The sequence below is a fragment of the Curtobacterium sp. AG1037 genome, assembly GCF_003349855.1.
Lineage (GTDB): Bacteria > Actinomycetota > Actinomycetes > Actinomycetales > Microbacteriaceae > Curtobacterium > Curtobacterium citreum.
Genome location: NZ_QQAO01000013.1, coordinates 1 through 109,820, shown reverse-complemented (window position 1 = coordinate 109,820; position 109,820 = coordinate 1). Strand labels below are relative to the sequence as shown.

117 protein-coding genes and 3 pseudogenes (1 of these 120 running past the window's edge) are annotated in these 109,820 nt (G+C 72.4%); 59 read left to right on the top strand and 61 right to left on the bottom strand.

Annotation, left to right across the window (positions count from 1 at the left end):
* On the top strand, positions 1-593 hold the 3' portion of the coding sequence (locus DEU32_RS16060) for a glycoside hydrolase family 3 protein (protein WP_114851418.1). Its footprint begins 1,885 nt before the window's first position; the window shows 593 of its 2,478 coding nt (coding positions 1,886-2,478); its start codon lies off the left edge, out of view; its stop codon occupies positions 591-593.
* A 427-nt stretch (positions 594-1,020) separates the two neighbouring features.
* On the opposite strand, the gene DEU32_RS16055 is transcribed toward DEU32_RS16060, so the two are convergent.
* Positions 1,021-2,028, bottom strand: a complete 1,008-nt coding sequence (locus DEU32_RS16055) for an LLM class flavin-dependent oxidoreductase (RefSeq protein WP_181819321.1) — start codon at positions 2,026-2,028, stop codon at positions 1,021-1,023.
* Between the two features lie 110 nt (positions 2,029-2,138).
* On the opposite strand from DEU32_RS16055, the gene DEU32_RS16050 reads away from it, so the two are divergent.
* Genes DEU32_RS16050 through DEU32_RS16040 form a run of 3 tightly spaced genes read left to right on the top strand, consistent with a single transcriptional unit; the run spans position 2,139 to position 5,532 of the window.
* Positions 2,139-4,709, top strand: coding sequence for an RNA helicase (locus DEU32_RS16050; RefSeq protein WP_114851416.1), 2,571 nt, complete (start codon positions 2,139-2,141; stop codon positions 4,707-4,709).
* Complete coding sequence (locus DEU32_RS16045; RefSeq protein WP_114851415.1) at positions 4,709-5,224, top strand: GNAT family N-acetyltransferase; 516 nt, start codon at positions 4,709-4,711, stop codon at positions 5,222-5,224. Before DEU32_RS16050 ends, DEU32_RS16045 begins: the two co-directional genes overlap by 1 nt.
* A gap of 56 nt (positions 5,225-5,280) precedes the next feature.
* Positions 5,281-5,532 (top strand): DUF6458 family protein, encoded by a 252-nt coding sequence (locus tag DEU32_RS16040; protein ID WP_058741116.1) that lies wholly within the window; start codon positions 5,281-5,283, stop codon positions 5,530-5,532.
* A 56-nt stretch (positions 5,533-5,588) separates the two neighbouring features.
* Here DEU32_RS16040 and DEU32_RS16035 read toward each other — a convergent pair whose 3' ends face one another.
* Both DEU32_RS16035 and DEU32_RS16030 read right to left on the bottom strand, forming a co-directional pair.
* A complete protein-coding gene (locus DEU32_RS16035; RefSeq protein ID WP_114851414.1) occupies positions 5,589-6,110 on the bottom strand; it encodes a ribonuclease H in 522 nt (173 codons plus the stop codon).
* Positions 6,111-6,175: 65 nt separating this feature from the next.
* A complete protein-coding gene (locus DEU32_RS16030; protein ID WP_114851413.1) occupies positions 6,176-7,075 on the bottom strand; it encodes a hypothetical protein in 900 nt (299 codons plus the stop codon).
* Between the two features lie 97 nt (positions 7,076-7,172).
* Here DEU32_RS16030 and DEU32_RS16025 point away from each other — a divergent pair, with 97 nt between their 5' ends.
* Positions 7,173-7,511, top strand: coding sequence for a hypothetical protein (locus tag DEU32_RS16025; RefSeq protein ID WP_114851412.1), 339 nt, complete (start codon positions 7,173-7,175; stop codon positions 7,509-7,511).
* 25 nt (positions 7,512-7,536) lie between these two features.
* On the opposite strand, the gene DEU32_RS16020 is transcribed toward DEU32_RS16025, so the two are convergent.
* Positions 7,537-8,355 (bottom strand): aldo/keto reductase, encoded by an 819-nt coding sequence (locus tag DEU32_RS16020; RefSeq protein WP_114851411.1) that lies wholly within the window; start codon positions 8,353-8,355, stop codon positions 7,537-7,539.
* 47 nt (positions 8,356-8,402) lie between these two features.
* Positions 8,403-9,608 carry an MFS transporter gene (locus DEU32_RS16015; RefSeq protein WP_058741110.1) on the bottom strand — a complete coding sequence of 402 codons (1,206 nt, stop codon included), beginning with the start codon at positions 9,606-9,608 and terminating at the stop codon, positions 8,403-8,405.
* A 415-nt stretch (positions 9,609-10,023) separates the two neighbouring features.
* Between DEU32_RS16015 and nrdH the strand changes: the two genes are divergently transcribed.
* The 4 genes from nrdH to nrdF all read left to right on the top strand — a co-directional run bounded on the left by nrdH (position 10,024) and on the right by nrdF (position 14,018).
* Complete coding sequence (gene nrdH, locus DEU32_RS16010) at positions 10,024-10,257, top strand: glutaredoxin-like protein NrdH (protein WP_058727719.1); 234 nt, start codon at positions 10,024-10,026, stop codon at positions 10,255-10,257.
* 111 nt (positions 10,258-10,368) lie between these two features.
* Positions 10,369-10,785, top strand: a complete 417-nt coding sequence (nrdI, locus tag DEU32_RS16005; protein WP_058741109.1) for a class Ib ribonucleoside-diphosphate reductase assembly flavoprotein NrdI — start codon at positions 10,369-10,371, stop codon at positions 10,783-10,785.
* Between the two features lie 17 nt (positions 10,786-10,802).
* A complete protein-coding gene (gene nrdE / locus DEU32_RS16000) occupies positions 10,803-12,908 on the top strand; it encodes a class 1b ribonucleoside-diphosphate reductase subunit alpha (protein ID WP_114851410.1) in 2,106 nt (701 codons plus the stop codon).
* 108 nt (positions 12,909-13,016) lie between these two features.
* Positions 13,017-14,018, top strand: a complete 1,002-nt coding sequence (gene nrdF, locus DEU32_RS15995) for a class 1b ribonucleoside-diphosphate reductase subunit beta (protein ID WP_058725585.1) — start codon at positions 13,017-13,019, stop codon at positions 14,016-14,018.
* Positions 14,019-15,363: 1,345 nt separating this feature from the next.
* Here nrdF and DEU32_RS17430 read toward each other — a convergent pair.
* From DEU32_RS17430 to DEU32_RS15980, 5 genes and pseudogenes are all read right to left on the bottom strand, one after another.
* Complete coding sequence (locus tag DEU32_RS17430) at positions 15,364-15,963, bottom strand: hypothetical protein (protein ID WP_258554905.1); 600 nt, start codon at positions 15,961-15,963, stop codon at positions 15,364-15,366.
* Positions 15,964-16,028: 65 nt separating this feature from the next.
* A pseudogene (locus tag DEU32_RS17690) lies at positions 16,029-16,172 on the bottom strand (FAD-binding domain-containing protein); the annotation flags it as partial.
* Positions 16,153-16,545, bottom strand: a complete 393-nt coding sequence (locus DEU32_RS17425) for a hypothetical protein (protein ID WP_220152796.1) — start codon at positions 16,543-16,545, stop codon at positions 16,153-16,155. The gene DEU32_RS17425 and the pseudogene DEU32_RS17690, both read right to left, overlap by 20 nt.
* 159 nt (positions 16,546-16,704) lie before the next feature.
* On the bottom strand, positions 16,705-17,100 hold the full coding sequence (locus tag DEU32_RS15985) for a hypothetical protein (RefSeq protein WP_114851409.1): 396 nt from the start codon (positions 17,098-17,100) through the stop codon (positions 16,705-16,707).
* A gap of 22 nt (positions 17,101-17,122) precedes the next feature.
* A complete protein-coding gene (locus tag DEU32_RS15980) occupies positions 17,123-17,548 on the bottom strand; it encodes a PRC-barrel domain-containing protein (RefSeq protein WP_181819320.1) in 426 nt (141 codons plus the stop codon).
* Positions 17,549-17,616: 68 nt separating this feature from the next.
* Between DEU32_RS15980 and DEU32_RS17615 the strand changes: the two are divergent.
* The 5 genes and pseudogenes from DEU32_RS17615 to DEU32_RS15960 all read left to right on the top strand — a co-directional run.
* Positions 17,617-17,895 (top strand): annotated as a pseudogene (locus tag DEU32_RS17615) (MFS transporter); the annotation flags it as partial.
* 62 nt (positions 17,896-17,957) lie between these two features.
* A complete protein-coding gene (locus DEU32_RS15975) occupies positions 17,958-18,875 on the top strand; it encodes an MFS transporter (RefSeq protein WP_258554904.1) in 918 nt (305 codons plus the stop codon).
* A gap of 207 nt (positions 18,876-19,082) precedes the next feature.
* Positions 19,083-20,072 (top strand): hypothetical protein, encoded by a 990-nt coding sequence (locus DEU32_RS15970; protein WP_114851408.1) that lies wholly within the window; start codon positions 19,083-19,085, stop codon positions 20,070-20,072.
* Positions 20,073-20,086: 14 nt separating this feature from the next.
* Positions 20,087-20,581, top strand: a complete 495-nt coding sequence (locus DEU32_RS15965) for a hypothetical protein (protein ID WP_114851407.1) — start codon at positions 20,087-20,089, stop codon at positions 20,579-20,581.
* Positions 20,582-20,770: 189 nt separating this feature from the next.
* Positions 20,771-21,220, top strand: coding sequence for a hypothetical protein (locus DEU32_RS15960; RefSeq protein ID WP_114851406.1), 450 nt, complete (start codon positions 20,771-20,773; stop codon positions 21,218-21,220).
* Positions 21,221-21,280: 60 nt separating this feature from the next.
* On the opposite strand, the gene DEU32_RS15955 is transcribed toward DEU32_RS15960, so the two are convergent.
* Both DEU32_RS15955 and DEU32_RS15950 read right to left on the bottom strand, forming a co-directional pair.
* Positions 21,281-22,330, bottom strand: coding sequence for a methionine synthase (locus tag DEU32_RS15955; protein WP_114851405.1), 1,050 nt, complete (start codon positions 22,328-22,330; stop codon positions 21,281-21,283).
* Between the two features lie 20 nt (positions 22,331-22,350).
* A complete protein-coding gene (locus tag DEU32_RS15950; protein ID WP_114851404.1) occupies positions 22,351-23,355 on the bottom strand; it encodes a putative oxygenase MesX in 1,005 nt (334 codons plus the stop codon).
* A gap of 72 nt (positions 23,356-23,427) precedes the next feature.
* Between DEU32_RS15950 and DEU32_RS15945 the strand changes: the two genes are divergently transcribed.
* Positions 23,428-24,369 carry a LysR family transcriptional regulator gene (locus DEU32_RS15945; RefSeq protein WP_058741093.1) on the top strand — a complete coding sequence of 314 codons (942 nt, stop codon included), beginning with the start codon at positions 23,428-23,430 and terminating at the stop codon, positions 24,367-24,369.
* 81 nt (positions 24,370-24,450) lie between these two features.
* Here DEU32_RS15945 and DEU32_RS15940 read toward each other — a convergent pair whose 3' ends face one another.
* Both DEU32_RS15940 and DEU32_RS15935 read right to left on the bottom strand, forming a co-directional pair.
* Complete coding sequence (locus DEU32_RS15940; RefSeq protein WP_258554903.1) at positions 24,451-25,221, bottom strand: SGNH/GDSL hydrolase family protein; 771 nt, start codon at positions 25,219-25,221, stop codon at positions 24,451-24,453.
* A 94-nt stretch (positions 25,222-25,315) separates the two neighbouring features.
* Entirely contained in the window at positions 25,316-26,305 is a 990-nt protein-coding gene (locus DEU32_RS15935) for a nuclear transport factor 2 family protein (protein WP_058741091.1), read from the bottom strand.
* A gap of 63 nt (positions 26,306-26,368) precedes the next feature.
* Between DEU32_RS15935 and DEU32_RS15930 the strand changes: the two genes are divergently transcribed.
* Positions 26,369-26,752, top strand: a complete 384-nt coding sequence (locus DEU32_RS15930; RefSeq protein WP_114851402.1) for a helix-turn-helix domain-containing protein — start codon at positions 26,369-26,371, stop codon at positions 26,750-26,752.
* A gap of 31 nt (positions 26,753-26,783) precedes the next feature.
* Here DEU32_RS15930 and DEU32_RS15925 read toward each other — a convergent pair whose 3' ends face one another.
* The 3 genes and pseudogenes from DEU32_RS15925 to DEU32_RS17685 form a co-directional block, all read right to left on the bottom strand.
* Positions 26,784-27,182: a hypothetical protein gene (locus DEU32_RS15925; protein ID WP_058741089.1), complete on the bottom strand. Its 399-nt coding sequence runs from the start codon at positions 27,180-27,182 to the stop codon at positions 26,784-26,786.
* 95 nt (positions 27,183-27,277) lie between these two features.
* The gene (locus DEU32_RS17610) at positions 27,278-27,628 is read right to left on the bottom strand and encodes a hypothetical protein (RefSeq protein ID WP_114851401.1); all 351 of its coding nucleotides are present in this window, start codon (positions 27,626-27,628) and stop codon (positions 27,278-27,280) included.
* Between the two features lie 27 nt (positions 27,629-27,655).
* A pseudogene (locus tag DEU32_RS17685) lies at positions 27,656-27,931 on the bottom strand (alpha/beta hydrolase); the annotation flags it as partial.
* A 33-nt stretch (positions 27,932-27,964) separates the two neighbouring features.
* Between DEU32_RS17685 and DEU32_RS17600 the strand changes: the two are divergent.
* Positions 27,965-28,087, top strand: a complete 123-nt coding sequence (locus DEU32_RS17600; protein ID WP_257222048.1) for a hypothetical protein — start codon at positions 27,965-27,967, stop codon at positions 28,085-28,087.
* 78 nt (positions 28,088-28,165) lie between these two features.
* Here the strand turns inward: DEU32_RS17600 and DEU32_RS15910 are convergent, their stop codons facing one another.
* From DEU32_RS15910 to DEU32_RS15865, 10 genes are all read right to left on the bottom strand, one after another.
* A complete protein-coding gene (locus tag DEU32_RS15910; protein ID WP_114851399.1) occupies positions 28,166-28,813 on the bottom strand; it encodes a class F sortase in 648 nt (215 codons plus the stop codon).
* Positions 28,814-30,349, bottom strand: a complete 1,536-nt coding sequence (locus DEU32_RS15905; protein ID WP_114851398.1) for a tyrosine-protein phosphatase — start codon at positions 30,347-30,349, stop codon at positions 28,814-28,816. It lies immediately after the preceding gene.
* A gap of 131 nt (positions 30,350-30,480) precedes the next feature.
* Complete coding sequence (locus tag DEU32_RS15900) at positions 30,481-30,909, bottom strand: hypothetical protein (RefSeq protein WP_147281496.1); 429 nt, start codon at positions 30,907-30,909, stop codon at positions 30,481-30,483.
* A gap of 103 nt (positions 30,910-31,012) precedes the next feature.
* Positions 31,013-31,480, bottom strand: coding sequence for a hypothetical protein (locus tag DEU32_RS15895; RefSeq protein WP_114851396.1), 468 nt, complete (start codon positions 31,478-31,480; stop codon positions 31,013-31,015).
* Between the two features lie 170 nt (positions 31,481-31,650).
* The gene (locus DEU32_RS15890; RefSeq protein ID WP_058743091.1) at positions 31,651-32,706 is read right to left on the bottom strand and encodes a BLUF domain-containing protein; all 1,056 of its coding nucleotides are present in this window, start codon (positions 32,704-32,706) and stop codon (positions 31,651-31,653) included.
* A gap of 118 nt (positions 32,707-32,824) precedes the next feature.
* Positions 32,825-33,571 carry an ABC transporter permease gene (locus DEU32_RS15885; protein WP_114851395.1) on the bottom strand — a complete coding sequence of 249 codons (747 nt, stop codon included), beginning with the start codon at positions 33,569-33,571 and terminating at the stop codon, positions 32,825-32,827.
* Positions 33,568-34,275: an HAD family hydrolase gene (locus DEU32_RS15880; protein ID WP_181819319.1), complete on the bottom strand. Its 708-nt coding sequence runs from the start codon at positions 34,273-34,275 to the stop codon at positions 33,568-33,570. Before DEU32_RS15880 ends, DEU32_RS15885 begins: the two co-directional genes overlap by 4 nt.
* Positions 34,276-34,415: 140 nt before the next feature.
* Positions 34,416-36,023, bottom strand: a complete 1,608-nt coding sequence (locus tag DEU32_RS15875; protein ID WP_114851393.1) for a glyceraldehyde-3-phosphate dehydrogenase — start codon at positions 36,021-36,023, stop codon at positions 34,416-34,418.
* Complete coding sequence (locus DEU32_RS15870; RefSeq protein ID WP_114851392.1) at positions 36,023-37,894, bottom strand: phosphoenolpyruvate carboxykinase (GTP); 1,872 nt, start codon at positions 37,892-37,894, stop codon at positions 36,023-36,025. The genes DEU32_RS15875 and DEU32_RS15870 overlap by 1 nt, the downstream gene beginning before the upstream one ends.
* 25 nt (positions 37,895-37,919) lie before the next feature.
* Complete coding sequence (locus DEU32_RS15865; RefSeq protein ID WP_114851391.1) at positions 37,920-39,344, bottom strand: cation:dicarboxylate symporter family transporter; 1,425 nt, start codon at positions 39,342-39,344, stop codon at positions 37,920-37,922.
* Positions 39,345-39,532: 188 nt separating this feature from the next.
* On the opposite strand from DEU32_RS15865, the gene DEU32_RS15860 reads away from it, so the two are divergent.
* Both DEU32_RS15860 and DEU32_RS15855 read left to right on the top strand, forming a co-directional pair.
* A complete protein-coding gene (locus DEU32_RS15860; RefSeq protein WP_258554901.1) occupies positions 39,533-41,176 on the top strand; it encodes an ATP-binding protein in 1,644 nt (547 codons plus the stop codon).
* The gene (locus DEU32_RS15855) at positions 41,173-41,853 is read left to right on the top strand and encodes a response regulator (protein WP_258554900.1); all 681 of its coding nucleotides are present in this window, start codon (positions 41,173-41,175) and stop codon (positions 41,851-41,853) included. Before DEU32_RS15860 ends, DEU32_RS15855 begins: the two co-directional genes overlap by 4 nt.
* A gap of 87 nt (positions 41,854-41,940) precedes the next feature.
* On the opposite strand, the gene DEU32_RS15850 is transcribed toward DEU32_RS15855, so the two are convergent.
* The 3 genes from DEU32_RS15850 to lepB all read right to left on the bottom strand — a co-directional run bounded on the left by DEU32_RS15850 (position 41,941) and on the right by lepB (position 44,617).
* Positions 41,941-42,708: an SDR family NAD(P)-dependent oxidoreductase gene (locus DEU32_RS15850; protein ID WP_114851389.1), complete on the bottom strand. Its 768-nt coding sequence runs from the start codon at positions 42,706-42,708 to the stop codon at positions 41,941-41,943.
* Positions 42,709-43,440: 732 nt separating this feature from the next.
* Complete coding sequence (locus DEU32_RS15845) at positions 43,441-43,857, bottom strand: HIT family protein (protein WP_114851388.1); 417 nt, start codon at positions 43,855-43,857, stop codon at positions 43,441-43,443.
* A 46-nt stretch (positions 43,858-43,903) separates the two neighbouring features.
* Positions 43,904-44,617 (bottom strand): signal peptidase I, encoded by a 714-nt coding sequence (lepB, locus tag DEU32_RS15840; RefSeq protein WP_258554899.1) that lies wholly within the window; start codon positions 44,615-44,617, stop codon positions 43,904-43,906.
* Between the two features lie 71 nt (positions 44,618-44,688).
* Here lepB and DEU32_RS15835 point away from each other — a divergent pair, with 71 nt between their 5' ends.
* From DEU32_RS15835 to DEU32_RS15820, 5 genes are all read left to right on the top strand, one after another.
* On the top strand, positions 44,689-45,258 hold the full coding sequence (locus tag DEU32_RS15835) for a uridine kinase (protein WP_258554898.1): 570 nt from the start codon (positions 44,689-44,691) through the stop codon (positions 45,256-45,258).
* A 136-nt stretch (positions 45,259-45,394) separates the two neighbouring features.
* Complete coding sequence (locus tag DEU32_RS17310; protein ID WP_181819318.1) at positions 45,395-45,547, top strand: hypothetical protein; 153 nt, start codon at positions 45,395-45,397, stop codon at positions 45,545-45,547.
* Positions 45,548-45,830: 283 nt separating this feature from the next.
* Positions 45,831-46,592: a phosphatase PAP2 family protein gene (locus DEU32_RS15830; protein ID WP_181819317.1), complete on the top strand. Its 762-nt coding sequence runs from the start codon at positions 45,831-45,833 to the stop codon at positions 46,590-46,592.
* Entirely contained in the window at positions 46,589-47,629 is a 1,041-nt protein-coding gene (locus DEU32_RS15825; RefSeq protein WP_141862789.1) for a sensor histidine kinase KdpD, read from the top strand. Before DEU32_RS15830 ends, DEU32_RS15825 begins: the two co-directional genes overlap by 4 nt.
* Positions 47,626-48,291 (top strand): response regulator transcription factor, encoded by a 666-nt coding sequence (locus DEU32_RS15820; RefSeq protein ID WP_114851384.1) that lies wholly within the window; start codon positions 47,626-47,628, stop codon positions 48,289-48,291. Before DEU32_RS15825 ends, DEU32_RS15820 begins: the two co-directional genes overlap by 4 nt.
* A 60-nt stretch (positions 48,292-48,351) precedes the next feature.
* On the opposite strand, the gene DEU32_RS17595 is transcribed toward DEU32_RS15820, so the two are convergent.
* Positions 48,352-48,474: a hypothetical protein gene (locus tag DEU32_RS17595; protein WP_257222049.1), complete on the bottom strand. Its 123-nt coding sequence runs from the start codon at positions 48,472-48,474 to the stop codon at positions 48,352-48,354.
* A gap of 108 nt (positions 48,475-48,582) precedes the next feature.
* Between DEU32_RS17595 and DEU32_RS15815 the strand changes: the two genes are divergently transcribed.
* From DEU32_RS15815 to DEU32_RS15800, 4 genes are all read left to right on the top strand, one after another.
* Positions 48,583-49,152, top strand: coding sequence for a DUF2127 domain-containing protein (locus DEU32_RS15815; RefSeq protein ID WP_114851383.1), 570 nt, complete (start codon positions 48,583-48,585; stop codon positions 49,150-49,152).
* A complete protein-coding gene (locus DEU32_RS15810; RefSeq protein WP_114851382.1) occupies positions 49,149-49,775 on the top strand; it encodes a DedA family protein in 627 nt (208 codons plus the stop codon). Before DEU32_RS15815 ends, DEU32_RS15810 begins: the two co-directional genes overlap by 4 nt.
* A complete protein-coding gene (locus DEU32_RS15805; RefSeq protein ID WP_114851381.1) occupies positions 49,772-50,512 on the top strand; it encodes a phosphatase PAP2 family protein in 741 nt (246 codons plus the stop codon). The genes DEU32_RS15810 and DEU32_RS15805 overlap by 4 nt, the downstream gene beginning before the upstream one ends.
* A gap of 127 nt (positions 50,513-50,639) precedes the next feature.
* Positions 50,640-52,235 (top strand): MFS transporter, encoded by a 1,596-nt coding sequence (locus DEU32_RS15800; RefSeq protein ID WP_114851380.1) that lies wholly within the window; start codon positions 50,640-50,642, stop codon positions 52,233-52,235.
* A 166-nt stretch (positions 52,236-52,401) separates the two neighbouring features.
* On the opposite strand, the gene DEU32_RS15795 is transcribed toward DEU32_RS15800, so the two are convergent.
* Positions 52,402-52,623 carry a PLDc N-terminal domain-containing protein gene (locus DEU32_RS15795; protein WP_114851379.1) on the bottom strand — a complete coding sequence of 74 codons (222 nt, stop codon included), beginning with the start codon at positions 52,621-52,623 and terminating at the stop codon, positions 52,402-52,404.
* 123 nt (positions 52,624-52,746) lie between these two features.
* Between DEU32_RS15795 and DEU32_RS15790 the strand changes: the two genes are divergently transcribed.
* Positions 52,747-53,208, top strand: coding sequence for a GNAT family N-acetyltransferase (locus tag DEU32_RS15790; RefSeq protein WP_058740535.1), 462 nt, complete (start codon positions 52,747-52,749; stop codon positions 53,206-53,208).
* Positions 53,209-53,219: 11 nt separating this feature from the next.
* Here the strand turns inward: DEU32_RS15790 and DEU32_RS15785 are convergent, their stop codons facing one another.
* Positions 53,220-53,876, bottom strand: coding sequence for an NAD(P)-dependent oxidoreductase (locus tag DEU32_RS15785; RefSeq protein ID WP_114851378.1), 657 nt, complete (start codon positions 53,874-53,876; stop codon positions 53,220-53,222).
* Between the two features lie 60 nt (positions 53,877-53,936).
* On the opposite strand from DEU32_RS15785, the gene DEU32_RS15780 reads away from it, so the two are divergent.
* Both DEU32_RS15780 and DEU32_RS15775 read left to right on the top strand, forming a co-directional pair.
* Positions 53,937-54,536: a TetR/AcrR family transcriptional regulator gene (locus DEU32_RS15780; RefSeq protein WP_114851377.1), complete on the top strand. Its 600-nt coding sequence runs from the start codon at positions 53,937-53,939 to the stop codon at positions 54,534-54,536.
* A 25-nt stretch (positions 54,537-54,561) separates the two neighbouring features.
* On the top strand, positions 54,562-55,179 hold the full coding sequence (locus DEU32_RS15775) for a DUF1349 domain-containing protein (protein WP_114851376.1): 618 nt from the start codon (positions 54,562-54,564) through the stop codon (positions 55,177-55,179).
* A 107-nt stretch (positions 55,180-55,286) separates the two neighbouring features.
* On the opposite strand, the gene DEU32_RS15770 is transcribed toward DEU32_RS15775, so the two are convergent.
* The 5 genes from DEU32_RS15770 to DEU32_RS15750 form a co-directional block, all read right to left on the bottom strand.
* Positions 55,287-57,551: an FdhF/YdeP family oxidoreductase gene (locus DEU32_RS15770; protein ID WP_114851435.1), complete on the bottom strand. Its 2,265-nt coding sequence runs from the start codon at positions 57,549-57,551 to the stop codon at positions 55,287-55,289.
* 38 nt (positions 57,552-57,589) lie between these two features.
* Positions 57,590-58,531 carry a formate dehydrogenase accessory sulfurtransferase FdhD gene (gene fdhD, locus DEU32_RS15765; RefSeq protein WP_114851375.1) on the bottom strand — a complete coding sequence of 314 codons (942 nt, stop codon included), beginning with the start codon at positions 58,529-58,531 and terminating at the stop codon, positions 57,590-57,592.
* Between the two features lie 107 nt (positions 58,532-58,638).
* A complete protein-coding gene (locus DEU32_RS15760; protein ID WP_114851374.1) occupies positions 58,639-59,847 on the bottom strand; it encodes a molybdopterin molybdotransferase MoeA in 1,209 nt (402 codons plus the stop codon).
* A complete protein-coding gene (locus DEU32_RS15755) occupies positions 59,844-60,182 on the bottom strand; it encodes a DUF6457 domain-containing protein (RefSeq protein WP_114851373.1) in 339 nt (112 codons plus the stop codon). The genes DEU32_RS15760 and DEU32_RS15755 overlap by 4 nt, the downstream gene beginning before the upstream one ends.
* Before the next feature lie 4 nt (positions 60,183-60,186).
* Positions 60,187-60,789, bottom strand: a complete 603-nt coding sequence (locus DEU32_RS15750) for a molybdenum cofactor guanylyltransferase (protein WP_114851372.1) — start codon at positions 60,787-60,789, stop codon at positions 60,187-60,189.
* A gap of 58 nt (positions 60,790-60,847) precedes the next feature.
* On the opposite strand from DEU32_RS15750, the gene DEU32_RS15745 reads away from it, so the two are divergent.
* From DEU32_RS15745 to DEU32_RS15730, 4 genes are all read left to right on the top strand, one after another.
* A complete protein-coding gene (locus tag DEU32_RS15745) occupies positions 60,848-61,405 on the top strand; it encodes a hypothetical protein (RefSeq protein ID WP_114851371.1) in 558 nt (185 codons plus the stop codon).
* Between the two features lie 93 nt (positions 61,406-61,498).
* Positions 61,499-62,518, top strand: coding sequence for a LacI family DNA-binding transcriptional regulator (locus DEU32_RS15740; RefSeq protein ID WP_114851370.1), 1,020 nt, complete (start codon positions 61,499-61,501; stop codon positions 62,516-62,518).
* Positions 62,519-62,640: 122 nt separating this feature from the next.
* Positions 62,641-63,333 carry a heme utilization protein gene (locus DEU32_RS15735; RefSeq protein WP_114851369.1) on the top strand — a complete coding sequence of 231 codons (693 nt, stop codon included), beginning with the start codon at positions 62,641-62,643 and terminating at the stop codon, positions 63,331-63,333.
* Complete coding sequence (locus tag DEU32_RS15730) at positions 63,330-64,346, top strand: LacI family DNA-binding transcriptional regulator (RefSeq protein WP_114851368.1); 1,017 nt, start codon at positions 63,330-63,332, stop codon at positions 64,344-64,346. The genes DEU32_RS15735 and DEU32_RS15730 overlap by 4 nt, the downstream gene beginning before the upstream one ends.
* On the opposite strand, the gene DEU32_RS15725 is transcribed toward DEU32_RS15730, so the two are convergent.
* Positions 64,330-65,229 carry an inositol monophosphatase gene (locus DEU32_RS15725; RefSeq protein WP_114851367.1) on the bottom strand — a complete coding sequence of 300 codons (900 nt, stop codon included), beginning with the start codon at positions 65,227-65,229 and terminating at the stop codon, positions 64,330-64,332. The two genes, DEU32_RS15730 and DEU32_RS15725, sit on opposite strands and share 17 nt — an antisense overlap.
* A gap of 239 nt (positions 65,230-65,468) precedes the next feature.
* On the opposite strand from DEU32_RS15725, the gene DEU32_RS15720 reads away from it, so the two are divergent.
* From DEU32_RS15720 to DEU32_RS15705, 4 genes are all read left to right on the top strand, one after another.
* A complete protein-coding gene (locus DEU32_RS15720) occupies positions 65,469-66,410 on the top strand; it encodes a carbohydrate ABC transporter permease (protein WP_114851366.1) in 942 nt (313 codons plus the stop codon).
* Positions 66,410-67,240, top strand: coding sequence for a carbohydrate ABC transporter permease (locus DEU32_RS15715; RefSeq protein WP_058740823.1), 831 nt, complete (start codon positions 66,410-66,412; stop codon positions 67,238-67,240). Before DEU32_RS15720 ends, DEU32_RS15715 begins: the two co-directional genes overlap by 1 nt.
* A gap of 98 nt (positions 67,241-67,338) precedes the next feature.
* Positions 67,339-68,682: an extracellular solute-binding protein gene (locus DEU32_RS15710; RefSeq protein WP_114851365.1), complete on the top strand. Its 1,344-nt coding sequence runs from the start codon at positions 67,339-67,341 to the stop codon at positions 68,680-68,682.
* Positions 68,683-68,766: 84 nt separating this feature from the next.
* Positions 68,767-69,312, top strand: coding sequence for a cysteine hydrolase family protein (locus DEU32_RS15705; protein WP_058740825.1), 546 nt, complete (start codon positions 68,767-68,769; stop codon positions 69,310-69,312).
* Here DEU32_RS15705 and DEU32_RS15700 read toward each other — a convergent pair.
* Positions 69,296-69,781: a GNAT family N-acetyltransferase gene (locus DEU32_RS15700; protein ID WP_114851364.1), complete on the bottom strand. Its 486-nt coding sequence runs from the start codon at positions 69,779-69,781 to the stop codon at positions 69,296-69,298. The genes DEU32_RS15705 and DEU32_RS15700 overlap by 17 nt on opposite strands.
* A gap of 29 nt (positions 69,782-69,810) precedes the next feature.
* Positions 69,811-71,898, bottom strand: a complete 2,088-nt coding sequence (locus DEU32_RS15695; protein WP_114851363.1) for a glycosyltransferase family 39 protein — start codon at positions 71,896-71,898, stop codon at positions 69,811-69,813.
* A gap of 107 nt (positions 71,899-72,005) precedes the next feature.
* Here DEU32_RS15695 and DEU32_RS15690 point away from each other — a divergent pair, with 107 nt between their 5' ends.
* The 3 genes from DEU32_RS15690 (at position 72,006) to DEU32_RS15680 (ending at position 74,833) form a co-directional block, all read left to right on the top strand.
* The gene (locus DEU32_RS15690; RefSeq protein ID WP_147281495.1) at positions 72,006-72,305 is read left to right on the top strand and encodes a hypothetical protein; all 300 of its coding nucleotides are present in this window, start codon (positions 72,006-72,008) and stop codon (positions 72,303-72,305) included.
* 84 nt (positions 72,306-72,389) lie between these two features.
* Positions 72,390-73,667, top strand: a complete 1,278-nt coding sequence (locus tag DEU32_RS15685; protein ID WP_114851434.1) for an endo-1,4-beta-xylanase — start codon at positions 72,390-72,392, stop codon at positions 73,665-73,667.
* Positions 73,668-73,858: 191 nt separating this feature from the next.
* A complete protein-coding gene (locus tag DEU32_RS15680) occupies positions 73,859-74,833 on the top strand; it encodes an amidohydrolase family protein (RefSeq protein ID WP_114851433.1) in 975 nt (324 codons plus the stop codon).
* Here DEU32_RS15680 and DEU32_RS15675 read toward each other — a convergent pair.
* From DEU32_RS15675 to DEU32_RS15665, 3 genes are all read right to left on the bottom strand, one after another.
* Complete coding sequence (locus tag DEU32_RS15675) at positions 74,826-75,131, bottom strand: putative quinol monooxygenase (RefSeq protein WP_114851432.1); 306 nt, start codon at positions 75,129-75,131, stop codon at positions 74,826-74,828. The two genes, DEU32_RS15680 and DEU32_RS15675, sit on opposite strands and share 8 nt — an antisense overlap.
* A gap of 85 nt (positions 75,132-75,216) precedes the next feature.
* The gene (locus DEU32_RS15670; RefSeq protein ID WP_114851361.1) at positions 75,217-75,621 is read right to left on the bottom strand and encodes a hypothetical protein; all 405 of its coding nucleotides are present in this window, start codon (positions 75,619-75,621) and stop codon (positions 75,217-75,219) included.
* 2 nt (positions 75,622-75,623) lie between these two features.
* Entirely contained in the window at positions 75,624-76,298 is a 675-nt protein-coding gene (locus DEU32_RS15665; RefSeq protein ID WP_114851360.1) for a DUF433 domain-containing protein, read from the bottom strand.
* Between the two features lie 35 nt (positions 76,299-76,333).
* On the opposite strand from DEU32_RS15665, the gene DEU32_RS15660 reads away from it, so the two are divergent.
* The 4 genes from DEU32_RS15660 to DEU32_RS15645 all read left to right on the top strand — a co-directional run bounded on the left by DEU32_RS15660 (position 76,334) and on the right by DEU32_RS15645 (position 80,354).
* Positions 76,334-76,774 carry an NAD(+)--rifampin ADP-ribosyltransferase gene (locus tag DEU32_RS15660; RefSeq protein WP_114851359.1) on the top strand — a complete coding sequence of 147 codons (441 nt, stop codon included), beginning with the start codon at positions 76,334-76,336 and terminating at the stop codon, positions 76,772-76,774.
* Positions 76,775-76,990: 216 nt separating this feature from the next.
* Positions 76,991-78,361 carry an MFS transporter gene (locus tag DEU32_RS15655; protein ID WP_114851358.1) on the top strand — a complete coding sequence of 457 codons (1,371 nt, stop codon included), beginning with the start codon at positions 76,991-76,993 and terminating at the stop codon, positions 78,359-78,361.
* 5 nt (positions 78,362-78,366) lie between these two features.
* The gene (locus tag DEU32_RS15650; RefSeq protein WP_114851357.1) at positions 78,367-79,200 is read left to right on the top strand and encodes a sugar phosphate isomerase/epimerase; all 834 of its coding nucleotides are present in this window, start codon (positions 78,367-78,369) and stop codon (positions 79,198-79,200) included.
* A complete protein-coding gene (locus DEU32_RS15645) occupies positions 79,197-80,354 on the top strand; it encodes a Gfo/Idh/MocA family protein (RefSeq protein WP_114851356.1) in 1,158 nt (385 codons plus the stop codon). The genes DEU32_RS15650 and DEU32_RS15645 overlap by 4 nt, the downstream gene beginning before the upstream one ends.
* Positions 80,355-80,409: 55 nt before the next feature.
* On the opposite strand, the gene DEU32_RS15640 is transcribed toward DEU32_RS15645, so the two are convergent.
* A complete protein-coding gene (locus DEU32_RS15640) occupies positions 80,410-81,633 on the bottom strand; it encodes a glycosyltransferase (protein ID WP_114851355.1) in 1,224 nt (407 codons plus the stop codon).
* Positions 81,634-81,690: 57 nt separating this feature from the next.
* Between DEU32_RS15640 and DEU32_RS15635 the strand changes: the two genes are divergently transcribed.
* Genes DEU32_RS15635 through DEU32_RS15625 form a run of 3 tightly spaced genes read left to right on the top strand, consistent with a single transcriptional unit; the run spans position 81,691 to position 84,402 of the window.
* A complete protein-coding gene (locus DEU32_RS15635) occupies positions 81,691-82,668 on the top strand; it encodes an NAD(P)-dependent oxidoreductase (protein ID WP_114851354.1) in 978 nt (325 codons plus the stop codon).
* Positions 82,661-83,464 carry an MBL fold metallo-hydrolase gene (locus DEU32_RS15630; protein WP_167510136.1) on the top strand — a complete coding sequence of 268 codons (804 nt, stop codon included), beginning with the start codon at positions 82,661-82,663 and terminating at the stop codon, positions 83,462-83,464. The genes DEU32_RS15635 and DEU32_RS15630 overlap by 8 nt, the downstream gene beginning before the upstream one ends.
* Entirely contained in the window at positions 83,461-84,402 is a 942-nt protein-coding gene (locus DEU32_RS15625; protein WP_114851352.1) for a 3-oxoacyl-[acyl-carrier-protein] synthase III C-terminal domain-containing protein, read from the top strand. The genes DEU32_RS15630 and DEU32_RS15625 overlap by 4 nt, the downstream gene beginning before the upstream one ends.
* 182 nt (positions 84,403-84,584) lie before the next feature.
* On the opposite strand, the gene DEU32_RS15620 is transcribed toward DEU32_RS15625, so the two are convergent.
* A complete protein-coding gene (locus DEU32_RS15620; protein WP_058740836.1) occupies positions 84,585-85,043 on the bottom strand; it encodes a DUF4383 domain-containing protein in 459 nt (152 codons plus the stop codon).
* A gap of 254 nt (positions 85,044-85,297) precedes the next feature.
* Here DEU32_RS15620 and DEU32_RS15615 point away from each other — a divergent pair, with 254 nt between their 5' ends.
* Positions 85,298-86,218 (top strand): ABC transporter ATP-binding protein, encoded by a 921-nt coding sequence (locus DEU32_RS15615; RefSeq protein ID WP_114851351.1) that lies wholly within the window; start codon positions 85,298-85,300, stop codon positions 86,216-86,218.
* On the top strand, positions 86,215-87,078 hold the full coding sequence (locus DEU32_RS15610) for an ABC transporter permease (protein ID WP_114851350.1): 864 nt from the start codon (positions 86,215-86,217) through the stop codon (positions 87,076-87,078). The genes DEU32_RS15615 and DEU32_RS15610 overlap by 4 nt, the downstream gene beginning before the upstream one ends.
* 154 nt (positions 87,079-87,232) lie before the next feature.
* Here DEU32_RS15610 and DEU32_RS15605 read toward each other — a convergent pair whose 3' ends face one another.
* Positions 87,233-87,574 carry a hypothetical protein gene (locus DEU32_RS15605; protein ID WP_058740839.1) on the bottom strand — a complete coding sequence of 114 codons (342 nt, stop codon included), beginning with the start codon at positions 87,572-87,574 and terminating at the stop codon, positions 87,233-87,235.
* A 205-nt stretch (positions 87,575-87,779) separates the two neighbouring features.
* On the opposite strand from DEU32_RS15605, the gene DEU32_RS15600 reads away from it, so the two are divergent.
* The gene (locus DEU32_RS15600) at positions 87,780-88,385 is read left to right on the top strand and encodes an LppP/LprE family lipoprotein (protein WP_114851349.1); all 606 of its coding nucleotides are present in this window, start codon (positions 87,780-87,782) and stop codon (positions 88,383-88,385) included.
* Between the two features lie 164 nt (positions 88,386-88,549).
* On the top strand, positions 88,550-89,599 hold the full coding sequence (locus DEU32_RS15595; RefSeq protein WP_114851431.1) for a YeiH family protein: 1,050 nt from the start codon (positions 88,550-88,552) through the stop codon (positions 89,597-89,599).
* A gap of 167 nt (positions 89,600-89,766) precedes the next feature.
* Here the strand turns inward: DEU32_RS15595 and DEU32_RS15590 are convergent, their stop codons facing one another.
* From DEU32_RS15590 to DEU32_RS15570, 5 genes are all read right to left on the bottom strand, one after another.
* On the bottom strand, positions 89,767-90,843 hold the full coding sequence (locus DEU32_RS15590) for an ABC transporter permease (protein ID WP_114851348.1): 1,077 nt from the start codon (positions 90,841-90,843) through the stop codon (positions 89,767-89,769).
* Complete coding sequence (locus tag DEU32_RS15585) at positions 90,840-91,721, bottom strand: ABC transporter ATP-binding protein (RefSeq protein WP_114851347.1); 882 nt, start codon at positions 91,719-91,721, stop codon at positions 90,840-90,842. The genes DEU32_RS15590 and DEU32_RS15585 overlap by 4 nt, the downstream gene beginning before the upstream one ends.
* A gap of 131 nt (positions 91,722-91,852) precedes the next feature.
* On the bottom strand, positions 91,853-92,584 hold the full coding sequence (locus DEU32_RS15580) for a response regulator transcription factor (protein ID WP_114851346.1): 732 nt from the start codon (positions 92,582-92,584) through the stop codon (positions 91,853-91,855).
* A complete protein-coding gene (locus DEU32_RS15575; RefSeq protein ID WP_114851345.1) occupies positions 92,566-93,840 on the bottom strand; it encodes a sensor histidine kinase in 1,275 nt (424 codons plus the stop codon). Before DEU32_RS15575 ends, DEU32_RS15580 begins: the two co-directional genes overlap by 19 nt.
* 31 nt (positions 93,841-93,871) lie before the next feature.
* Positions 93,872-94,531, bottom strand: a complete 660-nt coding sequence (locus DEU32_RS15570) for a hypothetical protein (RefSeq protein ID WP_114851344.1) — start codon at positions 94,529-94,531, stop codon at positions 93,872-93,874.
* A 126-nt stretch (positions 94,532-94,657) separates the two neighbouring features.
* Between DEU32_RS15570 and DEU32_RS15565 the strand changes: the two genes are divergently transcribed.
* Positions 94,658-94,996 carry a YciI family protein gene (locus DEU32_RS15565; protein WP_114851343.1) on the top strand — a complete coding sequence of 113 codons (339 nt, stop codon included), beginning with the start codon at positions 94,658-94,660 and terminating at the stop codon, positions 94,994-94,996.
* Positions 94,997-95,003: 7 nt separating this feature from the next.
* Here DEU32_RS15565 and DEU32_RS15560 read toward each other — a convergent pair whose 3' ends face one another.
* Positions 95,004-96,185: an MFS transporter gene (locus DEU32_RS15560; RefSeq protein WP_181819315.1), complete on the bottom strand. Its 1,182-nt coding sequence runs from the start codon at positions 96,183-96,185 to the stop codon at positions 95,004-95,006.
* A 29-nt stretch (positions 96,186-96,214) separates the two neighbouring features.
* On the opposite strand from DEU32_RS15560, the gene DEU32_RS15555 reads away from it, so the two are divergent.
* Positions 96,215-96,763, top strand: coding sequence for a TetR/AcrR family transcriptional regulator (locus DEU32_RS15555; protein ID WP_229666961.1), 549 nt, complete (start codon positions 96,215-96,217; stop codon positions 96,761-96,763).
* Between the two features lie 148 nt (positions 96,764-96,911).
* On the opposite strand, the gene DEU32_RS15550 is transcribed toward DEU32_RS15555, so the two are convergent.
* The 5 genes from DEU32_RS15550 to DEU32_RS15535 form a co-directional block, all read right to left on the bottom strand.
* Positions 96,912-97,583 carry a peroxiredoxin-like family protein gene (locus DEU32_RS15550; protein WP_114851340.1) on the bottom strand — a complete coding sequence of 224 codons (672 nt, stop codon included), beginning with the start codon at positions 97,581-97,583 and terminating at the stop codon, positions 96,912-96,914.
* 121 nt (positions 97,584-97,704) lie between these two features.
* A complete protein-coding gene (locus DEU32_RS17305; RefSeq protein ID WP_181819314.1) occupies positions 97,705-97,860 on the bottom strand; it encodes a hypothetical protein in 156 nt (51 codons plus the stop codon).
* A 517-nt stretch (positions 97,861-98,377) separates the two neighbouring features.
* On the bottom strand, positions 98,378-98,965 hold the full coding sequence (locus DEU32_RS15545; RefSeq protein WP_114851339.1) for a hypothetical protein: 588 nt from the start codon (positions 98,963-98,965) through the stop codon (positions 98,378-98,380).
* 83 nt (positions 98,966-99,048) lie between these two features.
* Positions 99,049-100,872: an alpha/beta hydrolase gene (locus DEU32_RS15540; RefSeq protein WP_114851338.1), complete on the bottom strand. Its 1,824-nt coding sequence runs from the start codon at positions 100,870-100,872 to the stop codon at positions 99,049-99,051.
* Positions 100,873-101,140: 268 nt separating this feature from the next.
* Positions 101,141-101,602, bottom strand: coding sequence for a RimK/LysX family protein (locus tag DEU32_RS15535; protein WP_114851337.1), 462 nt, complete (start codon positions 101,600-101,602; stop codon positions 101,141-101,143).
* A 70-nt stretch (positions 101,603-101,672) separates the two neighbouring features.
* Here DEU32_RS15535 and rimK point away from each other — a divergent pair, with 70 nt between their 5' ends.
* Genes rimK through DEU32_RS15515 form a run of 4 tightly spaced genes read left to right on the top strand, consistent with a single transcriptional unit; the run spans position 101,673 to position 107,703 of the window.
* Positions 101,673-102,851 (top strand): 30S ribosomal protein S6--L-glutamate ligase, encoded by a 1,179-nt coding sequence (gene rimK, locus DEU32_RS15530; RefSeq protein ID WP_058740865.1) that lies wholly within the window; start codon positions 101,673-101,675, stop codon positions 102,849-102,851.
* A 57-nt stretch (positions 102,852-102,908) separates the two neighbouring features.
* Entirely contained in the window at positions 102,909-103,991 is a 1,083-nt protein-coding gene (locus tag DEU32_RS15525) for a 3-oxoacyl-ACP synthase III (RefSeq protein WP_376983783.1), read from the top strand.
* Positions 103,988-106,741: an alpha/beta fold hydrolase gene (locus tag DEU32_RS15520; RefSeq protein WP_114851336.1), complete on the top strand. Its 2,754-nt coding sequence runs from the start codon at positions 103,988-103,990 to the stop codon at positions 106,739-106,741. Before DEU32_RS15525 ends, DEU32_RS15520 begins: the two co-directional genes overlap by 4 nt.
* Positions 106,738-107,703: an NAD(P)-dependent oxidoreductase gene (locus tag DEU32_RS15515; protein WP_114851335.1), complete on the top strand. Its 966-nt coding sequence runs from the start codon at positions 106,738-106,740 to the stop codon at positions 107,701-107,703. Before DEU32_RS15520 ends, DEU32_RS15515 begins: the two co-directional genes overlap by 4 nt.
* Before the next feature lie 160 nt (positions 107,704-107,863).
* Here DEU32_RS15515 and DEU32_RS15510 read toward each other — a convergent pair whose 3' ends face one another.
* The 3 genes from DEU32_RS15510 to DEU32_RS15500 all read right to left on the bottom strand — a co-directional run bounded on the left by DEU32_RS15510 (position 107,864) and on the right by DEU32_RS15500 (position 109,654).
* Positions 107,864-108,286 carry an MFS transporter permease gene (locus tag DEU32_RS15510; protein WP_114851334.1) on the bottom strand — a complete coding sequence of 141 codons (423 nt, stop codon included), beginning with the start codon at positions 108,284-108,286 and terminating at the stop codon, positions 107,864-107,866.
* Positions 108,283-109,419, bottom strand: a complete 1,137-nt coding sequence (locus DEU32_RS15505) for an Asp23/Gls24 family envelope stress response protein (protein ID WP_114851333.1) — start codon at positions 109,417-109,419, stop codon at positions 108,283-108,285. Before DEU32_RS15505 ends, DEU32_RS15510 begins: the two co-directional genes overlap by 4 nt.
* Positions 109,420-109,480: 61 nt before the next feature.
* A complete protein-coding gene (locus tag DEU32_RS15500; RefSeq protein ID WP_114851332.1) occupies positions 109,481-109,654 on the bottom strand; it encodes a CsbD family protein in 174 nt (57 codons plus the stop codon).
* Between the last annotated feature and the right edge of the window lie 166 nt (positions 109,655-109,820).

Below are 109,820 nucleotides of genomic sequence, written 5' to 3'. Positions count from 1 at the left end.
TGCTCCTGACCTGGTTCGGCGGCCAGGAGTACGGCAACGCCCTGGCCGACGTCCTCACCGGCGCGGCCGAGCCCGGTGGACGCCTGCCCACCACCTGGCCGACGACGCTCGAGGACGTCCCGGTCGCGAACGTCACGCCCATCGACGGCAAGGTCGTGTACGACGAGGGGGTGCACGTCGGCTACCGTGCCTGGCTCCGCGCCGGCACCGAGCCCGCGTACCCGTTCGGCCACGGCCTCGGGTACACGACGTGGTCGATCGACGGCATCAGCGCGACGCCGACGGTGTCCGAGGGGGACGCGGTCATCGTCACTGCGACCGTCGCGAACACCGGCGACCGTGCGGGCAAGCACGTCGTGCAGGTCTACGCCTCGCGCGCGGAGTCGGCCGTCGACCGTCCGGTGCGGTGGCTCGTCGGCTTCGCACCCGTACGGCTCGCTGCGGGCGAGTCGACCGAGGTCTCGATCGAGGTCCCGGCCCGGGCGTTCGCGCACTGGGACGGCGCCTGGCGCTACGAACCCGGCACCTTCACGCTGCACGTCGCGGAGTCCGTGGCCGCCGAGGTCGGGACGACGACCCTCGAACTGGAGTGATCCGGTTTGCGTGCGTTGGGTTGTTGCATTGAGTAGCATCGATGCGCGCCTGTCGGCTGGTTACCGTCGGCGCGCGTACCGATACGGGGTCGCTGTGTGAGCGACGCGGTCTCCTGATCCGGCCGTCGGAGCCCCTGCGATCCCGGTGCGTCAGAATGCGCCTCCGCGTCCGCGCGGGGGCGCATTCGTCGTCCGGGGTCAATGGTCCCGAGGGGGATCATTGACCATTTCACGCATCGGATGACGAACTGTCATTTTCCCCCCGGAGCGATGATGACAAATTCTTCGAGAAGTGAAAGACTCGGCGCACCATCCCCTCCGGATCAGGGATGAGATGGTCATCCGGCCAGGGCTCCGGGGCTTCACCAACCCCGTCGAAGCCCGGCCGGGTGCACCTCTCCCAGCCCGATCCGCTGCTGCGCAGGGATCACCGCAGGTGCGGCAGGACCTCCTCGGCGACGACGCGCAGGATCCGCTCGTGTGCGACCGAGTCGCCGTTCGCCGGCAGGGTGACGACGAGCTCGTCCGTCGCGGTCACGGCGGGATCCGCGGCGAGGGCGTCGACGATCTCCGCGACCCCGCCCGCGACCACCTTGCTGAAGCGGAACGGCGGCCCGGAGCGCGGTCGGCCCTCGTCGTCCATGCCGCTCGCGTACCCGGTCAGGAACTCCTCGTGCACCGCGCGGTCGTGGTCGTCGAGGAGCGGGACCACGATGCGGCCGACGGCGACCTTCGCGGTCCGGTCCGGGTGCTGCGCCGCGAAGCGCTCCCGGTACGCCGCGATCTGCGCCGCCTGGGCGACGGCGAACGGCTCGCCCGTGTCCTCGGTGTTCAGGGTCGAGCAGTGCAGCAGCAGGCCCTTGTCCGCCGTGCGCTCGGCCGTCCCCAGGCTGCCCCCGCCCCACCAGACGCGGTCGAGCAGGCCGTGGCTCTGCGGCTGCAGCGTCAGCTCGGTGTCGGCAGGGATGCTCTCGTAGCCCTTGCCCGAGGTCCCGAGCGGCTCGCCACGCAACACCTCGAGCAGCCGAGCGGCCCGGGCCTCGGCCTCGTCGCGGAAGCTCCGTTCGGTACTGCCGAACACCGGGTCCAGGATCGGCCCGTACCCGGCGATGCCCGTGCTGATGCCGAGCTGCACGCGGCCGCCGCTCAGCAGGTCGACCGTGCTGGCGTCCTCGGCCAGGCGCACCGGGTCCTCGTAGCGCATGCCGAGCACGGCCGTGCCGAAGCCGATCGTGCTCGTCCGCTGGGCCGCGGCGGCGAAGAACGTCATGGGGCTGGTGAGGAACGGCTCGAAGTGTCGGCCGCGCACCCAGCCGGTGCCGTAGCCGAGGGACTCCGCGGTCTCGAAGAGCCGCAGGCCGTCCTCGAGGGCGCCGGCAGCGCCGGCCGGTCCGCCGTGATTCGGGACGAAGGAGAGGAATCCGAGTTCGCGCACGTCTCGAGTGTATGCATGCGCATCCACACGCCGGCCGGGAGGATCGTGGCGGGCCCGCCCCGATCCTCCCGGCCGCCTCTGGGTCACCACCCACCTGGGAGGATGGACGCATGACCGACGTCACCACCGTCCCGCCGCTCGTCGCCGCCCTGCCGGCGGCGGTCGACGGCGCCGTCGACCCGGACGCGGTCTACGAGGCCTTCGTCGACTGGGCCGCCTCGGGCGGCCGGCCGCTCTACCCGGCGCAGGACGAGGCGGTCATCGAGCTCGTCTCCGGCGCGAACGTGGTGCTCAGCACGCCGACCGGCACCGGGAAGTCGCTCGTCGCGGCCGGCGCGCACTTCGCGGCGCTCGCCGAGGGGAAGCGGAGCTACTACACCGCCCCGATCAAGGCGCTCGTGTCCGAGAAGTTCTTCCAGCTCGTCGACCTGTTCGGCGCGCAGAACGTCGGGATGGTCACCGGCGACTCGAGCGTGAACGCCGACGCCCCGATCGTGTGCTGCACGGCCGAGATCCTCGCGAACCTCGCTCTGCGACAGGGGCCGGACGCCGAGGTCGACGTCGTCGTGATGGACGAGTTCCACTTCTACGGCGACCCCGACCGCGGGTGGGCGTGGCAGGTGCCGCTGCTCGTGCTCGAGCGGGCGCAGTTCCTGCTCATGTCGGCGACCCTCGGCGACGTGACGACCATCGCCGACGACCTGTCCCGGCGGACCGGACGCCCGACCGCCCGGGTGACCGGTGTCTCGCGGCCGGTGCCGCTGTCCTACGAGTACGTCATGACTCCCGTGCAGGAGACCGTCGAACGGCTGCTCGAGGAGGGCAAGGCGCCGGTCTACATCGTGCACTTCTCGCAGGCGGCGGCGCTCGAGCGGGCGCAGGCGCTGATGTCCGTGCGCGTCGCCGATCGTGCTCGTCGGGACGAGATCGCCGACGCGATCGCGCAGTTCCGGTTCAGTGCCGGGTTCGGGCAGACGCTGTCCCGCCTGATCCGGGCCGGCATCGGTGTGCACCACGCGGGCATGCTGCCGAAGTACCGGCGGCTCGTCGAGCAGCTTGCCCAGCGCGGCCTGCTGCCGGTGATCTGCGGCACCGACACCCTGGGGGTCGGGATCAACGTGCCGATCCGGTCGGTGCTGCTGACCGGGCTGACCAAGTTCGACGGCACCAAGATGCGCCAGCTGTCCGCGCGCGAGTTCCACCAGGTCGCCGGACGTGCCGGTCGCGCGGGCTACGACACCGAGGGCGACGTCGTCGCCGAGGCCCCCGAGCACGAGATCGAGAACGCCCGCGCCGTGGCCAAGGCCGGGGACGACCCGAAGAAGAAGAACAAGGTCAAGAAGAAGAAGGCGCCGGAGGGGTTCGTCTCCTGGGGGCAGGCGTCCTTCGAGCGACTCATCGCGGCGGAGCCCGAACCGATGGTGTCACGGATGCGGATCACGCACGCGATGGTGCTCGCCGTCGTCGCGCGCGGCGGCTCGCCGTTCGACGAGATCCGCGCGCTGGTGTTCGAGAACCACGAGCCGCGGGCACGCCAGTACGCGATGGCCCGGCGCGCGCTCACCATCGCGCGGACCCTGGTCAACGCGCGGGTCATCGAGCGGGTGGACGGCGTGTACCGGCTGGCGGTCGACCTGCAGCAGAACTTCGCGCTCAACCAGCCGCTGTCGCCGTTCGCGCTGGCCGCGTTCGAGTTGCTCGACCCCGAGTCGCCGACGTACGCGCTGGACATGGTCTCCGTCGTCGAGGCGACCCTCGATGATCCACGGGCGATCCTGTCGCAGCAGCAGTTCAAGGAGCGCGGCGAGGCCGTCGCCCGGATGAAGCAGGAGGGGATCGAGTACGAGGAGCGGATGGAGCTGCTCGAGGAGGTCACCTGGCCGCGCCCGCTGGCCGAACTGCTGGAGGCCGCGTACGAGGCCTACGCCGCGGAGCAGCCGTGGGTGCTCGACTTCGCGCTGTCGCCGAAGGCCGTCGTCCGTGACCTGTACGAGCGGGCGATGACGTTCGGGGACTTCGTGCGGTTCTACGACCTCACCCGCTCCGAGGGACTCGTGCTCCGGTACCTGTCCGACGCGTACCGGACCATGCGGCAGACCATCGCCGAGGAGCAGCGGACACCCGAGCTCGAGGCCCTGATCGAGTGGCTCGGCGAGGTCGTCCGGCAGACGGACTCCTCGCTCGTCGACGAGTGGGAGGCGCTCGTCAACGGCGACGTCGCTCGTGCCGAGGCGGAAGCCGGCTCGTCCTCCACGGGCGAGATCGCCCCTCCGCAGCCCGCGCGCCTGACCGGGAACCCGCGGGCGTTCCGGGTGCTCGTGCGGAACGCGCTGTTCCAGCGGGTGCTGCTCGCGGCGGCGGACGACCCGGCGGGACTCGGGGCGCTCGACGCTTCCTCTGGCTTCGACCGCTCGGCCTGGGACGACGTGCTCGAGGAGTACTACGACGCGCACGACACGATCGGCACGGACGCGGACGCGCGGTCGATGCAGTACCTGGTGCTGTCCGAGGAGGGACGGACGTGGCGCGCGCGGCAGATCTTCGCCGACCCGGCGGGTGACAAGGACTTCGGGTTCTCGGCGACGATCGACCTCGACGCGTCGGACGCCGCGGGCGAGGCCGTCGTCCGGGTCACCGAGATCGGCCGGTTCGACGGCTGGACGGACGTGGACGTCGACTGATGGGCGCGGTCACCGATCCGGTCTTCCGGTCGCTCGACGGCGACGCTGACGTCGCCGCGCTGCAGGACCTGCTCGAGTCCGCTCCGGACTACGCCGAGCGGATCACCGGGTACCCGCCCGGGCCGGCGGACGCCCTGAGCGCGCTGATGAGCGTGCCCGAGGGCTTCCACCCGGTGGGCAAGCACGGTTGGGGGCTGTTCGACGGGGACCGGCTCGTGGCGTTCGCGGACGTGCTGTTCGGCTACCCGGACCCGGGCGCGGCCTTCGTCGGACTGCTGCTCGTCCGCGGGGACCGGCAGGGACAGGGGCTCGGCCGCGCGCTGCACGAGGCCGTCGTCGACCGGGTGCGCTCGGTGCCGGGGGTCGGTCGGCTGCGCCTCGGGATCGTCGCGACGAACGCCGCCGTCGCGGAGCCGTTCTGGCGGGCGCTCAGCTACACGCCCACCGGGGAGACGAAGCCGTACCGGTACGACCACCTGGAGAGCACCGTCGCCCTGTGGGAACGTCCACTCTGACGGACGGGTACGTTCGACGGCAGCCCGGACAGCCGGATCCGTCGAGAGGAACTCCCATGCGCATCGGATCGAGCATCGCCCTGATCGTCATCGGCGCCATCGTGGCGTTCGCCCTGGACATCCAGCTCGCCGGGGTCGACCTGCGTCTGATCGGGTACATCCTGATGGCCGCGGGCGTCGTGCTCCTCATCATCAGCCTGGCGGTCGGGTTCGGCGGTCGCCGGACGACCACCACGACGCGGTCGGGGATCGACCCGGCGTCGGGGGAGCAGATCACCCGCCAGGACCGGCGCGACGGGACGTACTGACCGCGCTGCGACCGGTTCGCCGGTCGCGTCGGTCCGGTGGTCGCCTCGGTCCGGTTCTAGAACAGGGTCGCGGGCGGTTCGACCTGTACCGGCTCGGGTGCCGGGTCGACTTGCTTGCCCGGCCATCCCGGGCCCGTCGGGACCTCGGTGTGGTTCTGGTACGCGGTCGCGGCACCGCGGGCACGGACGTCCGCGGCCTCGTTCATCTCGTGGCCGACGTGCCCGCGGACCCACTCGAACGTGACCTTGCGGCCCTGCAGTTCGGCGTCGAGCTCCTTGATGATCTCGACGTTCAGCACGGGCTTGCCGTCGGCCTTCCGCCAGCCCTTCCGCTTCCACCCGGCGAGCCACTCGGTGCACGCCTTGATCGCGTACTGGCTGTCGCACAGGATGTGGAGCGGTTCGCCGGTGTCCTTCGTCGCGCGGAGCAGCTGCAGGACGGCGGTGAGCTCGCCGATGTTGTTCGTGGCGCGCGGCCAGCCGCCGGCGGCCCAGCGGTCGTCGTCGACGTACCAGGCCCAGCCGGCCGGGCCGGGGTTGCCGAGGGCGGATCCGTCTGCGGCGGCGACGATCGTCACGGGGTGACCTCCAGGGTGGTGCGGGTGCGGGGTCGAGCGTAACGGACCGGGCGGTGCCGCCGTGGTCAGCGTCCGGCGGGGTCGAGGTTCAGGTCGGTGTCCTCGTACAACCAGCCGTTGCCGTGCACCCGCATCGTGGGGTTCAACCACCGGAGCTGCGCCAGGGTCAGGCCGAAGCGCTTCGCGACCGTGGTCTGGTCGTCGCCGTGGGACACCCGGTACGACGTCGGCACACCGCTGCCGGGCGCGGTGAGCTTGTCGCCCGCCGCGTCGAAGACCCACCCGTAGGCGCCGGCACGGGCGGCGCCGACCTGGACGTGCAGGTCCGGGTACGGACTCGGGATGTGCCACTGCAGGGTCGCCGCCGCCAGGACGCTCCCGACCCACGGTCGGTCTGCGTCGATCGGAGTGTCCGAGTCGTCGGTGTCGGCTGCCTGCGTGGTCGCCGCGGGCACGAGGACGACGCTGTGCAGCCAGTCGGGGAAGGACCCCGCGTCGGAGAGGCTGATCGACGTGGGCGCCGGGGCGTCCGCCTGCCAGGTCGTCGAGGCGACCGACTCCCAGTCGAACCCGTCGCCGGGCGAGGCAGCCGACCGGCGGAACTCGACCGTCATCGGCTGGGGGTTCGTCGTGCGGTAGCCGGAGAGCTGCGCGTCGAAGGTGCCGGCGTCGTCCGCCACGACGCGCACGTGCACGGCGGTGTCGCCGGACTTCGAGACGAGGTCCGTCTCGGCGACGACGGTGCCCGCGGGGACCGCCTGCTTCGTCACGACCTGCTGAGCGGTGCCGTCAGTTCCGGTGCCGCTGCCGTCCGTGCCGCTGTCCGGGTGCGCCGATGCGCTCGGTGCCGCGTGCCCGGTGGGCTTCGGCAGCGGGTCGTCCCCGCCGAACACCGAGCAACCGGTGAGCACCAGCGCCGTCACCCCCGCGATCGCGATCGATGCCGTGACCGTCCTGCGTCCCATGTCGGACCCCCTCGCGACGACCGTAGTGGAGCGGGAAGCGGATCACGAGCGCCGTGACCGAACCGGTACCGGAGGTCACCGGCCTACTGTGCAGCCCATGAGCGACAGCATCCCGGACGCACCCGGCCCCGAAGCCTCCGACGACCGTGCACGGAGCGACGCGCTCCGCGACGCCGCGCACCACGAGGGCGCCGACGGCGTGAGCGCGTCCGAGCAGGAGGCCGCGGACACGTCCTACAGCCCGTCGAGCGAGCGGGAGACCGTGGCGGCGCAGACGGACCAGCGCAGCCGCGAGGACCTGGAGGCGGACGGCATCGATCCGTCCCGTGTCGTGGCCGCGCCCGGCACCGGTGGGGCCGACGACGCCGGCGACGTCGAGCCCGAGCCGGGCGACCTGCACCTGCCCTGGCAGTCCGAGGAGGACCGCGAGGGCTGAGCGAGGCCGGGCCCGGCCGGTCGCGCTAGGAGACGGTGTCCGGGTGGGAGCCGGTGCGCTGCCCGGACTCGAGCGTGGCGATCGCCGCGAGGTCGTCCTCGGTCAGCACGAACCCGTCGACGTCGAGGTTCGACCGGATCCGCGCGGGCGTGACCGACTTCGGCAGCACCACCACGCCCTGCTGCACGTTCCACCGGACGAGCACCTGCGCGACGCTGACCCCGTGCGCGTCCGCGATGCCCGTGAGCACCGGTTCGTCGACGAGCCGACCGCGGCCGAGCGGTGACCACGCCCCCGTGGCGATGCTGTGCTGCTCGTGGAACGCGATGAGCTCGCGCTGGGGCAGCCACGGGTGCCGTTCGACCTGGTTGAGCGCGGGGACCTCGCCGGTCTCGTCGATCAGCCGCTGCAGGTGCGGCACCTGGAAGTTCGAGACGCCGACGCTCCGCGCACGGCCCTGCTCGCGCAGTTCGACCAGCGTCCGCCAGGTCTCGACGTAGCGGTCGTTCGCAGCGGCCGGCCAGTGGATGAGGTACAGGTCGACCGTGTCGGTCCCCAGCCGCTCGAGACTCGCGTCGAACGCCCGCAGCGTCGCGTCGCGCCCCTGGTGGTCGTTCCACACCTTGGTGGTCACGAAGACGTCGTCACGGTCGAGCCCGGAGGCACGGATCGCCTTGCCGACACCGGCTTCGTTGCCGTACATCTCGGCGGTGTCGACGTGCCGGTAGCCGGCGTCGAGCGCGAGGCCGACCGCCGTCTCGGCCTGGGCGTCGTCGACCTTGTAGACGCCGAAGCCGATCGCGGGGATGCTGCCGCCGTCGCGGAGGGGGATCGAGGTGACCATGCACCCATCCTGCCGATCGTGGTGGGGGCATGCCCTGCCCCGCGGCGTCAGCTCGGCAGCGTCACCGGCTCGGTGTCGGGGATGGGACTCGCGTCACGGCCGCGCAGGTCGGGCAGCCACCGCTTCGCGACGAGCGGCAGCACCACGCCGGCCGCCGCCATCACCGCGCCGACGGTCATGCCGCCCGAGGGCCCGTTCGCGTCGATGAGGAACCCGGCCACCGCCGAGCCACCCGCGGCGCCGATGAGCTGCCCGGTGCCCATCCAGCCGTAGGCCTCTGCCGTGTCGGAGAACTTCACGGTCGCGGACACCGAGCCGAACATCACCGCGAGGGCCGGGGCGATGCCGGCGCCGGCGATCACGAGCGCCAGGCAGAGCCACCAGAAGTCCGTGCCGCCCACGGCCAGCGCGAGTCCGACGAACACGATGCACATGCGCGCCCACAGGGTGTTCGGGGAGATCGGACGGTGCCCGAGCGCGAGCCCGCCGGCGAGCGACCCGACGGCGAACACCGCGAGGACGATGCCGGCGTTCGGGCTGCCCTCGCCGAAGACGCTCGTGACACTGGCCTCGACCGCGGCGCACGCCCCGATGAGCAGCAGGCCGGTCAGGGTCGCCACGACGACCGAGGGGCGGCGCAGCACGACGCCGAACGCACGCTTCGAGCGGGGGATGCGGACGCGGCCGAGCTCGGGGGAGGCGATGAACCACACGCCGCCGACGACCAGGAACACCATCGCCACGACGATCGCCTGCACGGTGCCGACCTGCGTCGCGACGAACGTCGTGATGACCGGGCCGGCGACCCAGATGAGTTCCTGCGCGCTGGCGTCCAGGGAGAACAGGGGCGTGAGCTGCGACGAGGTCACCATCTTGGGGTAGATGGTGCGCACCGCGGGCTGCACGGGCGGGACCGCCAGGCCGCCGAGGAACCCGACGACCACGTACGCCCAGAGCGGCATGGTGGCGAACGCGACGACGCCCATGCTGAGCAGCGCGACGATGCTCGTCAGCACCAGGACCGGACGCATGCCCCAGCTGCCCATCCACCGACTGGTGAGCGGACCGGCGATGGCCTGGCCGATGCTCGTCGTCGCGAGCACGAGCCCGGCGGCGCCGTACGAGTGGAAGACGTGCTCGACGTGCAGCAGGTACGCGAGCGAGAGCATGCCGAACGGGAACCGCGCGGTGAGCTGCGCTGCGATGACGCGACCGACTCCGGGGGTCTTCAGCAGGGGTCCGTAGGCGCTCACGAGACGAGTGTACGGACCGGACGGACGGGGCCGTCACCCGTCCGGGGGTGCTGTGGACGAGCGGCCTCCGGAGGCCCGTGTGGAGGACCGTCCGCGACACGCCGACGCGCTGATTCCACACTTGTGGATCGAGGCTGTCCACCGGTGTGGGGAAGTGTCGGTGGTGGGCCGCAGACTGGCGTGATTCCGGGCCTCCCGGGAATCCACAGACTGTGGAGGGCGTTGTGGAGAACTACACGGCTGTAACACTTCCTCTTGTGGTCGGTGCCTCGGCCAGCCACTAGATGTAGTGTGGAGCCACCGCAGCGGCCCCTTCCCGGACACGTCTGCGCAGGTGCCAGCGGGCAGGTGCAAGCGGCACCCGACACCAGCACCACTCCACAGCACGAACAACCAGCAAGAACCAGGGGAGATCATGGCCGTCACCGTCTACACCAAGCCGTCCTGCGTCCAGTGCACCGCGACGTACCGCGCGCTCGACAACAAGGGCATCCAGTACGAGGTGCTCGACGTCTCCGCCGACGAAGCCGCGCTCGAGCACGTCAAGAGCCTCGGCTACATGCAGGCCCCCGTCGTCGTCACCGACGACGACCACTGGTCGGGCTTCCGTCCCGACAAGATCGCGACGCTCAGCGCCGAACTCGCGTGAGCCGTGCGGGTCCCGACCCGGGACCCGCACCTCCGCCGGCCTGGAGGCACACAGCGCCTCCGACAGGCCACTCCTGATCTGCTGTCCGCACCTCTCACAAGGAGCGCGCACATGAGTCGCCTCGTCTACTTCTCGAGCGTGTCCGGGTACACCGCACGCTTCGTCGAGAAGCTCGGCCGTGACGCAGACCGCATCCCGCTCTACCCGAACGAACCGTTCCTGCGCGTGGACGAGCCGTACGTGCTCGTCCTGCCGACGTACGGCGGCGGCAACGGGCAGGGCGCTGTGCCCAAGCAGGTCATCAAGTTCCTCAACGACGAACAGAACCGCTCGCTCATCCGCGGAGTGGTCGTCGGGGGCAACACGAACTTCGGCGAGGCCTACGGCCTGGCCGGGGACGTCATCGCACAGAAGTGCGGCGTCCCTCTCCTCTACAGGTTCGAACTCTTCGGAACGCCGGACGACGTCCGCGCGGTCAACTCAGGATTGGATGCATTTTGGACGCAGCAGTTGCAGACGTCGATCTGACGTCGCCGCAGACGGGGATGGACTACCACTCCCTCAACGCGATGCTCAACCTCTACGACGCGGACGGGAACATCCAGTTCGACAAGGACCGTGAGGCCGCGAAGCAGTTCTTCCTGCAGCACGTCAACCAGAACACCGTCTTCTTCCACAACCTGAAGGAGCGGCTGGACTACCTGGTCGAGAACGAGTACTACGAAGCGGCGACGATCGAGCAGTACTCGCTCGAGTTCATCCAGAAGCTCAACGACCTGGCGTACTCCAAGAAGTTCCGGTTCCAGACGTTCCTCGGTGCGTTCAAGTACTACACGAGCTACACGCTCAAGACGTTCGACGGCAAGCGCTACCTCGAGCGCTTCGAGGACCGCGTCGTGATGACCGCCCTCGGCCTGGCGCAGGGCAACGAGCAGCTCGCGATCGACCTCGTCGAGGAGATCATCGCCGGCCGCTTCCAGCCCGCGACCCCGACGTTCCTCAACACCGCGAAGGCGCAGCGCGGCGAGCTCGTCTCCTGCTTCCTCCTCCGCATCGAGGACAACATGGAGTCGATCTCGCGCGGCATCAACTCCTCGCTGCAGCTCTCGAAGCGCGGCGGCGGCGTGGCCCTGCTGCTCTCCAACATCCGCGAAGCCGGCGCCCCGATCAAGCAGATCGAGAACCAGTCCTCGGGCATCATCCCCGTGATGAAGCTGCTGGAAGACTCCTTCTCGTACGCGAACCAGCTCGGTGCACGTCAGGGTGCCGGTGCTGTCTACCTGTCGGCCCACCACCCCGACATCATGAAGTTCCTCGACACCAAGCGCGAGAACGCCGACGAGAAGATCCGCATCAAGACGCTGTCGCTCGGCGTCGTCGTGCCGGACATCACGTTCGAGCTCGCGAAGAACAACGAGGACATGTACCTGTTCTCGCCGTACGACGTCGAGAAGGTCTACGGGATGCCCTTCGGCGACGTCCCGATCTCCGAGAACTACCGCGCGATGGTCGACGACTCGCGCATCAAGAAGACGAAGATCAAGGCGCGTGACTTCTTCACGACCATCGCCGAGATCCAGTTCGAGTCGGGCTACCCGTACATCGTGTTCGAGGACACGGTGAACAAGGCCAACCCGATCAAGGGTCGGATCAACATGTCCAACCTGTGCTCGGAGATCCTGCAGGTCAACACGCCGACCACCTTCAACGAGGACCTGTCCTACAAGGAGATCGGCAAGGACATCTCCTGCAACCTCGGCTCGCTGAACATCGCGCTGACGATGGACTCGCCGGACTTCGGCAAGACCATCGAGACCGCGATCCGCGGCCTGACCTCGGTCTCGCAGATGTCGCACATCTCGTCGGTCCGCTCGGTCGAGGACGGCAACGACAAGTCGCACGCCATCGGCCTCGGCCAGATGAACCTGCACGGCTACCTGGCTCGTGAGCGCGTCTTCTACGGCTCCGAAGAGGGCATCGACTTCACGAACATCTACTTCTACACGGTGCTGTTCCACGCCCTGCGCGCCTCGAACAACATCGCGATCGAGACGGGGGAGACCTTCGACGGCTTCCGTGACTCGAAGTACGCGTCGGGCGAGTTCTTCGACAAGTACACCGACCAGGAGTGGACGCCGGCGACCGAGCGTGTCCGCGAGCTCTTCGCGAACGCGAACGTGACGATCCCGACGCAGGACGACTGGAAGGCGCTGAAGGCGTCCGTCCAGGAGAACGGCATCTACAACCAGAACCTGCAGGCCGTCCCGCCGACCGGTTCGATCTCGTACATCAACCACTCGACGTCGTCGATCCACCCGATCGCGTCGAAGATCGAGATCCGCAAGGAAGGCAAGCTCGGCCGCGTCTACTACCCGGCGCCGTTCATGACGAACGACAACCTGGACTACTACCAGGACGCGTACGAGATCGGTGCCGAGAAGATCATCGACACGTACGCCGCGGCGACGCAGCACGTCGACCAGGGTCTGTCGCTGACGCTGTTCTTCAAGGACACCGCCACCACCCGCGACATCAACAAGGCCCAGATCTACGCATGGCGCAAGGGCATCAAGACGATCTACTACATCCGTCTGCGCCAGCTCGCCCTCGAGGGCACCGAGGTCGAAGGCTGCGTCAGCTGCATGCTGTAGCGGTCGGTCGCTGACGCGACTGTCCACATCCTGGAGGCACGGGGCGGGCCCCGCCCCGTGCCTCCAGTCCGACACCAGATCACCATCTCGAATCCGGAAGACGATCCCATGACCCTCACCGACCCGGTCCACGCAACGGGCAAGTCCATCCCGCTGATCAGCGCGGTCAGTGCCATCAACTGGAACCGCATCCAGGACGACAAGGACGTCGAGGTCTGGAACCGGCTGGTCAACAACTTCTGGCTGCCCGAGAAGGTGCCGCTGTCGAACGACGTGCAGTCGTGGAACACGCTCACGCCCGAGGAGCAGCAGCTGACCATGCGGGTGTTCACCGGCCTGACGCTGCTCGACACCATCCAGGGCACCGTCGGCGCGATCAGCCTGATCCCCGACGCGATCACCCCGCACGAAGAAGCCGTCTACACGAACATCGCGTTCATGGAGTCGGTGCACGCGAAGAGCTACTCGTCGATCTTCTCGACGCTCGCCTCGACGCCCGAGATCGACGACGCTTTCCGCTGGTCCACGGAGAACCCGAACCTGCAGAAGAAGGCGCAGATCGTCCTCGACTACTACACCGGTGACGACCCCCTGAAGCGCAAGGTCGCGTCGACGCTGCTCGAGTCGTTCCTGTTCTACTCCGGCTTCTACCTGCCGATGTACTGGTCCTCGCGGGCGAAGCTGACGAACACCGCCGACCTGATCCGCCTGATCATCCGCGATGAAGCCGTCCACGGGTACTACATCGGCTACAAGTTCCAGAAGGGCCTGGAAGGCGCTTCCGAGGAGCGCAAGCAGGAGATCAAGGACTACACGTTCAACCTGCTGTTCGAGCTCTACGAGAACGAGGTGCAGTACACGCAGGACCTGTACGACGGTGTCGGGTTGACCGAGGACGTCAAGAAGTTCCTGCACTACAACGCCAACAAGGCGCTGATGAACCTGGGCTACGAGCCGATGTTCCCGAAGGAGACGACGGACGTGAATCCGGCGATCCTGTCGGCCCTGTCGCCGAACGCGGACGAGAACCACGACTTCTTCTCGGGGTCCGGCTCGTCGTACGTCATCGGCAAGGCGGTCGTGACGGAGGACGAGGACTGGGACTTCTGATCCTGGAGAAGCTAAGAGCCCGGCCGACACATACGTTGGCCGGGCTCTGATTATTCGGAGCCTTCGGCGACCCCTCGGGACGCAAGACTGAAGAGGCCATCCCGATCCCGCTTCACAACCCCTCGCTCCTCCAGGCGACCTAGAGCTGTTCGCACCGTATTCGCTGGCAATTTGGATTCTGTGACCCAACCCTGGTCAAGCATCTTCTGAGTGAGATCACGGTAGGTGATCGGTCCGGAGGTGCGGAGGACCCGGCGCAGCATCGGGATGGTGCTCGCTGGGCGACCGGGGCCTCCTGCTGCGCGCTTGACGGGGTCTCCGATCGGCGAATCATCTGGACGAGTGACTGCTTTACCAAGCAGGACTGCTGCTGCGGATCGCAGCCTCTGGGCCTCAGCCTCCATGGATTCAGCGCGCTTTAGAAGTTGGGTTGCCAGTGTGGAGTCGTCCATGCCCTCAACGGTAGCTCTGGATTCCCTCAAGCTCAACCCAAATCCGCGCCAACCGTTGCGGCTGCATTCACCCAGAGGTGCGATCTGAACACAACCTCATCGAACCGGGCGAACCCGCCCGAAGCTGGGGGAAGAAAAACGGCCTTGCTCCCGCAGATCGTCTGCGGTTACAAGGCCCCATCCGAAGATGATGTTCAGGCACGAACTTCATGAGCATACGAGCGGAGCTTGCGGTCGTCAACTGGCTGCCTTCGGATGAGGCCGCGGGGTCGGGAGAGGGGAACCATGCCTAAGCGCATCGTCCGTGTGACCATCCGTCGCACGATCCGCATCCGTCCGCAGAAGGGCTGAGCCTGACGGTGGACCGGTGGCGCAAGAGCTCGCTTGCGTCACCGGTCCACTACAAGCGCGGAGGGTGTGGTTCCGTTCGGCGCGTCGGATGCGGGTTTCAGATCGAAACGAGTTCGTGGGCAGTGGAATGACACCTGTTGCGCGTAGCCCACTCTGCGTGCAGCCTCGCCGTGGCAATCTGTCTTGCAAGATGGACGGGTTGGAGCAGCTGCGTCATCGCGTTGCGCACTGGTCGCGGCCCTGTGAACCGGTGTTGCGTACGTCCTGCAACGCCCCGCGCGACGCGACCCTTTGGTGGTTGTAGTTTTGAGTTCCGTGAGGGCGTCACGGGTTCGAATGTTTGCCGAAGCTCCTCAGCAGCCTCGCCAGTGGGTCGTTTTCGAGGTCGACCGCACTGGACTTGCCCTCGCCGCGGGGAAAAAGTTCATGTGCTTTGTCGTCCCCGGATATGTCTTCTCTCGGGTCTGCGTCGAGGGCCGGAGTCGCCCCGCGCCTCCAGGACGTAACACAGCCGGCCACAGGGCTTGCCGTATCGGCGTCGTTTACCGCCCGCGCACGAGTCCCGGGATCCGCTCCCGGAACGGGAAGAACCCCCGCGAGGCGTACGGCCACGCCCGCCCGTCCCACCGCCGGCGGACGGTCACGAGCGCGACGCCCTCCGCACCGAGCCGTGTGCGCAACAGGTCCAGGCGCTCCCGGACGGGGCCGACGGGCGCGTACGGGACGATCACCGTGTCCAGGTCCGCAGCGCTTGCCCAGCCGAGGACGGCGGAGGGCTCGACCGAGTTGAGCACGGTCGCACCGGAGCTCCGCGACGCAGCGTCCGCGACCGCACCGGCGGTGAAGGCCTCGACCGCGGGCGACACCTCGGCGGGGGAGCGCTGGCCGGGGTCCGCGGCCACGGCGACTGCGCGGATCGACGCCGCGAGGGACGGGTGCTCCGCGAGCAGGCTCTCGGGCTCCAGGTCCTCCTCGTGCAACAGCAGCCCGACGCGCTCGCCGATGCGGCCGTCGACGTCGTCGGACGGCACCGGGACCGCGGCCGGGAAGGGCTCCTCGTCGAGCGCTCGGGCCTCGGTCGCGAGGCCGGTCGGCGCGAAACGGCCGTCCGTGTAGCGCGCGATGTTCTCCGTCGTCGCCAAGTACGTCTTCCCCGGGTCTGCAGTCCGGCGACCCAGCGCCACGACAGGGTGTTGGAGGCGGCGTCACCGTCGAGCAGGTGTCGGGAGAAGAAGTCGGCACCGAGCTGCCAGGGCAGCTCGAGGGTGAAGACCCAGATGCTCGCGAACCACATCCGCGTGTGGTTGTGCAGGTAGCCGGTCTCGACGAGCTCACGCACCCACGCGTCCATCGCCTCGATCCCGGACCGCCCCGGCGACCACGTCCTCGTAGTGCGCGGGCAGGTCGCCGGCGAGCAGGTCACCGACCTCTTCGCGGTAGCGGCGCCAGACCTCGGGACGCTGCTCGAGCCACCCCTTCCAGTAGGTGCGCCAGAAGACCTCCTGCACGAACTTCTCCGCGGTGTGCAGGCTGTGTCGCTCAAGCACGGCGTCGACGACCTCCTGCTCGGTGACGAGCCGGTGCCGGATGTACGGCGACAGACCGGAGGCGTTCGTCCGCGCCGGACCGGTGTCGTGGTTGCGGTCGCGCCGGTAGTCGGCCCCGGCGTGCGGGACGAACGCGCGCAGGGCGTCGAGGCCGGCGGCGCGGGTGGGTGTGGTCACCTCGCCATCCTGCGCCTGTCGGCGCCGGGGGAGCCGTGTGCCGGGGTGACACGGCTGGGACGCGGGCGGCGGGGCGGACGGTTGCCGCGCCTCCAGTCCGGCCTGGAGGCACGGATCCCGCGGGCGCGCGACGGCTCACGTCCGTCGTGTGGGCGCCTCCTACGACGCTCCGACGAGCAAACCGTACGCCACGAGTGCGGTCATGGCGCCGGGGATCATCGCGATGATCGCGGCGGGGACCGCCCAGATCTGGTGCACCCACGGGTGGCCGCCTGGCTTCGTGCCCGCCATCACCGCGAACGAGGTCGCGGACACCAGCACCGCCCACGCCGCGGTCATGGTGACGATCGCGCCGGGGTGGTCGTCGCCGCCGAGCACCGGGAGGGCGAGCGGGAGGAAGAACATCGCCGGCGCGAGGAGGAATCCGGTCGTGGCCACGACGCGGAAGGCCTTCCGGCGGCTATTGAGCTCGGCGATGGTGCGCTGCTCGTGCGCCTGCGGGGCGGCGTCTGCCCCACGCGGGCGACCTGCCTGGAGGTCCTGCTCGTCCACCATGCCGTCCTCGTGACGGTGCGCTTCAGGCCGGCGGCGTCGTGCCCGCGCCCTCGGTGTCGTCTGCGCCGGCCGGGCCGGTGCCCGCCTGGTCGAGGTTCTCATGCGGGTCGCCCATGTCGCCGGTGGCCTTGCCGGCGGGGGACAGCCCGAAGTGCTTGCGTGCGGCGTTCTCGTCGGCGAGGGACAGGGTGTTCCCGGCGCCGACGGACGGTGCGTCCTTGATCGCGCGCTTCGTGTACCCGACGTGCAGGTCCGAGCCGTCGAACGTGGCGTCCTCGACCGGGACGAGCACGGCGTGGCTGCCGAGGAGGCCGGTCGCGACGCTGATGAACGCGGCGCTGCCGTCCTCGTCGGAGGGGAACACCTGCGCGACCTTGCCGACCGATGCGCCGTCGCGGTCTCGGACGGTCGCGTTCTCCACCTCGTGGATCTGGGCCTTGGTGATCATGTCTGCATTCAACGCCCTCGGCCTGACGCACCCTGTACGGCGAGACCTCGATCTGCCAACGTTGGCCCATGGGTGAGGACGCGACGACGCTGCGTCGTGTCGCCGGCTTCCGGTCGTACTGGTCGGCGGCGACCGTTTCATCGTTCGGCTCCGCCGTGAGTGCCGTGGCAGTGCCGGTCCTCGTGGTGACCGTGCTGCACGCGACGCCCTTCGAGGTCGGGCTGGTCAACGCTGCCCAGTTCCTGCCGTACGCGATCTTCGGGCTGGCCGTCGGGGCGTACGTCGACCGCTTCCGTCGGAAGCCTCTCCTGATCTGGTCCAGCGTGGGGCGTGGCCTGAGCCTGGCCGTGATCCCGGTCTGCTGGGTGTTCGGAGTGCTCGATCTCTGGGTCACGGCCGGCGTCTGTTCGTGTTCGGCGTCCTGTCCGTCGTCGGCTTCGCCGCGACCCAGTCGCTCCTGCCGCGGATCGTGCCCCGACCGCTGCTCCTGGCGGCGAATGCCCGGATCGACCAGAGCGACGCCGCCGCGCAGACCGTGGGGCCGGCGCTCGGCGGCGCGCTCGTGAGCCTCGTGACGGCGCCGTTCGCGATCGCGCTCGACGTCGCGAGCTACTTCGTCGACGCTGTCCTCGTCGCCCGCGTCCGGGTCGAGGAGCGCGTGCCGATGCGACGCGCCCGTCCGCGGTTGCGTCGCGACATCGCCGACGGCCTGCGGTGGACCTACGGGCACGCGATGCTCGCCCCGCTGGCGTTCTCCACGCACCTCTGGTTCCTCGCCAACGCCGCCGGGTTGACGGTGTTCGCGACCCTCGCACTGCGGACGCTCGCGTTGCCGGCAGTCGTCTACGGGGCCGTCCTCGCGGTCAGCGGTGTCGCGATGCTCCTCGGCGCCACCGCGGCACCACGACTCGGCCGCCGCTTCGGGGCTGGGCGCACGATCATCGCTGCTCGTGGCGCCTACCCGGTCGCCTGGGCCGCCATCGCGGTCGCCACCACCGTGCTCGGGCAGTCGATGCCCACGGCGAGCACCATCGTCCTCTTCGCTGCGTTCGCGGTGCAGGGTGTCGCTGCCGGGTGCGAGAACGCGAACGAGATGAGCCTGCGCCAGACAGCGACGCCGGACGAGCTCCTCGGACGCACGAACAGCACGATGCGCAGCGCGAACCGGACGCTCGCGGCGGTCGGAGCGATCGGTGGCGGAGCCCTCATGACCGTCGCGGGCGGAGGGGTGGCGCTCCTCGTCGTGACGGTCGTCTTCGTGGCCGCTGTGGTCGTCGCGGTTCGTTCTCCGTTGCGGACCGCGCAGCTCCGACAGCACGGCGAGTGATGGAGGTCTGTCAGGAAGTCAGTGTTGCCCGTGCGTGTGCTCGGTGAGCGCTGGTCCGGAGGTCGACTTGCGGCGACGGAATGGCGCAGGAGGAGCGCGACCGCTAACTACGCCGAGCCAATTGGTGACGATTCGTCGTGTCGCTTCGGAGGTCGTACGCGGCTCCCTGTAGGTTCGGCGTCACTACCTACCCATGGAGGGGTTTGAATGGCGCGGAAGAACGAAGTCGAGCGGACGGTCCAGTACTGGCGACTGGTTGACGCGCGGGATCACTCGCTGGTTGATGAAGCGCCGTGGGACGAGGTTTTGCGCGAGCTGCACGGCTCGCGGCACACCTTCGAGATTGAGGGTCGCGAGCACGCCGGTACCGTCATGCCGTTGCAAGTTCTTCAGGAGTGGAAGGACTCGCTCAGTCTCAGCGATGTACCCGCTGCGCGAAGTCGGCAAAACGACGACGTTACCCACGGAGTCGTCCTCGCTGCGGGCAAGGATTACGTCCCGAACCAGGAAGACATCAGCTCCGGTTCGCAGAAGCCAATGGGCCTCGATGGTGCGAACTGGTCGCCGGTCGACAACCTCTTCGTGTGGCACCTCCCGTTCGGAAACATCATCGGCGTTCTCGCGGAATCCACGTCGTCCTCGCGGGCGGTGAAGTACGCGGATTGGCTGACCAGAGCAACGCATCATCGCTACTCGGACCCGGAGTTCGCGTGGACCGCGCAGCCGGTCATCGACAAGGCTCGCGCCAACTTGATCCAGTCCGCGGACAGGCTGAAGTCGTTCGTGTACGCAGGTGAAATCGGTGACGGCGTCCAGGAAGCCCGCGGTGCGAAGGCGATCTTCCTCGGCCCGGGACGCAAGCAGCCCACGGCGTTGCGTATCGAGGTAAAAGCAAGCCTGGTTCAGGGCAAGAGCGACACAGTTGAGGACCAGGAAGTGCTGCTCGACTGGTTCAACGACACGTTCGGGTCGCTGGATGGAACGGTGACGAGGGCGCAGGTCTCGCTCCCGCCGCGAGCGGACCAGCCCGCGTCGGAAGTTGACCTGCTGCATCACCGGCTGACGCGCAAGACTCGTGTTCCACTCGCCCTCGGGACCACCCGAGCGTTCGGAGTTTCGTCGGCGGTGAGCGCTATCGTCGACGCGTTCGGATACGACCGGGCCGATCTGCTCAAGCTCCGACGCAACACCGACTAGAGGGAACGAAACGGATGGTCGACCGCCAGGCGAAGCGTCAGGTCGTCATCGTGCTCGTTGTGGGCTTGATTCTCGCGCTCGGGTTGGGCGCACTCCTCACTTGGGCACTGCACGACGTCAAGGTTTCGCGCCTCGAGACCGGGCTCACCAATGTGGCGACGATCGGCGGCATCGTGAGTGGGCTGTCGCTCAGCGGCACAGCGGTGCTGGCGCTGAGCGGTCGCTACACGTCTCGGGTCCTTGGAAAGTACGGCTCGTTCATCCGCTTTGTTCTCTTCGGCGGGTTCACCCTCCTCGTCGTGGCATCGCTGCTGTGTGCCGTTTCGGTGCTCTGGGTCGACCAGTTCTGGACTCGCATCGTCCTCGGATGCACCGTCCCGCTGATGCTGCTGACACTCATCTCCACCGCCCTGCTCATCAACAGTGCCTTTGCCTGGAACGAACCGCGGGGCACAGCGCGAACACCCGACCCGTTTGCCCCACAACCCGTGGAGCGAGACGGCGAATAAGGGAGGTTAGAGCGGAAGGCTCAACGGCGTACGTACGAACGTACTGTTCGGCGAGGACGGCAGCGATGTTCACGTGTCAGACAGCGATCCACGCGGGGGTGCGTGATGGAAGTATTCGACGGCGGAGCACGGAGCATCCCGGTCGAGCCCGCTCGACGGCGATCGGCAACCGGTCGCCGAGCCACCGCAGTGGCTCTGCTCGCCGCGGTCGTGCTCACCGGCTGCAGCGCCGGCATCGGGAAGACCCCCGAGCAGGCGAAGCAGTCCGTCGTCACGTTCGTCGAGGAGTCCACCGACGTCGTCGGCGACGGCTGGGAACCGAGCGAGGGTCCGGGACTCGGGAAGTGCGGCCTCGCACCCGGGGTCGGTGGCGTCCGGTACGTCTACGCCGTGGTCCGGTCCGCGAGCGCCGACCCGAAGGCCGACGTCGAGGCGGTGGAGCAGCACTGGAAGGACCTCGGGGTCACCACCGAGCGCTACCAGACGGGTGGCGAGGACCCGATCCTGGGCGTCCGGGGCCGGGGTGGCCCGGTGAGCTCGTCGGACTTCCGCGCCGACCCCCGCGGCTACACGATCGACGCCAGCTCGCAGTGCTTCGTGGGCGACTTCGACCGGATGAGCCTGGACGGTCAGGACTGACGGACGTGAGCCGCCCGTCGGGGCCGAGCCGAGCCTCCAGGCCGGTCTGGAGCCGCGCCGCTACCGCCCAGCCGACACCGCGACGTTCGCCAGTTCCGCGCGCAGGATGTCCGCACCAGCGGACAGCGCACTGAGCTTGCCGAGTGCCGCACCCCGCGCCAGCGGCGCCATCCCGCAGTTCGAGCTCGGGATGAGCTTGTCCGCGTCGACGAACTCGAGCGCCCGGCGGAGCACCTCGGCGACCTCGTCCGGGGTCTCGACGGTCTCGGTGGCGACGTCGACCGCGCCGAGCATGACCTTCTTGCCGCGGATCAGCTCGACGAGTTCGAGGGGGACGTGGGAGTGGATGCACTCGAGCGAGACGATGTCGATCGAGGACTGCTGCAGGAGCGGGAAGGACTGCTCGTACTGCCGCCACTCGGCGCCGAGGGTCTCCTTCCACCGGTTGTTCGCCTCGATGCCGTAGCCGTAGCAGATGTGCACGGCGGTCTCGGCGTGCAGCCCCTCGGCAGCGCGTTCGAGTGCGGCGACGCCCCAGTCCTGCACCTCGTCGTGGAAGACGGTGAAGGCGGGCTCGTCGAACTGGATGACGTCGACGCCGGCGTCCTGGAGCTCGCGGGCCTCCTGGTTGAGGATCGTGGCGAACTCCCACGCGAGCTTCTCGCGGCTCTTGTAGTGCTGGTCCGACAGGGTGTCGATCATCGTCATCGGGCCGGGGAGCGCCCACTTGATCGGCCGGTCGGTCTGCGCGCGGAGGAACTTCGCGTCCTCGACGAAGACCGACTCCGGACGGCTGACCGCGCCGACGACGGTCGGCACGGCGGCGTCGTACCGGTCGCGGATACGGACGGTCTCCTTGCGCTCCTGGTCGATGCCGTCCAGGTGCTCGATGAACGTGGTGACGAAGTGCTGGCGGGTCTGCTCACCGTCGCTGACGATGTCGATGCCTCGGCGCTCCTGCTCGTGGACGGCGGAGCGGAGGGCGTCCTGCTTGCCCTCGGTCAGCGCGTCGCCCTCGAGCTGCCAGGGGGACCAGAGTCGCTCGGGCTCGGCGAGCCAGGACGGCTTCGGCAGGCTGCCGACGATGGCGGTGGGGAGGAGGGTGCTCATGCGGGCGGGGTTCCAGTCGTTCAACGGGTCGGGACGGCAGTGTCGGCGGCGAGACGTGCCAGGAGTGCTCGGTGCGGCTTGACCAGGTGCTCCTCGGTCCAGCGGCCCTGCGTGACGCCGAGGCGGCTCCGTTCCTCGCGGTCGTAGGTGACGGGCGGCACGGCGAAGTCGGTGTGCTCCAGGGTCGGGCGGTAGGTGGCGAGGGCGACGACGTCCGCGTTGTAGATCTCCGGGCGGTAGATCTTCTGGAACGTCTCCATCGTCGCGATCGTGCCGACGAGCTGCAGGTCCGAGTAGTCGTGCAGCAGGTCGCCGCGCGTGTAGAACGCGAGCGGGGCCTTGCCACCCGGGGGCATGAAGTAGCGGACCTGCATGCCCATCCGGCCGAAGTAGTCGTCGGTCAGCGAGGAGTGCTCGTGCGCGTACTCGGCACCGAGCACCGGGTGAACCGTCGACGTCTGGCGGTAGGTCTGGCTCGTGGAGACGCTGATGCAGACGACGGGCTCCTGGTCGAACTCGGACCGGAAGGCGTCGGACTCCAGGAAGCGCTGGAACAGCCGGCCGTGCAGCTGCCCGAAGTCGGCGGGGATCCCGGCGGACTTGTCGAGCGTCGGCAGCAGCACGGAGAAGTCGTAGTCGCGCAGGTACGACGAGAAGTTGTTGCCGAGGATGCCGTGGTGGCGCTCGCCGGTGTGCTGGTCGACGATCGTGACGTCGAGCATCTCGAGCAGCGGGAACGCCACGTCCGTCGCTCCGTCGTCGAACTCGGCGGTGACCGAGACGATGTCGAGCTCGACCGCGTAGCGGCGCGAGTCGCCAGCAGACGCAGCAGCAGCAGCCGCCGACGGCGCGGCCAGGTCGTTCGCCCGCTCGTCGATCATGCCGAGCGCGTTCCGGAGGTTCTGCTGGCGGTGCTCACCGCGCGCCAGGTTGGCGAAGTTCGTGGTCAGCCGGGAGCTGTCGGCGGGGGAGTAGTCCTCGTCGAAGCGGGTCCGGGTGATCCGGAAGGTCAGGTCGTTCGCCATCCCCCGATCATGACCGCGGGCGCGGGTCATCAGGTAATCCGTAGTTGCTATGCGGCGGTATAGCCTCTGCCTATGGCCCGCGTGTCGAACGACATCACCCTGCAGCAGCTCCGGTACTTCATCGAGGTCGCGACGGAGGGGTCGATCACCGCCGCGGCCGACCTGCTCTACGTCTCGCAGCCGACGATGTCCGCGGCGATGAAGGACCTGGAGACCCGGATCGGCCGCCCGCTCTTCACCCGGTCGGCCCGAGGGGTCGTGCTCACCGTCGACGGGGTCGAGTTCCTCGGGTACGCCCGGCAGGTCGTCGAGCAGGTCTCCCTGCTCGAGCAGCGCTACGTCGGGCGGCAGGCCTCGCGGCGGCTGCTCGGCGTCTCCGCGCAGCACTACTCCTTCGCCGTGGAGGCCTTCGTCCGCATGGTCGAGGCGGCAGCCGCGGACGAGTACGAGTTCTCGCTCCGGGAGACCCGCACGTGGGACATCATCGAGGACGTCCGTACCCTGCGCAGCGAGGTCGGCATCCTGTACCGCAACGACTTCAACCGGCAGGTGCTCGGGAAGCTCATGCGCGACGCCGGGGTGGTCTTCACGCCGCTGTTCGTGGCGCAGCCGCACATCTTCGTGGCCAGACGGAACCCGCTGGCGTCGCGGGAGCGGGCGACGCTCGAGGACCTGGCCGACCTGCCCCGACTGACGTTCGACCAGGGCGCGAACAACTCCTTCTACCTGGCCGAGGAGATCCTGTCGACGATGTCGAGCAAGCGGGAGATCCGGGTGTCGGACCGGGCGACGATCTTCAACCTGATGATCGGTCTCGGCGGGTACACGATCTCGACGGGGCTGATCAGCGACGACCTGGACCCGGAGATCGTCGCCATCCCGCTCGACGTCGACGAGCGCATCGAGATCGGGTGGATCGCGCACGCGTCGGTGCCGCTCACGGTGCAGGCGCAGGCGTACCTGGACGAGCTGCGTGCGGTGGTCGTCAGCTACGGGGTCGAGCCGCTGGGCTGAGCCCGGCGGGCGGCGGCCCGGCAGGCGGGCTTGCGTCGTCCGTGTGGGTGGTGGCCGGCCTGGAGGCGCGACCTGCGTCCGTCACCTGGGTCGCGCCTCCAGGCCGGTTCCCTCCTCGCGGACCGGACCCAGCGTCGCGCTCTTGGGGGTCCGCCCGTCCCCGGACGACCGTCCGGTGAGGCGTCTGCCAACCCACGGCAGGACGTGGACGCGGAGGTGCTCGATCGTGGACGTGCGCTCCGCGAGCCGGACGGCCCCGTCCCAGGTCGGCAGGGGGACGCCGAGGGCGGTCAGGACGTTCGCCGCGACCCGCCGGTGGCCGAGGGTGTTGAGGTGGAGCCGGTCCGGCGCCCAGAGTGCGAGGTCGTGGAACCCCGCGTCCGTCCAGTTGTCGACCACGGTGACGTTCGGCCGGTCCGCCCATGACCGGATGTGGTCCGCGTACTCGTCCCCGCGTCGGCGGATGAGCCGGCCGAGCGGCAGGTGCCGGGTCATGTCCGCGACGGTGACGAAGAGCACGTCGGCACCGGTGCGCACGGCGGCGTCGAGTCCGGCCGTGATGCGTCGGGCGTTGGCGGCGATCGACACCCGCGGGCGCAGGATGTCGTTGTTGCCGCCGCTGATGCTCAGCAGGTCCGGCCCGAGGCGCAGGGCGGCGGGAAGCTGGTCGTCGAGGATCGGCGCGAGCAGCTTGCCGCGGATCGCGAGGTTGGCGTAGGTGCACGTGCGGTCGGAGGCAGCGGCGAGGCCACCGGCCACGAGGTCGGCCCACCCCCGGGGCGAGCCGTCGGGCCACTCGTCGCCGACCCCCTCGGCGAAGCTGTCGCCGATCACCGCGAACTTGGTGTGCATCGTCGCCATCCTCCCACCGTCACCCGAGCGCGGTCCCGGGCACGGTGCGCGCACCCGGGACCACGCTCGGCGCGCCTGCGCCAGCTCCCGGCGCTCAACTCGTCGGCACGACGTCCCAGTGCTCGCGGATCAGCCCGCCGTCGACGCGGAACAGGTCGGCCGCGAGCAGCGGCGCGTCCGGTGCCGCCCCGACCGGCTGCGAGAACGTCCACACCAGGTCGCCGTCCGCGAGCGAGATGACCGACTGCTGGGCGGGGAACTGCGCGCCGCTGCCGAACAGCTGCTTGAGGGCGGCCGTCCCGTTCGGCGCGACGGGGTTGTGCTGCAGGTACGCGGGGTCGAAGTCGCGGTCGAGGACGGACACGTCGTGGTCCCGGAACAGGGTGTCGTAGGCGGACACCGCGAAGGTCCGGTTGCGCTCCTCCTGGCGTTCGCTCGGGGGCGGCGTCGGTCGCGCCGGGCGGTACAGGTCGCTGAACATCGTGTTCGTGTTGCCGCTGGCGGGCTTCCCCGTCGCGATGGCCTGGTCGAGGGACCAGTGCTCCACGACCCGGCCGTCCCGCAGCCGGAACAGGTCCACTGCCGCGTCCCCACGGCGCTCGTCGTGGATGTCGGGTGCGACCTGCCAGTGCACGGCCACCAGGTCACCGTCCGCCGCGACGTGCTTCACGACCGCGTGGGCGCCGGGGACGCGGGCGCGGTCGGCGGCGAACTCGGCCAGGACCCCGGCGGGGCCGGCGCTCGCCCCGTTCGTGTGCGTCACGGCCTCCGGGGCGACGAGCGTCTGCGCCAGGCGGCGGGCCGCCGGGCTGGTCGGGTCCACGAACGTCCGGGTCAGGAGCGTGACGACCGCGCAGCGGTTCCGGCGTTCGGTCGCGGTGTCGAGACGGGAGGCGGTGGTCCCACCGTCGGCGATCGTGGCCGACCGGGAGGCGCGGGTCACGTCCGGTGCGGCGCTGGCGGTCGCGGGGACGCCGAGTCCGGCGAGCAGGGCGGCGCCGGTGACCAGGGCGGCGCCGCCCACGAGGGCGGCGCGGTGGCGGGTGCGGTGCTTCGTCAGCGGGTGCTTCGTCGTGGGCTGCATGGCGACGACGGTAGGTCGGGCGTGCACTGGCCGGAAGGAGGCACTTCTCCGTACGGTACTGACATGGACGTCGGAATCGCGGTCCCGGACGGAATTCACGACACCCCTGCGGACGGACCGGTCCGGTTCCCCACGGCGTGTCCGACGCGAGTGGTGCTCAGCCACGTCACGAGCCGGTGGGGTGTCCTCGTCCTGCTCGCGCTGCGGGACGGGCCGGTGCGGTGGGGTGAGCTGCGCCGGACGATCGAGGGCGTGAGCGAGAAGATGCTCGCCTCGACGCTCCGGACGTTGGAGCACGACGGCATCGTGCACCGGGACGTGCAGCCGACGGTGCCGCCGCGGGTCGACTACTCGCTGACGGGTGCCGGGCAGGAGCTGGCCGAGCGGCTCGTGCCCCTGATGGACTGGATCGTCGAGCACGCGGACGCGATCGTGGACGGTCGGTGACCGCTTCTGCCCCGCACCGCGGCGGCCGCTGTCAGTTCTCGAGTCGCTGCTGGTCGGGCATCCCGTCGGAGCACTTCGACGTCGCCGACATCTGGTAGTTCCCCGGGTAGGCGTCGAAGCTCGCCGACACGACCGGCCCACCGCGCCCGCGGACTCCCGGTACCGGGTCAGGGCCACCGCTCTGGTACTCGTCGACGTCGACTCCGGCGTCCCGCCAGTGCTTGCTCACCGCTTGCACGTCGACTCGGGCATCAGCGCCAGAGGTGTCAGCCCGCTTCATGACGTAGACGAACATCGTGCCGGGTGCACCGGAGTCCTGCTCGCACTCTCGGACGCCGGGACCGCTGAGGTGCTCCCAGGTGCCGCCGGCGGCGGTCGTCGACTGCTCGACGAATTCGATCACGGACTGCTTCGCTTCCGAAGGCTTCATGGTGGGTTCTCCAGGGTCGTGGGCGCAGGCCGCCAGGATGAGTGCGGACCCGACCAACAGCGCCGTCACCGACGCCGGTTGCGATCGTCGCGCCGTCACGGGACCTGTTGCATCTGTTCGAGCACGGTCTTCTCGTACCACGTCATCCCCTTGGGTTCGTGCTTGGTCATCGCCTCAGGGTGGCCCGTCGTGGCCTGCCCGATGTTGTAGAGCGACTCCGTGTCGGGGTCCAGGTACCCCCGCATCTCCTTGGTGTGGACGTTGTGGTCGTCCACGGAGAGCTTCTCGTCGTCGCCGGGGACGCCGTCCGTTCCGAACGCGGTGGCGTCGAAGTCGGGGTCGGTGGGATCTTGACCGTGTGACCAGCTCAGCCTGCCGGTCTGTGCCCATCGGTCGCCTCGTCCTGGCTCGAAGACCCAGATGTTCTGGGCCTGTCCGGCGTGCACGTGGTCCGCGTGCAGGTCCGATGCGTTGTCGACGGAGTCGGGGAGGCCTGCCGAGCCGATCGTCGTGAAGGTGTCGACGTGGATGTCCGGCTTCGTCAGCGTGTACGCAGCGGTGGTCGAACCGTACGAGTGGGCGACGATGTTGTTCGAGTACGAGTCGTCTCCGCGCGACGCCTTCAGCCCGCGCAGCGCGTTCGCGAGCTTCTCGCTGCCGTCCCTCGCGTACTTCGTGCCGAGGACGCCGAAGTCGAGTTGCCCTTGGATGACGGGTTGCGGCGGTGTCGAGTAGCCGACCCAGGAGATGACGGCACGGTCAGCTGGTCCGGTGAGGCCCTGTTGCCGCCGAGTACCTTCACCGTGCCGGTCGACGCCCAGGACGTCCTCGACGGCGGGGCGCTCGCGGCGGGGTCCGAGCTGTCGCTCGGGGCCTGGGACGTGCGGGTGGTGGCCGTCCGGTAGACGCGACCACGGGACGGACGGGAGGCGCGGTGCCAGCTGGCACCGCGCCTCCCGTCCGGTCTGCGGTCGCGTGCCCCCTCAGACGCGCGTCGCCTCGATCACCAGGTTGTCGACCGAGGGCCGACCGTCCGGCCGCTGCAGGCAGGTGACGACGACGAGGCGGTCCGGAGTGTCCGCCCAGACCGGCGCGTCCGCGGCGATGTCGCCCTTCCGGACGGTCTCGGTCCGCGTCACGCGGTAGGGGACGTCGTCGACCGTGATCGCGGCACCGGCGGCGACCCGGGCCCGACCGTCGGCGACGTCGATCAGCGCGTTGCCCGGACCGACGCCCCCGCCGCGCAGGGAGTGCATCGCGACGAAGACCGTGCCACGAGACGCCGAGGACGGCTCGACGCCGAGGTTGCGGACCCAGTACGCGGACGTGGACCCGGGCGGTTCGATGACCCCGTCGGCGACGTCCAACGCCCCGAGCGGGACGTCGAGCCCGACCGAGGGCACCACGAACCGGCCGTGCCCGGACGGCGTCGCCGAGGCCGCTGCCGGCGGCGGCGGACCGTCGAGCTGCACGGCGTTGCCGGCGAGGTCGACGCTCGTCGTCGTGCCGGTACCGCGCGGTTGCGGCGTGAGGAGCTCGACGCCCGCGACGGCGATCATCGCGACCGCCGCGGCCGCCGCGACGGCGCTGAGGCCCACGCCCCACCGCCGTCGCTGCACGGTGCTCGGCACTCAGCGCCCCGTCCGGAGGCGGGTGCGGAGCCGGAACGCGCCGAGCCCGACGAGGACGAGGGCGCCGAGGCCGCCGAGGGCAAGCCAGGGAGCGTCGTCCCGACCGCCGATCACCGTGCCGCCCGTCGCGACCGACGGTCCGACCGCCGCCGTGGTGGTCGCGCCGCCGGTCGAGGTCGCACCCGTCGCGGTCGACGCCGTGGTGGTGGCGGCCACGGTGAGGGCGAGCGGGTCGCTGACCGCGTCACCCGCCGCGTCCGCGAGGAACAGCGTGTGTGCACCGGGGGCGAGGTCGGCGGGCAGCGTCACCGAGGCGCGGACGGTGCCGTCCTGGGCCGCGGTCACGTGGCCGAGGACCTGCGGCGTCGAGTGCACGACGACCTCGTACACGGCGCCGGGCGTCATGCCACCGGCTTCGACGGTGACGGTGGACCCGGGCGTGAGGGTGCCGTGCGCCGCGAGCGTCAGCGTCGGGCGGGCGACGGTCACCCGGTAGGTCCCGGTGGTGGTGCCGTCCTCGGCCGTGACCGTGACGACGGCGGTGTCGCCCTGCACGTCGACGGTCGAGCGGGCTGCCGCGTTCGTCGTCGTGACGTGCACGTCGCCACTCGTGAGCATCGCGACCGGAGCGGTGACGGTCGCGCCCGCGGGGGAGGACGCGGCGGCGAGCGGGACGGTGACACCGTCGACGGTGATCGCCGACGCGGAGGCGTCGTTCGAGACGAGGAAGCGGCTCCGCAGGGCCGCCGCCTCGGCCGGGGTCACGCCGATCGTCTTCGACAGGTAGGAGTCCATGCCGGCGTACTTGGTCGTGATGTCGCTCTCGAAGGTGCCCTGGAGCAGCGCGGGCGTCGCCCACGTGACGCCGAGCTGAGTGTTCGAGAGCAGGTAGTCGTGCAGGATGTCCGCGCTGTCGACGCCGAGGACGCGGTCGAGCAGGTCGACCACGGTGCCCGTGCGGTCCATGCCGTGCGAGCAGTGGATGAGCACGGTGCCGCTGGTGTGGGTCGCGAGTATCTGCAGGACCTGCGCGTACGCGCTGATCATCGGTCCGCGGTCCGATGCTCCGACGTAGCCCTTGTCGACGAGGTCGTGGTACATCGCGGTGTCGTCGCTGTAGTTGCCGTCGGCACCGAACATCGAGATGTCGACGTCCTTCGCGCCCGGGATGGCGACATCGGGCTTCGCGGCCACCTGCGTGGGGGTGCGCAGGTCGATGACGAGGTCGACGTGGTACTTGCTCGCGAGCGTCTGTGCGCCGGCGGCCGTGACCTTGTCCAGCGACTCCGAGCGGATGAGGCGGGAGGCGTCAACCCGCTGCCCGCCGAGACCCGTGAAGGCACCGAGCTCGCGACCGTTCACCATCCCGGGGACGTCGGTGATGGCGTGGTCCTGCGCGGTCAGTGCCGGCTGGGCACCGGCGTCGGCGTGGGCGGCGGTGGGCGAGAAGGCGACTGCGCCGAGGACGGCGGCAGCGGCGACGGCGGTGGAACTCGCGCGGAGGAACGCGGACGAGCGGACGGGACGGCGGGACACGGGGCTCCTCGGGGACGGGGACGGAAGTCGGCCGCTCCGACGTCCGGGCGGCCCGCGGAGCAGCGTGCCGACGTCGCCGGTCCCGTCCGTGAACGGGTCGGGGCGGCGGGGTTACCGGGAGGTGAGGTGGGTCACAGGTCCGGGGTCGTGTTCCGCTGGCGCCCGCGCACGACCGACGCCGCCACGAGCACCGCGCCGACGATCGCGGGGCACGCGCTGACCGCCGCGTACCCGACGGCGTCCGTCGGGTACCACCACCGCGTGGTCCCGGTCGTCCAGGAGATCCGCTGCCAGACCGCGAAGACGGTGACGAGGAGCACGGCTGCCCCTGCGGTGGCGCCGACCGCCGGCCAGCGGGTGCCGACGGCCACCGCGGCCACGCCCACGGCGGCGAGTCCCACGAGCGCGAGCGGGCTCGTGGCCGAGTCGCCGGCGAGTGGGGCGGTGGCGACCACCGCGACGGCGTACACGGTGACGAGGCCGACGAGGACCCCGGTGCCGAGCCGTGCGGCGATCCGGTTCGGGTGCTGACGGGTGGTGGTCTCGGACGTGGTCGTCATGGTGTCCCCCTCGACCGACACGACGGCGTGTCGGGGCCCCAGCGTCGCACGCCGACCGGGCGCCGTCCAGCCGCTGGCGTCGCGCCGGCTGCGCTCCGGCAGCTCAGGCGCGTGGACGGGGCTGTTGCGCGCTCGCTCGCCCCGCGGCCGCCCCGTACAGGAGCGCCCCCTGCAGCGCGACCCCGGCGCCGAGGACGAACACGATGATCCCGGCCGCGATCGCCGTGACCGAGCTGCCGACCGCGCCCGAGACGATGCCGAGGGCGGCACCGGCGAAACCGGTCAGGAACGCCGCGATCGTGAGCGCCTGGAACGTCCGGGGGCTCGGCGCGGTCGTCGGGCCGACGGCGAACCGTCGAGCCGCGACCGCGATCGCCGCGCCGATCGCCGCGAGGGCCAGGTGTGCGACCGCCGGGCCGGACAGCGGTGGTTCGGTCGTCGCCACCCAGATCCAGGCCGCCGCCAGGACGAGCGACGCGACAGCGGCCACCCAGCACACGGCGGCATTGACAGCCGGTCGACGTGTCCGGAAGTCGGTCACGCCGTTCCGCTCGTTGCCCTGGTGCGTCATGTGGTCCCCCCGTCACCCGGTCCGCGCTGCTGGTCAGCGCCGTGCCCAGCACGTTGTCGTGCCCGGACCCACCATCCCACGCTGCACGGCAGAGTGACCGATCGGTCGCCAGCGAGGCAGGACCGCGAGATCGTGGAGCTTCGGCGACGCTCGTCCGTCGGACGACTGCGCTACCCTCGGGCCCCGGCGACCGGGATGTCCCAGTACGTCGGCTGCTCGTACTGTTCCGACCAGCCGCGACGCATCCGTGTCGCAGCCCGGTCGAACGCCTCGACGAGGTCGGTGTCGGTGGTGAGCAGTGCCTGCAGCCGGAGCCCGTCGTACAGGGCCAGGAGCTGTTCGGCACCGCGGACCGGGTCCATCGTCTCCGGCTCGCGACCCGCGCGCACGTCCTCCGCGAGTCCGTTCCGGACGGACTCCCGGAAGCGGCGGTAGATCGATCGGTAGTAGTCGGCTCCGTCGACCGTCGGGTCTGCCGCGGAGACGAGACTCGCAGCGAGGAGCTCCACGAGCCCCGGTTCCTCGGCCTGCGCCGCGAGGAGCGCGTGCAGGTACGCGACCGTTCCCTTCTCGGCCATCAGTGGCGTCAGCGGCGTCGAGATCGCCAGGGTCCACCGTTCCACCGTGGCCGCGAGCAACGCGCGCTCGGTCGGGAACGCCGCGCGCACCTCCGTCGCGGTCATCCCGGCGTGCGCCGCGGCGACCTCGAGGCTGAACCGCGTCACCCCGCCGTCGTGGAGCGCGAGAATCGCACCGTTGATCGCCCGCGTGCGCGGTGCCTCGTCCGCTTCGGCGCTCCGGCTCGTCAGGGGCGCGAGCGGGTGCTTCCGGAACCACTCGAGCAGACCCCGAGCGCGGCTCAGGCCCGCGGCCGGGTCGAGCGGGCGACCGGGCGCGAAGAGGTCGCTGAACCCCGGGACCTGCTCCATCAACGGGTCGATCGGTTGGAACGCCATCGACCAGTCGGGGAAGGAACGCTGCTCGATCGACTCGTCCATGAGGACCCGGACGTTCGTGTGCCGAGGATCGGTGCGGACCTGCCCGAAGCGCGCACCGACGACGGCGTCGTCGCCCTCGAGGATGCCGAGGCAGTTGTCGCCCTTGTGCGCGAGGATGCCGGTCACCCCGAGCACGGTGTTCTTCTCGCGGCCGACCGCGAGGATCTGGGCGAGCTCGGTGTCCGTGATCGGACGGGTCTGCGTGCTGGTGTACACGATCGAACGCATGGAACGGGGTCTCCCTTTCTCACCGGGGTACGGCGTCCCTCCGAGTGAACCGTTCGGTCCACTGCGCCACAACCCCCAGATCGGCCGGGTCCGCGCCGGCCTGGAGGATCGCGGTGCGTCAGCGACGCCCGTCCGTCGGGCGCACGGTCACCGGGGCGAGCCACCGCGTCAGGCACACGGCCGTGCAGGCCCCGGCGGTCGCGATGGCGGCGAGCACGACGATCTGGAAGCGCCCGGCCTCGAGCGGGGAGAGCCCGCCGAACACCGCCCCGACGAAGGCGCCAGGCAGGGTCACCAGTCCCGTCGTCTTCGTCTGGTCGACCGTCGGGACGAGTGCTGCACTGACGGCACGGCGCACCAGGGTCTCGGTCGCACGGCGCGGGGGAGCGCCGAGCGCGAGCCACCCCTCGACGGTGTCCCACTGGTCGACGAGCAACTCGCGGAAGCGGCGACCACTGATCGTCGCGATGGTCATCGCGTTGCCGATCACGATCCCGCCGACGGCCAGCGCGTACCGCGGGCTCAGCTCGATCGCCCCGGTGCCGAACACCACCGCACCCGTGACGACGATGCCGATGGCCATCGAGACACCGACCGGGAGCGCGGACTCGCGCAGCGTGCCGAGCCGTCGGGCAGCCGTGACCACCGCGACGGAGAACATCACCACGAGCGCGACGGCGATCAACACGGGTGAGCGGATGACCCCGGACAGCACGAGGCTGATCACCGCGAGCTGCGCTGCGCCGCGCAGGATCGCGACGGCGGGTGCCCACGGGGCCTCGGCCCGGGTCGCGAGCAGGACGGCCATGGCGACCGCCACGAGCAGCAGCACGCCGACGAGCGTGTGCAGCAGCGAGTCGGTCACGCCTCGAACAGTACGGGGCGGCCCGGCTCCAGGGCGCTGAGGACGGCCACCCGCACGGCGTCCGGGCCGGTGGCCTCGCGGTCGACGAGCAGCCCCCGCATCCCGGCCCGACGGGCACCGGCGACGTCCCGCTCGGGGTCGTCACCCACGAACAGGCATGCGGACGGGGCGAACCCGAGGGCGCGCGCGATCCCGGTGAAGGCCCGCTCGTCCGGCTTCTGCAGGCCCGTCCGCCCCGACGCGTGGACGACGTCGAAGGCATCGCTGAGCCCGGTCCGCGCGAGCTTGTCGCACTGTTGTTCCGCGTCGCCGTTGGTCAGGAGCCCCAGGCGGTACCCACGGGACCGGAGTTCGTCGAGCAGGTCGCGGCTCCCGGGGAACGCTCGCCACGCGGCTCGGTACCGCCGGAGGTAGTCCGCGAACAGGTCGTCGAGTGCCGCGGTGTCGTCGAGGTCGAGTGGGTGTCCGAGCGCCGGCAGCACCGTGCGCAGACGCTCCCGCCGCTGCTCGGCGAACCCGATCTCGCCCGACCGCCACCGTTCGAAGTGCTCGTCCTCGGCAGCCGCCCACCGCCCCAGGGCCGGCGCAGAGGCGGGCAACCCGAGGTGCGTGAGGAACGCAGTGGCACCGGTCCTCGCCGCTGCGCGGTGGTCGAAGAGCGTCCCGTCGAGGTCGAACACGACCGCCTGCAGGTGCTCCGCCACGTCAGAACATCGTGTCGGCGTTCGCTGCCTCCGGCTCGCCGGCGGCGGACGCCGGTTCGGAGGGCCCACGGACGAACTGCGCGTTGTCGGTGGCTGCCATCGTGTCCTCATCGTGCGGTGCTGGCTCGGTGCGCCAGAACCTACCCGCCCGGACGGGCGGCGGTCGCGACGGGCTGCTCCGGAGCGGTGGGTGCGCCCGCCGGAGCAGCGGGGCGGACTGCTGCGCGCCTCCCGGCCGGGGTGGCGGGGAGTGCCGTCGTACGGCCACCCGCCATCTCTTGCAGGATCCGGTGGACCTGCCGGCTGTAGCCGGACTCGTTGTCGTACCAGACGTACAGGACCACGTGTTCTGAACCGTCCGCGATCGTCGCGAGCCCGTCGACGACGCCCGCGCGGCGGCTGCCGAGGAAGTCGGTCGAGACGACCTCGGGGGACTCGACGTAGTCGATCTGGCGGCGGAGCGCCGAGGTGAGCGACGCGTCGCGGAGCAGCCCGTTCAGGGCGTCGCGCGTGACGGGCCGGGCGAGCGTCAGGTGCAGCACCGCGAGCGACACGTTCGGCGTCGGGACGCGGACGGCGTTGCCGGTGAGCCGACCCCGCAGCTCGGGCAGGGCCTTCTCGGCGGCGCGCGCCGCACCGGTGGCGGTGATCACCATGTTCAATCCCGCCGCCCGCCCGCGCCGGTCGGCGGGGTGGTAGTTGTCGACGAGGTTCTGGTCGTTCGTCGCCGAGTGCACGGTCTCGACGTGGCCGTGCACGACGCCGTACGCGTCGGACACCGCCTTGAGGACGGGGACGATCGCGTTCGTCGTGCACGAGGCCGCGCTGACGACCGGGGCGTCACCGACCTGCTCGTGGTTGATGCCGTGCACGACGTTCGGCACCCCGCCCGTGCCCGGCGCGGTGAGGAGCACCCGGGCGGCTCCGGGGGCGAGCAGGTGCTGCTCGAGACCCTCGGCGTCCCGCCAGCGGCCGGTGCTGTCGACGACGATCGCGTCCTCGATGCCGTGGGCGCGGTAGTCGACCGCGCTCGGGGCGTCCGCCGAGAGGAACTGGATCAGCGTGCCGTTCGCGGTGATCGTGTCGTGCTCGGGGTCCACCGTGACGGTGCCGGCGAACGGGCCGTGGATCGAGTCCCGGCGGAGCAGGCTCGCGCGCTTCACCAGGTCGTCGGGACCACGGCGACGGACGACCACGGCGCGGAGCGCGAGGGGCGCGTGCTCGCCGGCGCGTTCGAGCAGGATCCGGGCGAGCATCCGGCCGATCCGACCGAAGCCGTACAGGACGACGTCGCGCGGGGCGGGGCGGGGACCGTCGGGGCCGTCGCGCGGTGCGGCGCCGCGGGCGAGGAAGAGTTCGTCCTCGAGGAACTCGCGGAGCGGCGTGCCGAGCGGATCGGCACGGTGGCGGGCGGCGAGGTCGGCGAGGTCGACGGACGCCGAGGACAGGGTCATGGCGTCGAGCTCGGTGAGGATCGCCAGGCTCTCGGTCACGGGGAGCTCGGTCTCGTCGACCCGGCGCGTGGAGCGGTGCGCCTTGACGATCCCGATCGGGGACTCGCCGACGAGGGGCCGGCCGTACACCGAGGTGACGACGTCGTCCCGGCGGTACAGGCGTCCGATGAGGGGGACCATCGCCTCGGCGGCGGCGAGCTTGTCGGTCCAGGCGCGCTGCAGTCGTGCGCGGTCCGCCGCGGACGGCGGCGCGCTGGGCTGCGCGCCGGGTGTGGTGCTGGGCGAGGTCGCCATCAGACGACCTGCGGGGTGCGGGCAGGGGCGGCCGCGGCGGCGTGCAGGGCTGCCCGCCGCTCGTCGAGGACGGCGGTGAAGACCGCGGGGGAGCGGCCGGCGAACTCGTCGAGGAACTCCTCGGTGCGGCGGCACTCCTCGAGCCACGAGTCCGGGTCGACGGCGAACAGGGCGTCGAGCTGCGCGTCCGAGATCGCGAGCCCCCGCACGTCGAGGTCCGCGACGTCGGGGAGCAGGCCGACCGGGCTCTCGACCGCGGGGACGGCGCCCTCGACCCGGCGGGCGATCCACTCCAGCACGCGGGCGTTCTCGCGGAAGCCCGGCCACAGGAAGCTGCCGTCCTGGTCCTTGCGGAACCAGTTCACCTGGAAGACCGCGGGGGCCCCGGCGCCGAGCTGCTCGCCGATGTCGAGCCAGTGCGACCAGTGCTCGGCCATGTCGTAGCCGCAGAACGGCAGCATCGCGAACGGGTCGCGGCGGAGCTCGCCGACCGTCCCCTCGGCCGCGGCGGTGCGCTCGGACGACACGGTCGCGCCCATGAACACGCCCTCGGCCCACGTCGGCGCCTGGGCCACGAGCGGCACGTTCGTCGAGCGTCGGCCGCCGAACACGACGGCGTCGATCGGCACGCTTGCGTCGACGTCGGCCGCGAGCGACGGGCAGCGGTCGAGCGCGACGGTGAACCGGGCGTTCGGGTGCGCGGCCGGGGTCCCGCTGGCCGGGGTCCAGTCCGCACCCGTCCAGTCGACGAGGTGCGCGGGCGGCTCCGGCGTCAGACCCTCCCACCAGACGTCGCCGTCGTCGGTCAGGGCGACGTTCGTGAAGATCGTGTCGGCGGCGATCGTCTCGACGGCGACCGGGTTCGTGTCGGCGCCGGTACCGGGTGCGACGCCGAACAGTCCCGCCTCGGGGTTGATCGCGTGGAGCCGGCCGTCGGGAGCCGGGCGCAGCCAGGCGATGTCGTCGCCGATGGTCTCGACGGACCACCCGGGCAGCGCGGGCTGGAGCATCGCGAGGTTCGTCTTGCCGCAGGCCGACGGGAACGCCGCTGCGACGTGGAACGCCCGGCCCTCCGGCGAGGTCAACCGGATGAGGAGCATGTGCTCGGCGAGCCAGCCCTCGTCGCGGCCCATCACCGACGCGATCCGGAGCGCGAAGCACTTCTTCGCGAGCAGCGCGTTGCCGCCGTAGCCCGAGCCGTACGACCAGACCTCCCGCGTCTCGGGGAACTGCACGATGTACTTCGTCCCGGCGCAGGGCCACGCCACGTCCGGCCGCTCGCTGCCGGCCTCGTCGCGCAGGGGCATCCCGACGCTGTGCACGGTCGCGACCCACGGCACGCCGGCCCCGATCGCGCGGAGCACCTCCGGCCCGAGGCGCGTGGTCTTGCCCATGCTGAGCACGACGTACGCCGAGTCGGTGACCTCGACCCCGAGCTGCGAGATGGGACCGCCCACCGGACCCATCGAGAACGGCACGACGTACATCGTCCGGCCGCGCATGCTCCCGGCGAACAGGCCGTCCAGCTCCGCACGCATGGCGTCCGGGTCCCGCCAGAGGTTCGTCGGGCCGGCGTCCTCCGGGGTGCGGGAGCACGTGAAGGTCCGACCCTCGACCCGGGCGACGTCGTCGGGCGCCGAGCGGGCGAGGTAGCTGTTCGGTCGACGCTCCGGGTCGAGGGCAATCAGCTTGCCCTCGTCGACGAGCTGCTGCGTGAGGCGAGCGGTCTCGTCCGGTGACCCGTCGCACCAGACGACGGCATCGGGGCAGGTGAGGGACGCGACCCGGGCGACCCACGCCTCCAGGGCGACACGGGGTGAACCGGGGACGGTGGCGGGGGCGGGCGTCGTGTGGTTGGGGTTCGTGATCATCGTCGATCTCCTCGTGTCGGGGGGACTACCGGCGGGTGGCGGCCTGGCGCTCGGGCTGGACGATGGTGCGGACGGCCTCGGTCGAGATGCGCTCCTGCTGGTCCGACGGGGCCGCGGCCGGTGCGCCGTGCTCGTCGGCGGACATGGTCCGCTCGTCGAACGGCGCGGCACCGGACAGCACCCGCTCGACCTGCTCCTTGTCGATCTGGCGCGTCCAGGTTCCGACCAGGACGGTCGCGACGGCGTTGCCGGTGAAGTTCGTCAGGGCGCGGGCCTCGGACATGAACCGGTCGATGCCGACGATCAGCCCGACGCCGTTCACCAGGTCGGGACGGTGCGCCTGGAGACCGCCGGCGAGGGTCGCGAGGCCGGCGCCGGTGACGCCCGCCGCGCCCTTCGAGGCGATGATCATGAAGACCAGGAGCGAGATCTGCTCCGGGATGTTCAGCGGGGTGCCGAGGGCGTTCGCGATGAACAGCGACGACATCGTCAGGTAGATGGCCGTGCCGTCGAGGTTGAACGAGTAGCCGGTCGGCACGGTGACGCCGACGACGGGCTTCGAGACGCCGAGGTGCTCCATCTTCGCGATGAGGCGGGGCAGGCTGACCTCGCTCGAGGACGTCGACACGATGAGCAGGTACTCGCGGCCGAGGTACTTCATGAGCCGGAAGATGTTGACGCCGGTGACGAGCCGGAGCAGGAGCCCGAGCACCCCGACGACGAAGACGATGCAGGTGATGTAGAAGGCGACCATGAGCGTGCCGAGCGCGACGAGCGCCGCGACACCGGTGGCACCGACGACCGCGGCGATCGCTCCGAAGGCGCCGACCGGCGCGACCCACATCACCATCGCGAGGATGCGGAACACCAGGGCCTGCAGATGCCGGATCCCGGTCAGGATCGGCGCGCCCTTCTCGCCCATCGCCTGGAGCGCGAAGCCGACGAGCAGGGCGACGAAGAGCGTCTGCAGGATGCTGCCGCTCGTGAGCGACGACACCAGGGTCGCGGGGATGATCCCGAGCAGGAACCCGGACGTCGACGACGCGTCCTCTGTCGAGCCCGACGGCGGGTCGTACTTCGCGGTGGACATGTCGAGGTGGTCGCCGGGGTGGATCAGGTTGCCGACCACCAGGCCGATCGCGAGGGCGAACGTGGACATCGCGATGAAGTACCCGAGCGCGAGCCCACCGACCTTGCCGACCGTCGCCGCCTTGGCGATCGAGCCGACGCCGAGGACGATCGTGCAGAAGATGACGGGGGCGATCATCATCTTGATGAGGGCGATGAAGCCGTCCCCGATGGGCTTGAGGCCGACCGCGAACGTCGGGGCGGTGAGCCCGACCACGATGCCGGCGAGCACGGCCACGATGACCGCGATGTAGAGCCAGTGCGAACGGTCCAGCCCGCGCCGCCGGACGGGGCGTGCGGTGGACGAGTGCGTCGATGCCATGAGACTTCCTTGTCGTCAGGACCGGGGCGTCGTCACCTCGGTCGGCTCGTTCCCCGGGGGGACGGGCCCACCCTGCCGCGGACCGTGGGCCGGGCGTGACTTGCGTTCATTGCGTTCACGGATGCCCCCACACCGCCGTGCGGTGTCGCAGAATGGTGGTCCCGCGACGAGGCGAGGAGGGTCGGACCGTGGCACCGAGACGGTGGAGCATCGCCAGACGGCTCTTCGCGCTGCAGCTGCTGTTCGTCGTGGTCGGCGTCGCGGTGGGCGGCGCGTGGAGCTGGGCATCGGCGCGGGCGGACCTGCAGGCCGACGCCGCCGAGAAGAGCACCGCGCTCGCCGTCTCGATCGCCCGGAACCCGTTCGTGGTCGAGCAGGCGGCGACCGCCGATCCCTCGGCGCGGCTCGAGCCGTACGCACTCGACCTGATGCGGCGCACGCACACGGACTTCATCACGATCATGGCGCCGGACCGCACCCGGTGGACGCACCCGGACCGTGCCGAGATCGGTCGGCCGTTCCGCGGGACGATCGCCCCGGCGCTGGACGGGCAGACCTTCACGGAGACGTTCGCCGGGACGCTCGGCCCCTCCGTCCGGGCCGTCACGCCGATCACCGACCAGGACGGGAAGGTCGTCGGGCTCGTCGCCGCGGGCGTCACCGTCGCGAACATCTCCACCGCGCTCGTCCCGCGGCTCGGGTCCGTCGTGGCGCTGGCCCTGGCCGTCGTGGCCGTGTCCGCGCTGTTCTCGTGGCTGCTCAGCCGGTACCTCGGCCGGGTCACCGCCGGCCGCGGGCCCGAGGAGCTCGCGCGGGTCTTCGCCTCGTACGAGGGCGTGCTCCACTCGGTGCACGAGGGACTCGTCGTGATCGACCGGAGCGGGGCCGTCGTCCTGCACAACGACCGCGCCGCCGAGCTCCTGCACCTGCCCCCGCCCGCCGAGCGCCAGGTGCCGATCCCGCTCGCCGCGCTCGACGTCCCGGACGGACTCCGCACACTGCTGGCGTCGGGGGACCGCGCCGTCGACGAGACCCACGTGACGGCGGACCGGGTGCTCGTCGTGAACCAGGAGCTGGCGTTCCCGCGGGGCTCCGCGAAGCCGATCGGCACGGTCGCGACGATCCGCGACCAGACCGAGCTGCTGCACCTGTCCGGCGAGCTCGCGGCGACGCGGACGCTGACCGGGGCGCTCCGCTCGCAGACGCACGAGTTCGCGAACCGGCTGCACACCGTCGTGGCGCTGCTCGAGCTCGGGCGGGTCGACGAGGCGATCCGGTTCGCGTCCGACGAGATCGATCGGCACCGGATCGACCGGCAAGGGGTGGAAGCCCCAGATCCGCGAGGGCACCCCGACGACGGCCCCCTGGTCGTGACCCCGGAGGTGCTCGCCGCCGTCCTGCACGCCAAGCGCGCGCAGGCCCACGAGCGCGGGGTCGTGCTCGTGGCCGACACCGACGGCCTGCACGCTCCGGTGGCAGCGCCGGCGAGCGACGTCATCACGGTGCTCGGGAACCTCGTCGACAACGCCGTCGACGCGGTGGCCGAGCACACCGGCGGGCCCAGCGGTCCGCGGGTCGCCGTCACCGTCACGACGCAGGACGACGGACGCACCCGCATCGTCGTCGCGGACAACGGCCCCGGGATCGCCGACGTCACCGCCGCCGCCGAGCGGGGCTGGTCGACGAAGCCGTCCGGGCCGGAGGGGCGTGGCATCGGACTCGACCTCGTCCGCTCGGCCCTCGCCGACATCGGCGGGACGATGACCGTCGACACCGGCCCGACCGGCAGCACCTTCGTGGTCGACCTCGAGCCGCGGCAGGTGCCCGCGTGACGGACGTGATCCGCGTCCTGATCGTCGAGGACGAGCCGCTCACCGCCGAGGCCCACGCCGCGTACGTCGGCCGCGTCGACGGCTTCACCGTCGTCGCTTCCGCCGCCACCGGTCGGGAGATGCTCGCCGCGGTCGCCGCCGCGAAGCCGGACCTGGTGCTGCTCGACTTCAACCTGCCCGACGCGCACGGCCTCCAGCTCGTCCGCGCGCTGCGCACCGCCGGCTCCGCCGTCGACGTCATCGCCGTCACCGCCGCGAACGACGTCCGGGGCGTGCGGAACGCGATCGCGCTCGGGATCGTCCAGTACCTCGTCAAGCCGTTCAGCTTCCGCACCTTCGCGGACCGGCTCACGACGTACCGGGAGTACCGCCGGGGCTTCGAGGACCGGCGGTCGCTCACGCAGGCGGACATCGACGCGCGGCTCGGGAAACTGCGACCGGCGGCGCCGGCCGAGTCGGAGAAGGGCATCGCCCCGGAGACGCTCGAGACGGTCCGGTCCGTGCTGATCGGCACCGACGGGGGCACGTCCGCCACCGAGGTCGCGCAGGCCACGGGGACCTCGCGCGTCACCGCGCGGCGATACCTCGAGCACCTGATCGCCGCCGGCCAGGTCGACAAGGACGTGCGGCACCGCGGGCCGGGTCGGCCCGAGTACGAGTACCGCTGGTTGCGCTGACCCGACATCGGCGCTGACGCGCCACGGGACGGACGGGAGGATCGTGGCGGCGCCGCCACGATCCTCCCGTCCGTCGTGCGGTCCCGTCTACAGACCGACGCTGCCCTGCGAGATGCCGCCGTCGATCGTGACGGTGGTGCTCGTCATGTAGGCGGCCTTGCCGGAGGCGAGGAAGACGACCACCTCGGCGATCTCGTGCGGCTTCGCGGGTCGACCGAGCGGGATGGCGTCGTCGAGCTGCTTGAGCTCGTCGGGGTCCGAGGTCGTCGCCGTGTTGATCGGGGTGTCGACGGCGCCGGGGGCGATGTTCACGATCCGGACGCCGTGCGGGCCGAGCTCGACGCCGCCGCTCCGGGCGAGCATGCGCATGCCGCCCTTGGCGACGCAGTACGCCAGGTTGCCGGGCATCGGCCAGTCCTCGTGGACGCTCGAGATGTTCAGGACGAGGCCGCCGTTGCCCTGCGCGATGAACTGCTTCGCGGCCGCCTGGGTGCCGAAGAACGCGCTCTTCATGTTCACGGACATGACCTTGTCGTAGCCGTCCTCGGTCTCCTCGAGCAGCGACTTCCGGTCCTCGATCCCGGCGTTGTTCACGAGGACGTCGAGCGAGCCGAAGGCGTCGACGGCCTTCTGGACCATCCGGTGCAGGTCGTCGGCGTGGGTGATGTCCGCGTCGACGCCGACCGCGTGGCCGCCCGCGTGCTCGATGCGGTCGATCAGGGACTCGGTCTCCTCGGGGTGGGCGACGTAGTCGATGACGATGTTCGCGCCCTCGGCTGCGGCGGCGAGGCAGATCTGCTCGCCGATGCCGCTGTTGCCGCCGGTGACGACGATGGTCTTGCCCTCGAGCAGCATGGTTCCTCCTGGTGGGGCGGGGTCGTGGTGCCCCCCCACGGTGCTCCGGACCGGCTGGCGGGGTCCGGCGGATGTGCTGAGGTCTCGCGCAGGGTGAGCGGCGTCTCGTCGCCGGGGCCGGGCGCCGGGGCCGGGCGCCGGGGCCGGGCCGGGCCTGGCCTGGCCGTCGATGGAGCAGAAGACGTCGGGTCGCCCGAGCACACCCGACGTCGTCTGCGCACTCGACGGGCGGAGGAACCACGAACGAGCGGTTGAACGCGCTCGTGTCGTACCGGACGAGCCAGGGGCTGGTCCCGTCGAGGAACGCCGGCAGCTCCGACAGGGGCAGCCACGAGCCGTCCACCGGCTCCGGGGCGAACACCCCGTCCTCCCCGCCGCGCAGGAGTGCCTCGACGGCGCCGCCGCTCGGCTGGAAGCGCTTCGACACGTGGACGTCCCGGCCGCCGAGCGCCCGGACACGGTCCAGCGCGTCCCGCTTGCCGTCCGCGACGAGCACGACGGAGACGATGAACGGGTCGAACACGGTCACCTCCACCACGGTGCGGCCGTCGGGCAGCCGCGTGGCGAACTGCGCGAAGGGCTTGCCGGAGCGGGACACGGACCGATCGTACGGCCGCGCGGGCGCCGAGCGGCCGTCGATGGAGCAGCAGACGTCGGGTCGCCCGAGCGCACCCGACTTCGTCTGCTCACTCGACGGCCCTGGGCAGCGAAGCCCCGGGACGCGGACCCCGGCTACTCGAACATCTCGGCGAGGGCCGCGTGCGGGTCCCCGTCGAACCGGTGGGCCGACGGCGGCGAGGGCCAGTGGGTCGTGCCGTCGTCCGGCCAGCAGGGGACCACGTGGACGTGGAGGTGCGCGACGCTCTGGCCGGCATCCGCTCCGGAGGCCTGCAGCAGCACCGTGCCCGTGGCCCCGAGGGCGCCGCGCATCGCCCGGGCGACCCGCTGCGCGAGCGCCGTCGTCGCGGCGAGGGCGACCGGCCCGGCGCTGAGCAGGTCCCGGGTGTGCTCGACCGGGACGACGAGGGTGTGCCCGGGTGCGAGCGACGAGTCGGGCAGGGGAGCGAAGGCGACGGCGTGCTCCTCGCGTTCGACCCAGACGGCGGGTGCGGAGCCCTCGATGATGCGGCAGAACGGGCACGGGTCCATCGGCCCAGTCTGCACGTTGCCTACGCTCCGCCGGTGGCCAGGGTGTCTACCCGCCCTGCTCCTCGCGCCCGACACCGGCGAACACCTCGGGGTGGTCGTCGAGCCACGACCACCGGGCGACCGGCCACGTCACGACCACGGCCCGCCCGACGACGTCGGACTCCCGGATGAACCCCTTCGAGGGCAGGTCCTGGTGGAAGCGCGAGTCGGCCGAGCCGTACCGGTTGTCGCCCATCACCCACAGCCGTCCGGCGGGAACCGTGACGTCGAACGGGACACCCGACGCGGGGTCGCCCTCGGGTGCGAGGACGTACGGCTCGACGAGCGGGACGCCGTTCACCGACATCCGCCCCTGCGCGTCGCAGCACTCGACGTGGTCGCCCGGCAGTCCGATGAGCCGCTTGATCAGGTGGCCGTCGGTGTCCGGCCCGAAGCCGACCGTGCTGAGCGTCCGGCCGAGGAGCGTCGGCGTCCGCGCGGCGACCTGTTCGGGGGAACCCGGGACGTCGAGCCACCCGTCGGCGTCCCGGAAGACGACGACGTCGCCCCGGTGCAGGCCGGCGAGTTCGTTCACGACGACGTGATCGCCCACCTGCAGGGTGTTCGTCATCGAACCGGACGGGATCGAGAAGCTGCGGATGACGAAGGTCTTGACGAGGAACGACGCGAGCAGGGCTGCGAGCAGGATCACCACCATGTCCCGGAGGAACCGCAGCACCCCGTTCCGCGGTCCCGCGCGTCGCGCCATCCGTGCCCCCATGCGAGCAGCGTAGGGCAGCGCGCGGATGACGAGCGCCACCGTGCGCTGGCCCGTCTCACTAGGCTGATTCCGTGGATCTCGCAGCGTTGGTCGATCGGGTGCACCAGGCGCCGGACGACGCCGGACGCCCGATCGTCGTCGGCATCTCCGGGTTCTGCGGCGCCGGCAAGTCCACCTTGGCTCGCTCAGTGGTCTCGGCGCTGCCCGGCGCGGTCCGGATCCGCGGGGACGACTTCCTCGATCCGGCGCGGTCCCACCGACGCTCGAGCGATTGGGAAGGTGTGGAGCGCCGGCGACTCGTCAAGACGGTCCTCGAGCCGCACCGATCCGCGCGCCCCGGGTCCTTCCGGCGCTACGACTGGTCGACGCGGGCGCTCGGTCCCGAGGAGGCGCTGCCTCGGGCGGAGGTGATCGTGGTCGACCTGATCGGTCTCTTCCACCCAGAGGCGCTGTCGTCCATCGACCTTGCTGTCTGGTGCGACGTCGACCTGGAGCTCGCCGTCGCGCGTGGTACTGCCCGCGACGCGGCCCTCGGCCGCAGTCATGACACGCTCTGGCGCGAGGTCTGGGTGCCGAACGAACGCGACTTCGTCGCGCGCTTCGCGCCGCGCGACCAGGCCGACGTCCACTGGGTCGGCTGACGCGACCAGGCCGCCTGCGTGACGTGCGCGTCGGGCCCGCACCGTGCCTCCATCCCGGACCGGAGGCACGGATCACCGCCGGCCGACGGGTGCGGTGGGTGCAGATGGCCGGTACGGTCGGTGCAAGGGGGTCGCGATGCGCTTCATCAACTGGCTGGTCGGGGTGCTGGGTGCAGTCGGGCGAGGACTCGACGCGAACCACGGCGGGCCCGGCGTGCCGCCGGATGCGGCGAGGTGGCTCGCGGACAACGAGAGCGACCACCAGCGGCGGCGCGACTACCGACCCTGACGCGCGCCTCGGAGGGCTCGTAGGTCGCGGCCCGACAGGGCGTCGCTCCACGTCGCGGTGTCGCCACCGCCGCCCGCGCAGTGCAGGCCGTCGTGACCCACCTCCCGCTGACACCGCCAGCGGTCGAAGGTGCTCTGGCACGGTCCCGTGGTCCGGTCGGTTCGGTCGGTCCGGGGGTCGCGTGAGGTCCTGATCGCACTCATGACACTGCTGGGACGAGTCGAGCGCCCGGATCGTCACGCTTCTTCGACGTTTCTTGGGGCATCTGCCGTCGGATGTCCGAGTGACCACCCCACTGCCCGTGTCCCCAGCCCGTCCGACCCGGCGTCGCATCGTCGAGCGGGCGGTGGTCGTCGTCGTGCTCCTCGTGGGCGTCGGCTTCGTCCTCCGTGCGCACCCGGTGGACGCCGGCCTCGCCCGAGCGCTCAACAGCCTGCACGTCGGGGTCCTCGGCGCGGTCGGCTCAGCGGTGTACACCCTGTTCGAGCCGGTGCCGGCGGTGCTCCTGACCGTCGTCCTGACCGGGCTCGTGTGGGCTCGGACCCGCCGCCTGGTGACGGCGGCGGCGTTCGCCGGCGTCGTCGCGCTGACGTGGATCCCGTCCGACCTGCTCAAGGTGGTCGTCGGGCGGCCGCGACCCGACGGGTCCCTGCTGCCGCACCCGTTCGTCCCCGTGCAGCCCGACGCGTCGTTCCCGAGCGGGCACACCGTCTTCGTGGTGGCGCTCGTGCTCGCCGGACTGATGCTCGTGCCGGCAGGTCCCCGCCGCCGGGTGCTCGCGGTGCTCGGCGGGGTCGTCGTGCTGGTCGTGGCGACGGCGCTCGCCGTGGACGGGGTGCACTGGCCGACGGACGTCGTCGCGTCGGTGGCGTGGGCGCTCGCGGTGGCGCCGGTCGCCCGGATCGTCTGGGTCGACCTGGTGCTGACGCGGGTGGTGCAGCGCGGAGCAGCCCGCGTCGAGCGCTTCCGGACGCCGGACGAGCGCGCGGCGGTCGTGGGGGAGCAGACTGGGCGCCACCGCGCGGACGAGGAGGACGCTTCGTGAAGCCCTGGCTGACCCGGATCGGCACGGCGGTCGGCCTCGGCTCCGACCAGGACCCCGACCGCCGCGAGTACCGACGGTCCGCCGTGCGCATCGGCCTGCGGGTCGCGGTCGTCTCCGCGGCGCTCGTGGTGTCCGTCGTCGCGCTCGTCGTGGCCTACGTGGCGTGGCAGCTCACCCCCGCGCAGCAGCTCGAGCGGCACGGGGCCGAGGACGTCCACGTCTACCTGGACACCGTCGACCTGCTCATCGCGGTCCTGGTCGTCGGCGGTGCGGCCGTCGTGCTCGCGGGTGTGGCGACCTGGCTCATCGCCGCACGTGCGGTCCGGCCGCTCGCCGAGGCGTACCGGCTGCAGCGGACGTTCGTGGCGGACGCGAGCCACGAGCTGCGGACGCCGCTGACGGTGCTGAGCGCCCGGGTGCAGCAGCTCCAGGCGATGCTCCCCGCCGCGAGCTCCGAGCGCACGGTCGCGGACGAGCTCCGCACGGACACCCGCGCCCTCGCCGAGGTCGTCGAGGACTTGCTCGCCACCGCGGCCGGCCGGACCGACGAAGCCGCCGTGGCGGAACTCGACGCCGGTCTCGCGGCGGCGGCGAACGACATGGCGGTCCTGGCCCGCGACCGGCAGGTGCACCTCGTGGTCACCCCGGGCGAGGGCGTCCTGGCCGTCACGCCCACGCAGCTCCGGCGGTGCCTCGTCGCGCTCGTCGACAACGCGGTCGGGCACAGTCCGACGGGCGGCGCGGTGTGGGTGGAGAACGAGGTCGTCGGCGACCGCGTGGTGATCCGGGTCCGCGACGAGGGGCAGGGCATCACCGGGATCGCGCCGCGGCGGGTGTTCGACCGGTTCGCCCACGGCGACGCCCCGGCCACCGGCGGGCCGACCCGGACGAGCAACGGCATCGGACTCGCGCTGGTGAAGGACGTCGCCGTCCGCGCGGGCGGCGACGTGCGGGTGGAGCGCACGGGTCCGTCCGGCACCGTGTTCGCGCTGACCCTGCCGCTCGCCGGTGTGACCGGACGGCGGCGGCGCGGATGAGCGGCGGCGGACGGGTCCTGCTCGTCGAGGACGACCCGCGCCTCGGGCCGATCGTGCGGGACGTGCTGTCGGCGTCGTGGGAGGTCGAACTCGTCACAACGCGGGTGGACGCGCTCGAGGCCGCGCTGCACCGGCTGTTCGACGTGCTCGTGGTCGACCGTCGCCTGCCGGACGGCGACGGCCTGGACGTGGTCCGGGAGCTCCGGCGCTTCCGGGTCGCCACCCCGGCGCTCGTGCTCACCGCGCTCGGCGAGGTGCACGACCGGGTGTCCGGGCTCGACGCCGGCGCGAACGACTACCTGGTGAAGCCGTTCGACTTCGACGAGCTGAACGCCCGACTCCGGGCGCTCACCCGCGCGCCGGTGGACCTCGGGCCCTCGTTCGAGATCGGGGGCTGGTCGTTCCGGCCGGACGACCACACCGTGCACTCGCCCTACAGCGGCCGGGTGGCCCTGACCGACCGGGAGTCCGACCTGCTCGCGGTGCTCGCGGCGGAGCCGGACCGGGTGTTCTCGCGCGAGCAGCTGCTGTCCGCGGTGTTCGAGCACGGCGAGCAGCTCGGGACGGTCGACACGTACGTGCACTACCTCCGGAAGAAGACCGAGCGGGACCTCATCGCGACCGTGCGGGGCAAGGGCTACCGGCTCGGCACCCCGGCCTGACGCGGAGCGGACGGGGCCCGCGCGTCCGCGGAGCCCTGCGCCCGGTGCCCGGCACCCTCGTCACTCGGGGTCGAGCAGCCCCTCGCGCTCCGCCTCGACCGCCACCGCGAGCAGGGCGGCCCCCGCACTCACCACACCGAGGACCGCGATCCCCGCCGCTGCCACACCGATCCACACGCCCATGACGCCTCCTCGTCCGACAGCGTGGAGCGGATCGCCCCAGAAAGCAGCAAGGCTGCACGGATCGTCAGCCTTGGCCGTTCCTGGGAGACCCGGTCCGACGCTGGTGCCATGCGCACCACACCACGGACCCGCGAGCGCTGGTTCGACCTGGTCTTCCTGGTCGGCTTCGCGCTCAAGGCGGTCGACGGGCTCGTCGAGCTCCTCGTCGGCCTGCCGCTGCTCGTGCTCCGGCCGGCGCAGGTCGAGGCGGTCGCGCGGCTCCTGACCGCCGGCGAGCTCCGCGAGGACCCGGGCGACCCGGTCGCGCACCTCGTCCGCCACGGGGTCGCGGCGCTGAGCGCGGACGCGACGCTGTTCGCCGCGGTGTACCTGGTCGTGCACGGCCTGGTGAAGCTCGGCATCGTCGCCGCGATCTTCCGCGGGTCACGACGGCTGTACCCGTGGGCGATCGCGGCACTCGGCGGCTTCGTGGTCTGGCAGGGCGTCGAGTTCGTGCAGCACCCCGGCGTCGGGCTCGCACTCCTGACCCTGTTCGACGTCGTCATCGTCGCGCTCACCGTGCGCGAGTGGCGGCACCACCGCAGCCTCGGCGACGCCGTGCGCAGCGTGCTCGGCCGGAGTGCCCGTCGAGCCCCGTCCGACCCGCCCACCGACCCCGCCTGGAGGACCGCCCAGTGACCCCTGCCGCCCTGCACCTGTTCGACGCCGCCTCGGTCCTGCACGCCTTCGGGCCGTGGGTCCTGGCCGGGATCGCACTCCTCGTCGTCGTGGAGTCCGGCGTCCTGTTCCCGTTCCTGCCCGGGGACTCGCTGCTCGTCACCGCCGCGATCCTCAGCGCCACGCTCGGGGTCACACCCGGCGAGGTCGCGCTCGTCGCCGTGACCGCCGCCGTCGTGGGCGACTTCGTCGGGTACGCCCTCGGCGCGCGTGTCGGCCGGCGGCTGTTCCGCCCCGGCGCGCGGCTGCTCACCCCCGCGCGGCTGCACGAGTCCGAGGCGTTCTTCGCCCGCTGGGGTGCCGCGTCGCTCGTGCTCGGCCGGTTCGTCCCGGTGGTCCGCACCTACGTCCCGCTCGCCGCCGGCACCGCGCGCATGTCGCTCGGGCGCTTCGCCACCTGGAACGTCGTCGGCGCCGTGGCCTGGGTCGGGGTGCTCGTCACCGCCGGGGTCCTGCTCGGTGGCGTCCCGCTCGTGGCGGACCACATCGACGCGGTGATGATCGTCGTGGTCGTCGTCTCGGTGCTCCCGCTCGTCGTCGGAGCCCTCGTCCGCCGCCGTCGCACAGCCCGGGTCGAACGGTGACCGCCGCGACGCAGGCACCCGGCTGGTGGCACACGAAGTTCACCCCGGAGCGCCGGACCGTCGGGCGTACCGAGCGGGCCGTCCTGCTCCGCGGGGCCGTCGTGCTCGCCGTCGTCGGGTCCGCCGTGTTCTCGGCGATGCTCGTCGGGGTGCTCGGCCACAGCGGCGTGCAGCACCTGGACCGACCGGTCGAGCAGTGGTTCGACGCGCACCGCGACCGGGACCTGACCGGGGTGTCGGCGTTCTTCGCGACCGTGTTCGGGCCGGTCGGGATGCCGATCATCGTACTCGTGGTCACCGTGGTGTGGGCGCTCCTCGCGCGGCACGCGTGGCGGGCGCTGCTGCTGGCGTGCGGGATGGTGCTCGGCGTCGCCACCGCGCAGCTGCTCGCGCCGATCGTGCGGCACCCGAGGCCGCCCGTCGGGCTGATGCTGCTCGCGCCCGACCACACGTTCTCGTTCCCGTCCGGGCACGTGCTCGGGGCGAGCGACTTCTTCCTGATCGGGGCGTTCCTCGTCGCCTCGCGGACCCACCGTCGGTGGGTCACGGTCCTGTTGTTCGCGCTCGCGGCGCTGATGATCACGGCGCAGGTCGTCACCCGGCTGTACCTGGGCTACCACTGGCTGACGGACACGCTCGCGTCGGTCGGGTTGTCGATGATGATCACCGCGCTGGCGATCGCGGTGGACACGCACGTGACGGTGCGCGTCCCCGAGCTGGCGGACGCGACCCGCTGACGGCCCGGAGGCCCGTGGCGGGCCCGCCACGTGCCTCCAGTCCGTCGCCTGGTCGCGTGGACGGGGGACAAGCCGCGGACCGCACGCTCCGGACCCCGCAGGGGCCGGAGCCTAGCGTGGGCGTGTCATGGCAGCCGAACACCGCAAACCCGTCGAGCCCGATGCGGCTCCCTCCGTCGCACACCACGGCGCGCACCACGCCGCCACCGCCGCACCAACGGCTACCCCACCGGAAGCCCCGAAGGACACCGCCCCGGACCGCGCCCGCCCGTCGGGCGGCGGTGGCGGTCGCGACGACTACCAGCCGGACCCGAACCGCTGGAAGGCGCTCGTCATCTGCCTGCTCGGCGGCGGGATCGTGCTGCTCGACGTGTCGATCGTCAACGTCGCGCTGGAGTCCATCTCGAGCGGCCTGCCCGGTGCCTCGCCCGAGGCCGTGCAGTGGATCCTGTCCGGCTACGCGCTCGCGTTCGGCCTGCTGCTCGTGCCCGGAGGCCGGCTCGGCGACGCTTCCGGCCGGCGACGGATGTTCATCGTCGGCGTCGCGCTCTTCACGCTCGCGAGTGCCCTCTGCGGCTTCGCGCCGAACGGCCTCGTGCTCGTGATCGCGCGCCTGGTGCAGGGCTTCGCTGGTGGTCTGCTCACGCCGCAGGTCACCGCGCTCATCCAGCAGCTGTTCCGCGGGAAGGAGCGCGGCACCGCGTTCGGCCTGTTCGGAGCGACGGTCGGCATCGCCACGGCGATCGGCCCGCTCGTCGGTGGGCTGCTCATCACGGCGTTCGGGACCGAGAACGGCTGGCGGTTCGTGTTCTTCGTGAACCTGCCCGTCGGACTCATCACGATCCTCCTGGCCTTCCGCTACCTGCCCGCCACCGCGAAGGCCGAGCGCGGGCGGAAGCACGACTTCGACCCCGTCGGCATCGTCCTGCTCGGCGCCGCGGTCGTCGCGCTGCTGCTGCCGTTCGTGCAGTCCGAGGAGTGGAAGAGCAACGCGAAGTGGTGGCTCGTCGTCGCCGCGGTCGTGTTCGCCGTGCTGTTCGTGCTCTGGGAACGGCGGTACGCGCGGACGAAGGAGCCCGTGATCGACCTCGGGCTGTTCCGCCGCCGTTCGTTCTCGCTCGGTGTCGGGCTCGCGACGGTGTACTTCGCCGGCTTCACCCCGCTGTTCTTCGTGCTGACGCTCGCGCTGCAGTCCGGCCTGCACTACTCGGCGCTGCTGGCGGGGGCGTCCTCGGTGCCGTTCGCGATCGGGTCCGGCGTCGCGTCGACGATCGGCGGTCGGGTCGTGTCCCGGTTCGGGCGGCAGCTCATCGTGTTCGGCACGATCCTGGTGCTGCTCGGGCTCGGCGGCGTGATCTGGGTGGTCGCGAACCACTACGGGCCGTCGCTCGGCTGGTGGCTCGTGGTGCCGCTGCTCGTCGCCGGTGTCGGCTCCGGCCTGACCATCTCGCCGAACCAGACCCTGACGCTGTCCGAGGTCCCCGTCCAGCAGGGCGGCTCGGCCGGTGGGCTCATCCAGGTCGGTGCCCGGGTCGGGTCGGCCATCGGGATCGCGGCCGTGGGCAGTGTGTTCTACTCGGCGCTCGCCAGCTCGAAGGGCGACTACGCGCAAGGGCTGCCGCTCGGGCTCGGGGTGTCGCTCGCGTTCGTGGGGGCGGCGCTGCTCGCCGGGATCGTGGACGTCGTCGTGGGGCGGGTGCGGGGGACGCAGGCGTCGGTGTGAGGCGGGGCGGCGGCGACACTCGGCGCTCGGCTGGTCGGCTGGTCGGCGCTCGGCTGGTCTGCTGCCGCGGTGACCTTTCGCGCTGAGCGACAGGTCACGCGCGCCGCTGCCCGTGAGGTGTCGCTGGGCGCGTGAGGTCGGGCGACGGCGACCGCCGCCGACCGCGCTACCGGGACCGGTCGAGCGCGGCGGCGGCGCGTCCGAGCAGCCAGTTCACCGCCCAGCCGACGACGCCGATGACCGGCACCGCCAGGATGACGACGGTCCACACGGCCTTGACGACGTCGCTCCGACGACGATCACGCCACACCTGCACGAGCGCCACCACGTCGAGCGCCAGGATCACGACGATCACCAGCAGGTGCGCCCCACTCATGTTCTGCAGCACGGCTGCCTCCCCTCCTCGCACGGTCGCGCGACGGGTCCACGGTAGGTCGGCGCTCGGGCCCGGGTCGTCAACCGGGAGGACGACATCCAAGCGTCCCGACACCGCCACCCCTACGCTGACGGGATGGCACCGCGCGTCCGACCCGTCCGACCGTCCGACGAGCAGGCGTGGGCGGAGCTGTACGCCGGGTACCGCGCCTTCTACCGACTGCCCGACGACCCCGACGCCGTCGCTGCGACGTGGCGATGGGTGTCCGGCGGCGAGCACGGCCTGCTCGGGCTCGTCGCCGTGGACGACGACGACCGCCCGGTCGGGCTGGCGAACCTGCGGCGCTTCGCACGTCCGTCGACCGCCACGATCGGGCTGTACCTCGACGACCTGTTCACCGCACCGACCGCCCGGGGAGCGGGTGTCGCGACGGCACTCCTGCACGAGGCCGCCGCCGTCGCGGCTGCCGAGGGGGCGAGCGTGGTGCGGTGGATCACCGCGCAGGACAACGCGGCGGCACGACGGGTGTACGACGCCGTGGCCACCGCGACGCCGTGGGTGACCTACGACCTCGCCCCCGGTTCCCCACGCGACTGACCGGCGCGGGTTCAGCGCCCCCGGGCGTACGCGCTGCCGTCCCACGTGTGCACGGCGTCGTCGTCCCAGAGCATCCGGAGGTCGTACGCGGCGCAGTCGACGAACGTCCCGATGCTGATCCAGTGCCGCGACCGGCGGAGCTCGCCGCGCGACGGCCCGTCCGAACCGATGCCGGCCCGGTGCACCATCCACTCCAGGTCCCGGGCCTGCTCGTCGAGGTACCGCATCACGGCCTCGTTGTCCCGGTGCTGCCCGTCGTAGGACTTCGCGATCGTGCGGCGGACGATCCGGAGCGGCAGGGCCAGACGTCGCCCGGGCACCGCACTGAGTCCGCCCGCCTGGTACAGGAACCGCCGTGTGCCGCTGCGGCGCATCGCGGGCACGAGGCGCTGCACGAACTCGGTGTTCACCAGGCGGTCCTGCTGGGCAACCCGGTCCCCGAGCATCGCGACGACGCCGTCGACCCCGTCGAGCAGTCGGTCGAGGTCGAGTTGGTCGTCGGTGATCAAGCCGGCGACCACCTCGAGCCGCTCGTGCCGGACCGCGAGCTTGGCGGGCGTGCGGGCGAGGGCGCGCACGTGGTGGCCCTGCTCGAGCGCGAGGCGGGTGAGGTGTTGCCCGGTCTGCCCGGTGGCGCCGAGCACGAGGAGGGAGCGTCCGTTGGTCATGTCCACAATCTAGACACTGACTACTATCTAGTCAATGCCTGGTTTGGGTACGATGGCGACATGACCGAGCGGCCGTTCCACCACGGGAACCTCCGCGCGGTGCTCCTGGACGAGGCCGTCGCGGTCCTGCGCGACTCGGGCGTCGAGGGGCTGTCGCTCCGGGACCTCGCACGCCGCGCCGGGGTCAGTCACGGTGCGCCGCGGAGCCACTTCGTCGACCGCCAGGCGCTCCTCGACGCCCTCGCGGTGGTCGGCTTCGAACGCCTCCGGACCGCGGTCGAGCGGGCGATGACGGCGTCGACGGACCTGCCCGACCGCTTCCGCCGCGTCGCGCACGCCTACGTCGACTTCGCCGTCGACGACGCCGCCCTGATGGACCTGATGTTCCAGGCGAAGTCGAGCACCCGCACCGGTGCCGTCGGGGAGGCCGCCGGGGCACTGTTCGGCCTGCTCGACCAAGCGGCGGGGCCCCGGGGCGCCGACACCGACGAGGCCGCCCGCGAATCGTTCAAGATGCTCTTCGCCGCCACGATGCAGGGACTCGCCGCGCTCGTGGTGTCCGGGCGGATCCCGCGCGCGCAGGGCGAGCGGCTCGTCGACGACGCCGCCGACATGATGCTCGCCTCGGACCTGGCGCGACGCTCCGTCACCGACCGCTGACGGTCCGGCCCGGTAGCGTGCGACCATGAGCCCCGCTGCGCCGGACCTGCCCGGCCTCCCGCCGTTGTCCTGGACGGGCGTCGACGGTGTCGCCATGTACGACGACCGCACCGGCGCGCTGACGCTCGAGTCCGCGCCCGGCGTCGACTGGACGAACGACGCGGGCGGCGGCCCGCAGCAGCACAGCGCCACCGCGCTCGCGTTCGCGGCGCCGGACGGCGACTTCGTGCTGTCGGCCCGGGTCCGCGTCCCGGGCGAGCGCACGACATTCGACGCCGGCGCGCTCGCGCTCTGGGCGGATCCGGACCACTGGGCGAAGCTCTGCGACGAGCACTCCCCGCAGGGTGATGACATGGTTGTCAGCGTCGTCACGAACGACTGGTCGGACGACTGCAACAGCAGGCTGCTCGAAGCGCCGGCCGTCCACCTCCGGGTCGCACGGGTGGGCGGCGCCTTCGCCTTCCACGCCTCGTCGGACGGTCGGACGTGGGACTTCGTCCGCACGTTCCGCCTGCTGTCCGGCTCCGCGCCCCTGTCGGTCGGCTTCCTCACGCAGGCACCCACCGGCGACGGCTGCACGGCCGTCTTCGACGAGATCGCCTACGCCGAACGCACCCTGCCGGACCTGCGGGACGGTCGCTGACGGCCCGGACGCGACCAGCGGACGGACGGGAGGACCGTGGCGGCCCCGCCACGCGCCTCCAGTCCGGTCCTGGTCGCGACCAGACCTGCACGCCGGATGCACGCGCGTCAGACGCCGGCGGGCACCGCCACCCGTGTCAGCCGCACCGGGACGGCCTTCGACACCGGGGTGTTGCTGCCCTTCGCCGCGCTGTCCAACGGCACGAGCACGTTCGCCTCGGGGAAGTAGGCGGCGGCGCAGCCGCGCGCACTCGGGTACGCGACGACCCGGTAGTCCCGCAGCACGCGCTCGACGTCGTCGTCCCAGACCGTCTCGACGTCGACGTGGTCGCCGTCGGTCAGCCCGAGCTCGGCCAGGTCGTCGGGGTTGACGAAGACGACGTGCCGGCCCTTCTTGATGCCGCGGTACCGGTCGTTCAGGCTGTAGATCGTCGTGTTGTACTGGTCGTGCGAGCGCAGGGTCTGCAGCAGCAGCGTGCCCTCGGGGCGCTCGACGTGCTCGAGCTCGTTCACCGTGATCATCGCCTTGCCGGTCTTCGTCGCGAACGTCCGTGAGTCACGCGGGCCGTTCGGCAGCACGAAGCCCTCCTTGCTGCCGGCGCGGCGGGAGTAGTCCTCGAAGCCGGGGACGACGTGGCTGATGTGGTCGCGGATCACGTCGTAGTCGTCCCGCATGGCCTGCCAGTCGACCGGGACGCGGTCGCCCAGGGTGGCCTTCGCGAGCTCGCACACGATCGCGACTTCGGAGAGCAGGCCGGGGGCGACCGGCGGGACCTGCCCGTGGCTGCCGTGCACGGAGCAGACGGTGTCCTCGACCGAGACGAACTGCGGGCCGGCGGCCTGGACGTCGATCTCGGTGCGGCCCATGGTCGGCAGGATCAGGGCTTCCTGTCCGACGACGGCGTGCGAGCGGTTGAGCTTCGTGGACACCTGGACGGTCATCTCGGTGCCGCGGAACGCCTGCTCGGCGAGCTGGCTGTCCGAGATCGCGGCGACGAGGTTGCCGCCCATGCCCATCCAGAACCGGATGTCGCCGCGCTGCATCGCGTGGATGCCCTTGAGGGCGTCGACCCCGTGCTCGCGGGGCGGCTCGAAGTGGAACTCCTTCGCCAGGGCGTCGAGGAACGAGTCCGGCATCTGCTCCCAGATGCCCATCGTCCGGTCGCCCTGCACGTTGCTGTGCCCGCGGATCGGCGAGGCGCCGGCGCCGGGTCGGCCGATGTTCCCGCGGAGGAGCAGGAGGTTGATGATCTCCTTGATCGTGTCGACGGCCTTGGTGTGCTGCGTGATGCCCATCGCCCACGTGATGATCGTGCGCTCGGACCGCAGGTACCGCTCCGCGAGCTCGTCGATCTCCTCGATCGTCAGGCCGGTGGCGCGGACGACCTCGTCGTCGTCGACCTGCAGGATGTGCTCGACGAACGCGTCGTACCCACTCGTGTGCTTCTCGATGAACGCGTGGTCCACGACGGACCCGGGCGTGCGCTGCTCGGCGAGGACCACGCGCTTCGCGATCGCCTGCAGCAGCGCCATGTCGCCGCCGAGCCGGATCTGCAGGAACTGGTCGGCGATCTCGGTGCCGTGCCCGACGACGCCGCGGACGCGCTGCGGGTTCTTGTAGCGGCGCAGGCCGGCCTCGGGCAGGGGGTTCACCGCGACGATCTCGGCGCCGTTGCGCTTGGCGTCCTCGAGTGCGGTGAGCATGCGCGGGTGGTTCGTGCCGGGGTTCTGGCCCATCACGATGATGAGCTCGGTGTGCTCGAAGTCGTCGTACGCGATGGTCGACTTCCCGATGCCGACCGTCTCGGCCATCGCCAGGCTGGTGGACTCGTGGCACATGTTCGAGCAGTCGGGCAGGTTGTTCGTGCCGAAGGCCCGGACGAACAGCTGGTAGACGAACGCCGCCTCGTTCGAGGTGCGCCCGGAGGTGTAGAACGACGCCTGGTCGGGGGAGTCGAGGCCGTTCAGCTTGTCGGCGATGATCCGGAACGCCCGCTCCCAGCTGACCGGTTCGTAGTGGTCCTTCCCGGCGGGCTTCCACACCGGTTCGGTCAGCCGGCCCTGCATGCCGAGCCAGTACTCGGTCTTGTCGGCGAGGTCGTCGACGGAGTGCTCGGCCCAGAACTCCCGCGGGACGAGCACGGGCGTCGCCTCCCAGACCACGGCCTTGCCGCCGTTCTCGCAGAACTCGGCCGTCTTGCGCTTGTCCGGGTCCGGCCAGGCGCAGCTCATGCAGTCGAAGCCGCCCTTCTGGTTCAGGGAGAGCATGAGCTTGGCGGTGCGCGCGAGCCCGAGCTGCTCGATCGCGGGGCCCATCGAGTGCAGGACGCCGGGGACGCCGGCCGCCCAGTCCTTGGGCTCGCCGACCGTCATCTCGGCGTCGGTCACGTCGTCCTTCGGGGGCTGCTCGGTCACTGGGCGCTCACTGTCTCTCGGGACTGCTCGGACTGTTCGGAAGGCTGGGACTGCTGGGTGGCGGGCGCTGCTGCTCCCGCGGTCGCGGCGTCGGCCGGCGCGAGCGCCGGTTCGACGATCCGCTCGGGTCGGCTGTAGACGACCATGCTCTGGCCGCGCAGGAAGCCGATGATCGTGATGCCGACCTCCTTCGCCAGGTCGACGGCGAGCGACGAGGGTGCCGACACCGCCGCCAGGACCGGGATCCCCGCCATCGACGCCTTCTGTGTCAACTCGAAGCTCGCGCGGCCCGACACCATCAGGACGGTGCCGCTCAGGGGCAGTCTGCCTTCCTTGACCGCCCACCCGACGACCTTGTCGACCGCGTTGTGGCGCCCGACGTCCTCGCGGAGGACGAGCATCTCGCCGCTCCGCCCGTCGAACAGCGCCGCGGCGTGCAGCCCTCCGGTCTTCTCGAACACGTCCTGCGCCGCCCGGAGCCGGTCGGGGAACGTCGCGAGGAGCGCCGGGTCGAGCACCAGGTCGTCGTGGTGCACCGCGTGCTGCGAGGTCGTCCGGACTGCGTCGATGCTCGCCTTGCCGCACAGCCCGCAGGAGCTCGTCGTGTAGAACGCCCGCTCCAGGCTGGGGTCCGGGGCGGGGACGCCCGCCGCGAGCGTGACGTCCAGCACGTTGTAGGTGTTCAGGCCCTCGTCCGTGGCGCCGGCGCAGTACCGCGCGGCGGCGAAGTCCTCGCCCCGGGCGATGACCCCCTCGGACACCAGGAACCCCGCCGCCAGGTCGACGTCGTTGCCCGGCGTCCGCATCGTGATCGCGAGCGAGTTCCCGCCGACGCGGATCTCCAGCGGTTCCTCGACGGCGAGCAGGTCGTCACGCACCGACCGGGACGTCGCGACGGTGATGCGGGTGACGCGCTTCCGCGCCGTGATCCGGCTCATGGTCCGGGTCTACCACCCGAGTCGGTGACCCCGCCAGCGTGGTGCGGTTCGCGGTGGGATCGCACGCTTCTCCACAGGGTCGTCGCCCACAGGCTGCGGTCGTCGCGTCACCGTGTCCACGGCAGCCGGACGGGAGGCACGGCCTCGCCCGCCACGCGGCCCCCGGACCCGACGACCATCAGCCCGTCGGCGTCGGCCAGGCCCCGGAGCATCGCCGACGTCTGGTAGGCGGCCGGCACGGCTCCCCCGGGGGTGTCCCGGTAGGCGAGGACGAGGTCACCCGGACGTTCGTTCGGGACGTCGACGGCCAGTCGGACGGACCCCGTCGGCTCCGGCGCGCGTCCGAGCACACCGGCGACGAGCGGGCCGCCGAGCAGCACCGCCCCGACCATCGCCGCCATCGGGTTGCCCGGCAGGCACAGGTAGACGGTCGCCCCGCGACGGGCGAGGAGCATCGGCCGACCGGGGCGGACGGCGACCCGGTCGATCAGCAGCTCGGCGCCGATCCGGGCGAGCGCGCCGCGGACGTGGTCCGTCGAGGACCCCGCCGTGCCGCCGGTCGTGACGACGATCCGCTCCTGCGCGCCGTCGAGCACGCGGGCGGTGGCGTCGGCGTCGTCGGACACGCGCTCGGCTGCGACGGGGTCGGCCCCGAAGGCCCGGAGCACGGTCGGCAGCGTGTGGGTGAACACGTCGCGGACCTGGCCGGGGCGTGGGACGCCCGCGCCGACGATCTCGTCGCCGAGCACCGCGACCCGGGCCGTCGGGGCCGGCGCGACGAGCACGTCGTCGACGCCGGACGCCGCCGCGAGGGCCGCCCGCGGCGGGGTCAGCACCGTGCCCGCGGGGAACAGCGTGCTGTGCCGGGCGACCTCCTCGCCGGCGGGACGGACGTGGCGGCGGTCCGAGGGGGTGTGCCGGACGAGCCGGCCGTCGGCGTCGACCGCGGCGTCCTCCGAGCGCACCACGGCGGTCGTCCCGGGCGGCACCGGTGCACCGGTCGTGATCGGGCGTGCGTGCCCGGCGGCCAGGGTTTCCGTCGACGGCACGGCCCCCGCGACGATGCCCGCGCCGAGCGTCCACGGCCCGTCGCCCGCGACCGCCCACCCGTCCATCGCGGCCCCGTCGTGGCCGGGGACGTCCCCCGGGGCGACGAGGTCCCCGACGAGCGTCCGGCCGATCGCCGCCGCGAGGTCGAGTCGCAGGGGATCCGACCCGAACCCGGGGCCGGACGCCGCGAGGTCCGCCGTCAGTCGGACGCCCTGCCGGTGCGCCTCGGTGCGCGCGGCCTGCCAGGGGAGCAGGACCGCCGTCACCGGGCGCCGGCGTCGGTGCCGGAAGCGGTGCTCGCGTCGGTGCCCGGTTGCGTGCCCGGTTCGCTGCCCGTACCGCTGCTGTCGGCTCCGCGGGCGAGGGCGGCGCGGGTCGCGGTCGCCGCAGCGGCCTCCACGTCCGCCGGCGAGCCGCCCCGGAGCCCAGCGGCGTAGCCGACCAGGAACGTTGTGAGCGGGGCGGCGGGCCGGGCGACACCGTGCGCGGCGTCCCGGGCGAGGTCGAGCACGACGTCGCGGTCGAGCGTGAAGTCCTCGGGGAACCCGAGCGCCTCGGCGAGCTCTGCGGTCCATGCGGCGAGGACGTCGTCTGTGGTCATGCGGTCAGTCAAGCAGCCCGCTCGTCCCCGTGACCCGGGCGGCGTCCGCCGGTTCGTCCACGTCCGCACAGAGACCGCCGGACAGCGGCACCTCGACGAGCCGGAGCCCCGCGGTCAGTCGCCGCACGGCAGCGTCGGTCGGGTCGCCGAGCGCCCGGACGGCGTCACGCAGTGCGGACGACCGGTAGAGGGCGAGGAGTGGCTGCCGACGCCCGTCCTCGTCCACGGCGACGAAGCCGTCGGCGTCGACGGTGTCGTCCGCCGACCGCAGCAGCGCGTCGACCGCCCGCTCGGGCCGCACGAGGTCGCACGCGAGCACGAGCGTCCACGGCGCGGGCGCGGGGACCGCCTCGAGCCCCGCGGCGATCCCGGCCACCGGTCCGCCGAACGGCGGTTCCTCGCGCGTGACGACGACCCCGTCCGGCGCGGTCCGGCCCTCCCGGAGCCCGACGAGCACGACGCTGCGGGCCCTGGCTGCCGCGGCGACCGCGTGGTCCGACAGTGCCAGGCCGTCGGCGACCAGGGCCGTCTTGTCGATGCCGCTCATCCGCGACGCCCGACCCCCGGCGAGCAGGACGGCGTCGTACTGCACGCCCGGGGTGGTCATGCGGGAACGTTACCCCGCCGTGGTCCGCCGACGGCATCGCACTCGGTACCGTGAGCCCGTGAAGTCGAAGAAGATCCGTCGTCGGCTCGACGAGGCCGTCGGGGCAGACCACGTGGTGCGCGTCGTGCGTCGCACCGAGCGAGGGTCCCGGTACTCCGGCTTCGTGCTCCGCGTCGGCGCGAAGTGGGTCCTGATGGCCCCGCTGGCCGACGGTGGCGCGTTCGACGGCCTGATCGCGATCCGGTTGCGTGAGGTGCACAGCGTCAGGCGCGACACCACGTTCGCGGCACGCGCCGCCCGGCTCCGTCCAGAGTGGCCACCGTCGTCGCTGGTCCCGGCGGGCATCGACCTCGACACGACCGCCGGCGTCCTCCGCACGATCGCCGCCGAGGGAGAGCTGATCGGGATACAGACGGACCAGCGACTCGACGCGCTGTGGATCGGGCTGCTCCACGAGGTGACCCGGCGGTGGGTGTACCTGCACGAGGTACGGCCGGACGCCTCCTGGCGGGACGTGCCGCTGGGGTACCGCCTCGGCCGCATCGACACCGTCGAGACGGGCGGGCAGTACCTCCGCGGGCTGCGCACCGTGGCCGGCCGGGGCCCCTCGGCCTGAGCCACGGGAACTGTTCACCACTCCCGGCCCCGCTCGACCGGGGATCGCCACTAGCGTGACGGGTGTGACCCTCCGAACCCGACGGCGTGCGACGTGAGCGGCCTGCACGCCGTGCCGACCATCCACGACGTGGCGGCGCTCGCCGGGGTGTCGAAGTCCGTCGTGTCCCGGGCGCTCGCCGGGGCGTACGGGGTGGCGCCGGCGACCGTCGAGCGGGTCAAGCGCGCCGCGGTCGAGCTCGGGTACGTCGCGAACGCGAACGCCCGCGGGATGTCCGCCCACCGCACGCACACGGTCGGGGTGTTCGTCCGCGACGCCGCGACGCCGTTCTACGGGCACCTGCTCACGGCGTTCCAGCTGCAGGCGGCGGCCCGCGGCTACCGGGCGGTCACTGCGACGGGCGCCGGGTCGTTCCCGCTCGCCGAGGAACGCCGCGCGCTCGAGACCCTCGTGTCGCTCCGGGTCGAGGGGCTCATCGTCTGCAGCGGCGCCCTGCCGGTGGAGGACGTCCTGCCGTTCGCCCGACGCATCCCCACGGTGATCGCCGGACGTCCGGAGCGCGACCCGTCGGTCAGCAGCGTCTACTGCGACGAGCGCGGCGGCGGCCGAGCACTCGCAGACCACGTCGCCGACGCCGGGCACGTGCGCGTCGCGGTGCTCACGATCAGCGCCGCGGGCTCCCTCACCCAGTCGGCCCGGACCGACGCGATGGCCCGACGGCTCCGGTCCCGCGGGGTCGACGTCCTGCGGATCCGTGCCGAGGACCACGGCAACGACCCCCGCGCGCTCGACTCGTTCGTCGCGGCCGTGATCTCGGCGGGCGGGGTGTCGGCGATCATGGCGCCGAGCGACCACTACGCCGTCGGGGTCCTCGAGGCACTGCGGCGCCGCGGGCTCTCGGCGCCGCAGGACTTCTCGGTCACGGGCTACGACGGCATCCGGCCGTACGACACGGAGCTGTTCGGGATCACCTCGTGGCGGCAGCCGCTCGACGTGATCGGCACGATGGCGGTCGACGCCGTCGTCGACCAGGTCGACGCCAGCCGGGCGAACGCCGCGCACGTCGCCGTCGACGGGGAGTTCGTCCCCGGCCGCACGCTCGCCAGCGCCTGACCGCGCAGCGACCCAGCCGACACCGGTCGTTCACCGCTTCGTCACCGCGGGGAGGGGTGCGCTCGGGAACGATCCCCACCACGATGGGGAACGTTCCCGAAACCGCGACGAACAGGACGAGCATGCCGACCCCCACCACCCTCGACACCTCTGCGGCGACCGCCCCCGCCGTCACCGCCAAGGGCGCCCGCGACGACAGCGACCCCTACCGCTACGGCGTCTACCTGCGTCCAGACCCCCGGACCTGCCGCGCGGTCACCGTCGTCACCGACCAGCTCCGCGCCCAGTACGGCCTGGTGTCCTCCGGCGCGTTCCCGCCCCACGCCACCCTGATCGGCAGCCAGCCGTTCGGGTCCGCCGAGTCCGAGGTGATCGACGCCCTCACCGCGCTGCTCGACGGTCGACCCGGCTTCCCGGTGCACAACGCCGGGGTCCGCGAGCAGGGCATCGGCTACGTGTACGACGTCGCCACGAACCCGGACGGTTCGCGGAACACCGCGTTCGACCAGCTCGCGATCGACGTCGACGCGGCCGTGGCCCCGTTCCGCCGGTCGATGAACGCGCCGCTGCCGAACGACCACGACCCGGAGCGCTACCGCCCGCACCTGTCGCTCGCGTCGCACGACCTGTACGTCCGGCCGGACCTGCACGACGAGGTCGGCGAGTTCATCCGCGGCCTCGACGTCCCGGTGCCGTCGGACTTCGTCGGCGACACCGTCGTGCTCTGCCGCACCGCGAGCCCCGACTGGACGGGGCGCTGGTGGCAGACGATGACGTGGGAGCACGTCCGCACCTGGAAGCTCCGCACGCCGTGACCGCGACGCTGCGCGACGTCGCGCGCCGGACCGGCATGTCCCGCTCGCTCGTGTCGCTCGCCCTGCGGGGCGACGACGGCGTGTCCGCACCACGTCGGGAACTGGCCGTGCGCGCCGCGGACGAGCTGGGCCTCCCGGTCGGGTCGCTGGCGCGACGTCGCGCAGCCGGCGCACCGCTCGTGCTGGGCCTCCTGCTGACCGAGCGGGCCAACCCGTTCCACGCGGAGGTCCTGCGCAGCGCGCAGGCCACCGCGGACACCCTGGGGTTCGCGCTCCGGGTCGTCGATGCGTTCCGTGACGACGACCGCCTGGTATCCGGCCTGGAGGCACTGCACACGTCCGCCGGGTCGGCCGACGGGGTGCTCGGGGTCGCGGTGGTCAGCAGCCGGCTCCCGCCAGCCGCGCTCGCCGCGGCCGCGGCGGACCTGCCGGTCGCGGTCCTCGGGTCGGCCGGCGAGGCGCTCGCCGGCCGCGGGGTGGACACGGTCCGCTCGGACGAGGAGTCCGGGATGCGGGAGCTCGTGCTGCACCTGGCGGCGGCGGGCCACGTGCGCACGTGCTTCGTCGGCGAGACCGAGCACCCGTCGACCACCAGGCGCGGGCGGGCGTACGGCGCGGCCGTGGCGCTGCTGCCGACCGACGGCCGCGCCGAGGACGTCGGGTCGCTCGTCGCCGACCCGGCGCGGATCGCCCGACTGCTCGGCGACGGGGTGACGGCGTTCGTGACCGCCAACGACGCGACGGCCGCGCGGCTGGTCTCCGCGGCCGCCGGTGTCGGCCTCCGGTTGCCGGGCATCGCTTCGGTGACGGGGTTCGACGGGACCGCCCTCGCCGGGCGGCTCGACCTGACGACCGTCGACCAACCGCGTGCCCGGATGGGTGCCCGCGTGGTGGAGCTCGTCGTCGAGCGGCTCCGCGGGCGCCGGGTCGAGCGGCACGAGGTGCTCCCGACCCGGCTCGAGCAGCGGGGGTCCGTCCGTGCGGCCCCGCTCGTCCTCAGCCCGCGCGGGTGACGGTGGCGGAGAGGGCTGCGACCCGGGTGACCAGTCGCTCGTGGGGGTCGCCGGCCCCGACCGCGACGTAGTCCTCGGCGTCGACCGCGCGATCCGTCGGGACGCCGTGGCGGAAGCCGCGGAAGCGACCGCCGGCACGTTCGAGCACCAGCGCGCCGGCGGCGACGTCCCAGGGGTGCGTCGCGAAGCCCAGCGTGACGTCGGACCACCCGGCGGCGACGTGCACCAGGTTGAGCGCGCCGCTCCCGGTGCTGTGGTGGTGCCGGAAGTCCAGGGTCAGGTCCCGGAGCAGGCCGAACGCGGCGGTCTCGCCGAGCAGCTCGAGGTCCTGCTGCACCGGGAAGCTCGTCAGCACCGTGGCGTCCTGCGCCGGTCCCGAGACGGACCGCATCGGTCGGCCGTCCAGGAACGCGCCGGTGTCGTCCGCGCCGAACGCGTGGTCCGCGACGGGGTCGAGCACCACGCCGGCGACGACCGTCCCGTCCACCTCGGCCGCGATCGAGACGCACCAGTACGCCAGGCCCCGGGCGAAGTTGGCGGTGCCGTCGATCGGGTCGACGATCCAGCGCACCCGGGCGCCCTCGGGAGCGGGACCGACGGTGCCCTCCTCGCCCAGGACCGTCGACCCGGGGACGGCCGTCGTCAGGAGTCCGGTCAGGGCACGCTCGGCGGCCCGGTCGTGCTCGGTCACGACGTCGTGAGCGTCGCGCTTCGTGTGCACGACGACGTCGGAGCGGAAGGCACTCAGGAGCGACGGGGCGACGGCGCGCGCGGCGTCCTCGGCGGCGCGGCGGAGGACGGCGGATGCCGGCGGGTCGGTGCAGGGGAGTTCGGTGCGGAGGCGCCCGGCGCGAGGGGGCACGGTCGGCGTGGGTTCGGTCATGTCCCCGGTGTACGACGTCCGCCGCGCTGGACGCGGAACCCCCGGCGTCGCGCGGCCGTCCCACGGGTGAACTCCGGCGGCGCTCCGGGGCCCACGGTGCCCCGTCCGGGCCCGGTGTCGAACACTGCGTGAACGGCGGGCGGCGGGACGTCGACCTCGCTTGCGACCGCCGCGGCCGCGCCTCCACAGTGGTGTCGTCCCCAGATCGGGAACGTTCCCTAACCCGAGGAGTCCCCACCATGACGGTCTCCGTCCGGCCCGGCCTCATCGCCGGTCGCCAGCGGTCCGCCCCGGCCACCCGCTCCTGGCACCGAGCCGACCGACGCGTCGGCGTCGTGCTGCTCCTGCCCGCGCTGCTCGTCTTCGCGGTCTTCGTCTTCTGGCCGCTCGGCCGGGTGCTCCTCCTCAGCACGCAGGGCACCGACATCTTCGGGCAGCCCGCCGGCTCGGTCGGCCTGCAGAACTACGTCAGGACCCTCACCGACCCGGCGTTCGGTCGGACGATGCTCAACACCGCGGTGTTCTGCGCCGGGGTCGTCGCCGCTCGGGTGGTGTTCGGGCTGCTCATCGTGGTGCCGCTCACCGCGAAGCTCCGCGGCACGCCGGTCTACCGGGCGCTCCTGACGTCCCCGATGGTCGTCTCGGTGTCGGCCGCGTCCGTCGCCTTCGCCGCGATGCTCGCGCCCGGGACCGGTCTCGTCGACACCGTCGTGCAGCAGTTCGGCGGGACCCCGGTGCCGTGGCTGACGAGCACGCACTGGGCGCTGTTCAGCGTGATCGTCGTCACCGCGTGGGGGTCGCTCGGCTTCACCGTCCTGCTGCTCCTCGGGGCGTTCGGGGCGATCGACCCCGAGGTCGTCGAGGCGGCCCAGCTCGACGGTGCCGGACCCCTCCGGGCGTTCTGGTCGGTGTCGCTGCCGCTCGTCACGCCGACGCTGTTCTTCGTCGTCGTCACCGGCACGGTCGAGGCCCTGACGACGTTCGGGCAGATCCAGATCCTGACCGGCGGGGGACCGGCGGACTCGTCGAAGACCCTCGTCTACGCGATCTACCAGCAGGCGTTCGGGTCGGCGAGCGCCAACTTCGGGCTCGCCGCTGCCCTCGGAGTCGTGCTCTTCCTGCTCGTCCTCGCGCTGTCGCTGGTGCAGTTCGGCGTGCTCGAGAAGCGGGTGCACTACTGATGGGCCCGCGCACCGCACGCCGCGTCCGCAGCACCCTGCTGCACGTGTGGCTGATCGTCGCCGTCGTGGTCGTCTGCTTCCCGCTGTACTACGTCTTCGAGGGGGCGCTCACCCCGTCCGAGTACCTGCACCAGGGGCTCCCGGGACTCGTGCCGATCCACCTCGACCTCGGCAACGTCGAGCGGGCACTGCAGGTCGCACCGCTCGGTCGGCAGTTCCTCAACAGCATCGTCGTCACGCTCGCCCAGACGACGCTGCAGGTCGTCATCGGCATCGTCACCGCGTACGCCCTGGTGTTCTGCCGGCTCCGCGGGACCCGGGCGATCTTCCTCGTGCTGCTCGCGAGCATGATGATCCCCGGCGAGACGACCCTGATCGCGAACTACCTCACGGTCGCGTCCTGGCACCTCATCGACACCCTGCTCGTCGTGTTCCTGCCGTTCGTCGCCTCGGCGCTGACGATCTTCCTGTTCCGGCAGGCGTTCCTGTCCTTCCCCGCCGAACTGCACGAGGCCGCCGTGCTCGACGGCGCCGGGCACTTCCGGTTCATCCGGTCGATGCTCCTGCCCGTCACCCGCCCGACGCTCGTCTCCGTGACGCTCGTCAGCGCGACCGCCGCCTGGAACGGGTTCTTCTGGCCGCTCCTCGTGACGAACTCGCCCGAGAACCGGACCGTGCAGGTCGGCATCGCGCAGCTGTCCAACGCCGAGGCCTCGGACGTCGGCGTCGTGCTCGCCGGCGCGGCGATGGTCACGCTCCCCGTGCTGCTGCTGGTCCTGGTGACCCAGCGCTTCCTCGCCGGCGGGATCACCGCCGGCGCCCTCAAGTAGCCCCGGCCGCACGACCCCGCGCGCACGACCTGGCCCGCCCGCACGACGCCCACCACTCCCGCCCCATCCCGACTCCGTCCCCACAGGAAGGCCTTCCCATGCCCGCTCGTCGCTCCTCCGTGCTCGCGGTCGCCGCCGTGTCCGCCGCGGCACTGCTCGCCCTCACCGGCTGCTCCGCCTCCGGCTCCGCCACCCCCGCCGCGTCCTCGGGACCGGTCACCGTCGACTTCTGGCACGCCATGACCGGCCCCGCCGCGACCGAGCTGGACAAGCTCGTCAGCCAGTACAACGGCTCGAACGAGCAGGGCGTGACGGTGAAGGCCACGTTCCAGGGCCAGTACGCCGACGTCCAGACGAAGTACACCGCCGCGGTGCAGTCCGGCTCGACCCCGGACCTGCTCATGATGAACGACGTCTCGACCGGCTTCATGGTCGACTCCGGGCAGACCGTCGCACCGTCCACCTTCGCGAAGGAGACCACCACCGGCGGGAGCATCGTCCCCGCCGCGAAGGCCTACTACAGCGCCGGCGACGGCCTCGCCGCGATGCCGTTCTCGGTCTCGATGCCCGTGCTGTACCTCGACAAGGCGATCGTCCAGCGCGCCGGACTCGACGTCACGAAGCCGCCGACGACCCTCGACCAGGTCGCGCAGTGGGCCGACCAGATCCACCGCACGACCGGCCTGTACGGCATGAGCATGAACATGGCCGACTCGTGGATGCTCGAGGAGCTCAGCGCCTCGGGCGGCCAGCCGTTCTGCACCCCGTCGAACGGCCGCACGGGCAAGGCCGTCACCGGCGTCTCGCTCACCTCGGACACGCAGGTCGCCTTCATGACGACGCTGCAGGGGCTGTACCAGGACGGTGCCGCGCTCAACCCGGGCACCGACTCGGCGGCGCAGAACTCGGCGTTCTCGAGCGGCAAGATCGGCATGGTCCTCACCTCGTCCGGCGCGTACACGACCCTCGACCCGACCGGCACGAAGTCGGTCGTGTCCACCTTCCCGACCACCTCCGGCGCGAAGGACGCCGGCGCGGTCATCGGCGGCAACGCCCTGTGGATCTCCGGCAAGGGCCACTCGTCCGCCGAGCAGCGCGCCTCCTACGACTTCGCCGCGTGGCTCGAGACCCCCGAGGTGCAGGCCGAGTGGGCGAAGGCGACCGGCTACCTCGCGGTGAACACGGCCTCGAAGGACACCGCGGTCGGCAAGCAGTCGCTCGCCGACCCGAACGTCGCGACGATGTACCGCCAGCTCAGCGACGACCCGACGAGCACCGCGAGCGCGGGCTGCGTCACCGGCGCCTTCCCGACCGTGCGCTCGACCGTGATCGGCGCGTTCAACAAGGTGGTCGAGGGCGCGGACGTGCGGTCCACGATGCGGGCTGCGGAGACGCAGGCGAAGTCGCAGATCGCGTCGTACAACGCGGCCGCCGGCAAGTGACGCTGCCGGACTGACGGACGGGAGGCACGGGGCGCGTCCGCCCCGTACCTCCCGTCGTGCGTCGGCGGGTGCCATGATGTCGCTGTGTCGGACACGAGCGCGCTCCTGGTCATCGACCTCCAGCGCGGGGTCGTGCGGGACTGCTTCGACGCGGACGGAGTCCTCGCCCGCACGGCGATCCTCGTCGACCGCGCTCGGGCGAGCGGTGCGCCGGTGGTCTGGGTGCAGGACCACGGCGACTTCGCCGAGGGCTCCGCGGACTGGGAACTGGCAGCGCCGTTGCACCGTCTGACGGACGAACCCCTCGTTCGGAAGGAGTACCGCGACTCGTTCTCGGACACCGATCTCGGCGATGTCCTCCGGTCACTGGGTGTGCACCACCTCGTGGTGGCGGGAGCGCAGAGCGACTACTGCGTCCGGACGACGACCCAGGCCGCTGCCGTCCGCGGCTTCGACGTGACCCTGGTCTCCGACGCGCACACGACGACGGACGCCGAGCACGACGGGGTCCGCATCAGCGGCGAACAGATCGTCGCGCACACGAACATGTACTTCAGCGGTCTCCGGTACCCGGGGCAGCAGCACGCGGTCGAGCGGCACGACCGCGTGCAGTTCACACCGCTCGGCTGACGAGGCGCACCCAGCGCTCCTCGTCGAGCCCCGTGCCGGGGTCGGTCCGGGGCTCCCCACGCCGCGAGAAGCCGTGGCGAGCATAGAAGCGCTTGGCTCGCTCGTTCACCGAGAAGACGAGCAGATGGGCTGCAGCTCGCCCGAGCGCAGCATCGAGCAGCTGATCCGACATCCCGGTGCCCTGTGCGGCTGCATCGACGTAGAGCGTGCAGAGCTCCATCGCGGGCAGGCCGGGCTCGCTCGTCCGTGCTGTGCTCGACACCCCGAGGACGACGTCGCGGGCGCTGGCGAGCAGGACGCGACGCTCGCCACGGCGGATCCGTCCAGCCCAGCGCGCGCGGCGGTCCTGCGAGCTCGGGGCGTCGAGGAACGTGTCGGGGACGAGCCCTCGGTACGTCTGCTCCCAGGCCCGGACCTGGAAGGCCGCGACGGCCTCGGCGTCGTCGAGTTCGGCCACGCGGATCTCCATCGTCCGATCCTGCCGTACCGCACGACGCGTCAGGAGCAGCGCTCGAGCGCGAAGGACGTGCCGCGCCCGCCGAAGGACCGACCGGGGGCCGCGTCGGCGAAGGTCGAGCCCCAGTGCTGCACGACCCGGCAGCCGAGGTCGTCGGCGGCGCGACGGACGGGATCGGTGGCGGCGGCGCTCGACGCGACGACGAGCAGGTGGGTCCGACCCGACCGGACGATCGACTCCACCTGCGCTGCGGTGAAGACCGGGACCCGGCCGGAGAACCCGCCGTCGGTCAGGACCTCATCGCCGGTGTCGCCGATGACGTCGGCGGCGATCCGCCACGAGTCGGTGAGGAACAGCGGCGCCCCGTCCTGACCACCACCGGCACGCCGGGCCGCGCCGACGAGGGCGGCCTCGTCGGCGGGCAGCCGGGTGTGGCCGCCGACCACGTCCGGAGCGGAGATCGTGAACGCCGCGGTGCCGGCGGACCGACCGCCGGCGGACGAGCCGCCGCCGCGGCCGAGCGCGAACGCCCGCTCCGGGGTGCCGCCGCGGGCGAAGGCGCCCTGCCCGACACCGACCGACGCGTCGCCGCCGCTGCCGTCCCGTGCGGCGTCGAGGACCTGCAGCGAGAAGCACGCCGGTCCGAGCACCACCGCGGCGACGAGCAGCCCCGCCGCCGTCCGCCGCCCGCGGGTCGACGCCACGATCGGGTCGCTCCGACGCCAGCGGACGACGAGCAGCACGAGCGTCACCACCGTCGCCCCGACGGCGATCGCCCCGAGGAGCGCCGGCTCGGACGAGGCTCTCGCCAGCCACGCCCACCACGCACCCTGGACCACGAGCAGGCCGACGGGCACGAGCCGCATCCGGCGGTCGGTCGCGTCGACGAGGCTCGCGGCACCCCACCAGCCGAGCGCGCCGAGCGCCGCGAGCTGCACGCCGATCCCGGCGACGTACGCGGTGTGCGGGAGCCGCAGGACGGACAGCACCGCTACCGCCGTGACCAACCACACGACCAGGGCGACGAGCGTGGCGGCGGGGACCCGTGCCTCCCGTCCGGCGGTCCGGCGCCACCACCGGGCCGCACCGATCCCGATGCCGGTGAGCGCAGCGGGCCACGACCAGCCGACCTGCGACGCGTACCGCGGCGAGAAGAGCTGCAGCAGCGAGTGCCCGCCGCCCCCGCGGCCGGCGGTCGCCGTGCGCCACGCGTCCGCGACGTGCGTCCCGGCGTGCCCGACGGCGGCACCCAGCGCGCCGACGGCTCCCGGCCACAGCCCGGGCAGGAAACGGTCGACACCGTTGTAGCCGAAGACCATCGCGAACACGCTGTCGTCGGTCGACCCGTCGAAGTACGGGTGGTCACCGGTCGGCAGCAGGCCGAGCACGACCGACCACGCGAGGCTCGCGACGATCGCGGCGCCGAGCAGCGCGGCGACGTGACCGGTGGCACGGCGCCACCGCGCTTCGGGACCCGCGGTGGCGATGACCGTGGCGAGCACCAGGGCGGGCAGCACCATCCAGGCCTGCAGCATCTTCGCCTGGAAGCCGACCCCGACGAACAGCCCGGCGAGCAGCAGCGGCCACCACGTCCGGGTCAGCGCGGCCCGCTGCCACCACACCAGCGCGACGGCGAGCGACATCGTGAGGAGGCCGTCCTCCATCGGGTGGCCGAACATCGACACGAAGATCGGGGTGCTCGCGGCCAGTGCCGCGGCGACCAGGCCGGCCCGGGCGCCGAGCCAGCGGAGGGCGACCACGGCGACGGCGAGCGTCGTGACCGCGCCCTCGACCACCTGCGGCAGGGCGAGCGACGCGGTGGACATCCCGAACAGGTGGATGCTGATCGCCTGCGGCACCGCGAAGCCGGCGAGCTTGTCGAGCGTCACCGTCGCGCCGGGGTCGAACGAGCCGGACAGGAACGCGGGCAGCGACTCGGACATCGACCGAGCGGCTGCGGCGTAGAAGGACATGTCGCCGCCGCGGGCGAGGTTCCAGCTCGTCAGGACGGCGCCGAGCACGACGATCGCGACCAGGGTCGTGCGCTGGGGGACGGTCTGGTGCAACCACCGTGCGGGGCGCGCGGCGGCGGGGTCGCCCGACGTCGGGGCGGGGTGGTTCGGGTCCATGCGCCGAACATCCCGCCGGAGTCGATGAAGGAGCCTGGGGTCGCCGGTCCGCAGGACTCCGGTTCGTTCAGGAGCGGTACCAGGATGCCGGTCGGTAGGGTTCCCGGATGCGTCCTCGTCACTCCGCTCATCGTGCTGCGCTCCTGCTCGCCGGCCTCGCTGCCGTGTCGGTCGTGGTGGCTGCTGCCGCCGAGCACCTCGCCTGGCCGGTCGCCCCGGCGTTCCCGTGGGCGCACAGCGGGTCGTACTCGTACGTCGCGGGCCGGTCGGGCGAGGCCGTCGCGCACGGCGCCCAGGTGGTGGCGTGGGGGTCGTCGGCGCTCGCCGTGGTGCTGTCGCTGGCCGCGGCGGTGGCGGGCGTGGTCGCCAGCATCGCTCGGCGGACAGACGGGGCAGCACGCTCCTGACGGCGCGCCGATCCGCTGCTATGTTCGGCCGCACAACAAATCCCGCCCGACGCCGGTGTCGACGGGTGCCGGGGAGTGGTCGGGATGCACGGAGTGGTCGGGTCGCACGGAGTGGTCGGTTCTGAGGGTGCACCGCAGCACGCGGTCGCGCACCGCACGGGCACGGCGGTCCTGACCGTCGTCGACCGCCACGGCGAGCCGCTCCGCGACGCCGAGGTCACCGTCGAGCAGACCCGGCACGCCTTCACGTTCGGCAACATCGGGTTCGACTTCATCGGCCTGGCGAACGGCGAGCGGGAGCCGATCGGCACGGGCGACCCCGACCACCTCGCGGACCTGTTCACCGACGTGTTCACCACCGCGACGCTGCCGTTCTACTGGGGCACCTTCGAGCCGGAGCCTGGCCGTCCCGCGACCGACCGCCTGCGTCGCACCGCGGCGTGGTTCCGCGACCGCGGTCTCGACGTCAAGGGCCACCCGCTCGTCTGGCACACCGTGCAGCCCGACTGGCTGCTCGGGCGGCCCCTCGACGAGGTCGAACGGCTCCTCCGCGAGCGCATCCGCCGCGAGGTCGGCACATTCGACGGACTCGTCGACACGTGGGACGCGATCAACGAGGTCGTCATCATGCCCGTGTTCGACAACGGGCCGAACGCGATCACCCCGCTCGCCCGGGCGAAGGGCCGCATCCCGATGGTCCGGCTGGCGTTCGAGGAGGCCCGCGCGGCGAACCCCCGGGCGACGCTCCTGCTCAACGACTTCGACCTGTCCAGCGCGTACGAGTGCCTGATCGAGGGCGTGCTCGAGGCCGGGGTGCAGCTCGACGCGATCGGTCTCCAGACCCACATGCACCAGGGCTACTGGGGCGAGGAAACGATGCTCGCGATGGTCGACCGCTTCGCCCGGTACGGCCTCCCGCTGCACCTGACCGAGACGTCCCTCGTCTCCGGCGAGCTCATGCCCGCGGACGTCGTCGACCTGAACGACCACCGCGTCGACTCGTGGCCGTCCACCCCGGAGGGCGAGGCGCGACAGGCCGACGAGCTCGAGCGGCACTACCGCAGCCTGGTCGGGCACCCCGCGGTCGAGGCGATCACCTACTGGGGCATCACGGACGCCGGGGCCTGGCTCGGTGCGCCGATCGGTCTGGTGCGGGCGGACGGAACGCCGAAGCCGTCGTACGCGGCACTCCGTCGGCTCGTCAAGGACGAGTGGTGGACGCCGCCGACCGTGCTGCGCACGGACGACCGCGGGCAGGTGCGGACCACCGGGTTCCGCGGCGCGTACCGGGCGACCGTCCGCGGGACGGCGACGGACTTCTCGATCGGTCGGCAGCCGACGGAGGTCACGCTCACGACGTGACCGGAGGACGGACGGGAGGCACGTGGCGGGTCCGCCACGTGCCTCCCGTCCGTCGCGGCCCGCGTGCCCGCCGGACGCGAGACGCCGCCATCTGGGCGGGACGCCGCCGGGATCCGCGGCGTCTCGCGACCACGAGGGCGGCTCGCGGCCGTCCGCGTGGACTCCGGCGTACCGTCCGCTCCGTGGACGAGATGCTGATCGGGATCGAGGAGCACTGGACGTCGGAGCCGGTCGACAAGGCGTTGCGGGCGCTGTCCGGGAACGACGCTGACGCGAGCCTGGTGCTCAACGACCACGGGGACGTCGCTCGACGGCTGGCCGACCTGGGCGAGCTGCGGCTCGAGGCGATGGATCGCCAGGGCGTCGACGTGCAGGTGCTCTCGCTCGCGCCGCCCGGGGCGCAGGTGCCCGCGGCGGCCGACGCCGTCGCGCTCAGTCGGGACGCGAACGACCGGGTGGCCGACGCGGTCCGGGCGCACCCCGACCGGTTCCGGGCGATGGCGACGCTGCCGCTCGTCGATCCGGTCGCGGCAGTGGCCGAGCTCGAGCGCGCGGTCGCGTCGGGCCTGACCGGTGTGATGGTCTATGGCCGCGTCGGCGACGTGATGCTCGACGACCCGCGGTACGACGACCTCTGGGCCGTGGCCGAGCGACTCCGGCAGCCGGTGTTCATCCACCCGCAGGTCCCGCCCCGGGCCGTCCGCGACGCGGTCTACGGCGGGCTCGGGGCGCCGGTCGACCTCGCACTCGCGACCTTCGGGTGGGGGTGGCACCTCGAGGCCGGCACCGCTGCGCTCCGGTTGATGGCGAGCGGTGCCCTGGACCGGCACCCGGACCTGCAGCTCGTGCTCGGGCACTGGGGCGAGCTCCTGCTGTTCTGGCACAGCCGGGCGGACGGCGTCGCCCGGATGGCGGGCCTCGACCGGTCGGTGACCGAGTACCTCCGGCAGAACGTCTGGATCACGGCGTCCGGCATGCTCGACCCGGCGCTGCTGCACCACGCGCTCTCGGTCACATCGGCCGATCGACTGCTGTTCTCGACCGACCACCCGTTCCAGGACCCGTCCGCGGCGGAGATCGCGGCGTTCCTCGACGCCTTCCCGGACGACGACGGCCGGCGGGCGTTCGCCTCGGGGAACGCCCGCCGGCTGTTCGGCCTCAGCTGAGGTCGAGCGTCCGCTCGAAGGTGCGGGTCACCGGCGGTCCGGCGAGGACCTGGGCGAGGGCGTTCGCGGCGCCCTCCGGGGTGGCGCGCCACGCGACGTAGGCGTCGTGGTCGTCGGCCGTCGTCCAGCGCTCGAGCACGACCACGCGGTGGGCGTCGGCGTCGTCGACGAGCACCTCGAGGGACTCGTTGCCGGGGAAGCCCGCCGTCTGTGCGAGGGTCTCGCGGACCGCCGAGGCGATGGTGTCGTGGTCGACGTCGTCGCGGAACTGGACCTCGAGGAAGACCGTCTGGGTCACGGGTGCACCTTTCGTCTGCGGGCGGCCGGCGTTCGGCCACCCGTCGAGCCAACCGCGCGGTGCTCCGCGGTGTTCCACGCGAGGATCACGGGTAGTTGAGACGTTTGCGGCGGAGCCCCTGCTCTCCGAGCGCCATCACGAAGGGTGGAGCGACCGAGCCCAACCGGTGGATCGAGCGTTCGTGCCGGAGACAGAGATCTCCCATGGCCTCGCCGGTCAGCTCGCCCCGCACGAAGGCGATGATCCGGGCCTCGTGCATGTAGATGGCACGGGCCTCGAGTGGCCGGCTCGCGACCCGGTGGTCCTTCGCGAGCAGGAGGAACCCCGAGCGGGTGCCTTCGGCGATCCACTCCTCGTCCGGCATCGACTGCGCGCGACGGTCCCCGTACTCCTCAGCCAGGGTCCGGGCGTCCCACCCGGCTGCGCGGAGACGTGCGACCAGGATCCGGCCACCCACGGAGCGGTCGAGCAGGAACCGTGCGGGTGTCACGGTCAAGCGGCTTGCACCAGGATCGACCGCAGCTCGTCGTCCTCCAGCGAGAAGTCCGAGGCCACGTCGCGCATCCGTTCCCCTGCTCGGACCCGGCTGACGACGTCCTCCACGCTGACACCGATGCGAGCGATCGTCGGTCGGCCGGAGTTGCGACGCGGGTCCACGACGACCTCCGCCCGCTCGTAGGCGGGCAAGCGGAGGAAGTCCACGAACCCGTCACGGTAGGAGATGGTCTGCAGGAACTCGGCGACGACGTCGCGGAAGACACCCTGACCGTTCCGCACGACGACGAGCTCCCGGTCCCCGTTCTCGATCAGGATCTCCGCGCCGTCGGTCCGGAGCCGCTCGCTCAGGAGTGCGTACTCAACGCCGATCTCCTTCCGGAGAGCATCGATGGCGGGCCGGATGCGCGCCATCGGGAGTCCGGCTCGGCGGAACGTCTCGACGATGTAGCCCTCGGCGAGGGCGTTGAACGGGACGGTGTACCCCCGGCCGTCGCTGACTCCGGTGAGGATCGGCTCGCTCCACCCCCACGCATCAGCCGCTCGCTGGCGGAAACGGTGCCCGTGGGACCAACGGGCGAACGACGTGGACGGCGCCCGGACGATCTGCGCGGCCTCGGTCAACGAGTAGATGGGCGTCGTGTGCGCGACATCGTCGATCAACGTTTGCATGCAAACACCCTACCTCGGCGCTGTACGCTGCCGCCGTGACCGCTGCGGACGAGACCGGCCCCTTCTTCCACGGCTCCCGGGCGGAACTCCGCCTGGGAGACCTGCTCGTGCCCGGACGCCCGTCGAACTACCGGCCCGAGGTGGTGATGCGGCACGTGTACTGCACGGCGCTGCGGGACGGTGCCGGGCTCGCAGCCGAGGTCGCCGTGCTCCTGGTGGAGATCGCCGGCGGCGACGCGTCGACCGTCGCTCCCCACGTCTACGAGGTCGAGCCCCTCGGATCGCTCGAGGACGACCCGAACGTGACCGACCAGAAGTTCCCCGGCAACCCGACCCGCTCCTACCGCTCGACCGAGCCACTTCGGGTCCTCCGCGAGGTCCACGACTGGACGCCCCTGACACTCGAGGCCCGCGCGCTCTGGTGCACTCGACTCCTGCGGATGCGCGACGACCCCGCCGCCGTCATCCGCAACTGAGGCACCCCGGACCCTCCTCCTCGCACGACGCAACGTGGGCGGTTCCTCGCAGTGACATCCCGCTGTGAGGAACCGCCCTCATTGCGTTCCGCGGTCTGCCGGGACGTGTGACGACAAAATCCTTCCGTTGCAAGGTTTTCGATGCTAGCTTCTGCTTCACCTAGCAGCACTAGGTATTCAGAGGGCCTCGCGCCCCCGATGACTCGAGGAGGAGTCATGTCGACACCGACGTCGAAGGAAGAGCCCCAGACCGGGCTCGCCGGAACCGCCAACCCGCCGGTCACCGCGGCCGCCGGGGCGACGAGCACCGACCCCGCAGCCGCGTCCCGCGCGTTCTCGGTCGAGGGCATCACGCAGTCCGTGAGCACCATGCGCGTCGGCGCCGGGTACATGTGGGCGCTCAGCCTCGCGCAGTTCGGCCTCTTCGCCGCACTGCTCACCCCGGTGTTCGTGAGCATGGCGATCAAGGCGACGGTGCTCAACCCGACCAGCCCCGAGACGATCGTCGGCTCGGTCCTGCCGTTCGGTGCCCTCGGTGCACTGCTCGCGAACCCGCTCGCCGGTGCGCTGTCCGACCGCACCCGGACCCGCTGGGGTCGTCGCCGGCCGTGGATGGTCATCGGCGTCGTCGTCTTCGTCGTCGCCCTCGCCTGGCTCGCCTTCTCGCCGAACGTGCTGCAGCTGACCTTCGCGTGGGTCCTGGCGCAGGTCGCCGCGAACGCGGTCCTCGCCACCCTGACCGCGAGCTTCGCGGACAACGTGCCCGAGTTCCAGCGCGGCAAGGCGTCGAGCGTCATCGCCCTCGCGCAGAACATCGCGATCCTCGCGGGCCTGTACCTCGCGGTGTACCTGACCGGGAACCTGCCGGTGCTCTTCATCGCGCCGGGCGTGCTCGCGATCGTGGTCATCCTCGTCTACGCGTTCGTCGCCCGTGACGAGCTGCCGACCAGCGCGATCAAGCCGTTCAGCTGGGTCAACCTCATCTCGTCGTTCTGGACGAACCCGATCAAGCACCCGGACTTCGGGCTCGCCTGGTGGGGCCGCTTCCTCATCACCTTCGGCACGTTCATGTTCACGACGTACCGCGTGCTGTACATGCAGGAGCACCTCGGCATCAAGAGCCTGGCGGAGGCCACCGCGACCGTCGCCTTCGGCGTGCTGCTCTACACGATCGCCCTCCTCGTCAGCGCCGCCGTCTCGGGCTGGGTGTCGGACCGCGTCCGTCGCCGCAAGGTCTTCGTCTGGGGCTCCACTGCGCTGACCGCGGTCGGCCTGGTGATCCTCGCCCACGTCGACTCCGTCGGCGGGTTCTACTTCGCCGAGATCGTGCTCGGCTTCGCGTTCGGCATCTACGCCGCGATCGACACGGCGCTCGTCGTCGACGTGCTGCCGGACCCGGAGCGCCCGGGCAAGGACCTCGGCGTCATCAACATCGCCAACGCCCTGCCCCAGTCGCTCGCCCCCGCGGTCGGCCTGTTCCTGCTCGGCATCGGCGGTGGGCAGAACTACACGCTCATGCTCTGGGGTGCCGGTGTCGCCGTGCTCCTCGGCGCCCTCGTCATCCTCCCGATCAAGAAGGTCCGGTGACACCCGTGATCCCCACCGTCTCCCTGCAGCTCTACACGGTGAACGCCGCCCTGGAGCCCGACCTCGACGCCGGCGTCGCCCGGCTCGCCGCGATCGGCTTCGACACCGTCGAAGCGTTCGCCTTCGTCGACCGGGCCCCGCAGCTCAAGCAGGCGTTCGACGCGCACGGCATCAGCGCGAAGACCGGCCACGCCTTCCTGGTCGAGGAGTCCATCCCGCTGCCGGACGGTTCCGTGATGACCGCCCCGTCGCATGCGGACACGTTCGCCGCGGCGGCGGTGCTCGGCATCGAGATCGTCATCGACCCGTTCGTCGGTCCGGACGCCTGGACGACCCGCGAGGGCGTCGAGCGCGTCGCCGCCCGGCTGAACGCCGCCGCCGAGGAGGCAGCGGCGCAGGGCATGCGCGTCGGCTACCACAACCACGACCACGAGCTCCGTCCGCGCATCGACGGCAAGCCCGCGCTCCAGGTGCTCGCCGAGCTGCTCGACCCGCGCGTCGTGCTCGAGCTCGACCTGTACTGGGCGTCCGCCGCCGGCATCGACGTCCCCGCCTTCGTCGCCGAGCTCGGGGACCGCATCGTCGCCGTGCACGTGAAGGACGGCCCGATGCGCGAGGGCATCTCGACCGCGTCGGTCCCGACCGACCAGACCCCGGCCGGCCAGGGCGACGTCCGGCTCGCCGAGGCCCTGGCAGCTGCGACCGCGCTCGAGTACGCGGTCATCGAGTTCGACGGCTTCGACGGGGAGATCTTCGACGGCGTCGCGCAGTCCCACCGGTGGCTGACGGAGACCCTCAGCGCGGCCGCCACCCCGAACAAGGACGAGGTGCACGCATGACCCGCACCGGCCGCGTCGGCGTCGGCTTCATCGGCGCCGGCATGATCAGCGAGCAGTACCTGACGAACCTCACGACGTTCCCCGACGTCGAGGTCGTCCGGATCGGCGACATCGACACGGCTCGCGCCGCCGAGTCCGCCGCGAAGTGGGGCGTCCCCGCGTCCGGCAGCGGCGAGGACGTCCTCGCAGACCCGGACGTCGAGATCGTCGTGAACCTCACGCTGCCGGCCACCCACGTCGAGGTCTCGACCGCGGCCCTGCGCGCCGGCAAGCACGTGTGGAGCGAGAAGCCGATCGGTGTCGACCGCGAGAGCGCCGCCGGCCTGGTCGCCCTCGCCGACGAGCTCGGCCTCCGCCTCGGCATCGCCCCCGACACCGTCCTCGGCACCGGCTGGCAGACCGCCAAGCGCGCGATCGAGGCGGGCGCGATCGGCACCCCGCTCACCGCCGTCACGAGCATGCAGTGGCAGGGCCCGGACGTCTTCCACCCGAACGCGTCGTTCCTGTACGCGAAGGGCGCCGGTCCGCTCTTCGACATCGGCCCGTACTACTTCACCGCGCTCGTGCACCTGCTCGGCCCGGTCGAGTCGGTCGTCGCGACCGGGTCGCGGTCGCGGGAGACCCGGCAGCTGGTCGTCGGCCCGAACGCCGGGCAGGAGTTCCCGGTCGAGGTCCCGACGCACGTGTCGGTCCTGACGTCGTTCGAGCGGGGCGGGAACGCGCAGTCGCTGCTGTCCTTCGACACCCCGCTGTTCCGGCACGGCGTCTTCGAGGTCAACGGGACCGAGGGCACGATCGTCCTGCCGGACCCGAACACGTTCGGCGGCGGTCACCCGATCCGCATCGCCCGCCCGCTCGGCACGGACGTCTCGTTCCCGTTCGAGCAGGACTGGGAGACGCTCTCGGACGAGGAGCCGACGGTCGGTCGCGGCCTCGGTGTGCTCGACATGGCCCGCGCGATCCGCGGTGGCGGCTCGCACGTCGCCACCGGCGAGGTCGGGTACCACGTCCTCGACACGATGGTCGCCGTCGAGGAGTCGATCGCGCGCCGCGCGTTCGTCCCGGTCGCGTCGACCGTCGCGCCGATCGCGTCGCTGCCCGAGGACTTCGACCCGCTCGCCGCGACCTTGGAAGGCGCGCCCGCCTCGGTGTAGGTGAGCGGTGACGGACGGGAGGCACGGTGTCGGCCGGCACCGTGCCTCCCGTCCGTCACGTGGTGCGTCGCGGACGCAGGACGGCCTCGTAGACCGCCACCAGGTCGTCGACCCGCTGCTCGACGCGGCCACGCGCCGCGACGAGCGCGGCACTCGCCCGCTCGAGCCGCTCCGGCTCGTCGTGCAGCGTGCGGACCACCGCGGCGATGCCCGCAGCGTCCGGGGTGGGGGTGGTCCACCCGCCGCCCGCGGGGACGACCTCGGCCAGGTCGGGGTCGCAGTGCACGACCGGCAGCCCGGTCGCGACCGCCTCGAGCATCACCATCGGCTGGTTGTCGAAGTCCAGGGAGCTCGAGACGAGCACGTGCGCGTCGCGCATGGCCGCGAGCACCCGGTCGTGCGGGGTCGAGCCGTGCAGCGACACCGGGGTCCCGGACGCCGCGCGGGCGACCGCGGTGCGCGCGACACCGTCGCCGAGCACGTCGACGACCGTGCCCGCGGGGAACGAACGGGTGGCCGCGACGAGGACCTCCGGGCGCTTCTCCGGCGACAGCCGACCGACCCACAGCACCCGCAGCGGCTCGCCGGGTGCGCGCGTGCGGACCCGGGCCGGGCCGATCGTGTCGAGGACCGTCGGCTCGATGCCGTTCGACAGCACCGACACGGGCGTGCGCACGCCGCGGTCCACGAGCTTGTCCGCGAAGTGTTGCGACGGCACGACCACGTGCGCGCTCGCCCGGGACTGCGCGAGCATGACCCGCCACATCCGCCGGGCCGTGCGCGTCCGGGTGAACGGCCGGTCCGGGGCGACGGGGATCCCACGGTGGTCGACCTGGGTGCGGTGCAGGAACGCGAGCAGCGCGGTGGTCACGGCCGGGACGGGCAGGACGTTGCGCGTGTAGACGTCGATGCGGCCGTGCATCGTGTGCACCACCGGGAGGTCCAGGTCCTGCGCGGCGCGGATGCCGGCGAGGGCCGCGAACATCTCGGAGTGGGTGTGCACGACCTCGGTGCGCCGGGCGGCGAGCTCGCGGCGCAGCACGGCACGGACCCGACGGGGCGGCCAGGCGAACGGGTAGCCGTCCGGCCGGAACACCCGGGAGACGGGCAGGCCGACGACCTCGTGGGCGCCCTCGTGCCGCGGGACCGCGGGGTCGTCCGGGCAGTAGACGGTGACCTCGTGCCCGGCGGTCGTGAGTGCCTCGGCCAGGGAGCGCACCGCCGTCTGGACGCCACCGAGCGTCGGCAGGTAGTAGTCGGTGACCAGGGCGATCCGCACGTGCCGAGCCTAGGGGCCGGGTGGCAGGGCCGCCGGGTGCCCCTAGGATCGGTCGGCATGGGGCCAGGGTCGTCGGAACGTGTCCTGGTCACCGGTGCGAGCGGATTCGTCGGCGGGCACGTCGTCCGGACGCTCCGCGAGCACGGCTACCGGGTCACCGCCGCCGGCCGACTGGCCGACGCACTCCCCGAGGGCGACGTGTTCGTCGGGGACCTCGACGACCTCGGTCGTGCCGAAGTGCCGGCGGACGTCGTCGTGCACTGCGCTGCCCTGTCGTCGCCGTGGGGGCGGTGGGCGGAGTTCGAGCACGCCAACGTCACCGGCACCGCGCAGGTCCTGCGGTACGCCCGCCGGGTCGGGGCGCGGCGGATCGTGCACGTCTCGTCGCCCGGGATCTACGCAGCACCCCGCGACCGGCTCGCCATCCGCGAGGACCAGGTCGACCCGAGCCGCCCGATGAACCACTACATCCGCTCGAAGCTGCACGCCGAGGCGCTCCTGCGCGCCGCGGTCGGCGACCCCGACGGGCCGGAGATCGTGGTGCTGCGGCCCCGCGGGGTGATCGGCGCCGGCGACACCGGGCTCGTCCCACGGCTGCTCCGGGTGCACGAGCGCGCCGGGGTACCCCTGCTGCGCGGCGGTCGCGGGCTCGTCGACCTGACCGCCGTCGAGAACGTCGCGCACGCCGTCCGGCTCGCGGCCGAGGTGCCCGAGGCGGCAGGACTGGCGTTCAACGTCACGAACGGCGACCCCCGGCCCTTCGTCGACCTGCTCGACCAGCTGCTCGCCGGACTCGGGCTCGACCCCCGCCACCGGTCCCTGCCGGCCCGTCCCGTGGCCGCGCTCGCCGGGGCGCTCGAGGCGGTCTGCGCCGTGCTGCCCGGCCACCCCGAGCCGCCGGTCACGCGGTACACGGTCTCCACGATCACGCACTCGCAGACACTCGACATCACCCGGGCCCGCAGCGTCCTCGGGTACGCGCCGCAGGTGTCCCTCGACGACGCCCTCGCGAGCTACGCCGGTGCCCGTGGCTGAGGCGTCGCTGCACGCGTACGCGTGCGGGTCCACGACGCACGACGTCGGGCAGCTGCTCCGCGGGGCCCCGCGGCAGCGCCGGGTGTTCCCGGCGACCGTGTTCCTGTTCCGCACGGGGGACCGGCAGGTGCTGTTCGACACCGGGTACGCGCCGCTGCCGTGGCGGACCGGGATCGCTGGACGTCTGTACCGACACTTCCTGCCGCCCGTGGTGCCGGCGGGGGCGACCCTCGCCGACGTCGTCGACACCGCTGCCGTGACGGAGGTCGTGCTCTCGCACCTGCACCCGGACCACGTCGGCGGCCTCGCGGCGGTCCCGCACGCGCGGGTGCTCGTCAGCGAGGGGACCCGCCGCCAGCTCGCGCGGCCGAGGGTCCGGGACGGGGTCCTGCGCGGCCTGCTGCCCGACGACCTGGCGGACCGTCTCGTGGTCGTCCCGGACGCCGCGTTCCACCCGGGGCCCGCTGCGCTGGCCGGACTCGGGCTCGCCGACCCGTTCGGCGACGGGCGCTTCCGGCTCGTGCGGCTCCCCGGGCACACCGACGGACAGCTCGGTGCCCTCGTCGACGGCCGGGTGCTGCTCGCCGCCGACGCCGCGTGGTCCCGGGACCTGCTCGGGCACGAGGACCGGATCCGTGCCCTGCCCCGGGCCGTCGCCCACGACGCCGGTGCCCAGCGCGACACCGCGCAGCGGCTCCTGGCGCTCGAGCGCGCGGGTGTCAGACTGCTCTTCAGCCACGACGAGCATCCGACCGGGGTGGACCTGCTCGCCGAGGACGACCGAGGGGGATCATGAAGCACTGCGCCATCGCCGGCTGGGGGACCGTCCTGCCGGAGCGGACCGTGACGTTCGGCAGCGGGGACCGCACGGTCACCCGCCACCGGATCGCGGACGACGTCTCGCACCTCGACATGCTCGCCGGCGCCGCCGAGCGGGCGATCGCCCACGCCGGGATCGCCGCCGACGACCTCGACCTCGTCCTCGCCGCGTGCGCCGCCGGGGTCCAGCCGATCCCGTGCACCGCGGCACTCGTGCAGGAGCGCGTCGCACCGGGGGCCCGGGCGGCCGCGTTCGACGTGAACTCGACGTGCACGAGCTTCGTCACGGCGCTCGACGTCGCCTCGCGCTACCTGGAGGACGGCGACCACGAGCGCGTGCTCGTGGTCTCGGGCGACGTCGGCTCGCGCTTCCTCGACCCGGCGCAGCGCGAGTCCGCCGAGCTGTTCTCGGACGCCGCGGCGGCCGTCGTGCTCACCCGCGGCGACGGCACGCAGGGGGTCCTGTCGGCGCTGCAGCAGACCTGGCCCGAGCACGCCCACGACACCGAGCTCCGGGGTGGGCTCTCGCGGTTCCCGGCGCGGGCCTTCGCGGACGGTGACCCGGCGGACTACCTGTTCGACATGCACGGGCGGCGGGCGCTCATGGGGATGCTCCGCGTCCTGCCGGGGTTCTTCGAGCGGTTCTTCACGCGCAGCGGCCTGACCCTGGACGACGTCGACCTCGTCGTGCCGCACCAGGCGAGCGGCGCCCTGGGCATCGCGATGCGCCGGATCGGGATCCCCGAGGGGAAGTACGTCGACGCGGTCGCCGAGTACGGGAACATGGTGTCGTCCTCGGTGCCGTACACACTCGCCCGGTGCCTCGACGACGGACGGCTGCGGCGCGGGGACACCGTGCTGCTGTGCGGGACCGCTGCGGGCCTGACCGCGAACGCCATGGCCGTGCGGCTCTGACCGACGCCGCGGCAGCGCGCCGCCGACCGCCGACGCCGGCCACGATCACGTCCGCGACGTCGCGCTCGGACGCGACGACGCCCCCGTCGCGTCCACGACGAGGGCGTCCCGGTGGCCCCTGATCCCCGGCCACCGCTCGCGCGGGGGCGTCCAGCACCGGACGGCCCCCGCGAGGTCACAGGTCAGCGCGTGGCGCGACCGGCGCGCGGCAGGAGCACACCGAGCACGATCATCGCAACGGCGAGGACCGCGTGCAGGGCGTTGTCCGCGACGTTCAGCGGCACGAAGTTCGCGCCACCGGCCATGCCGGCGGTGAACAGGCCGTAGACGAAGAGCACGGCGTAGACGATGCCGCCGATGAGCAGGTAGGAGCGAGCCCCACCGGCGGTGCGCGCGGCGAGCAGGCCGACGACACCGAAGAGCAGGTGCACGATGTTGTGGAGCACCGAGACCTGGAACAGGCCGAGGAGCATCGCCATCGAGCCGTGGCCGGCCACCGACATGGTGCCCATGTCCATGGTGAGGCCGGGGATGAAGCCGGCGATGCCGACGATCAGGAACACGACCCCGAACAGCAGGGCGCCCTTCTGCGTCAGCGTCGAGCCGTAGCCGGTGTTCCGCGTTGCTGCATTGCTGGTCATGATGAGTCCTTCCGGAGGTGTTCGTCGGTGCCCGGTCCCTTCCGCTCGGGGAAGGCGCACCGTCGTACAGGGGTTTCGGAGTCCCTGTGTAGACGGTTTGGGTCGACTTGCCAGCGATTGTCCATCCTGCGCTGCACAGTGCGACCGATCGCCCCCGAGCTGGGGGAGGCGGGACGGGTCATCCCGGGGGATGATGCCCGGTCTCCCCCCTGCGGGGGACGCGTCGGCCGCCGGTGCGGCAATAGCGTGACGACGTGATCGAGATCGAGCATCTTTCCAAGCGGTACGGCGCCAAGCTCGCCGTCGACGACATCTCGTTCGTCGTGCGGCCCGGCAGCGTGACGGGCTTCCTCGGCCCGAACGGCGCCGGCAAGTCCACGACGATGCGGATGATCATGGGCCTCGACGAGCCCACGGCGGGACGCGCGACGGTGAACGGTCGCCCGTACACCTCGTTCCGCGATCCGCTCCGGCAGGTCGGGGCGCTGCTCGAGGCGAAGGCCGTGCACTCCGGTCGCAGCGCCTACAACCACCTGCTGTCCCTCGCGGCGACGCACGGCATCCCGAAGTCCCGGGTGCACGAGGTCATCGAGCTCACCGGGCTCGAGTCCGTCGCGAAGAAGCGCGTCGGTGGGTTCTCGCTCGGGATGGGGCAGCGCCTCGGCATCGCGGCGGCACTCATCGGCGACCCGAAGACCCTGATCCTGGACGAGCCGGTCAACGGCCTCGACCCGGACGGCGTGGTGTGGGTCCGCCAGCTCGCCCGGCGCCTCGCCGCCGACGGTCGCACGGTCTTCCTGTCGAGCCACCTCATGAGCGAAATGGCGCAGACCGCCGACCGCGTGGTCGTGCTCGGCCGCGGCCGCGTGCTCGCCGACGCCCCGATCGCCGAGTTCGTCGCCGGGGGATCCGCCGGCGGCGCCGCACGGACACTCGTGCGCACCCCGCAGCCCGACCAGCTCTTCCGCGCGCTCGGCTCCGCCGCGTCCGGGATCACCCAGCGCGAGGACGGCGCCTTCGAGGTCGTCGGCCCGGACGCGCAGCACATCGGCACCGTCGCGGCGCAGACCGGTTCGGTGCTCCACGAACTCACCCCGATGGGTGCGAGCCTCGAGGAGGCGTACATGGCCCTCACGAGGGACGACGTCGAGTACCGGGCGGAGGCCACCCGATGAGCGCCGCGACGACGACGGCGCCCGGCAAGGTCGGCCTCGGCTTCCCGCGCCTGGTCCGCAGCGAGTGGATCAAGTTCCGCAGCATCCGGTCGACGATCTGGTGCTTCGCGATCCTCGTCGCCCTGACGATCGGCCTCGCCGCGCTCCTCGGGGCGCTCGTCGAGCAGCCCGAGGGTGCCGGGACGGTCCCGCAGGCCGTGGCCAACGCGCAGATCGTCATGATCAACACCGTCGGGGTCGGGTTCTCCGCCCTCGTGGTCGCGGTGCTCGGTGTGCTCATCATCACCGGCGAGTACACGACCGGGCAGATCCGCTCGACGTTCACGGCCGACCCGGGGCGACTCGGCGCGGTCTTCGCGAAGGTCGCGGTGCTCGCCGTCGCGACGTTCCTGGTGAGCGCCGTCGCGACGTGGATCGGCGTCGCGATCTCGGTCCCGCTCCAGGCGGCGAAGGGCGTGCAGGCCGACCTGGCGGACCCGGCGGTGTTCCTGCCGATCCTCGGGTCCTCGGTCTACGTGACGCTCCTGGCCGTCCTCGCGTTCGGCATCGGGCTGCTCGTCCGGTCGAGCGCCGGCGGCATCGCGATCACGCTCGGGCTCATGCTCGTCGTGCCGATCATCCTGCAGCTCGTCGGCGGACTGCTCGGCGTGCAGTGGGTGCTCGACTCGATGCAGTTCCTGCCCGAGCAGGCCGGTCGACAGCTGTACGCCTACGAGTCGTCCGGCGGGACGACCGCGGCGCCCGGCACGACGACCGAGGGCCTCGTCCTGAACGGCTGGGGCGGCTTCGGGATCCTCGCGGCGTGGGTCGTCGCCGTCGGTGCCGTCGCAGTGTCGGTCACCAAGTCGCGCGACGTCTGAGACGCGACCGGAGACGGACTGGAGGCGCGGTGCCAGCTGGCACCGTCCTCCCTCGCAGGCTCGGTCGGCGCGCCCCGCGCAAGGCTTCGCCTTGCCACAGAGCGGGGCGCGCCCGTCCGTCTCGTGGTCGCATCGGACGCGACCGTCCCCGCGGTCAGGACCGACGCGGGAACAGCGCCTGCAGGGCGCGCGCCAGCAGGCCCGGCCGCACCTGCGGCGCGACGACCTGCACGGCACGCGTCGGCGTGCGGAACGCCAGGTCGTGCAGCATGTTGCGCTTCGACCCGTCCCAGTTCGCGAACAGGTACGAGCCGCCGATGAACGACATGCTCCGGACCGGGGTGCGCTTCCAGGAGTCGGCGCGCACGTAGTACCCGGCGTGGCCGGCGTGGATGTGGTCGATGACGGTGTCGACGTCGATGACACCGGTCGTGGTGACGACGGCGGTGATGCCCGTCTTGTCGCGGGCGACGTACTCGATGAGGTGTTCGGTCACGGCGTGCTCTTCGGTCTGCTCGACTCGCGGGACCCGTTCGCACGACCCCTGGGTGTCGGGGCACGGCGTCTGCGGGAACGGCGAGCGAGGGCGCTGCTGGATGACTGGAACCGCCGTTGCTTCCGGCGTCGATGGTACGCCCCTGCACCGATGCACAGCCGGTCGAGCCGCACAACGCAGCGGCCGGAGGAGCAGGCTGGACCACATGCGCCACACCAGCACCACCCGTACCGCCGGAGGGCTCCTGCTCGCCGCGACCACGATCGCGCTCCTCGCCGGGTGCTCCGGCGGCGGGACGCCGACGCCGACCGCCACCCGGACGGTGACGGCGACGCCCTCGTCCTCGGCGTCCGCGACACCGGTCGACGGCACGGCAGCGACGCCCTCGGCGACCGCGACGTGCGGACCGTCGGACGGTGCCGCGGCGGCCGCGGGCTCGATCGCCGACCTGGCGCTGCCCGCGGGTCTGGAGTCGGCCCGGTGGGACGCGTCCCGTGCCGACACGTCGCAGTACGACGGGTGCGCGGCGCTCTCGGCCGTCACGGTCTCGGTGGCGGACGCGACCGCGAGCTCGCCCGTGGCCGTGCTGCTCTTCCACGACGGCACGTACCTCGGCACCGCGACGAAGCTGCAGTACCCGTTCGTCCCCGACGTCAGCCGCCCGTCGGCCGACGCCGTCCGGGTCGTCTACCACTTCCCGCAGGGGCAGGACAGCAACGCGGACCCGACCGGCCGCGCGACGGCGACCTACACGTGGGACGTTGCGGCGGGCCGGGTGGTCATGACGGGTGACGTGCCCCCGACGCCCTGACGGTCGGCCCCGCGGGCGCCGTCGGGCGCCGACGGGCACCGACCGGGTCTCGGCCTGGGCGACGAGTCTCGGGTCCCCGCGGCCGAGTCGCGTCGGCCACCGCGAGACTCGGCCCCACCGCGCCGCGCCGCGGCGCGCCCAGGGGTGGTGGGATGCTGGTCCGCATGCCCTCCCGTCCGGCGGTCGCCGCCGCCCTGCCCGGTCTCGCCCTCGCCCTGGTGATCGGCGTCGTCGCCACCCTGGTCGGCCGACTCGTCCCGGTCGTCGGTGGTCCGGTCCCCGCGGTCGTCCTCGGCGCGCTGGTCGGTGCCGTCCTGCGACGACGACGCGGTGCGGGTGACCTCGGCCCCGTGCAGCCCGGCGTGAAGTTCGCCTCGAGCCGGGTCCTGCAGGCGGCCGTCGTCCTGCTCGGCGCGCAGCTCTCGATCGGCGAGGTCGTCCGCATCGGCGGCGAGACCCTCCCCGTGATGCTCACCACCCTGGTCGTCTGCCTGGTGGCCGCCTGGGGCCTCGGTCGGTTGCTCCGGGTCTCGAGCGCGCTCCGCACGCTCATCGGCGTCGGGACCGGCATCTGCGGGGCCTCGGCGATCGCCGCCGTCACCCCCGTCATCGGTGCCGCCAGCGCCGAGGTCGCCTACGCCGTCTCGACGATCTTCCTCTGCAACATCGCGGCCGTCTTCGTCTTCCCCGTCGTCGGGCACGCCCTCGGACTCTCGCAGCACGCGTTCGGCGTCTTCGCCGGGACCGCGGTGAACGACACGTCCTCGGTCGTCGCGACCGCGACGATCTACGGTCGCCAGGCGACCGACACGGCGGTCGTCGTGAAGCTGGTCCGGACGCTCATGATCATCCCGATCGTGGTCGGGCTGGCCGGCCTGGAGGCACGCCGCACCGCCCGCACCGACCTCGCCCCCGCCTCGGGGCCGGGCCGGGCCGGGGGCGTCCGCGTGCTGCGGCTGGTGCCGTGGTTCCTGGTCGGGTTCCTCGTGGTCGTGCTCCTGCGCACCGTCGGGGTGCTCCCGTCGGCGGCCGCCCCGGGGTTCAGCACCGTCGCGACGTTCCTCATCACGGTGGCGCTCGGCGCGATCGGGGTCTCGACGGACTTCGGCGCACTGCGTCGCGCCGGGTTCCGGCCGATGCTGCTCGGGATCGCGCTCTGGGTGCTCGTCGCGGGGACGAGCCTGGGGGTGCAGGCGGTCCTCGGCCAGCTCTGAGCTGGCGCAGGCGCGTCCGCGCCGCCGTCGGTGGAGCAGGAAACGTCGAGTGGCGCGAGGCAACCCGACGTCGTCTGCTCCATGGACGCGCCCCGCGCGCCCGCGACCGCACGACGGAGGGGAGGCACGGTGCCAGCTGGCACCGTCCTCCCGTCCGACCCGCGGCGTCAGCCGCGCAGCGCCTCCGTGAGCTTCACGCGACCGCCCGTCCGGAGCAGCGCGTTCTCGTAGACGCGGGCCCCCACGAGGACGACCACCACCACCGAGACGGCGACCACGAGCAGCGACAGGACCGGCTCCCACCACTCGGCCGTCCCGAGGAAGATCCGCATGGGCATGCCGATCGGCGCGCTGAACGGCACGTAGGACATGATCCCGACGACGGTGGGGTCGTCCGCGGCCACCACGATCAGGATGTACGGGATCATCACGAGCATCATCACCGGCATGGTGACGCTGCCGACGTCCTCCTGGCGCGAGACCAGCACGGCCGTGGCGGCGAACATCGCGGCGATGAGCACGAAGCCGACCGCGAAGAAGGCGACGAACCACAGCACGCTCGGTCCGAGCATCGAGAACATGTTGTCCTGGCCGGTGACCGCGAGGGCGACGGCGGCGGCGATCGCCACCGCGACGATCTGCGCGAGGGCCATCACGCTGTTGCCGAGCACCTTGCCGGCCAGCAGCGCCCGCGCCGGGATCGCCGCCATCAGGATCTCGACCACGCGGGTCGACTTCTCCTCGACCACGCTCTGCGCGATCGACGAGCCGAACGTCACCGCCGAGGCGAAGAACACCACGCCGAACATGATCCCGATCAGCGAGACGAGCCCGGCGGGCAGCGCGGCCGGGTCGAGCAGCTCCACCCGTGGCGTCTCGCTCAGCGCGGTCACGACACCGGTCGGGGCGTCGTCGAGGGCGACCACCGAGTAGCCGAGCGCGTCGTCCGCGGGCACGATCGCCGCGTCGACGTCGCCGCTGCGCACCAGCCGCTCAGCCTGCGCGACGGAGCTGGTCGGCGTGACGTCGAGGCCCGCCGTGGACTGCAGCGAGACGCCGTCGACCACGGCGACCGGGGTGGTGTCGTCGGCGGTGGCCTTGCCGACGACGCCGCCGATCACGATCGAGGCGACGACCGCCACGAGCAGGATCGCGGCGGAGACGATGAACGCCTTGCTGCGGATGCGTGCCTGGATCTCGCGGACGGTGACGAGCTGCACCGCGCCGAGGAAGGAGCCGTTCACCGGACCACCTCGCGGAAGACCTCGCTGAGACGGGGGACCCGCGGCGCGAACGACCCGACGGTGCCGTGGCGCACGGCCCGCTGGAGCACGGCCTGCGCGGTGGCGTCGTCGGCCTCGAACACGGCGTAGCCGCCGTCGAACTCGCGGACCGTGACGCCGGGCTCGGTGCGGAGCCACGCCAGGTCGCCCTCGACCAGGAGCTCCCACGCCGCCGGGCCGGCCGCACGTCGCAGGTCCTCCTGCGGTCCTGCGGCGCGGATGGTGCCGTCGGCGATCACGACGACGTCGTCGCACAGGCGCTCGACCACGTCGAGCTGGTGGCTCGAGAACAGGACGGGCACACCCCGGGCGGCCGTCTCGCGGAGCACCCCGAGGACGGTGTCGACGGCCATCGGGTCGAGGCCGGAGAACGGCTCGTCGAGCACGAGGACCTCGGGGTCGTGGGCGAGCGCCGCGGCGACCTGGACCCGCTGCTGGTTGCCGAGCGAGAGCTTCTCGACGGCGTCGTCCGCATGCTGGGTCAGGTCGAGCCGCTCGAGCAGCGCGGCCGTGCGCTCCGCCGCGGTGCGCTTGTCGACCCCGTGCAGCCGCGCCAGGTACGTGACCTGCTCGGCCACCGGCATCTTCGGGTAGAGCCCACGCTCCTCGGGCATGTACCCGAAGCGGCGCCGGTCGGCCGGACCGACGGTCGTGCCGTCGATCGACACCGTGCCTGCGTCGGCCTGGAGCACGCCGAGCAGGATCCGCATGGTGGTCGTCTTGCCGGCGCCGTTGCCGCCGACGAACCCCGTCAGTCGGCCGCTGCCGACCGTGAACCCCACGTCGTGGAGCACCCGGCGGTCGCCGAAGTGCTTCGTGACGCCTGCGATGGTGAGCATCGTCGTTCCCCTTCCGTCGACGGTCCTCGCCGACGGCTCGACGCTACGGGCCGGGAGGCACGGGGCGCCTCCGGCGGGAGGCGGGACTTCCCGACGCGGCGGCTCCGCCGCACGGGGGAGCAGGGGGGGCGTCAGCTCGAGGCGGTGATGCCGCGCTCGAACGCCCACACGACCGCCTGGATCCGGTCGCGGACGCCGGTCTTCTGGAGCACGTTCGACACGTGGGTCTTCACGGTGGCCTCGCCGACGTAGAGCGTCCGGGCGATCTCGGCGTTGCTCAGGCCACGGGCGAGCAGGCGCAGCACCTCGGTCTCGCGCTCGGTCAGGCCGACCGCGGCGATCGCGGCGGCGCCGGTGTCGGTCGCGCGGTCGCTTCTGGTGCCGGTGGCCGGCGTTCGTACTGGGTCGGGGGCGTGCGCGGCAGCCGCGGTCGTCGCGGTTGCCCGGCTGATCACCCGGCGCGTGACGTCGGGGTCGAGGAGCGCGTCCCCGGCCGCCACCGTGCGGACCGCGTCGATCAGCCGCTCGGGGGAGGCGTTCTTGAGCAGGAACCCGCTCGCCCCGGCCTCGAGCGCCGCGAACAGCGCCCCGTCGTCGTCGAAGGTGGTCAGGACGAGGACGGCCGGCGGGTCCGGGAGCGCGGCGATCCGCCGGGCCGCCTCGAGCCCGTCGACGCCCGGCATCTGCACGTCCAGGCAGACGACGTCCGGACGCAGCGCGAGGACGGCGTCGACCGCGGCCGCTCCGTCCGGGGCCTCGCCGACCACGCGGAAGCCCGGCTCGGACTCCAGGATGACGCGGAAGCCCGCGCGGACCAGGTCCTGGTCGTCCGCGAGCACGATCGTCAGGTCGTCGGTAGCCATGCCCGCACCAGGTACCCTCCCCGAGCCCGCGGCCCGATCTCCACGCGGCCGCCGACCGCCGCGACGCGCTCGCGCATCCCGACGTGCCCCAGGCCGCTCCCCGTCGCCCGGCGGACCGCGCGCTCGCCGTGTCCGTCGTCGGCCACCTCGACCTCGATGCCGTCGTCGAGGTACCGGAGCCGCACGTCCGCACGTGCCGTCGGACCCGCGTGCTTGAGGACGTTCGTCACGGCCTCCTGGGCGATGCGGAAGGCGACGGCGCCCACGGTCGGCGGGACGGGACGTTCGTCGCCGACCACGACCAGGTCCGCGGCGTGACCGGCCGTCCGGACCGCGTCGACCAGCTCGGGCAGTCGTCCGAGTCCGGCGGTGCTCGGTGCGGTGTCCGGTCGGTCCGACAGTCGGCCGGTGTCGTCGGCGCGCAGGGTCCCGAGCATCCGACGGAGTTCCTCGACCGCCGTGCGCGCGCTGTCCTCGACGACCCCGAGCGACGCCGTCGCCTGGGCCGGGTCGCGGTCGACCACGCGCCGTGCCGCACCCGCCTGCACGCCCATGAGCGAGACGTGGTGGGCGACGACGTCGTGCAGTTCGCGGGCGATCCGGACGCGCTCCAGCGTGACCGCCTGCGCCGCCGTCCGCTCCCGCTCGGCCGCGAGCTCCGCCGTGCGCTCGTCGAGCTCGTGCTTCGCGACGGCCGATGCCCAGGCCCGGTTGCCGGCGTACCAGGCGCCACCGAAGTAGATGACGTTGATCAGGATGTTGAGCAGCGAGTACGCCACGTAGGGCGCGATGATCGCGTCCCGGTCGTTCGGCAGCGCGTTCGGGACCGCCCACCCGAACGAGATCGCGAGGAACAACCACACGAACATGCCGACGATGACGACCCACCGCACGACCTCGGCCCGCACCCGGTCCGAGCACCACGCCCCGACCGTGTACAAGGCGATGAACAGCGTGAAGTTGACGAGGAAGACCTCGGGCACGTGGAGCAGCTGCGTCGCGGCGAACGCCAGGGCCGACCAGACCGCGACGGTCATCGGCCAGCGGCGGCGCAACGCGATCGGGACCGTGTTGGCGAGGATCATCAGCCCGGAGACCCACCACGCGGCCTGGTCGTCCTCGTAGAAGCCGGACGCGCTGTACAGCGTCGTCGTCACGACCATCCCTGCGGCCAGGACCACCGCGAGCAGCGCGTCCTGCCGGTGCTCGCGCGGGCCGACCGGCAGCCGTGCCCAGTCCGTCGTCGCCCGCCCCATGCGGACCACGGTAGCGGCACGGACTCGCCGCTCACCAGTCGCCGAGCGTCTGCCCCACGAGCAGTGCGGCGAAGACCAGGGTGGCGATCGCGATCACCACCCACGCTGCGGCGGAGCCCCACCGCCGTTCGACGAGCCGCGACCGCACCTGCACCGCCGATGCCGCCGCGACACCCGTGATCGCGGCGAAGCCCGCCCAGTGCGACGGCAGCACGAGCGACGGGAGCAGCTCGCCCACCACCCGCAGGACGAAGGCCAGGGCGGTCAGCCCACCGGCCACGAGGAACAGCGACTCGGCCAGGTCCGGCGAGGTCCGAGCACGCACGGGAACGTCCATGATCTTGCGGTACCGGTCGACCTCGGGCAGCAGCTCGACGACCTCGGCCGGCAGGTCACCCTCGCCGGGGAGCACCAGGAACCTCCGCAGGTCCGGCCGTGCGACGCCCGACGACGCCAGCAGGCGCGCAGCCCGGTCCCGCTCGACGGCCGTCGCGACCCCCGGGAGGCCGATCGCCCAGCGCCCGGCCTGGTCCGGGTGCCCCATCGACCGGTACCGCTCGACGAGCGCGAGGCGCCGCGCGGTGTCCTCCGGCGCTGCCTCGACCATCCGACGGAGCAGCAGGAGCGCACCCCGGCGGTCGCCGTCGGCCCAGAGCCGGTCGGCGTCCTCGGTGGTCGGGTCGACGTGCACGCGACCATCATCCGGTCTCGGCGGCTCCGGTGACGACGTGCTGGCGTCCCCGCGGGTGCAGGCGTACCGTCCCGGACGACGGCGTGGTCGACGAGGACGGCGCCGCACCGAGCAGGGGAGTACGCCGTGCAGTTCCTTCTCAATGTCATCGACGACGGACAGTCCCAGGTCGCCGGGCGCACCGCGTCCGCCACGCAGACCGAGTCCGACGCCGTCGACCGGTTCAACGCGACACTCGGCGACGCCGTGGTGTTCGCCGCCGGGGTGTCCGCGCCCGCGGACGCCACCGTCGTCGACGGCCGCGGCGGGCAGGAGTCGCACACGTCCGGTCCGGCGTCGAACACCCCCGGGTACGTCGCGGGCTTCTGGGTGCTGGAGCTGGCGGACGCCGAGACCGCGTTGCGCACCGCGACCGAGGCCTCCGCGGCGTGCAACCGACGGATCGAACTCCGACCGATCCTCTGACCCGCGGTCAGGCGGTCCGCGCCGGACGCCGCCGTCGCGCCAGGGGCAGGACGGCGGCCAGGAGCACGACCACCGCGGCGGCCGTGCACGTCGCGTCGGTGCCGAGCGGCCCGACGAACGAGCCCGCCACGGCGGCGCCGACCGCCTGCCCGGCGACGAGCAGCACGAAGAGCATCGAGGTGCCGGCCGCCGCGTGTGCGGCGTCGACCTCGGTGGTCCAGGCGATGAGCGCCCCGGTCGCCGCCGTGTAGCCCCACCCGAACACCGCGCAGGCGACCAGCACCACGGGCGCGACGCCGGGTACCGTGCCGATCGCGAGCACCGCGGCGGCGGCGGCCACGGCGGTGATCGCCCACTGCCGCCCGGCGGTCAGCCCGGACGTCCACCGCGCGGTGACGGTGACCGCGGCGCCGCCGAGCCCGATCGCGACCCAGGCGACGATCGTCACCGCCACCGGTAGACCCGCGTCGACGAGGGCCGCCCGACCGAAGGTCCAGACGACGGCGGACCCGGCGCCGAACGCCAGGGCGGCGACGACCGGGACGCGGTGCGCGACGACCCAGCGTCGATCGGGCCACCGGCCGGCCGACGTCCCGCTGCTCGGGTTCTCCGTCGCCGGTCGTCCGCTGGGACGCCCTGCCGCGAGCAGCGTCGCCGCGCCGACCAGCAGGGTCACGGCCCCGGCCGCCGTCCATGCGGCACGCCACTCCGGCAGCAGCAGCAGCGCGAGCAGACCCGCGACCACGAGTCCCGGACCGGTCCCGGCGTTCACCACCGCCTGCGCCCGCGACCGGCCCTCGGCCGCGACCCGTTCGCGCACGAGCTGCACGAGTGCGGGGGAGGCCAGCCCCGCACCGGTCGACGCCACGACCGCGGCGGCGCCGAACACGAGCGCGGTCGGCGCTGCCGCCATCACGACCGCGCCGAGACCCGCGGCCAGGGTGGCCGCGGCGACGAGTCGGCGCGCGGAGCGTCCGGCGGACACGAACCCGACGAGGGCACCGACGCAGTAGAGGACGGACGCACCGGAGGACACGGCGCCGCCGACCGCCGCACCGAACCCGAGGTCGCGCTGCACGTCCGGCAGGAACAGCCCGAGGGCCAGGCGGACGAGGCCGTACGTCGCGGCGATGGTCCCCAGTCCGGTCGCCACCAGGATCCGGTCGGTTGACGAAAACGATCGTTTCACTTCTGCGATCGTAGGCTGGCTCCGTGGTCATGCGTCCAGGTACCGAGCAGCGCGTGCTCGACGCCGCCGAGGAGCTCTTCTTCTCGCGGGGCATCGCCGCGACCCCGATCGACGTGGTCCTCGAGCGCGCACACGTGTCGTCCGCGACCCTGTACCGCGGGTGGTCGAGCAAGGAAGCCCTGGTCGCCGCCGCCCTCGACCGCCGTCACGACGACTGGGTCGCCACCTGGGACCGTGCGGTCGACCGGGCGCGGGACGACCGCGGACGGCTCCTCGCGGTCTTCGACGCCCTCGACGACTACCGCGCGACGCCGGCAGGATCACGCTGGTGCGCGTTCCTCGGCACGGCCGCCGAGTACGTGGACGCCCCGGCCGACGTGCGCGCCGTCCTCGACCGCGAGACCGACACGCTGCGTCGACGGTTGGCAGAGGCGGCCCGCCCGCTCGTGGGCGGACGGGCGTCGGCGCTCGCCGAGCAGCTCCTGCTCGTGGTGTCCGGGTCCCTGGCGATGCGCCTCCGGGACCCGGCGGCCGGGACGGTGACGGCCCGCGCGGTCGCCGACGCACTCCTGCCCTGACGCGGGCCCGGCAGTGACGCCGGCCCGGCGCGCGGACGCGCGGACGCGCAGACCGGACTGGAGGCACGGTGCGGGTGACGCGCGCTGGTCACCCGCCACGCGCCTCCAGTCCGTCACCGCCGCGTCGAAGGCGGGACCGGTCGTCGGATCAGCGCGTCGCGACGCTGAGCGCGTCGACGGCGGCGAGCACCTCGGCGACCTCGGTGCGCGTCGTGTAGTCGACGTGCACGTCCGCGAAGCGGACGACCCCCGAGTCGTCGAGGACGAAGACCGAGGGGAACGGGACGGCCGCCGTGTCGTCCGCGTTGCTGTCGGCCACGTCGAAGCCGAGCTGCGTGTGCGCCGCCCGCGCGGCGGCGCTCGGTTCGGTGACGATGCCGAACCGCCCCGCGAGGACGTTCTCCGGGTCCGTGAGCACCGGGAACGCGAGCTCGCCGTTCGCGATGGACTGCTCCGCGGCCTCCGGCGTCTGCGGCGAGACGGCGACGAGCTGCACGCCGCGCTCCTGCAGCGCCGGCAGGAGCTCCTGCTGGTACGTCCGGAGCGTGATGTTGCAGTAGGGGCACCAGGCGCCCCGGTAGAAGACGAGGACGGTCGGGGTGTCCCCACGCACCGCCGGCAGCGAGGTCGTCTCGCCGGTCGGGGTGACGAGCGGCCCGTCGGGCGCAGCGTCACCCACCGCGACGACACCGCCGGGCACACCGGCGCTCCGCAGGTCGCGCTGCTCGCCGTCGAAGACCGCGGACAGCTCCGGGCCGATCTGGGCCGTGAAGCCCTCGTTGAACTCGTCCACCTGGCGGGCGATGGTCTGGTCGGTCACGGTCGGCTCCTCGGGTCGGGCGGGGCGGAACTGCGGCGTCGGTGCCGGTGCGTGGAGCGTAGGCGCGAGCGATCGACGCCGGTACCGGCTGCGTCACGGGAGGTCACGGAGTGCAGCCGCATCAGATCTTCGGGGGGCTGACGATCGGGTCGTCCCAGACCGGGAACGGCGGGTACTCGCCGGGCAGGGACTCCTCCGGGTGGACGCCGTCGTTGCGGCCACCGACCGCCTCGGAGAGCGCGTCGCCGTCGTTGGTCCAGAAGGGTTCGCTGTACACGGTGAGGACGTATCGGCCGTTGGGTTGGACGACGTACTCGATCTGCCAGCCGTCGTCCGTCTTGGCCCAGGTGTCGTGGTCCCGGCGGGGTGGCCCTCGCGGTGCCGCCAGCCCTGTTCGTCGAAGTAGTCGATCATCGGTTGCAGGTCCCGAGCATCACCCGTGGCTCCCGGGGGCTCCCAGATCCGATCGGTGCGGAGGAAGTAGCTGTTCACGGCGTCCGAGCCCGCGAGCGGGGCGACGCCGTCGCCACCGACCTCTGTGCCACGATCGCTGCCGGTCCAGTCCCACGGGCCGTCGTTGACCGCGCGTTGTGCGCCCGCTAGTAGCTCCTGCATGTGGTGGTAGTGCTGGCGGTAGGCGTCGAACTCCTCGTGGAGGGACATCGCGGCGACGTCTTCCTGGGTCAGGCCGGCGGCGTCGGTGGGCATGGGGCCTCCTCGTGTCGAGCACCCGGTGAGCAGCAGTGACACCACGAGGGTCGTGCCGACGAGCGCGAGCCGCTTCGACCGGCGCATCAGATCTTCGGGGGGTTGATGATCGGGTCGTCCCAGTCCGGGAACGGCGGGTACTCGCCCGGCAGGGACGCCTCCGGGTAGACGCCGTCGGTGCGGCCGCCGACCGCTTCCATGAGCGCGAGGTCGTCGTTGGTCCAGAAGAGTTCGCTGTACACGGTCAGGGAGTACCTGCCGTTGGGTTGGACGACGTACTCGATCTGCCAGCCGTCGTCGGTCTTGGCCCAGGTGTCGTGGTCGCGGCCGGGGTGGCCCTCGCGGTGTCGCCAGCCCTGTTCGTCGAAGTAGTCGACCATCGGCTGCAGGTCCCGAGCATCACCCGTGGCTCCCGGGGGCTCCCAGATCCGATCGGTCCGCAGGTCGTAGCTGTTGAGCGTGTCTGCGCCCGGGAGCGGCTCGAGGCCGTCGCCACCGATGCCCGGCACACGGTCCCCGCCGATCCAGTCCCAGGGGCCGTGGTTGACCGACCGTTGTGCGCCCGCCAGCAGCTCTTGCATGTGCTCGTAGTGCTGGCGGTACGCCTCGAACTCCTCGTGCAGGGACATCGTCGCGACGTCTTCCTGGGTCAGCCCGGCAGCGTCAGTCGGCATGGGTCCTCCTCGGTTCGTGCAGCCCGTCAGGGTTCCGACGAGCAGGGCGGCGGTCAGCAGGGCGCAGAGTGATCTGGCGCGATTCATCGAGGGGCTCCCGTGGCGATGATCGAGGCGATGTTCTGCTGCGCGGTCGCGTCCGGACTCAGGTAGCCGACTTGGCCGTCCCTCTCGGGGAACATGTCGTGGCCGGTGACGGCCAGCGTGCCCGCGGCCGCTTCGGAGCTGAACACCTGGACGCCCGGAACGTCCCGGGGGTCGGTCCGGCCGATGCGCCCCCAGATCGCGGTGTGGTCCGCTTCACCCTCCGTCGCGAACACGTGGCGGGCGCGCAGGTGTTCTGGCTTGGTCGCCTCCGTGAAGCCCACCGACCCGTACGTGACGAAGGTGTCGACCGGGTACCGCACCTGCTCGAGTGCCTCGGCAGCGGTCGTCGAGCCGTACGAGTGGCCGAGGACCGACAGAGAACGAGGTGTGGTCCCTCGACTGTCGTGGATCCCGTCCAGGAAGGACGCGAGCGTCGCGCCGCCGGCCGCGGCGCGCTGCTGGGCGGGCACTTCGGCGAAGGCCGGCGCGCGGTACCCGAACCAGGAGACGACTGCGAAGGAGTCCGTTCCGCTCTTTCTGGCAGCCGCCCTCAGGAGCGCGGACGCCGCCCGGACCTTCTGGCCGCTGCTGTCGAGGGTCGTGGTGGCGCCGGGCACGTTGACCGTCAGGTTCGTCGCGGTGTTGAGGTTGCCGACCGAGATCGCTGCGACCGGCGCACCGTTCGCCACGCCGAAGCCGACGAGCTGGGCGACGGTGTCCGATGGTGTGTCCAGGTCCGGCGCGAGTTGGTCGGCCTGCCGCAACCCCGCCGCCAGAGCCTGCACCTGCTCGGTGAAGTCCTCGAGGCTCACCGCGCCGTACGTGTACGCCAGCCCGAACACCCGGTAGAGCCGGCCGGGATCCCGGAGCGCTGCCGCGAGCACCGCACGCGAGACGACGTCTCGCGACGCCGCCGGGATTCCGTCCAGGGCCGCCACCCGGATCTGGGTCGTCAGCGGGAGCGCCCGGAGGTCGTCGGCGGTGAACCCCAGCGCCCGCCACCGCTCGGCGACCTGCGCCGGGGTCAGTGACGGATCGAGCAGCCGCTCCACCGCGTGCGGCAGCGTCGAGCTCCCGGCGGCATCGAGCACGGCGTCCGCGAGCGTCCCACCGCCGGCCGCTGCGAACGCGTCCGCGATCCGCTCGGCCCAGCCCGCGTCTTCCTCGTTCTCCGCCAGGAGCTCGCCGAACCCGAGCGGCAGGGTCGCGACGTCGATCGGGACCCACCCGCACCGGCTCGTGAACCCAGACCAGGCGTTCCGCACGCGCACGAGGTCCTGCTCCATCGCGCCGTCGAGCGCCCGGGTGGTGGCGGTGAACCGTCGGAGGTGCTCCGGGTCGGCACTGCTCCGACCGCCCGAGTGCCCCGCGATCCGGGCGCGACGCCGGGGACGGAACGCGGCGGACACCGGCGTCGGACGGACCGGCGCGTCGGACGGCTCCGGGTCGAACACTGCCGCGCTGACGTCGAGCACGGGCTCCCACACGGCGCCGACGCCCACCAGTGCGTGCTCCCGCGGCGCCGTCCGCGCGCGCCAGGCAGCGTGATCAGCGAGCCGACGCCGTTCCTGGTCCGCCTGGTGCCGCGCGATCCGCACCTGGTCGGCCAGGTCGTCGAGGGCCGCGGCGAGCCGCACCCGGTCGCCGGACTCGATCACCCGTGCAGCCTCGAAACACCGCGCGTACCCGCCCGCGAAGTCGCGGAGCGCGGCTTCCGCCGCCCCGCGGCGCGGCAGCGCGCTCCCGCGGAGCGCCAGCGCGGCCTCCGTCGCGCACGCGACGAGCCGCGCTGCCGCGGCCTCGTCGAACTCGATCCCCATCGCCCACCCCCATCGCCATCGGGCAATGTGTGGAACGTAGCATTTCACAAGAGAGGGAGCCAAACATGTTCATTCCCGACGGGAGGCACGGGGCGGGCCTGCCCCGTGCCTCCCGTCGGTCAGCGGCGCACGCTGGTGCGCTCCGCACAGCGTTGCGCACCCCGCACCACGGATCGACGTGGCGCGGCGTGCTTCCGGTGGTGCGGAAGCGGGCCGCGCGCGCGCCCGCGCCGCGCGCAGGCCGCGCGCAGCGCAGCGCCCGCGCGCCTCAGGCGCGACCGCGGTTGCGGCGCCGGATCTCCTTCGGGGCACGCCCGGCGGTGAACGACCGCGCGGGGTCGACGAGGAACGCCTGCCGGAGCGCCTGCCGCCCCACGAGCATCCGGAAGCCCATCTGGTCGCGGTTGCTCAGCGTGACCTCGGCGTCGACCGTGACCCCGGCGAGGGTGATCGGCGTGAGCACGACGATGCGCTCCTGGGTGTGGCCCGTCGAGCTGCGGACGATGCGGCGGTCGTGCACGGCGCACTCGTAGGTGACGGCATCGGCGTCGGAGTCCTGCCACGGGTGCACCGAGAAGCGCACGCGGTCCCCGGGGAGTTCCTCGAGGTCGAACGCGTGCAGCGCCGAGCTGCGGGCTCCGGTGTCGAGCTTCACCTTGATCCAGGCCAGCTCCAGGGCGGGCAGGGCAGCCCACTCGCGCCATCCTGCGATCGTCGGGTTCCGGGCCATGCGCCCATCCTGTCGCATGCTTTGATTGAGCGTCGCCGTCGACGTCCTCGAACCCCCGTGGAGCACCCCGATGAAACTCGCCATCCTGTCGCGCGCCCCGCACGCGTACTCGACGCAGCGCCTGCGTGCCGCGGCGATCGACCGCGGGCACGACGTCAAGGTGCTGAACACCCTGCGGTTCGCGATCGACCTGACCGCCGACGAGCCCGACCTGCTCTACCGCGGCCGGCTCCTCAGCGACTACGACGCCGTGCTGCCCCGGATCGGGAACTCGATCACGTACTACGGCACCGCGGTCGTGCGGCAGTTCGAGCAGATGGACGTGTACACGCCGAACACCGCCACGGGCATCACGAACTCGCGCGACAAGCTCCGGGCGAACCAGATCCTGTCGCGCCACCACATCGGCATGCCCGCGACGACGTTCGTGAACAGCCGCGCGGACGTCCGCGGCGCGATCGACCGGGTCGGCGGCGCGCCCGTGGTGATCAAGCTGCTCGAGGGCACGCAGGGCATCGGCGTGATCCTGGCGCCGGAGGCCAAGGTCGCCGAGTCGATCGTCGAGACGCTGCACTCGACGAAGCAGAACGTCCTCATCCAGTCGTTCATCTCGGAGAGCCGCGGCCGGGACATCCGCGCGCTCGTCGTCGGCGACCGCGTGGTGGCCGCGATGCGACGGAGCGCGAGCGGGGACGAGTTCCGCTCGAACGTGCACCGGGGCGGGACCGTCGAGAAGGTCACGCTGTCGCCGGAGTACGAGGAGGCCGCGGTCCGCTCGGCCCAGATCATGGGGCTGCGGGTCGCCGGCGTCGACATGCTCGAGGGCAACGAGGGACCGCTGGTGATGGAGGTGAACTCGTCGCCGGGCCTCGAGGGCATCGAGCGCGCGACCGGCCTCGACGTCGCCGGGGCGATCATCGACTTCATCGGCAACCAGGTCGCGTTCCCGGAGATCGACGTCCGCCAGCGCCTCAGCGTCTCGACCGGGTACGGCGTCGCCGAGCTGCTCGTGCACACGAACGCGGACCTGGTCGGCAAGACGATCAAGGAGTCCGGGCTGTGGGACCGGGACATCACCGTGCTGACGCTGCACCGCGGTGCGACCGTCATCCCGAACCCCCGCAGCGGCGTCGAACTGCAGGCGAGCGACCGGCTGCTGTGCTTCGGCAAGCTCGAGGAGATGCGCTCGATGATCCCCGACCGCCGCCGCCGTCGGAGCAAGGTGCGCAAGCTCCCGAAGGACGCCTGACCCTGCGTTCCGCGGAGACGGACCCCACACCCAGCCATGATGCGGAAGTATGAGCCGGTGACGATACTCGCTGACCGCCCCGTCGACCCCACCCCGAACGACGACGTGGAGCGCCCGGGCAACGCCACCGCCAAGCACCACAACGTGTCGCTGCTGTCGGTGGCGACCACGACGGCGGAGCGCGTCACGACCTCCGCCGACATCGAGGCACGCCTCCGTGGTGCCCTGCGCCGCCTGCGGCTGCCCATGGGCCTGCTCGAGCGGGTGGCGGGTGTCACGGAGCGCCGCAACTGGGGCGAGGGCCAGACGTTCCAGGACGCCGCGATCGACGCCGGCCGCCGTGCCATGGCCGAGGCGGGCATCCGCCCCGAGGACGTCGGGCTGCTCATCAACACCTCGGTGACGCGCCCGCACCTGGAGCCGAGCGTCGCCGTCCGCCTGCACCACGGGCTCGGACTGCCGTCGTCCGCGATCAACTTCGACATCGCGAACGCCTGCCTGGGTTTCGTCAACGCCATGAGCGTCGCCGCCGGCATGATCGACTCCGGGCAGATCAAGTACGCGCTGGTCGTGGACGGCGAGGACGCCGACCAGGTGCAGCTCAACACGATCGACCGCCTCAACCAGGGTGGTCGGAACCGCAAGGACTTCATGAGCGAGTTCGCGAGCCTGACCCTCGGGTCGGGTGCCGCGGCCGCCGTGCTCGGCCCGTCCGACGTGCACCCCGAGGGGCACCGGATCGTCGGCGGCGTCACCCGCGCGGCGACCCAGTGGTACGACCTGTGCGTCGGCAGCGTGGACGGCATGTTCACGGACGCGAAGATGCTGCTCAAGGGCGGCATGGAGCTCGTGGTCGCCGCCTGGAACGAGGCGCGTGCGCACTTCGACTGGGCCGACATGGACCGGTACGTGCTGCACCAGGTGTCCGACGTGCACACGAACGCCTTCGTCGAGGCGATCGGCATCCCGCGTGCGAAGGTCCCGACGACGTACCAGCGGTACGGCAACGTCGGTCCGGCGTCCATCCCGATCACCCTCGCCGACGAGGTCGCCCGTGGCGGCATCACCCGCGGTGACCGGGTGTTCCTGGGCGGCGTGGGCTCCGGCATCAACACGGCGATGATGGAACTGCGCTGGTGAGGTCCGGCCTCCCGCGCGTCGCCGCCGCAACGGCTCCGGCGACGCTCCCGCCGCCCCTGCCCGGACTCGACCCGGCCTGGTCGCGACTGGTCACCGTGCCGGGTGGCACGGACCGGCCTGGAGGATCGGATCGCCCCGCGCGGACCTGGCACCTCCTCGACACGGCCGGCTCGCTCGACGCCCTCGGCGTCGCCCCGGTCGGCACCGTCCTCTGCGTCCACGGGAACCCGACGTGGTCGTACCTGTGGCGCTCCGTCGCCGCGCGGACCCTCGAGGTCGCCCGCGCCGGCGGCCCGGCCTGGCGCGTGGTCGCGGTGGACCAGCTCGACATGGGCTTCTCGGAGCGCACCGGCACGCTGCACCGGCTCGCCGACCGCGTCCGGGACCTCGGTGCCCTCACCGACACGCTCGGCCTGACCGGTCCCGTCGTCACCCTCGGACACGACTGGGGCGGCGTGGTGTCCCTCGGTTGGGCGGTCGACCACCCGGGTGCCGTCGTCGGCGTCATGACGTGCAACACCGCGGTGCACCAGCCCGACGACGCCTCGATCCCCGCGCCGCTCCGGCTCGCGCTCCGGCCACAGGTGCTCGGCCGCGGCACCGTCCTGACGCCCGCGTTCCTCGAGACCACCCTCGCGATCGCGCACCCACGGCTCGACCGTGCGACGGCGGACGCCTACCGGGCGCCCTACCGCGGCGCCGCACGGCGCGGGGGGATCGGCGGATTCGTCGCCGACATCCCGGTCGACGCGGCGCACCCGAGCGCGGTCGAGCTCGACCGCATCGCCGCCGGGGTCGCCGCGCTCGACGTCCCGGCCCTGGTGCTCTGGGGCCCTCGTGACCCGGTGTTCCTGGAGAGGTACCTCGACGACCTCACCGCGCGGCTGCCGCACGCCGACGTCCACCGCTTCGAGGGCGCCGGGCACCTGCTGCCCGACGACGCCGACGTGGCGGGCGCGGTGACCGACTGGCTCGGCGACCACCTGCCGGACGGAGGGCCGCGGGACGGAGCCGGCCCGCGCCTCCCGTCCGTCGATGCAGACCCCGCGGCGGACGCGGGCCGCCCGCTGTGGGCCGCACTCGACGACCAGCGCGCGTCCGACGGCCCCGCGCTCGTCGAGATGGCCGCACCCGGCGGCCCGCGCACGGTCTCCTGGCGTCTGCTCGCCCGGCGCGTCGACGAGATCGCGGTCGGGCTCGCCGACCTCGGCGTCCGGCACGGCGACCGCGTCTCGCTCCTCGTCACCCCGGGCGCCGACCTGACCGCAGTCCTGTACGCGTGCGTCCGGATCGGTGCCGTCGTCGTGGTCGCGGACGCCGGACTCGGCCTGCGCGGTCTGACCCGTGCGGTCCGCGGAGCGCGACCGGACTGGATCGTCGGCGCGCTGCCCGGTCTCGCCGCGTCGCGGGCGCTCGGCTGGCCCGGCCGTCGGATCGCGACCCTCGCGCTCCCCGCACCCGCTCGTCGGGCACTCCGCGTCGAGCACTCCCTGGCCGAGGTCGCACGTCGCGGCGCCCGCCTGCTCGCGTCGGGGCGGGCCCTGCCGGCCGAACCGTCCGCCGACGACCGGGCCGCCGTGCTCTTCACGTCCGGTTCGACCGGGCCGGCGAAGGGCGTCGTGTACACGCACCGGCAGCTCGGCGCCGTCCGGGACGTGCTCGCGGCGCAGTACGGCGTGGGCGTCGGGACCGGGCTCGTCGCCGGGTTCGCGCCGTTCGCGCTCCTCGGACCGGCGCTCGGCGCGCGCTCGGTGGCGCCGGACATGGACGTCACCGCGCCCCGGACGCTGACCGCGCGGGCGGTCGCGGACGCCGTGGCCGCGGTCGACGCGACGGTCGTGTTCCTGTCTCCGGCGGCGCTCGCGAACGTGGTCGACACCGCCGGTGCGCTGACCGACGCCGACCGGACCGTGCTCGCCGGGGTGCGCCTGTTCCTGTCCGCCGGGGCGCCGGTGTCCGCGACGCTGCTCGAGGCCGCAGCGCGCCTGATGCCGAACGCCTCCGCGCACACGCCCTACGGCATGACCGAGGGCCTGCTGATGACCGACGTCGACCTGGACGGCGTGCGCGGTGCCGCCGCCGGGAGCGGTTCGGGTGTCGCGGCAGGATCCGGTGTCGGGTCCGGGATCTGCGTCGGCGTCCCCGCGCCGGGCGTCCGGGTCCGGATCGCGCCGCTCGACGAGCACGGGGTGCCGACCGGCGCGCCGACGGACGATCCCGGGGTGACGGGCGAGGTCGTCGTCGCGGCGCCGCACGTGCGCGACCGGTACGACCGGCTCTGGCGCACCGACCGGGTCTCGCGCAACGGGGTCGACGACCCGCGCGGCCACCGCACCGGGGACGTCGGTCACCTGGACGCCGAGGGGCGCCTGTGGATCGAGGGGCGCCTCCAGCACGTCGTGACCACGCCCGCCGGCGTCGTCACACCGGTCGGACCCGAGCAGCGGATCGAGGGCGTCGACGGGGTCGGCCGTGCCGGGATCGCCGGCATCGGACCCGCCGGCACACAGCAGGTCGTCGCCGTCGTCGAGACCGTCCCGCCGGTCCGCCGACCGGGACCCGCGTCCGCCGACCTGTCCGCCGCCGTCCGTGCGGCCGCCGGGGTGCCCGTCGCCGCGGTGCTCGTCGTCCCGGTGCTGCCGACGGACGTCCGGCACAACTCGAAGGTCGACCGTGCCCGGCTGGCGCGCTGGGCGGCGGGGGTACTCGGCGGTGGTCGGGTGCGCGACCCGCGACGGACCCGCCCGTGAGGGTCCTGGTCACCGGCGCGAGCGGGTTCCTCGGCGCCGCGACCGCGAACGCCGTGCGGGACGCCGGACACACCGTGCGCACGCTGCAGCGCCGGCCGTCCGGGGTCGAGGGCGTGACGGACGTGCTCGGCTCCGTGACCGACACCGACACCGTCCGCGCGGCCGTGGCCGACGTCGACGCCGTCGTGCACCTCGCGGCGAAGGTGTCGCTCGCCGGTGACCCCGCGGACTTCGCACGCGTCAACGTCACGGGGACGCAGACCCTACTCGACGCGGCACGCGCGTCGGGAGTGCAGCGCTTCGTCGCCGTGTCGTCCCCATCCGTGGCGCACACGGGCTCGTCGCTCGCCGGGGTCGGCGCGGGTCCGGCCGAGCCCGAGGCCGCCCGCGGGGACTACGCCCGGACGAAGGCCGCGGCCGAGCTCCTCGCGCTCGCGGCGGACGGCCCCGGGTTCGCGGTCGTCGCGGTCCGCCCGCACCTGGTCTGGGGGCCGGGGGACACCCAGCTCGTCGGACGGATCGTCGAGCGGGCCCGAGCCGGTCGGCTGCCGCTCCTCGACTCCGGGGCGGCGCTCATCGACACGCTCTACGTCGACAACGCAGCCTCGGCTATGGTCGCGGCGCTCGAGCACGCGGCCGACCCGGACGTGCACGGCAACGCGTACGTCGTGACGAACGGCGAACCGCGGCCGGTGGGGGAGCTGCTCGCCGGGATCTGCACGGCGTCGGGCGTCCCGGCACCGCGGTGGCACGTGCCCGCCGGGCTCGCGCGGGTCGCAGGTTCCGTCGTCGAGGCCGTTTGGCGGGTGCGTCCGGGAACCGACGAGCCGCCGATGACGCGGTTCCTGGCGGAGCAGCTGTCGACCGCGCACTGGTTCGACCAGCGGCGGACCCGGGCCGACCTGCAGTGGGCGCCGACGGTGTCGATCGACGAGGGGCTCCGGCGGCTCGCCGGTCGTTGAGCCGCGGGCGTGTCCACGCGCACAGCGACACCTCACGCGCGTCGACGCGCGTGAGGTGTCGCTGAGGCCGTGGAGTGGCGGTCAGGCCGTGCCCGGCAGCACGGGAGAGCCACGGCGAACCCGTGTTCGGGTCACGGGCTCGCCGCGGCCGTATGGGAGGTCAGCCGGTGAAGCGCTGCCAGAGCTCGGTGACGATCGGCCACACGTCACCGGCACGGTCGGCCGAGGCGATCGCCACGGTGACGACCGGGTAGGCCGTCACCGCCAGGCTCACCAGCACGGCGAGCACGACGGCGAACACGGTCGTGACGGTGTGCCGTCGGGTGAGCCCGAGGACGACCAGGGCGAGGACGACCACCGCGCCGAGCAGGGTCACGAGGGTGACCCGCAGGAACGGGAAGGGCACGAGGCCCGCGGTCGTCGCGGTCACGCCCCCGAGGAACCCGACGAGCGGCAGGTACGCGCCGAGGGCGATCGCGAGCACCAGGACGATGCCGATCCCGGAGGTGATCCAGACGCCCCGCGGCCGGGGCCGGGGCGGACGGGACACACGGGCCCGCCGACCCGACCACACGGCGCTCATCGTCCGGCCTCGGCTCCGCCCGTGTCGGCGTCGTGGTCACGGCGGGTGTCGGCCTCGTCACGGACGACGTCGGCGGCGTGCTCGATGCGGTCGGCGGCGTCGTCGAGGGCATCGGCGACGCGCTCGTCGGTGCTCGCACCGGCGGCGTCGGACGCACCCGTGTCGACCTCGTGCTCGCCGCGGGCCGTGCCGGCACCCTCGCCGCGCACCGCGTCGGCCGCCGAGTCGGCGGCGTCGGACGCAGCGGCACCAGCGTCGGCCGCTGCGTCGGTCGCGGCGGCTGCGGCGCCGGAAGCCCGGTCGCGGACCTCCTCGGAGGCGGAGACGGCGGCGTCCTTCGCGGCACGCACCGCGTCCTTCGCGGCGTCGCCGGCCTCGGACGACTTCTCGGCCGCACGCTCGGCGGCGTCCGACGCGGTCGACCGGGCTGCGTCCACGGCGTCGGCGGTGCGCTCCCGTGCCGTGTCCGCGGCGTCGGCGATGCGGTCACCGGCGTCGGCGGCGGCATCACGGGCGCGGTCGGCGACGTCGCCGGCGGCGTCCTTCGCCCTGCCGGCGGCCTCGCGCGTGGCGTCGGCGGCGTCCTGTGCGACGTCCTTCGCCCGCTCGGCGACCTCGGCAGCGCCCTCGCGGACGTTCTCCGCGGCACCGGCGACGGCGTCCTTCGTGCGGTCCACGGCGTCGCCGACGGCGTCCTTGGCCTTGTCGATCGCGGTGGGCTCGTCGTCGAACGGCCCGTGCACGTCGAGCACGCGGACGTCGACCGTGGTGGGCTGCCCGGCGCCGAGCTGCGAGACCGCGGCGGTCACCTGACGGCGGACCTCCTCGGCGACCTCGCGGACGGGCTGCGGGTACGTCACGACGAGCGACACGGTGACGTCGAGCGTCCCGTCGACCTCGTCGACCTGCACCCCCGGCGCCCCGGCGGAGCGCCCGAGCTGGGAGCGCACGCGGTCGGCTGCGCGCGCGACGAGTCCGCCCAGGTGGTGGACGCCCGGCACGCCGAGCGCCGTCTCCGCGGCGGTCCGCGCGGCGACCGCGAGGGGGCCGGCGTCCTCGGGGAGCGGAGTGGTGAGTCCGGACGGCAGGTCGACCTCGGTGATCTGCGTCCGGGCGTTCGGATCGTGCTGCATGGCTTCCTCCTCGAACAGGACGGCCGTCGCCCCCGTGACGGGAGCGACGGCCGTCGGCTGCTTACTTCTTGAAGACGTCCTTGATGTCCTCGCCGGTCTGCTTCGTGCTCGCGGCGGCCTGGTCCTTCTTGCCCTCGGCGACCTTGGAGTCGTCGTTGGTGGCGTTGCCGAAGGCCTCCTTCGCCTTGCCGGCGACGTCCTGAGCGGCGTTCTTGATCTTGTCGTCGAGTCCCATGGTGGGTTCCTTCCTGTGTGTGCGGGTGCGCCTTCCGGACGCCCCGGTGGTGGTGGTGCGCTGAGCGGATGGTCCTAGTGGACGCGGGTGGTCTTGGCCAGTGCGGTTCTGGTGCCGCCGGTGAGGTGGACCAGGACCGGGAGTTGCTGGCCGAGGGTGGTGTCCA

Excerpts from the sequence above, each read along its gene's own strand:
- DEU32_RS16050 (WP_114851416.1), top strand. The coding sequence starts at position 2,139 with ATGACCGACGTCACCACCGTCCCGCCGCTCGTCGCCGCCCTGCCGGCG.
- DEU32_RS16045 (WP_114851415.1), top strand. The coding sequence starts at position 4,709 with ATGGGCGCGGTCACCGATCCGGTCTTCCGGTCGCTCGACGGCGACGCT.
- DEU32_RS16040 (WP_058741116.1), top strand. The coding sequence starts at position 5,281 with ATGCGCATCGGATCGAGCATCGCCCTGATCGTCATCGGCGCCATCGTG.
- DEU32_RS16030 (WP_114851413.1), bottom strand. The coding sequence starts at position 7,075 with ATGGGACGCAGGACGGTCACGGCATCGATCGCGATCGCGGGGGTGACG.
- DEU32_RS16025 (WP_114851412.1), top strand. The coding sequence starts at position 7,173 with ATGAGCGACAGCATCCCGGACGCACCCGGCCCCGAAGCCTCCGACGAC.
- DEU32_RS16020 (WP_114851411.1), bottom strand. The coding sequence starts at position 8,355 with ATGGTCACCTCGATCCCCCTCCGCGACGGCGGCAGCATCCCCGCGATC.
- nrdH (WP_058727719.1), top strand. The coding sequence starts at position 10,024 with ATGGCCGTCACCGTCTACACCAAGCCGTCCTGCGTCCAGTGCACCGCG.
- nrdI (WP_058741109.1), top strand. The coding sequence starts at position 10,369 with ATGAGTCGCCTCGTCTACTTCTCGAGCGTGTCCGGGTACACCGCACGC.
- nrdE (WP_114851410.1), top strand. The coding sequence starts at position 10,803 with ATGGACTACCACTCCCTCAACGCGATGCTCAACCTCTACGACGCGGAC.
- nrdF (WP_058725585.1), top strand. The coding sequence starts at position 13,017 with ATGACCCTCACCGACCCGGTCCACGCAACGGGCAAGTCCATCCCGCTG.
- DEU32_RS15985 (WP_114851409.1), bottom strand. The coding sequence starts at position 17,100 with ATGGTGGACGAGCAGGACCTCCAGGCAGGTCGCCCGCGTGGGGCAGAC.
- DEU32_RS15980 (WP_181819320.1), bottom strand. The coding sequence starts at position 17,548 with ATGATCACCAAGGCCCAGATCCACGAGGTGGAGAACGCGACCGTCCGA.
- DEU32_RS15970 (WP_114851408.1), top strand. The coding sequence starts at position 19,083 with ATGGCGCGGAAGAACGAAGTCGAGCGGACGGTCCAGTACTGGCGACTG.
- DEU32_RS15965 (WP_114851407.1), top strand. The coding sequence starts at position 20,087 with ATGGTCGACCGCCAGGCGAAGCGTCAGGTCGTCATCGTGCTCGTTGTG.
- DEU32_RS15955 (WP_114851405.1), bottom strand. The coding sequence starts at position 22,330 with ATGAGCACCCTCCTCCCCACCGCCATCGTCGGCAGCCTGCCGAAGCCG.
- DEU32_RS15950 (WP_114851404.1), bottom strand. The coding sequence starts at position 23,355 with ATGGCGAACGACCTGACCTTCCGGATCACCCGGACCCGCTTCGACGAG.
- DEU32_RS15945 (WP_058741093.1), top strand. The coding sequence starts at position 23,428 with ATGGCCCGCGTGTCGAACGACATCACCCTGCAGCAGCTCCGGTACTTC.
- DEU32_RS15940 (WP_258554903.1), bottom strand. The coding sequence starts at position 25,221 with ATGCACACCAAGTTCGCGGTGATCGGCGACAGCTTCGCCGAGGGGGTC.
- DEU32_RS15935 (WP_058741091.1), bottom strand. The coding sequence starts at position 26,305 with ATGCAGCCCACGACGAAGCACCCGCTGACGAAGCACCGCACCCGCCAC.
- DEU32_RS15930 (WP_114851402.1), top strand. The coding sequence starts at position 26,369 with ATGGACGTCGGAATCGCGGTCCCGGACGGAATTCACGACACCCCTGCG.
- DEU32_RS15925 (WP_058741089.1), bottom strand. The coding sequence starts at position 27,182 with ATGAAGCCTTCGGAAGCGAAGCAGTCCGTGATCGAATTCGTCGAGCAG.
- DEU32_RS15900 (WP_147281496.1), bottom strand. The coding sequence starts at position 30,909 with ATGACGACCACGTCCGAGACCACCACCCGTCAGCACCCGAACCGGATC.
- DEU32_RS15895 (WP_114851396.1), bottom strand. The coding sequence starts at position 31,480 with ATGACGCACCAGGGCAACGAGCGGAACGGCGTGACCGACTTCCGGACA.
- DEU32_RS15890 (WP_058743091.1), bottom strand. The coding sequence starts at position 32,706 with ATGCGTTCGATCGTGTACACCAGCACGCAGACCCGTCCGATCACGGAC.
- DEU32_RS15875 (WP_114851393.1), bottom strand. The coding sequence starts at position 36,023 with ATGGCGACCTCGCCCAGCACCACACCCGGCGCGCAGCCCAGCGCGCCG.
- DEU32_RS15870 (WP_114851392.1), bottom strand. The coding sequence starts at position 37,894 with ATGATCACGAACCCCAACCACACGACGCCCGCCCCCGCCACCGTCCCC.
- DEU32_RS15865 (WP_114851391.1), bottom strand. The coding sequence starts at position 39,344 with ATGGCATCGACGCACTCGTCCACCGCACGCCCCGTCCGGCGGCGCGGG.
- DEU32_RS15850 (WP_114851389.1), bottom strand. The coding sequence starts at position 42,708 with ATGCTGCTCGAGGGCAAGACCATCGTCGTCACCGGCGGCAACAGCGGC.
- DEU32_RS15845 (WP_114851388.1), bottom strand. The coding sequence starts at position 43,857 with ATGGACCCGTGCCCGTTCTGCCGCATCATCGAGGGCTCCGCACCCGCC.
- lepB (WP_258554899.1), bottom strand. The coding sequence starts at position 44,617 with ATGGGGGCACGGATGGCGCGACGCGCGGGACCGCGGAACGGGGTGCTG.
- DEU32_RS17310 (WP_181819318.1), top strand. The coding sequence starts at position 45,395 with ATGCGCTTCATCAACTGGCTGGTCGGGGTGCTGGGTGCAGTCGGGCGA.
- DEU32_RS15820 (WP_114851384.1), top strand. The coding sequence starts at position 47,626 with ATGAGCGGCGGCGGACGGGTCCTGCTCGTCGAGGACGACCCGCGCCTC.
- DEU32_RS17595 (WP_257222049.1), bottom strand. The coding sequence starts at position 48,474 with ATGGGCGTGTGGATCGGTGTGGCAGCGGCGGGGATCGCGGTCCTCGGT.
- DEU32_RS15815 (WP_114851383.1), top strand. The coding sequence starts at position 48,583 with ATGCGCACCACACCACGGACCCGCGAGCGCTGGTTCGACCTGGTCTTC.
- DEU32_RS15800 (WP_114851380.1), top strand. The coding sequence starts at position 50,640 with ATGGCAGCCGAACACCGCAAACCCGTCGAGCCCGATGCGGCTCCCTCC.
- DEU32_RS15790 (WP_058740535.1), top strand. The coding sequence starts at position 52,747 with ATGGCACCGCGCGTCCGACCCGTCCGACCGTCCGACGAGCAGGCGTGG.
- DEU32_RS15785 (WP_114851378.1), bottom strand. The coding sequence starts at position 53,876 with ATGACCAACGGACGCTCCCTCCTCGTGCTCGGCGCCACCGGGCAGACC.
- DEU32_RS15780 (WP_114851377.1), top strand. The coding sequence starts at position 53,937 with ATGACCGAGCGGCCGTTCCACCACGGGAACCTCCGCGCGGTGCTCCTG.
- DEU32_RS15775 (WP_114851376.1), top strand. The coding sequence starts at position 54,562 with ATGAGCCCCGCTGCGCCGGACCTGCCCGGCCTCCCGCCGTTGTCCTGG.
- DEU32_RS15770 (WP_114851435.1), bottom strand. The coding sequence starts at position 57,551 with ATGACGGTCGGCGAGCCCAAGGACTGGGCGGCCGGCGTCCCCGGCGTC.
- fdhD (WP_114851375.1), bottom strand. The coding sequence starts at position 58,531 with ATGAGCCGGATCACGGCGCGGAAGCGCGTCACCCGCATCACCGTCGCG.
- DEU32_RS15755 (WP_114851373.1), bottom strand. The coding sequence starts at position 60,182 with ATGACCACAGACGACGTCCTCGCCGCATGGACCGCAGAGCTCGCCGAG.
- DEU32_RS15750 (WP_114851372.1), bottom strand. The coding sequence starts at position 60,789 with ATGACCACCCCGGGCGTGCAGTACGACGCCGTCCTGCTCGCCGGGGGT.
- DEU32_RS15735 (WP_114851369.1), top strand. The coding sequence starts at position 62,641 with ATGCCGACCCCCACCACCCTCGACACCTCTGCGGCGACCGCCCCCGCC.
- DEU32_RS15725 (WP_114851367.1), bottom strand. The coding sequence starts at position 65,229 with ATGACCGAACCCACGCCGACCGTGCCCCCTCGCGCCGGGCGCCTCCGC.
- DEU32_RS15720 (WP_114851366.1), top strand. The coding sequence starts at position 65,469 with ATGACGGTCTCCGTCCGGCCCGGCCTCATCGCCGGTCGCCAGCGGTCC.
- DEU32_RS15715 (WP_058740823.1), top strand. The coding sequence starts at position 66,410 with ATGGGCCCGCGCACCGCACGCCGCGTCCGCAGCACCCTGCTGCACGTG.
- DEU32_RS15710 (WP_114851365.1), top strand. The coding sequence starts at position 67,339 with ATGCCCGCTCGTCGCTCCTCCGTGCTCGCGGTCGCCGCCGTGTCCGCC.
- DEU32_RS15700 (WP_114851364.1), bottom strand. The coding sequence starts at position 69,781 with ATGGAGATCCGCGTGGCCGAACTCGACGACGCCGAGGCCGTCGCGGCC.
- DEU32_RS15695 (WP_114851363.1), bottom strand. The coding sequence starts at position 71,898 with ATGGACCCGAACCACCCCGCCCCGACGTCGGGCGACCCCGCCGCCGCG.
- DEU32_RS15690 (WP_147281495.1), top strand. The coding sequence starts at position 72,006 with ATGCGTCCTCGTCACTCCGCTCATCGTGCTGCGCTCCTGCTCGCCGGC.
- DEU32_RS15685 (WP_114851434.1), top strand. The coding sequence starts at position 72,390 with ATGCACGGAGTGGTCGGGTCGCACGGAGTGGTCGGTTCTGAGGGTGCA.
- DEU32_RS15680 (WP_114851433.1), top strand. The coding sequence starts at position 73,859 with ATGCTGATCGGGATCGAGGAGCACTGGACGTCGGAGCCGGTCGACAAG.
- DEU32_RS15665 (WP_114851360.1), bottom strand. The coding sequence starts at position 76,298 with ATGCAAACGTTGATCGACGATGTCGCGCACACGACGCCCATCTACTCG.
- DEU32_RS15655 (WP_114851358.1), top strand. The coding sequence starts at position 76,991 with ATGTCGACACCGACGTCGAAGGAAGAGCCCCAGACCGGGCTCGCCGGA.
- DEU32_RS15645 (WP_114851356.1), top strand. The coding sequence starts at position 79,197 with ATGACCCGCACCGGCCGCGTCGGCGTCGGCTTCATCGGCGCCGGCATG.
- DEU32_RS15635 (WP_114851354.1), top strand. The coding sequence starts at position 81,691 with ATGGGGCCAGGGTCGTCGGAACGTGTCCTGGTCACCGGTGCGAGCGGA.
- DEU32_RS15625 (WP_114851352.1), top strand. The coding sequence starts at position 83,461 with ATGAAGCACTGCGCCATCGCCGGCTGGGGGACCGTCCTGCCGGAGCGG.
- DEU32_RS15620 (WP_058740836.1), bottom strand. The coding sequence starts at position 85,043 with ATGACCAGCAATGCAGCAACGCGGAACACCGGCTACGGCTCGACGCTG.
- DEU32_RS15610 (WP_114851350.1), top strand. The coding sequence starts at position 86,215 with ATGAGCGCCGCGACGACGACGGCGCCCGGCAAGGTCGGCCTCGGCTTC.
- DEU32_RS15600 (WP_114851349.1), top strand. The coding sequence starts at position 87,780 with ATGCGCCACACCAGCACCACCCGTACCGCCGGAGGGCTCCTGCTCGCC.
- DEU32_RS15595 (WP_114851431.1), top strand. The coding sequence starts at position 88,550 with ATGCCCTCCCGTCCGGCGGTCGCCGCCGCCCTGCCCGGTCTCGCCCTC.
- DEU32_RS15585 (WP_114851347.1), bottom strand. The coding sequence starts at position 91,721 with ATGCTCACCATCGCAGGCGTCACGAAGCACTTCGGCGACCGCCGGGTG.
- DEU32_RS15580 (WP_114851346.1), bottom strand. The coding sequence starts at position 92,584 with ATGGCTACCGACGACCTGACGATCGTGCTCGCGGACGACCAGGACCTG.
- DEU32_RS15575 (WP_114851345.1), bottom strand. The coding sequence starts at position 93,840 with ATGGGGCGGGCGACGACGGACTGGGCACGGCTGCCGGTCGGCCCGCGC.
- DEU32_RS15555 (WP_229666961.1), top strand. The coding sequence starts at position 96,215 with ATGCGTCCAGGTACCGAGCAGCGCGTGCTCGACGCCGCCGAGGAGCTC.
- DEU32_RS15545 (WP_114851339.1), bottom strand. The coding sequence starts at position 98,965 with ATGCCGACTGACGCTGCCGGGCTGACCCAGGAAGACGTCGCGACGATG.
- DEU32_RS15540 (WP_114851338.1), bottom strand. The coding sequence starts at position 100,872 with ATGGGGATCGAGTTCGACGAGGCCGCGGCAGCGCGGCTCGTCGCGTGC.
- DEU32_RS15535 (WP_114851337.1), bottom strand. The coding sequence starts at position 101,602 with ATGGCCCGGAACCCGACGATCGCAGGATGGCGCGAGTGGGCTGCCCTG.
- rimK (WP_058740865.1), top strand. The coding sequence starts at position 101,673 with ATGAAACTCGCCATCCTGTCGCGCGCCCCGCACGCGTACTCGACGCAG.
- DEU32_RS15510 (WP_114851334.1), bottom strand. The coding sequence starts at position 108,286 with ATGAGCGCCGTGTGGTCGGGTCGGCGGGCCCGTGTGTCCCGTCCGCCC.
- DEU32_RS15505 (WP_114851333.1), bottom strand. The coding sequence starts at position 109,419 with ATGCAGCACGATCCGAACGCCCGGACGCAGATCACCGAGGTCGACCTG.
- DEU32_RS15500 (WP_114851332.1), bottom strand. The coding sequence starts at position 109,654 with ATGGGACTCGACGACAAGATCAAGAACGCCGCTCAGGACGTCGCCGGC.